100 protein-coding genes, 2 tRNA genes and 8 pseudogenes (2 of these 110 running past the window's edge) are annotated in these 115,343 nt (G+C 45.8%); 64 read left to right on the forward strand and 46 right to left on the reverse strand.

Annotated features, from left to right (window positions below):
- On the forward strand, positions 1–1,067 hold the 3' portion of the coding sequence (locus MKZ32_RS08620; RefSeq protein WP_239796899.1) for a tyrosine-type recombinase/integrase. The gene continues 163 nt to the left of window position 1, outside the view; only the last 1,067 of its 1,230 coding nucleotides appear in the window; its start codon lies beyond the left edge, outside the window; the stop codon is at positions 1,065–1,067.
- A complete protein-coding gene (locus MKZ32_RS08625; protein WP_239796900.1) occupies positions 1,067–1,330 on the forward strand; it encodes a hypothetical protein in 264 nt (87 codons plus the stop codon). The genes MKZ32_RS08620 and MKZ32_RS08625 overlap by 1 nt, the downstream gene beginning before the upstream one ends.
- A 115-nt stretch (positions 1,331–1,445) precedes the next feature.
- On the opposite strand, the gene MKZ32_RS08630 is transcribed toward MKZ32_RS08625, so the two are convergent.
- A protein-coding gene (locus tag MKZ32_RS08630; protein WP_239796076.1) for an IS3 family transposase occupies positions 1,446–2,623 on the reverse strand; the annotation gives its coding sequence in 2 pieces (ribosomal slippage) (positions 1,446–2,356 and positions 2,356–2,623; 1,179 coding nt in all).
- Between the two features lie 66 nt (positions 2,624–2,689).
- On the opposite strand from MKZ32_RS08630, the gene MKZ32_RS08635 reads away from it, so the two are divergent.
- A complete protein-coding gene (locus tag MKZ32_RS08635) occupies positions 2,690–3,055 on the forward strand; it encodes a hemerythrin domain-containing protein (RefSeq protein WP_239798125.1) in 366 nt (121 codons plus the stop codon).
- 271 nt (positions 3,056–3,326) lie between these two features.
- On the opposite strand, the gene MKZ32_RS08640 is transcribed toward MKZ32_RS08635, so the two are convergent.
- Entirely contained in the window at positions 3,327–3,725 is a 399-nt protein-coding gene (locus MKZ32_RS08640) for a hypothetical protein (RefSeq protein ID WP_239796901.1), read from the reverse strand.
- Positions 3,726–4,637: 912 nt separating this feature from the next.
- Here MKZ32_RS08640 and MKZ32_RS08645 point away from each other — a divergent pair.
- Together MKZ32_RS08645 and MKZ32_RS08650 are read left to right on the forward strand one after the other, a co-directional pair.
- A protein-coding gene (locus MKZ32_RS08645; RefSeq protein ID WP_239796902.1) for an IS3 family transposase occupies positions 4,638–5,815 on the forward strand; the annotation gives its coding sequence in 2 pieces (ribosomal slippage) (positions 4,638–4,905 and positions 4,905–5,815; 1,179 coding nt in all).
- A 777-nt stretch (positions 5,816–6,592) separates the two neighbouring features.
- Positions 6,593–7,231: an outer membrane beta-barrel protein gene (locus MKZ32_RS08650; RefSeq protein WP_239796903.1), complete on the forward strand. Its 639-nt coding sequence runs from the start codon at positions 6,593–6,595 to the stop codon at positions 7,229–7,231.
- A gap of 169 nt (positions 7,232–7,400) precedes the next feature.
- On the opposite strand, the gene MKZ32_RS08655 is transcribed toward MKZ32_RS08650, so the two are convergent.
- Positions 7,401–8,432, reverse strand: coding sequence for an IS30 family transposase (locus MKZ32_RS08655; protein WP_239796904.1), 1,032 nt, complete (start codon positions 8,430–8,432; stop codon positions 7,401–7,403).
- 564 nt (positions 8,433–8,996) lie between these two features.
- The gene (locus MKZ32_RS08660) at positions 8,997–9,266 is read right to left on the reverse strand and encodes a hypothetical protein (protein WP_239796905.1); all 270 of its coding nucleotides are present in this window, start codon (positions 9,264–9,266) and stop codon (positions 8,997–8,999) included.
- A gap of 508 nt (positions 9,267–9,774) precedes the next feature.
- Here MKZ32_RS08660 and MKZ32_RS08665 point away from each other — a divergent pair.
- Positions 9,775–9,951 (forward strand): hypothetical protein, encoded by a 177-nt coding sequence (locus tag MKZ32_RS08665; protein ID WP_239796906.1) that lies wholly within the window; start codon positions 9,775–9,777, stop codon positions 9,949–9,951.
- A gap of 583 nt (positions 9,952–10,534) precedes the next feature.
- Here the strand turns inward: MKZ32_RS08665 and MKZ32_RS08670 are convergent.
- The gene (locus MKZ32_RS08670; RefSeq protein WP_239796907.1) at positions 10,535–11,011 is read right to left on the reverse strand and encodes a CHRD domain-containing protein; all 477 of its coding nucleotides are present in this window, start codon (positions 11,009–11,011) and stop codon (positions 10,535–10,537) included.
- Between the two features lie 269 nt (positions 11,012–11,280).
- On the reverse strand, positions 11,281–11,568 hold the full coding sequence (locus tag MKZ32_RS08675) for a hypothetical protein (protein WP_239796908.1): 288 nt from the start codon (positions 11,566–11,568) through the stop codon (positions 11,281–11,283).
- A gap of 231 nt (positions 11,569–11,799) precedes the next feature.
- Here MKZ32_RS08675 and MKZ32_RS08680 point away from each other — a divergent pair, with 231 nt between their 5' ends.
- On the forward strand, positions 11,800–12,045 hold the full coding sequence (locus MKZ32_RS08680; RefSeq protein WP_239796909.1) for a hypothetical protein: 246 nt from the start codon (positions 11,800–11,802) through the stop codon (positions 12,043–12,045).
- Between the two features lie 52 nt (positions 12,046–12,097).
- Positions 12,098–12,439: a hypothetical protein gene (locus MKZ32_RS08685; protein ID WP_239796910.1), complete on the forward strand. Its 342-nt coding sequence runs from the start codon at positions 12,098–12,100 to the stop codon at positions 12,437–12,439.
- A 119-nt stretch (positions 12,440–12,558) separates the two neighbouring features.
- On the opposite strand, the pseudogene MKZ32_RS08690 reads toward MKZ32_RS08685, so the two are convergent.
- Positions 12,559–12,687: pseudogene (locus MKZ32_RS08690) on the reverse strand (IS481 family transposase); the annotation flags it as partial.
- Between the two features lie 381 nt (positions 12,688–13,068).
- Here MKZ32_RS08690 and MKZ32_RS08695 point away from each other — a divergent pair.
- Both MKZ32_RS08695 and MKZ32_RS08700 read left to right on the forward strand, forming a co-directional pair.
- The gene (locus tag MKZ32_RS08695) at positions 13,069–13,614 is read left to right on the forward strand and encodes an EF-hand domain-containing protein (RefSeq protein ID WP_239796911.1); all 546 of its coding nucleotides are present in this window, start codon (positions 13,069–13,071) and stop codon (positions 13,612–13,614) included.
- Between the two features lie 113 nt (positions 13,615–13,727).
- A pseudogene (locus tag MKZ32_RS08700) lies at positions 13,728–13,921 on the forward strand (helix-turn-helix domain-containing protein); the annotation flags it as partial.
- A gap of 1 nt (position 13,922) precedes the next feature.
- Here MKZ32_RS08700 and MKZ32_RS08705 read toward each other — a convergent pair.
- The 3 genes from MKZ32_RS08705 to MKZ32_RS08715 form a co-directional block, all read right to left on the reverse strand.
- Positions 13,923–14,771: a GGDEF domain-containing protein gene (locus MKZ32_RS08705; RefSeq protein WP_239796912.1), complete on the reverse strand. Its 849-nt coding sequence runs from the start codon at positions 14,769–14,771 to the stop codon at positions 13,923–13,925.
- Between the two features lie 615 nt (positions 14,772–15,386).
- On the reverse strand, positions 15,387–15,746 hold the full coding sequence (locus MKZ32_RS08710; protein WP_239796913.1) for a DUF1428 domain-containing protein: 360 nt from the start codon (positions 15,744–15,746) through the stop codon (positions 15,387–15,389).
- A gap of 507 nt (positions 15,747–16,253) precedes the next feature.
- Positions 16,254–16,430 carry a hypothetical protein gene (locus tag MKZ32_RS08715; RefSeq protein WP_239796914.1) on the reverse strand — a complete coding sequence of 59 codons (177 nt, stop codon included), beginning with the start codon at positions 16,428–16,430 and terminating at the stop codon, positions 16,254–16,256.
- 302 nt (positions 16,431–16,732) lie between these two features.
- On the opposite strand from MKZ32_RS08715, the gene MKZ32_RS08720 reads away from it, so the two are divergent.
- The 4 genes and pseudogenes from MKZ32_RS08720 to MKZ32_RS15700 form a co-directional block, all read left to right on the forward strand.
- Complete coding sequence (locus tag MKZ32_RS08720; RefSeq protein WP_239796915.1) at positions 16,733–16,930, forward strand: hypothetical protein; 198 nt, start codon at positions 16,733–16,735, stop codon at positions 16,928–16,930.
- 115 nt (positions 16,931–17,045) lie between these two features.
- A pseudogene (locus MKZ32_RS08725) lies at positions 17,046–17,411 on the forward strand (transposase); the annotation flags it as partial.
- The gene (locus MKZ32_RS15695; protein ID WP_420887725.1) at positions 17,353–17,607 is read left to right on the forward strand and encodes a CAP domain-containing protein; all 255 of its coding nucleotides are present in this window, start codon (positions 17,353–17,355) and stop codon (positions 17,605–17,607) included. The pseudogene MKZ32_RS08725 and the gene MKZ32_RS15695, both read left to right, overlap by 59 nt.
- Positions 17,583–17,864, forward strand: a pseudogene (locus MKZ32_RS15700) (CAP domain-containing protein); the annotation flags it as partial. The gene MKZ32_RS15695 and the pseudogene MKZ32_RS15700, both read left to right, overlap by 25 nt.
- A gap of 153 nt (positions 17,865–18,017) precedes the next feature.
- Here the strand turns inward: MKZ32_RS15700 and MKZ32_RS08735 are convergent.
- The 4 genes from MKZ32_RS08735 to MKZ32_RS08750 all read right to left on the reverse strand — a co-directional run bounded on the left by MKZ32_RS08735 (position 18,018) and on the right by MKZ32_RS08750 (position 23,569).
- The gene (locus tag MKZ32_RS08735) at positions 18,018–19,058 is read right to left on the reverse strand and encodes an IS630 family transposase (RefSeq protein ID WP_239796917.1); all 1,041 of its coding nucleotides are present in this window, start codon (positions 19,056–19,058) and stop codon (positions 18,018–18,020) included.
- 96 nt (positions 19,059–19,154) lie between these two features.
- Positions 19,155–20,018, reverse strand: coding sequence for a DMT family transporter (locus tag MKZ32_RS08740; protein ID WP_239796918.1), 864 nt, complete (start codon positions 20,016–20,018; stop codon positions 19,155–19,157).
- A gap of 563 nt (positions 20,019–20,581) precedes the next feature.
- The gene (locus MKZ32_RS08745) at positions 20,582–22,507 is read right to left on the reverse strand and encodes a hybrid sensor histidine kinase/response regulator (protein WP_239796919.1); all 1,926 of its coding nucleotides are present in this window, start codon (positions 22,505–22,507) and stop codon (positions 20,582–20,584) included.
- Positions 22,508–23,569 carry a uroporphyrinogen decarboxylase/cobalamine-independent methonine synthase family protein gene (locus MKZ32_RS08750; protein ID WP_239796920.1) on the reverse strand — a complete coding sequence of 354 codons (1,062 nt, stop codon included), beginning with the start codon at positions 23,567–23,569 and terminating at the stop codon, positions 22,508–22,510.
- Positions 23,570–23,793: 224 nt separating this feature from the next.
- Between MKZ32_RS08750 and MKZ32_RS08755 the strand changes: the two genes are divergently transcribed.
- Positions 23,794–25,500, forward strand: coding sequence for a lipase family protein (locus tag MKZ32_RS08755; protein WP_239796921.1), 1,707 nt, complete (start codon positions 23,794–23,796; stop codon positions 25,498–25,500).
- 198 nt (positions 25,501–25,698) lie between these two features.
- On the opposite strand, the gene MKZ32_RS08760 is transcribed toward MKZ32_RS08755, so the two are convergent.
- A complete protein-coding gene (locus tag MKZ32_RS08760) occupies positions 25,699–26,886 on the reverse strand; it encodes an ATP-grasp domain-containing protein (RefSeq protein ID WP_239796922.1) in 1,188 nt (395 codons plus the stop codon).
- A 339-nt stretch (positions 26,887–27,225) separates the two neighbouring features.
- Here MKZ32_RS08760 and MKZ32_RS08765 point away from each other — a divergent pair, with 339 nt between their 5' ends.
- From MKZ32_RS08765 to MKZ32_RS08775, 3 genes are all read left to right on the forward strand, one after another.
- The gene (locus MKZ32_RS08765; RefSeq protein WP_239796923.1) at positions 27,226–27,561 is read left to right on the forward strand and encodes a c-type cytochrome; all 336 of its coding nucleotides are present in this window, start codon (positions 27,226–27,228) and stop codon (positions 27,559–27,561) included.
- A gap of 198 nt (positions 27,562–27,759) precedes the next feature.
- A complete protein-coding gene (locus tag MKZ32_RS08770; RefSeq protein ID WP_239796924.1) occupies positions 27,760–28,416 on the forward strand; it encodes a DUF1345 domain-containing protein in 657 nt (218 codons plus the stop codon).
- A gap of 987 nt (positions 28,417–29,403) precedes the next feature.
- Positions 29,404–29,745, forward strand: a complete 342-nt coding sequence (locus tag MKZ32_RS08775) for a PepSY domain-containing protein (RefSeq protein ID WP_239796925.1) — start codon at positions 29,404–29,406, stop codon at positions 29,743–29,745.
- A 243-nt stretch (positions 29,746–29,988) separates the two neighbouring features.
- Here MKZ32_RS08775 and MKZ32_RS08780 read toward each other — a convergent pair whose 3' ends face one another.
- Positions 29,989–31,260: an OprO/OprP family phosphate-selective porin gene (locus MKZ32_RS08780; protein ID WP_239796926.1), complete on the reverse strand. Its 1,272-nt coding sequence runs from the start codon at positions 31,258–31,260 to the stop codon at positions 29,989–29,991.
- Between the two features lie 924 nt (positions 31,261–32,184).
- On the opposite strand from MKZ32_RS08780, the gene MKZ32_RS08785 reads away from it, so the two are divergent.
- From MKZ32_RS08785 to MKZ32_RS08795, 3 genes are all read left to right on the forward strand, one after another.
- Positions 32,185–33,825, forward strand: a complete 1,641-nt coding sequence (locus MKZ32_RS08785; RefSeq protein WP_239796927.1) for a SulP family inorganic anion transporter — start codon at positions 32,185–32,187, stop codon at positions 33,823–33,825.
- Between the two features lie 360 nt (positions 33,826–34,185).
- Complete coding sequence (locus tag MKZ32_RS08790) at positions 34,186–34,341, forward strand: hypothetical protein (protein WP_239796928.1); 156 nt, start codon at positions 34,186–34,188, stop codon at positions 34,339–34,341.
- 911 nt (positions 34,342–35,252) lie between these two features.
- Positions 35,253–35,741, forward strand: a complete 489-nt coding sequence (locus MKZ32_RS08795) for a hypothetical protein (protein WP_239796929.1) — start codon at positions 35,253–35,255, stop codon at positions 35,739–35,741.
- A gap of 252 nt (positions 35,742–35,993) precedes the next feature.
- On the opposite strand, the gene MKZ32_RS08800 is transcribed toward MKZ32_RS08795, so the two are convergent.
- Entirely contained in the window at positions 35,994–37,040 is a 1,047-nt protein-coding gene (locus tag MKZ32_RS08800; RefSeq protein ID WP_239796930.1) for a PstS family phosphate ABC transporter substrate-binding protein, read from the reverse strand.
- Between the two features lie 407 nt (positions 37,041–37,447).
- On the opposite strand from MKZ32_RS08800, the gene MKZ32_RS08805 reads away from it, so the two are divergent.
- Positions 37,448–38,920: a porin gene (locus MKZ32_RS08805; protein WP_239796931.1), complete on the forward strand. Its 1,473-nt coding sequence runs from the start codon at positions 37,448–37,450 to the stop codon at positions 38,918–38,920.
- 1,248 nt (positions 38,921–40,168) lie between these two features.
- Here MKZ32_RS08805 and MKZ32_RS08810 read toward each other — a convergent pair.
- Positions 40,169–40,405, reverse strand: coding sequence for an EF-hand domain-containing protein (locus MKZ32_RS08810; protein WP_275584280.1), 237 nt, complete (start codon positions 40,403–40,405; stop codon positions 40,169–40,171).
- A 102-nt stretch (positions 40,406–40,507) separates the two neighbouring features.
- Here MKZ32_RS08810 and MKZ32_RS08815 point away from each other — a divergent pair, with 102 nt between their 5' ends.
- On the forward strand, positions 40,508–41,548 hold the full coding sequence (locus MKZ32_RS08815) for an IS630 family transposase (protein WP_239796933.1): 1,041 nt from the start codon (positions 40,508–40,510) through the stop codon (positions 41,546–41,548).
- A gap of 282 nt (positions 41,549–41,830) precedes the next feature.
- Here MKZ32_RS08815 and MKZ32_RS08820 read toward each other — a convergent pair whose 3' ends face one another.
- The 5 genes from MKZ32_RS08820 to MKZ32_RS08840 form a co-directional block, all read right to left on the reverse strand.
- Positions 41,831–42,754 carry a DUF1259 domain-containing protein gene (locus tag MKZ32_RS08820; RefSeq protein WP_239796934.1) on the reverse strand — a complete coding sequence of 308 codons (924 nt, stop codon included), beginning with the start codon at positions 42,752–42,754 and terminating at the stop codon, positions 41,831–41,833.
- A 46-nt stretch (positions 42,755–42,800) separates the two neighbouring features.
- Positions 42,801–43,247: a chromate resistance protein ChrB domain-containing protein gene (locus MKZ32_RS08825; protein ID WP_239796935.1), complete on the reverse strand. Its 447-nt coding sequence runs from the start codon at positions 43,245–43,247 to the stop codon at positions 42,801–42,803.
- An 8-nt stretch (positions 43,248–43,255) separates the two neighbouring features.
- Positions 43,256–44,620 (reverse strand): chromate efflux transporter, encoded by a 1,365-nt coding sequence (gene chrA / locus MKZ32_RS08830; RefSeq protein ID WP_239796936.1) that lies wholly within the window; start codon positions 44,618–44,620, stop codon positions 43,256–43,258.
- A complete protein-coding gene (locus MKZ32_RS08835) occupies positions 44,607–45,557 on the reverse strand; it encodes a chromate resistance protein ChrB domain-containing protein (RefSeq protein WP_239796937.1) in 951 nt (316 codons plus the stop codon). The genes chrA and MKZ32_RS08835 overlap by 14 nt, the downstream gene beginning before the upstream one ends.
- Before the next feature lie 184 nt (positions 45,558–45,741).
- Positions 45,742–46,092, reverse strand: a complete 351-nt coding sequence (locus MKZ32_RS08840) for a DUF3147 family protein (protein ID WP_239796938.1) — start codon at positions 46,090–46,092, stop codon at positions 45,742–45,744.
- A gap of 462 nt (positions 46,093–46,554) precedes the next feature.
- Between MKZ32_RS08840 and tpiA the strand changes: the two genes are divergently transcribed.
- The 18 genes from tpiA (at position 46,555) to MKZ32_RS08930 (ending at position 64,029) form a co-directional block, all read left to right on the forward strand.
- Complete coding sequence (gene tpiA, locus MKZ32_RS08845) at positions 46,555–47,310, forward strand: triose-phosphate isomerase (RefSeq protein ID WP_239796939.1); 756 nt, start codon at positions 46,555–46,557, stop codon at positions 47,308–47,310.
- A 22-nt stretch (positions 47,311–47,332) separates the two neighbouring features.
- Entirely contained in the window at positions 47,333–47,683 is a 351-nt protein-coding gene (gene secG, locus MKZ32_RS08850; protein WP_239796940.1) for a preprotein translocase subunit SecG, read from the forward strand.
- Between the two features lie 14 nt (positions 47,684–47,697).
- A tRNA-Leu gene (locus MKZ32_RS08855) sits at positions 47,698–47,782 on the forward strand.
- Between the two features lie 101 nt (positions 47,783–47,883).
- Positions 47,884–48,240, forward strand: a complete 357-nt coding sequence (locus tag MKZ32_RS08860) for an NADH-quinone oxidoreductase subunit A (RefSeq protein WP_239796941.1) — start codon at positions 47,884–47,886, stop codon at positions 48,238–48,240.
- Positions 48,231–48,707, forward strand: coding sequence for a NuoB/complex I 20 kDa subunit family protein (locus tag MKZ32_RS08865; RefSeq protein WP_239796942.1), 477 nt, complete (start codon positions 48,231–48,233; stop codon positions 48,705–48,707). The genes MKZ32_RS08860 and MKZ32_RS08865 overlap by 10 nt, the downstream gene beginning before the upstream one ends.
- A gap of 172 nt (positions 48,708–48,879) precedes the next feature.
- Positions 48,880–49,521 (forward strand): NADH-quinone oxidoreductase subunit C, encoded by a 642-nt coding sequence (locus MKZ32_RS08870; protein ID WP_239796943.1) that lies wholly within the window; start codon positions 48,880–48,882, stop codon positions 49,519–49,521.
- Between the two features lie 105 nt (positions 49,522–49,626).
- Positions 49,627–50,880: an NADH-quinone oxidoreductase subunit D gene (locus MKZ32_RS08875; protein ID WP_239796944.1), complete on the forward strand. Its 1,254-nt coding sequence runs from the start codon at positions 49,627–49,629 to the stop codon at positions 50,878–50,880.
- Positions 50,881–50,983: 103 nt separating this feature from the next.
- Positions 50,984–51,463, forward strand: a complete 480-nt coding sequence (locus MKZ32_RS08880; protein WP_239796945.1) for an NADH-quinone oxidoreductase subunit NuoE family protein — start codon at positions 50,984–50,986, stop codon at positions 51,461–51,463.
- Positions 51,460–52,731 carry an NADH-quinone oxidoreductase subunit NuoF gene (nuoF, locus tag MKZ32_RS08885; protein WP_239796946.1) on the forward strand — a complete coding sequence of 424 codons (1,272 nt, stop codon included), beginning with the start codon at positions 51,460–51,462 and terminating at the stop codon, positions 52,729–52,731. Before MKZ32_RS08880 ends, nuoF begins: the two co-directional genes overlap by 4 nt.
- Before the next feature lie 14 nt (positions 52,732–52,745).
- Positions 52,746–55,100, forward strand: a complete 2,355-nt coding sequence (gene nuoG, locus MKZ32_RS08890; protein ID WP_239796947.1) for an NADH-quinone oxidoreductase subunit NuoG — start codon at positions 52,746–52,748, stop codon at positions 55,098–55,100.
- Between the two features lie 8 nt (positions 55,101–55,108).
- Complete coding sequence (gene nuoH / locus MKZ32_RS08895; RefSeq protein WP_420887761.1) at positions 55,109–56,137, forward strand: NADH-quinone oxidoreductase subunit NuoH; 1,029 nt, start codon at positions 55,109–55,111, stop codon at positions 56,135–56,137.
- Positions 56,138–56,157: 20 nt separating this feature from the next.
- Positions 56,158–56,646: an NADH-quinone oxidoreductase subunit NuoI gene (gene nuoI / locus MKZ32_RS08900; RefSeq protein ID WP_239796949.1), complete on the forward strand. Its 489-nt coding sequence runs from the start codon at positions 56,158–56,160 to the stop codon at positions 56,644–56,646.
- Between the two features lie 176 nt (positions 56,647–56,822).
- The gene (locus tag MKZ32_RS08905; protein ID WP_239796950.1) at positions 56,823–57,437 is read left to right on the forward strand and encodes an NADH-quinone oxidoreductase subunit J; all 615 of its coding nucleotides are present in this window, start codon (positions 56,823–56,825) and stop codon (positions 57,435–57,437) included.
- 152 nt (positions 57,438–57,589) lie between these two features.
- A complete protein-coding gene (nuoK, locus tag MKZ32_RS08910; protein ID WP_173052582.1) occupies positions 57,590–57,901 on the forward strand; it encodes an NADH-quinone oxidoreductase subunit NuoK in 312 nt (103 codons plus the stop codon).
- Positions 57,902–57,908: 7 nt separating this feature from the next.
- Positions 57,909–59,957 (forward strand): NADH-quinone oxidoreductase subunit L, encoded by a 2,049-nt coding sequence (gene nuoL, locus MKZ32_RS08915; RefSeq protein WP_239796951.1) that lies wholly within the window; start codon positions 57,909–57,911, stop codon positions 59,955–59,957.
- A gap of 30 nt (positions 59,958–59,987) precedes the next feature.
- On the forward strand, positions 59,988–61,472 hold the full coding sequence (locus MKZ32_RS08920; RefSeq protein WP_239796952.1) for an NADH-quinone oxidoreductase subunit M: 1,485 nt from the start codon (positions 59,988–59,990) through the stop codon (positions 61,470–61,472).
- Between the two features lie 22 nt (positions 61,473–61,494).
- Entirely contained in the window at positions 61,495–62,946 is a 1,452-nt protein-coding gene (nuoN, locus tag MKZ32_RS08925; RefSeq protein WP_239796953.1) for an NADH-quinone oxidoreductase subunit NuoN, read from the forward strand.
- Between the two features lie 234 nt (positions 62,947–63,180).
- Positions 63,181–64,029 (forward strand): tetratricopeptide repeat protein, encoded by an 849-nt coding sequence (locus MKZ32_RS08930; protein ID WP_239796954.1) that lies wholly within the window; start codon positions 63,181–63,183, stop codon positions 64,027–64,029.
- Positions 64,030–64,156: 127 nt separating this feature from the next.
- Here the strand turns inward: MKZ32_RS08930 and MKZ32_RS08935 are convergent, their stop codons facing one another.
- Entirely contained in the window at positions 64,157–66,619 is a 2,463-nt protein-coding gene (locus MKZ32_RS08935) for an ABC transporter permease (protein WP_239796955.1), read from the reverse strand.
- The gene (locus tag MKZ32_RS08940) at positions 66,616–67,284 is read right to left on the reverse strand and encodes an ABC transporter ATP-binding protein (RefSeq protein ID WP_239796956.1); all 669 of its coding nucleotides are present in this window, start codon (positions 67,282–67,284) and stop codon (positions 66,616–66,618) included. The genes MKZ32_RS08935 and MKZ32_RS08940 overlap by 4 nt, the downstream gene beginning before the upstream one ends.
- Between MKZ32_RS08940 and MKZ32_RS08945 the strand changes: the two genes are divergently transcribed.
- On the forward strand, positions 67,283–67,912 hold the full coding sequence (locus MKZ32_RS08945; protein ID WP_239796957.1) for an arylesterase: 630 nt from the start codon (positions 67,283–67,285) through the stop codon (positions 67,910–67,912). The two genes, MKZ32_RS08940 and MKZ32_RS08945, sit on opposite strands and share 2 nt — an antisense overlap.
- Before the next feature lie 11 nt (positions 67,913–67,923).
- Here MKZ32_RS08945 and MKZ32_RS08950 read toward each other — a convergent pair whose 3' ends face one another.
- From MKZ32_RS08950 to MKZ32_RS08960, 3 genes are all read right to left on the reverse strand, one after another.
- Positions 67,924–68,871, reverse strand: coding sequence for a S49 family peptidase (locus tag MKZ32_RS08950; protein ID WP_239796958.1), 948 nt, complete (start codon positions 68,869–68,871; stop codon positions 67,924–67,926).
- A 33-nt stretch (positions 68,872–68,904) separates the two neighbouring features.
- A complete protein-coding gene (locus tag MKZ32_RS08955; protein WP_239796959.1) occupies positions 68,905–69,561 on the reverse strand; it encodes an HAD-IA family hydrolase in 657 nt (218 codons plus the stop codon).
- A gap of 504 nt (positions 69,562–70,065) precedes the next feature.
- Positions 70,066–71,048, reverse strand: a protein-coding gene (locus tag MKZ32_RS08960; RefSeq protein WP_420887726.1) for an IS5 family transposase whose coding sequence is annotated in 2 segments (ribosomal slippage) — positions 70,066–70,730 and positions 70,730–71,048 — 984 coding nt in all. Because the reading frame shifts where the segments join, the coding sequence is not laid out codon by codon here.
- 509 nt (positions 71,049–71,557) lie between these two features.
- Between MKZ32_RS08960 and MKZ32_RS08965 the strand changes: the two genes are divergently transcribed.
- Genes MKZ32_RS08965 through MKZ32_RS08975 form a run of 3 tightly spaced genes read left to right on the forward strand, consistent with a single transcriptional unit; the run spans position 71,558 to position 73,062 of the window.
- A complete protein-coding gene (locus MKZ32_RS08965) occupies positions 71,558–72,487 on the forward strand; it encodes a PEP-CTERM sorting domain-containing protein (protein WP_239796960.1) in 930 nt (309 codons plus the stop codon).
- Between the two features lie 45 nt (positions 72,488–72,532).
- Complete coding sequence (locus tag MKZ32_RS08970; RefSeq protein WP_239796961.1) at positions 72,533–72,715, forward strand: hypothetical protein; 183 nt, start codon at positions 72,533–72,535, stop codon at positions 72,713–72,715.
- Between the two features lie 41 nt (positions 72,716–72,756).
- Positions 72,757–73,062: an REP-associated tyrosine transposase gene (locus tag MKZ32_RS08975; RefSeq protein WP_239796962.1), complete on the forward strand. Its 306-nt coding sequence runs from the start codon at positions 72,757–72,759 to the stop codon at positions 73,060–73,062.
- A 167-nt stretch (positions 73,063–73,229) separates the two neighbouring features.
- Here the strand turns inward: MKZ32_RS08975 and MKZ32_RS08980 are convergent, their stop codons facing one another.
- Positions 73,230–74,171, reverse strand: coding sequence for an RluA family pseudouridine synthase (locus tag MKZ32_RS08980; RefSeq protein WP_239796963.1), 942 nt, complete (start codon positions 74,169–74,171; stop codon positions 73,230–73,232).
- Positions 74,172–74,543: 372 nt separating this feature from the next.
- Here MKZ32_RS08980 and MKZ32_RS08985 point away from each other — a divergent pair, with 372 nt between their 5' ends.
- The gene (locus tag MKZ32_RS08985; RefSeq protein WP_239796964.1) at positions 74,544–76,976 is read left to right on the forward strand and encodes an Rne/Rng family ribonuclease; all 2,433 of its coding nucleotides are present in this window, start codon (positions 74,544–74,546) and stop codon (positions 76,974–76,976) included.
- A 128-nt stretch (positions 76,977–77,104) separates the two neighbouring features.
- Here MKZ32_RS08985 and MKZ32_RS08990 read toward each other — a convergent pair whose 3' ends face one another.
- Both MKZ32_RS08990 and uvrB read right to left on the reverse strand, forming a co-directional pair.
- The gene (locus tag MKZ32_RS08990; RefSeq protein ID WP_275584282.1) at positions 77,105–77,584 is read right to left on the reverse strand and encodes a low molecular weight protein-tyrosine-phosphatase; all 480 of its coding nucleotides are present in this window, start codon (positions 77,582–77,584) and stop codon (positions 77,105–77,107) included.
- 60 nt (positions 77,585–77,644) lie between these two features.
- Positions 77,645–79,666, reverse strand: a complete 2,022-nt coding sequence (gene uvrB / locus MKZ32_RS08995; protein WP_239796966.1) for an excinuclease ABC subunit UvrB — start codon at positions 79,664–79,666, stop codon at positions 77,645–77,647.
- 77 nt (positions 79,667–79,743) lie between these two features.
- On the opposite strand from uvrB, the gene MKZ32_RS09000 reads away from it, so the two are divergent.
- Entirely contained in the window at positions 79,744–80,937 is a 1,194-nt protein-coding gene (locus MKZ32_RS09000; protein ID WP_239796967.1) for a pyridoxal phosphate-dependent aminotransferase, read from the forward strand.
- Between the two features lie 36 nt (positions 80,938–80,973).
- Here the strand turns inward: MKZ32_RS09000 and MKZ32_RS09005 are convergent, their stop codons facing one another.
- Complete coding sequence (locus tag MKZ32_RS09005; protein WP_239796968.1) at positions 80,974–84,072, reverse strand: hypothetical protein; 3,099 nt, start codon at positions 84,070–84,072, stop codon at positions 80,974–80,976.
- 124 nt (positions 84,073–84,196) lie between these two features.
- Between MKZ32_RS09005 and MKZ32_RS09010 the strand changes: the two genes are divergently transcribed.
- Positions 84,197–84,272, forward strand: a tRNA-Asn gene (locus MKZ32_RS09010).
- Between the two features lie 450 nt (positions 84,273–84,722).
- Here MKZ32_RS09010 and MKZ32_RS09015 read toward each other — a convergent pair.
- Both MKZ32_RS09015 and MKZ32_RS09020 read right to left on the reverse strand, forming a co-directional pair.
- A complete protein-coding gene (locus MKZ32_RS09015; RefSeq protein WP_239796969.1) occupies positions 84,723–85,016 on the reverse strand; it encodes a hypothetical protein in 294 nt (97 codons plus the stop codon).
- A 757-nt stretch (positions 85,017–85,773) separates the two neighbouring features.
- Positions 85,774–86,814 (reverse strand): IS630 family transposase, encoded by a 1,041-nt coding sequence (locus tag MKZ32_RS09020; protein WP_239796970.1) that lies wholly within the window; start codon positions 86,812–86,814, stop codon positions 85,774–85,776.
- 104 nt (positions 86,815–86,918) lie between these two features.
- Between MKZ32_RS09020 and MKZ32_RS09025 the strand changes: the two genes are divergently transcribed.
- Complete coding sequence (locus tag MKZ32_RS09025) at positions 86,919–87,113, forward strand: VOC family protein (RefSeq protein ID WP_239796971.1); 195 nt, start codon at positions 86,919–86,921, stop codon at positions 87,111–87,113.
- A 1,128-nt stretch (positions 87,114–88,241) separates the two neighbouring features.
- A complete protein-coding gene (locus tag MKZ32_RS09030; RefSeq protein ID WP_239796972.1) occupies positions 88,242–88,712 on the forward strand; it encodes an EF-hand domain-containing protein in 471 nt (156 codons plus the stop codon).
- Positions 88,713–88,908: 196 nt separating this feature from the next.
- On the opposite strand, the pseudogene MKZ32_RS09035 reads toward MKZ32_RS09030, so the two are convergent.
- From MKZ32_RS09035 to MKZ32_RS09050, 4 genes and pseudogenes are all read right to left on the reverse strand, one after another.
- A pseudogene (locus tag MKZ32_RS09035) lies at positions 88,909–89,709 on the reverse strand (IS5 family transposase).
- Between the two features lie 140 nt (positions 89,710–89,849).
- A complete protein-coding gene (locus MKZ32_RS09040) occupies positions 89,850–90,017 on the reverse strand; it encodes a hypothetical protein (protein ID WP_239796973.1) in 168 nt (55 codons plus the stop codon).
- A gap of 142 nt (positions 90,018–90,159) precedes the next feature.
- A pseudogene (locus tag MKZ32_RS09045) lies at positions 90,160–91,336 on the reverse strand (IS3 family transposase).
- Between the two features lie 214 nt (positions 91,337–91,550).
- Complete coding sequence (locus MKZ32_RS09050) at positions 91,551–91,745, reverse strand: VOC family protein (RefSeq protein WP_239796971.1); 195 nt, start codon at positions 91,743–91,745, stop codon at positions 91,551–91,553.
- A 785-nt stretch (positions 91,746–92,530) separates the two neighbouring features.
- Between MKZ32_RS09050 and MKZ32_RS09055 the strand changes: the two genes are divergently transcribed.
- Together MKZ32_RS09055 and MKZ32_RS09060 are read left to right on the forward strand one after the other, a co-directional pair.
- Positions 92,531–92,824 (forward strand): hypothetical protein, encoded by a 294-nt coding sequence (locus MKZ32_RS09055; RefSeq protein WP_239796969.1) that lies wholly within the window; start codon positions 92,531–92,533, stop codon positions 92,822–92,824.
- A 253-nt stretch (positions 92,825–93,077) separates the two neighbouring features.
- Positions 93,078–94,118 (forward strand): IS630 family transposase, encoded by a 1,041-nt coding sequence (locus MKZ32_RS09060; RefSeq protein WP_239796053.1) that lies wholly within the window; start codon positions 93,078–93,080, stop codon positions 94,116–94,118.
- Positions 94,119–95,043: 925 nt separating this feature from the next.
- Here MKZ32_RS09060 and MKZ32_RS09065 read toward each other — a convergent pair.
- Positions 95,044–95,829 carry a PEP-CTERM sorting domain-containing protein gene (locus MKZ32_RS09065; protein ID WP_239796974.1) on the reverse strand — a complete coding sequence of 262 codons (786 nt, stop codon included), beginning with the start codon at positions 95,827–95,829 and terminating at the stop codon, positions 95,044–95,046.
- 709 nt (positions 95,830–96,538) lie between these two features.
- Between MKZ32_RS09065 and MKZ32_RS09070 the strand changes: the two genes are divergently transcribed.
- Positions 96,539–96,772 carry a hypothetical protein gene (locus tag MKZ32_RS09070; protein WP_239796975.1) on the forward strand — a complete coding sequence of 78 codons (234 nt, stop codon included), beginning with the start codon at positions 96,539–96,541 and terminating at the stop codon, positions 96,770–96,772.
- Between the two features lie 974 nt (positions 96,773–97,746).
- Here MKZ32_RS09070 and MKZ32_RS09075 read toward each other — a convergent pair.
- Positions 97,747–98,733 carry a hypothetical protein gene (locus MKZ32_RS09075; protein ID WP_239796976.1) on the reverse strand — a complete coding sequence of 329 codons (987 nt, stop codon included), beginning with the start codon at positions 98,731–98,733 and terminating at the stop codon, positions 97,747–97,749.
- Between the two features lie 835 nt (positions 98,734–99,568).
- Between MKZ32_RS09075 and MKZ32_RS09080 the strand changes: the two genes are divergently transcribed.
- The 6 genes and pseudogenes from MKZ32_RS09080 to MKZ32_RS09105 all read left to right on the forward strand — a co-directional run bounded on the left by MKZ32_RS09080 (position 99,569) and on the right by MKZ32_RS09105 (position 104,876).
- Positions 99,569–100,057 carry a DEAD/DEAH box helicase gene (locus MKZ32_RS09080; RefSeq protein WP_239796977.1) on the forward strand — a complete coding sequence of 163 codons (489 nt, stop codon included), beginning with the start codon at positions 99,569–99,571 and terminating at the stop codon, positions 100,055–100,057.
- Between the two features lie 29 nt (positions 100,058–100,086).
- Complete coding sequence (locus MKZ32_RS09085; protein ID WP_239796978.1) at positions 100,087–100,626, forward strand: 3'-5' exonuclease; 540 nt, start codon at positions 100,087–100,089, stop codon at positions 100,624–100,626.
- Between the two features lie 425 nt (positions 100,627–101,051).
- On the forward strand, positions 101,052–101,537 hold the full coding sequence (locus tag MKZ32_RS09090) for a hypothetical protein (RefSeq protein ID WP_239796979.1): 486 nt from the start codon (positions 101,052–101,054) through the stop codon (positions 101,535–101,537).
- A complete protein-coding gene (locus MKZ32_RS09095; RefSeq protein ID WP_239796980.1) occupies positions 101,486–102,700 on the forward strand; it encodes a DUF4011 domain-containing protein in 1,215 nt (404 codons plus the stop codon). The genes MKZ32_RS09090 and MKZ32_RS09095 overlap by 52 nt, the downstream gene beginning before the upstream one ends.
- A 12-nt stretch (positions 102,701–102,712) precedes the next feature.
- Positions 102,713–103,885 (forward strand): annotated as a pseudogene (locus MKZ32_RS09100) (IS3 family transposase).
- The gene (locus tag MKZ32_RS09105) at positions 103,863–104,876 is read left to right on the forward strand and encodes an AAA domain-containing protein (protein WP_275584283.1); all 1,014 of its coding nucleotides are present in this window, start codon (positions 103,863–103,865) and stop codon (positions 104,874–104,876) included. Before MKZ32_RS09100 ends, MKZ32_RS09105 begins: the two are co-directional and overlap by 23 nt.
- A gap of 521 nt (positions 104,877–105,397) precedes the next feature.
- Here the strand turns inward: MKZ32_RS09105 and MKZ32_RS09110 are convergent.
- The 3 genes from MKZ32_RS09110 to MKZ32_RS09120 form a co-directional block, all read right to left on the reverse strand.
- Positions 105,398–105,919 (reverse strand): CAP domain-containing protein, encoded by a 522-nt coding sequence (locus MKZ32_RS09110; RefSeq protein ID WP_239796982.1) that lies wholly within the window; start codon positions 105,917–105,919, stop codon positions 105,398–105,400.
- Between the two features lie 142 nt (positions 105,920–106,061).
- Positions 106,062–106,256 (reverse strand): hypothetical protein, encoded by a 195-nt coding sequence (locus tag MKZ32_RS09115; protein ID WP_239796983.1) that lies wholly within the window; start codon positions 106,254–106,256, stop codon positions 106,062–106,064.
- Positions 106,257–106,798: 542 nt separating this feature from the next.
- Entirely contained in the window at positions 106,799–107,833 is a 1,035-nt protein-coding gene (locus tag MKZ32_RS09120) for an IS630 family transposase (protein ID WP_239796984.1), read from the reverse strand.
- A 114-nt stretch (positions 107,834–107,947) separates the two neighbouring features.
- Here MKZ32_RS09120 and MKZ32_RS09125 point away from each other — a divergent pair, with 114 nt between their 5' ends.
- Positions 107,948–108,265, forward strand: a complete 318-nt coding sequence (locus MKZ32_RS09125) for a hypothetical protein (RefSeq protein WP_239796985.1) — start codon at positions 107,948–107,950, stop codon at positions 108,263–108,265.
- 203 nt (positions 108,266–108,468) lie between these two features.
- Here MKZ32_RS09125 and MKZ32_RS09130 read toward each other — a convergent pair whose 3' ends face one another.
- Positions 108,469–110,679, reverse strand: a complete 2,211-nt coding sequence (locus tag MKZ32_RS09130) for a PAS domain-containing hybrid sensor histidine kinase/response regulator (protein ID WP_239796986.1) — start codon at positions 110,677–110,679, stop codon at positions 108,469–108,471.
- Between the two features lie 750 nt (positions 110,680–111,429).
- On the opposite strand from MKZ32_RS09130, the gene MKZ32_RS09135 reads away from it, so the two are divergent.
- Positions 111,430–111,714 carry a hypothetical protein gene (locus MKZ32_RS09135; RefSeq protein ID WP_239796987.1) on the forward strand — a complete coding sequence of 95 codons (285 nt, stop codon included), beginning with the start codon at positions 111,430–111,432 and terminating at the stop codon, positions 111,712–111,714.
- A gap of 120 nt (positions 111,715–111,834) precedes the next feature.
- Positions 111,835–112,040: pseudogene (locus MKZ32_RS09140) on the forward strand (hypothetical protein); the annotation flags it as partial.
- A 78-nt stretch (positions 112,041–112,118) separates the two neighbouring features.
- On the opposite strand, the gene rnk reads toward MKZ32_RS09140, so the two are convergent.
- Both rnk and MKZ32_RS09150 read right to left on the reverse strand, forming a co-directional pair.
- A complete protein-coding gene (rnk, locus tag MKZ32_RS09145) occupies positions 112,119–112,532 on the reverse strand; it encodes a nucleoside diphosphate kinase regulator (protein WP_239796988.1) in 414 nt (137 codons plus the stop codon).
- A 638-nt stretch (positions 112,533–113,170) separates the two neighbouring features.
- Positions 113,171–113,335: a hypothetical protein gene (locus tag MKZ32_RS09150; RefSeq protein WP_239796989.1), complete on the reverse strand. Its 165-nt coding sequence runs from the start codon at positions 113,333–113,335 to the stop codon at positions 113,171–113,173.
- Positions 113,336–114,195: 860 nt separating this feature from the next.
- On the opposite strand from MKZ32_RS09150, the gene MKZ32_RS09155 reads away from it, so the two are divergent.
- Complete coding sequence (locus MKZ32_RS09155) at positions 114,196–114,834, forward strand: GmrSD restriction endonuclease domain-containing protein (protein ID WP_239796990.1); 639 nt, start codon at positions 114,196–114,198, stop codon at positions 114,832–114,834.
- A gap of 21 nt (positions 114,835–114,855) precedes the next feature.
- Positions 114,856–115,343: the 5' portion of a hypothetical protein gene (locus MKZ32_RS09160; RefSeq protein ID WP_239796991.1), read on the forward strand. It continues 208 nt past the right edge of the window; the window shows 488 of its 696 coding nt (coding positions 1–488); its start codon is at positions 114,856–114,858; the stop codon falls past the right edge of the window.

The raw sequence follows: 115,343 nt of genomic DNA on the forward strand, positions 1-115,343 counted from the left end.
ACCCTCATGTGAAGGCCGCCGAAGCTAGACGACTTCGAGACGAGGCTCGCCTTTTAGTAAAGATCGGCGTAAACCCTACCCACAAGCACAAACAAGACAAAACTGCTAAACAGTACGAACGTGCGGCAACCTTTGAAGCCGTCGCTGCCGAATGGTATGAAGCATCTAAAATAAAACCAAGTGCAAAAACGGGCCGAATATGGTCAACTGGATATGCGGGGCACGTTGGCACGCTCCTACCGAATGACATTAATCCCCACATCGGCAAGCTTCCAATTAAAGATATAAAAACTCCTGCGATTTACAACCTACTTCGCAAAATCGAAGCTCGTCAAGCGCCTACACGCGCCCTTCTTGCACGCCAGATAGTTGGTAGTGTATTTAAGCTCGCCATCAAAACAAGCCGTGCTGAATACAACGTAGTTGACCCGCTAAAAGGAGACATTGCCCGTTGTGTCGTTGAACATCGCAAACACCTTAAAGGAGACGACCTGCCTGGCTTCCTGCGCAAGCTTGAGGACTACACCGGACATATGACAACGTCGATCGCACTAAAGCTTCTCCTGCTAACGGCAGTCCGTCCTGGCGAACTATGTGAGGCAGCTTGGGCAGAATTCAATTTCGACCAAGCAGAATGGTGGATACCTGTGGTTCGCATGAAGATGGGTAAACAACACATCGTACCTTTATCGCCGCAAGCGTTGGTGCTGTTGTATCAACTTCGCGAACTGACAGGACACGAAAAATACCTGTTTCCAGCGCAAGGCACTAAGTCACAAATCATGCCGACCGCCACACTTAGGAACGCTGTAGCAAAACTAGGCTTCTCAGATCGGTTCAGCCCACACGGTGCGAGGGGTACATTTTCAACCATGTGTAACGAGGCTGGCTTCAGGCCCGATGTAATCGAAAGACAACTTGCTCATGCCGAACAGAACAAAGTAAGAGCAAGCTACAATCAAGCCGAATACATGCCCGAGCGTCGCAAGATGATGGATCAATGGGGGCACACGCTCGATGCTCTCAAGGCAGGAGCCAATATAATTCCTTTCGTGAGGGCCGCATAATGTCAATTTGGAGCAAAGAAGATACTGAACTTGCTAAATCCCTATCCAAAAAATATAACGAGGTTAAAACGCCTCAAGAGTTCGATGCTTTTGTATCTCGGCTTGAAAGTAAAATCGAAACAGAATGTCGCGCACAATGCGATTTAGAGGCTGGCAAAAAGCTAGAAGACTCATATCAAAAGCTGCTTGATCACGTTGGGAGGGAATGCAGATTTATTGGCAAGGTGGCTTTACGCATCATGGCTCGAAGAGAGCACCACTAAATCGCAGTCAGAAAAATCCCAAAAGAAAACAGGCAGACCCGCAAACAAATGGGGGCGAGATGAGGCTGGAAAGTTGATAGTTTACTATCGCGTTGAAGAGATGCTCCTGTAGTGGTCAAGTAATTTCGGACACAACGATAGGTTTTTTTGCTGCCCTGTTCCGCTCAAAGACGGAGGGCGACAGATTGCCCAATACTGAGTGTATGCGATTACAGTTATAGAATCCCACGATGTATGCGGTGATATCTGTTTTAGCTTCCGTTTGATTGGCATATTCGCGCTGCCAAACGCGCTCCATTTTGAGGTTCAGAAAAAAGCGTTCTGCCACTGCATTGTCCCAACAGTTGCCCTTACGGCTCATGCTGCAGACGAAGCCATGCTTCACTAGCAAAGCCTGATACTGGCCGCAGACATATTGACTGCCACGGTCGGAGTGGACGATCAACCCCGGCGCTGGTTGACGCTGCTGTATTGCCATGTGCAGTGCGGTGCAGACCAATTCAGCAGGCATGCTCGGCGCCATCGCCCATCCAACCACCTTGCGCGAGAATAAATCCAACACTATCGCCAAATAGAGCCAGCCTGACCCGGTGCGGATATAGGTGATATCGCCCACCCAAGCAATATTGGGTGCGACCGGATTGAATTGCCGATCCAGAATATTGGCAGCAATTGGCAGATTGTGTTTGCTGTCAGTTGTGTGGATGAATTTACGCTTCCATACTGGCTTCAAGCCTGCCTGACGCATCAGGCAGCGCACCCGATAGCGACCAACTTGAATACCTTGCGCTTCCAATGCGGTGACCAGACGACGGCTGCCATAGCTTTGATGACTGGCCATGAAAGCAGCTCGCAGATGAGTGCTTGTTTTGCAAATCATTGGTTTGGCGAGACGGCTTCTAGCCTCATAAAAACCGGAACGACTCACTTCCAAGACGCGGCAACTCTGCTGAACAGGGATCGCCTTCTGTTGCAACAGGCAAATAAGCTGGTAGCTCATTTCAGTTCCCGGGCAAAGAAGGCTGACGCTTTTTTTAAAATATCAACATCCATACGAAGTCGACGGTTTTCTTGCTCCAGTTGGCGGACACGCTGTTGTTCAGCAGTGAGTGGATTGCCGATACCACGCTGTCCATTTTGCTCGGCTTTATATTGCGTCACCCAACGACGGATCGCAGTCAGACCGATTCCCATGCTTTGGCTGACATGCTGAACACTCAGTCCCTGTTCCTTGATCATGCGCACAACTTCCAGTTTGAAACTGGTGTCGAATTTTTTTCGTTGCTTTGTCATTTAGTACTCCTCTGATGGTGGATTTTCCACCTATCGAGGTGTCCGTGCAAATTAGACCACTACACAATCGAACTATTACAACGTGATCATTCCCAAGTAAAGGCAGCCTTCAAAGAATATGAAGCACTAGGAAACAAAGCGTACGCTTCAAAAAAGAAACTTGCCGATTCAATTTGTTCAGATCTGGTTAAACACACTCTTATAGAAGAAGAAATATTTTATCCTGCAGTTCAGAACGGGGCAAAAGAAGCTCAAGACATGATTGATGAAGCGATGGTTGAGCACGCAAGTGCCAAAGAGCTGATTGCACAAATTCAAGCCATGGCTCCAGAGGAAGAACTATTTGACGCAAAGGTGAAGGTATTGTCAGAACAAATCGATCATCACGTTAAAGAGGAAGAAGAAGAAATGTTCCCGCTGGCAAAAAAATGAAACTAAACTTGGTACAGCTTGGCGAGCAAATGGCAGCACGTAAAGAACAACTATAAAGAGTTACAAACCGGTACAAAAAAAGTTTACCGGTTTGTATTATTTGGTGGCTAAATAACGCAATTAGAATGATCGAAGTTGGGATGCCGATTAGCCACAACTAAGGCCGTCCATAGCAATATTATTATGTTCTCGTAATATCCTAGAAGACGATTGGATTCTGGAAATGAATAATGCCAGCTTTAGCTGGCACTATTGTTTAGGTACTTCAAAATTAGGCTGTCTCGTTAATGACCCGACCCACTAGATGACCCAGAACGATTTCCTTCAGATGAATCTGATTGTCCTGCCCCACTAGGTTGATAAGTGCTTGCATGTCCAGAGGTTCCATGTCCGTCCCATGAGCTCTCAATTCTTGATGTTGAACCGGACTGCTGCGATCTATCACCTCCAGATGCACCAGACTGCCCTGACATTTCTGACCTCGATCTCCCAGACTGGGACGACCTATCTGATCCTGATGTACCAGATTCCCGTGATTGCCGTGATTGATCTGACCTCGCTTTACCAGATTGTCCCGACTTCTCCAACCCGGATGTGTTAGATGGTCCTGGCATATCTGCTCCTGAATCATCAGACTGTTGAGACCTGTTTGATCTATCAGAATCTGCATGGACAGACATGGCAGCCAAAGTAAAACAAGAAACTACAGCGAGATTAATAATAGTCTTTTTCATGAAATTCTCCTTTTAATAAATGGGAAAACACCTTTAAGATAAACCAAGTATTGCTAACACAGATCGTTACCGAGTTTTTTCATAATGACCAAACTCAGGATGTAACTTTAAAGATGTATCTATTAACCGTCTGTACGCTATCGCACGATATTAAGGCACAAGATAAATGGAGAAATAGATACGAATTTATCGGTAAACTTTAACGCGCAAAAAAATAATTGGCCAGTCTTAGGAATTAATTGTGGCCGCCCGAGGGGCAACTCAATAAATCATTATTTCGCAACAGATAATAATGATGTTGCTTCTAACTAAATAGCAATTTAAAAAAATTTATAGAATTTTCAACAATGAAAAATGATAATTATTGTTCGTTTCTGTAAAAGATATTATTAATATGTATTAATTGATTATGGCAAGAGTCGATAAACGCCAATGCAAGACCGAGTGACCTGGAAGTCTCACCATGATTGTATAACTAGCTTTTCAAGACAGTTACTATATGACAGGACAAATACATCATCCTAATGCTGTTGAGATTATAAAGGGGTGATACCGCAATTGTTATTCTTGTTAGGGTATAAACCATGGACTTCAATCCCTAATCATTTAAACAATTCAGATGAATTAGACAGATTCAAGGGCTGATTATTAATCTATGTTTCCAGCACTTCATTCTCCTTTTGACGGAGAAAAGAGTTTCGAAGTTCTGATAGGCATGGACCCTTCAGTGACTATTGCATAGCAGATTAGAGGTTGTGCTAAGCCATGCTGAGGAGGATATCAATGTAGTGGTCTAATTTGCACGGACACCTCGATAGGTGGAAAATCCACCATCAGAGGAGTACTAAATGACAAAGCAACGAAAAAAATTCGACACCAGTTTCAAACTGGAAGTTGTGCGCATGATCAAGGAACAGGGACTGAGTGTTCAGCATGTCAGCCAAAGCATGGGAATCGGTCTGACTGCGATCCGTCGTTGGGTGACGCAATATAAAGCCGAGCAAAATGGACAGCGTGGCATCGGCAATCCACTTACTGCTGAACAACAGCGTGTCCGCCAACTGGAGCAAGAAAACCGTCGACTTCGTATGGATGTTGATATTTTAAAAAAAGCGTCAGCCTTCTTTGCCCGGGAACTGAAATGAGCTACCAGCTTATTTGCCTGTTGCAACAGAAGGCGATCCCTGTTCAGCAGAGTTGCCGCGTCTTGGAAGTGAGTCGTTCCGGTTTTTATGAGGCTAGAAGCCGTCTCGCCAAACCAATGATTTGCAAAACAAGCACTCATCTGCGAGCTGCTTTCATGGCCAGTCATCAAAGCTATGGCAGCCGTCGTCTGGTCACCGCATTGGAAGCGCAAGGTATTCAAGTTGGTCGCTATCGGGTGCGCTGCCTGATGCGTCAGGCAGGCTTGAAGCCAGTATGGAAGCGTAAATTCATCCACACAACTGACAGCAAACACAATCTGCCAATTGCTGCCAATATTCTGGATCGGCAATTCAATCCGGTCGCACCCAATATTGCTTGGGTGGGCGATATCACCTATATCCGCACCGGGTCAGGCTGGCTCTATTTGGCGATAGTGCTGGATTTATTCTCGCGCAAGGTGGTTGGATGGGCGATGGCGCCGAGCATGCCTGCTGAATTGGTCTGCACCGCACTGCACATGGCAATACAGCAGCGTCAACCAGAGCCGGGGTTGATCGTCCACTCCGACCGTGGCAGTCAATATGTCTGCGGCCAGTATCAGGCTTTGCTAGTGAAGCATGGCTTCGTCTGCAGCATGAGCCGTAAGGGCAACTGTTGGGACAATGCAGTGGCAGAACGCTTTTTTCTGAACCTCAAAATGGAGCGCGTTTGGCAGCGCGAATATGCCAATCAAACGGAAGCTAAAACAGATATCACCGCATACATCGTGGGATTCTATAACTGTAATCGCATACACTCAGTATTGGGCAATCTGTCGCCCTCCGTCTTTGAGCGGAACAGGGCAGCAAAAAAACCTATCGTTGTGTCCGAAATTACTTGACCACTACACAAGTCTTCCGCATACGCTGATTAAAAAATTACTAAACTCATTTCCTTTCCCCCACTTATTATTCAGTATCAGCACCGGTTAGTTTGATAAAGGTTTAATAAAAACTACTTACTGTGTTCAACCGTACATACGAATCATTTCTATTGAGCTATGCTGTAATAGTTCTCTGCTTTTTTGCTATGAAGTACAAATAATTCTCTCCGTATTATTTGATGCTCGAAGTCTACCTTGACATGTATTAAAGCGGAGGGCTTCATGGTACTCTTTCCGCTTTAATACTTTGGTTGGAAGCGGTTTTTTTAAAAAATATTCGCGGGTCAGTAGAATCTTCTGGTACCAAAAGAAACGCATTGTACGCAAACCCACAGACAACCTATCCCTGACCACCTATTCTGCAATGGCTCTTTATTTTTTCCAGTGAATTAGGATATCTAATAAACCAATCCAGTTCACATCCGAATTAAATAAAGAGTTGTGATCTCCCCTTTTCGCTCTCATCCGCCAGTTGAGAGCGTTTTTTATTTTAAATTAATTTTCTTAAAATCGTTGTGTGACGATTCTAGAAGATGGGGATAAGCAAACAGATAAAATCCAAATTTTATATCAATAATCCTAATTAAAATCAGTGTTCGGAATCACGCTATAAATATTAAGTTAGTTACCGTACAGATATTTTATTTTCAATAGTATGAGAACTGTATCAATGAAATTAGATGTAACTGACGAACATATTTTTATATGGATTTTTTCTTTATGAAGGAGTTAATAATGAAACTGAACAAACTAGCTTATGCTATTGCCATTTTAGGAACTGGAAATCTCGTTGTAGTGCCTTCAGCTTTCGCAACCTTTGGATTGGGTGACTCTGCTGGGTATGTGGGTGCCAGTATTGGGGAAGCTAGATACAAAGATACGCCAGGTGTACTCTCTAATAGTGATAAGAAGGATACCGGTTACAAAGTATTCACGGGGTTTCAGCTAAATCCTGTCGTTGGATTGGAAGGAACATATTATGATTTAGGCAAATATAGAGGTAATTCCACGGCCTTTAACGGTTCAACAGTTGTTCCTACGAGTTTATCTGGAGATGCTACAGCGTGGGGAGTAGCAGCAATTATAACGGCACCCTCCAATCTATTCTCTGTCTTTGGTACGGGTTTTGGCCTCTTCGGAAAACTAGGAGTGGTAAAAAGCAGGTTAACCACCGATGTTTCTGGTATTGGTTTTAACTCACATCGTAAAGAATCAAATACTGGTTCAAATTTTGGAGTGGGTGCAAAATTTGATTTTGCAAAAAACTATTCAATTCGTACTGAATATGAACGTTTAAATAATGTAGGTGATAAAAGTACTACTGGGGAAACCAGAATTGATTTTTGGTCAGTAGGCTTGGCATATAAATTTTAAAGATTCTTTTATATATACAAGTCAACCAACGCCGTTAATTTCTACTATCTCAATCGTAAGGCAGTGAGTTACTTTAGAATTTAATAAGGGGGTTTAAATACACCCCTTATTAGTATTTATTAATATGGAGCTTATTAAACTGGGCGGATTCAAGAACCAACCACAACAGTTAATGTTTAGTCGCGAATTTAGCGAATTCCATATTGAGCAGGAGCTCGCTGTAAACCGCTACGGGTGTTCGAAATCCGAGCGATTTCCTCGGACGTGTATTTAAACTCCAAGCAATTTCATCCAACTGTTCTTGCGTGTAGGTCGACAGGTCTACTCCCTTCGGCAAATACTGGCGCAGCAGTCCGTTCGTATTTTCGTTCAAGCCGCGTTGCCACGGGCTGTGCGGGTCGCAGAAGTAAACCGCCATACCCGTTCGTTCAGTCAGTTGCACGTGTTTGCTCATCTCGCGCCCCTGATCGTAGGTGAAGGTCTTGCGTAGCTCTGGCGGAATTGCACTGAGCGCTTCACTGAAACCGTCCAGGGCAGATTGCGCCGTGCCATCAGCCATTTTGGCTAACACCACCAGTAATGTAGTGCGTTCGACCAGCGTGCCGACTGAGGAACGGTTCATCGCACCTTTGATCATGTCGGCTTCCCAGTGCCCCGCTATCAAACGATCCGCCACTTCCGGCGGACGCAGGTGGATGCTCTGCATTTCTGCGATATGTCCGCGACCATCTGGAGCACGGGTCTTGGAACGGCGCTTGTCACGACTCCAGCGTAAGCTGGCAATCAATTCACGGCGCAGTTCACCACGCGGCATGGCGTAAAGGGTGTGGTAAATCGTTTCATGGCTTACACGTTGTGAAGGCTGATCTGGGTACATACTTTTAAGTGTGCCTGCAATTTGCTCAGGTGACCATTTCTTCTTGAGATGTTCCTTCACAACTTCAAACAACGGATTCCCCTCCACGAGCTTCAATGGCCTACGGGGCTTGATTCGCAAACGGCGTGCCTGTTCGCCAGCCAAGGAGGCAACGTAGCCAGACTCACATCCCAAATCTCGTGCAATCTCGTTTGAGATAGTGCTTGGCGAGCGTTTCAAGAATCGCCCAATTTCCCTCAGTCCACTTCCTTCTCGTTTCATTAGCATAATCGTCGCGCGCTCTTCAGCATTCAACTGCTTGTAATGCTTTCCTGATTTCTCCATTCCAACACCTTAATCTCTCCAAGGTGTTGCGGTTGGTTATTGAGCGCGCCCTGACTAATAAGGATCTTCAATTTTTCACGAACTACAAACCCAAAATAGGTGGTTGCAACTCACTTTTACTCCATCTATGCGCCATCAACTTTCCTTTCGCTTTGGTGAGTCATTTCTTTCGTTTTTAATCTGCCTTGTTTTAAAACTTTTGCTGATTTCACAGGAACTTGACTGTCTCCATTCCTTTCATAAGTTTTACATGTTGTTTGGCGTTGTATTCCGTTTCGTCGTACTTTCGCTGCCTTAATTAGTAGCGTAAATTAGAGATGTGCCAAATATCAAAGTGGTGACTATTCCTAAACTAGTATTGACTTTTTTCATTACACCTTATGATTTGAGACCCATCAAGTTTTAATATGTGGATAGTCATACAAAATCATGAAAATTTCCTACTTTTCACACCTTAACAAGGGGCAGGCAATTTTGTACAAGTATCTGAGGATATATTGCAGAACCACGATATATAGATAGAGTGGAAGTACATCCCACTCCATTTATGCACTGCATTAACAACTAGCTATTTTTGTGACTTTGTCGACCCGCTTCAACATGCTGCTCGTGTGTTCCACCACGCGTCGAAGTGGAAGTAGATCCTTCCTTACCCTTACTGCTCTGACTACTTCCCGTGTCATGATCTCCCGCTGCTCCGCTCTTGCTAGAAGATGAACTACCACTGCCCTGTGAGCTGGTAGTTTTTGTATCTTTTCCGGAAGTTGTTTTATTACCTGAAGTTGCTGTCTTATCCTGATCGTTACTGTTATTACTATTTTTTCCCGTAGTCATGATTAGATTCCTAAGTAAATTATTCAAATTTGCCCCTAAACTTAATAATAATATGTAATAAAGCCTAAGGGATTTATATCTCCAAGTTCTAGTGGAGAATGAAATGAATACTACGAGGAATGATTATTTAATTATGTATTGTTCAGCACACTGAAAGTCCACTTAACGCTGCACTTATACTTTCATCGAATAAGTAGCTGAAAAATCACTTACGGGACTCACTTCTTAATAATAAATTTTTCGTTCACTCTGTAGCTCCCAAGAAGTTTTAAATTAATTTTTTAATCTAAGTCATACCCTCATTATCCCTAGTGTTTCTCCTTAATAACATATGCGGATTATTTGTTTCTCATTTTCTTATTCTTGGTTAAATGGAAGAAAAGTCATGTTTGTCATTCTCCATAATGTTCGTTGTCGTACAGAATGATGTTTTAGGATGAATTAATATTCTTTAAGAATTGTGCAAATGAAGATTTATTATTCTAATTAAAAGCAATTGGAGATTGATATGTTACCTAAAGATGCTAATACTCAAAACTTAAAAACCGTAGCTGTAGTGGATGCACCTTATACAACGAAAAAGTTTCTCATCGCGATAGCAGTAGCATTAGGAATAGCCGCCCTAGTGGTTTATTTTTGGGATCCAGAATTTCTACCATGGTTGACTGGCAGTACTAAACGATAGAACTAAAAGTATGTGCTTAACAATTTCGTTCTTTAACGGTGTCTACTCAAATGGAAACTTCAGACTTGAATCGTATTGATAGAAAAAGCGCTATTGAGGAGCAACAAAGTGAGCGTAGGATTGATCAGTTTCTGGAAATCTGGTTACCATGGAATATAAACATAGCCCACATACTAGGTTACTAAAGTAGGGATAATTTTAATTATAATCCTAGGGTGTCCCGCATTTCACGACTACGAATAAGCTTCTTTTTCTTTATGGCATTAGAGTGCTGTCAAAAAAAATATTAGTGTAATAGTGAAAGTCTCACTTATGAGCGATCAATCCGCATGCAACTATAGACTGTTTAAGATGGCTCGATGTAAGCGTTTTTCAGCTATTCGATGGGAGAATCCTCTATAGGTTTGCAGGAGAGGGGTTTGGGTCATAAGGTGGGGGGATTCAATAAGGGGATCCGATATAGGTGGAATTCGTTGATCGGGAGCTATCCGTGGATCAGGAATCGAGTGAGCACTTGGAAAGTTATCTGACATTATTAACTCCTTATAGATATAACGAACTTAATCTCTTCGACATATTCAGACTATTTTTTAAAATTATGGCTTAGTTTATTTTCAGTTATTTGACCGCGAATTTCTCCGCTCTTGTGAACCGCACTATGAACATTTAGATAAAGATTACCCGCTTTGAAATTAGCAAATTGTCCTTGAGTTAATCGTGTACCAGACGGTATTTCCCAAATTTTATCAGAAACTTTCTTGAGAGTGACAATAACAGGCCCATTTTTTCCTACTGGAGCTTCATGAATATGAGCAGTTGTACCATCAATTCCTGTAGTACTTATCGCTCCACTAATTGAAGTATCGCTTTCAACTTTTATATTGGACTCTCCGATCGCGGAAGTTGTTACCGGTGGTACCTCTTCTTCTCCGCTTAAAATAACGTTTACTCCAGTAGCTAATGCAAGGTTCATACCTCCAATATAAATACTTGCTATCAGACTAGTAATAATTAAAGATCGTTTCTTATTACAAATAATATATTCATGATTTACCTCCATAAGATTAAACAATTAACGATTTTGAAGAAAAGCTAAACCTTAAATCCGATACCCAGTCATCTTCATTCGGATTATTGTTTTTGCAAATAAATTAATCTGTGCGTTAGAGCACTTTATAGAAGTAAACGTCTTTCAGCATTCAACTGCTTGTAATGCTTTTCTTATTTCTCCATCCCATCACCTTAACCCTTCTAGCGTGTTGCGGTCATTGTACGAACTCAATATATCTAATATTCACTTATACCTCGATAATTTGAAAATGTCGTAACTTAGTTCCCTTCCCTCCAAGCGCCCTCGGTCAGTATGACCCTGGGCGTTTTTTCATTTTCTGCATTAAACTCAAATAATTTATAAATAGGAGCAAATATGATTTGGAAATCCTTAATAATCGCTGCAATAGCCGTAAGCCCCATCAAACTTGGTGCTTTATCTGTATGGGCCACAGCTCTATCATTGGCCCTAAAAATAATGCTGATATTACTTACTGCAGCTGTCCTCTTCTTCATTTCGCAAAAATACAAAAAGGATAGAATTAAATAACCATCCGTAACTGCCAACCATCCACTCCTGAAACCACTCTACATTTAGTCACTCCGGTTTAATCTGCATCACCCATTAACCCTGCCTGCACATAAGCGGGCTTTTTTACGTCCAAAATATGGAGAAACTATGATTATTTTACGCAATCCCACTGCTGCAAAGAACATTGCTAATTATGCGAGGGCTCAAATGATCCCTACGATGCCGACATGCTGGGATACATGATAGTAATTGAAGCAGGAGACACAGTGGCTCAACTGGAATCAGAGTGTGGCTGTCCAATATTGCACAACTATTTCGAACCAGAAATTCAGTTTGGTAATCCAGATTTTGTGCCTTCCGCCGAAATTTCTGCGGAGCATCCGTCCTGCTATGAGATGGTATTTATTCTTGGAGGCGACTTTGGGATTAGCATCTTCATTCCTAAAACCGAAGGAATTGATACCGTTCTGCTTGCTATATGTGCCCAATACGCTGTACCAAAGCTAATATAATCCTAAAGCGGTTCTCTTTAAGGGCAGATCAATAAACACTCCTGCATTTCTCTTGGCTGTGCTGAAACATGAAGGCTTCTTGCGACCACTCAAGGATAAGCAACGTAGCTATGAACGGCTAGAGCCTACTGAATTTATGTCAGAGGTCAAAGCGCTGATTGAAGCGATGGATACGGCCTCTACTGTAGTTAACTCTTCATTGGCTACTGAAATAGAGAACAAACCAAAGCAAGCAGTACCTAGCAAGCCAGTAGTACCGAGCAAGAAAGCCGCAACCAAAACAAGTCTTAGAACTTCACCGAAATTGATTCGTGTCTGTGAAATATGCCGTAGCCAAAACGTAACCATGCCAAAAACGGCACTCTGCAGTATCGTGCTTTTTGTAGCTGTCTAACAATCACTTATAATTAATTGATATAAAACAAAATATCTGAATGTGTCTTGTGATTCCGGTTGTCGGAGGTTCGAGCATTACCGAGTTTAATAGGGGTATTGAATCCGTCATCCCAACTTAAAATAATTGAGCCATTGGTCTAGATCTTTCCGCAAGGTTTCCACATTGGCATAAAGTTTTTTTCGGAATGTGACTTGGTAAAATTCCTGCAAAATGGTTTGGTGGAAGCGCTCGCATATCCCGTTAGTCTATGGTGACGCCTGAGGTTTCGACGTTCTTAAAAGTAGTTAGTGACTTATAGAAGAACGCCATCAAGGTCAGTAAAGAAGGTTTGCCCAATAGTCGGAAGCGTACTCGAAGTAAAACTTTGCTTTCGAAACTTCAATGCCAGACGCACGAAGCTGACTGGCAATGGCTATAACATCAGCGATTGAGTCGATGCAAAGACAAAATTGATTTAGCCCCGGAAAGTATGTGCCTCATGTAAACGCTAATATGTTCCATATCGCACAGACCATACTTAATAGCCTTGTTAAGCTTATATTAGAGTAAGCCAATAATATCTTGGTAAAACTCTTAACCTTATGTCAATTAAGCAATTTTTCGCAAGACTACAAATGGAGTTACAAATGAAAAAATCCTTTAATTACCTCGCTATTACTTCCTGTTTTGTATTAAGTACAACGTTAGCTCACGCAGACTCTGATTCCTCTCAAGGAAATATGCAGAATCAATTGTTTAAAGCTATGGATACCAATTCAGACGGTAAAGTCACCCGTGACGAATTTAATAACTTTGGTGCAAAGAAATTTCAACAATTAGATAGCAATGCGGATGGAGAAATTACTTCTAAAGAAATGAAAGTGGGGTATAAGAACATGACAGATGGTGTGCGTAGTCCAGATAGCAATTCGCGGAACCGCTCACCTAATTCGCAGGGAAGGTCGCTCTCTGAGAAGGGAGAATACCTTGGGTCTGGCGTTTCGGGTGGAGAAGCTGGTGGAGCAGACTCCACTGATGGACCTGCAGCCAGTTCTGAGTCTCGACGGAATGAAGCTACTGGTTCTGGCCAAACAGGAGGCTCAAGGTCAGGGAACCCAAGCTCACGCTCATCTGAAGGTTCGGGAACAAGGAGCGCTGGCTCATGGCGAGAATCGAGTGGATCAGGATATTAACTTATAAGTTGACTAGTCTCAATCTGATTTGACAATGCACTTGTAAAAATGAGCGTTACCGGGTTTGATATGGATGTCGAATCCGTCATCAAACTTAAAAAAAGGTAACGCTCATGTTTCATACTAGCAACTCAATCATTAAACATAAAGCAGGATTGCTCGATCTTGTTTCAGAATTTCAAAACGTCTCTAAAGCTGCAAGATTATGTGCGTGTCGAGAGACACTTTTTATCGTTATCAAGAACTCGTTGAAACCGATGGTTTAGAAGGACTCATCGATCGCGAGCGCCGTGTGCCGAATTTTAAGATCAGTGAGCAATTGCATATCCGGATTTAAGCCGTTTAGCTTGGTACATTGCTTTGTCCGCGCTCTTAATCAAGTCATCTGCAGATTTGCCATTTTTTGGGAAAATTGAAATTCCAATGCTTGCCCTTATTACGAGGTCGCATGTACCTATGTTGCATGGTTTTTGAATAGCTTTAATAATTTTTTTTGCGACCAACGTAGCGTCTCGAATGTTGTTAATCTCCATCAGCAAGTACAAAAATTCATCACCGCCGTGGCGGCTAACTGTGTCGTCAACACGAGTCGTCTCCTGGAGTCGCTGCGAGATGGTCTGCAACACAGCATCTCCTGCATCGTGCCCATACCGATCATTAATATTTTTAAATTTATCCAGATCCACAAACATGACTGCCAGATTCCAGCCATGTCGATTTGCTTGCGTCAGACCATATTCAAGTCTGTCATTGAAAAATACCCGATTGGGAAGTCCAGTTAATGGGTCATGAAACGCAGCATGGCGGGCCGATTGCTCTTGCACTTTAACTGAGGCTAACTGATGCTCTAGCCTCTCTCGTTCCACGATTTCACCCACTAGCGCATTATTTACTGCTGTCAACTGCTTAACTGCATCTAGCACTTTTATTTCAACTTCTTCACTTATTTCAAGGGCTTTTTCAACTCCTAAGGACTGATCTTGATCTGCAAGTTCTTGCTTGAGGGCAACGTTGGCGGACGATAATTCTTCGGCACACCCCGCCACAACATCTTTTATTTGCTCGCTATGAACTAGAGTTTTAGACAAAGAGGTAACAACTTTAGATGGCTTTAGTAATTGTCCAAGTTTAACTTGGACATTTTTATTGAATTTCATGAGATTTATCCTTTCAGGATAACTGTTGATGATCGTCCTACCCTAAAATATCTTCACTAGTGCACAAGATACAAATAAGTGCCTATAAAATTAAGGGGCAGTTTCTTTAGTGATATGGTGCGTAAAGAGGAAGACAGAATCAATAACTTCCATTTTCCAAATTTGTCCCGGTCAGAGAGCCAAATATAGAGCCGTTAAATATTGCAAGAGACGTTTATCTAAATAAATGGCCTATGAATGGCAGCTAGGTATTCCTCGGTCACAACGTAGTGGGTATGATGACTTGCACAAGCCACATAGTCCTACAATCACCCCGATTATGGCAATTACATGCAAACAACGCACCAATCAAGTGGAAATAGACCTACTTGATTCTCAAACGAGCAGTAGTGGTATATCTTGAATTAATATTCAAAGATGACGTTATAAAGAGCTGGATCATTTCCACCCCCATCTGTTGTAACTTTCCCTTCATGGGTACTACGCTTTTTTAAAAGGCCTTCCAATACAGGCCGAAAGTTCTTTGAGCTTGTCTGGCGCTCAGCAAGTGGTATCTGGTGTCGCCTTTCGCTGGTCTCGGCCAAATATAAATCTTTGCAGCTCTACTCACATGTTTTAAAGATCAACCAATACCTCGAAACCACCGTAAATCATTCGCTTTCCATCAAAGGGTGAAGCCTCTGGTTTCATCATGTCGGCCATCCGAGGATCCTTCATTACTTTGTCGTTTACCTCGTCGCGGTGAGCACGCGATTCATACACGATCCACGAAAATATGACTGTTTCTTCGGTTTCAAGATTGACGCTTTGAGGAAACGATGTAAGTTTCCCAGGCTTTACGTCATCAGCAATACACTCACAAAATTGCAGTGCACCATGCTCCCGCCATATTGCGCCGCATTTGCTCGCCATTTCACGATAAGCTTCTACATTCTTTGTTGGAAGCGGCAGAACGAAACCATCTACATAAGCCATTGCATTCTCCTTGAGAAATAGATATTTAAGTATTCAACATGGAACCACGACCGTACCTAACAACATTAGAGGTAACTTTGCATATAGTGTCTGCTAGTTTCTAAATTAAGTCGCTCCACATTTTTATGCGCGCTCTGAGCCAGACTACCAATTGCTGGCTTTGCTTTTTAAAAAAAATATAGAGACAGTTTTACTGCCTTTTGATTGTCTATCGATTAGCGATTTTTGGGGCCTATTTGACCAGCGCTAACATGCTGCTCATGGATTCTGCCTTTATCGAAAAAGAAGATGATCCTTCATTACTTATTACCTTGGCTGCTTCCCGTGGATTACTGCCCAGCAACCATTAAGGGATAAAGATGAGAAATGTGGCTATTAGAATCGTTGCTTATTTGCGACCCATGGATCCCTCCACCTTTCCAGAGGTGGATTTACTAGTTTGATTTGCTTTCCTGTTGTTCCTTGCTACTTCTATTGCCCTTTTTCCTGCTGGCGCGGCAAGTTCTCCTAAAGTCCTTCAAAACCTAACTCTTCTTTTCGGTCTATCATATACTGACCGAGAGCTCCTAGATCTAAACTTATCTCATCCCTCCAAGGAAACATTTCAATGTTATCTTCTGCGGCAAATTTTTCTATTTCCTTGGACAATTCCATGATTGCATGGGCAGTGGATCGATATGTCATTTTATTCTCCTTGAATAAATCGAAGTTAAACTTTATCAAAATCCAATAGAGAAATATGTGCGATAACTAACACAATCTCACTTTCCTCAGCAAGCATCAGCTCATTCTTATCTTAGTGAAATTAAGTCTCCACCCGTGCGTATCTCCCAAGGCTGTTGTATGCCTGATGCTGCGAGAGCAACGTTCCATCTGTAACCATCTCCTCTGTGTTAGCTGTCGTACAGAATAGAATTCTTACGATGAACTAAGATCGAACCTTGAAGATATTATTTTTGTAAGGTTACTTAATTAACGGAGTAAATATGGCAGATATAAAGAACAATCCTAAAGTGATCAATGGACTAATGCAAGAAAGCGAAAAAACAAACAGTGTTGTTAAGACCTTAGATTTTAAAATGATAGGGGCTATATTTATTGGAACGGTATTATTCTTATTAATAGTCATTGCGATGACAACTGAGTGGTTTTCTTGGATAAGCTTTAAAAAATTGTTTGAATAAATGTCCAATTAACATTGGCGGATTCAACTCTGAAGTGCAACTTTTGTAAGTGAACTTAGGTGGCGAGCTGCGTTAATATCGGAGCCACTTAAACGACCAAGTAAAAGGAGCACAGATGAAGAAATATAAGCAGCTCACCAGCGGGCAACGATATCAGATTTACGGATTGAAACAAGCGGGTTTGGATCAAACTCGGATTGCCCAAAAGATAGGCGTGGACAAATCGACGATTTCACGAGAGTTTAGGCGAAACAAAGGCCAACGCGGCTGGCGGCCAAAACAAGCGCAATCGTTACGTGATGAGCGCCGGCAAGCCTGTATCAATGGCAAGCAATTCTCATCGGACAGCTGGGCGGAAGTCGAGAGGTTAATCCGAAAAGACCTCAGCCCAGAACAAGTCGCCAATCGGCTTAAGCTGGAAGGTGAAGTGCAGATCAGCCATTATCGCTATACACAACAAGTGGCGTGCGGAAGTAGGAGTCACTGAGAAACTTGGTTACTCGCCAGTCTTAGCAGTGAAAGCGCAAGCTTGGGCAGACAATTTGAAGCATACCAATCACTGCCGAGTGCAACATAGTAAACCCAGGGTGAATACGGTGAGAAACTATTCTGGGCCAGTGCGAGGAAGTCATCTGACGGTAACCAGGAATTACAAAAAGTGTCACCTGAAAAAGTAGTGAATAGTTGGGCTAGCGAAAAGATGAATTTCGACTACGTCAACAATCGCTGCAAATCAGGGAAGACATGTGGGCATTACACTCAGGTAGTCTGGCGCAGCACCACGACAGTTGGTTGTGGGATTGCAGCGTGCGAAGACACTCAGGAACAAGTATGGGTGTGCCAGTACCAAGCGGCTGGAAATTGGATAGGCCGAAAGCCCTTAAACTTAAATTTTCTTTTGGGCACGCGCGTATTGCTCAGAACTGATGTCTAGAAAACTGGCTATCGGCTGGCACTTATTTTCTTTTGCAAAGCTTATTTCATCGCTCTGTTGCAATCATCGTAATCCGGCTAGGTGGCAAATCGCATGAAATCGCTCAAGGAAGTTTATTGTGAATTAACTACCTATTGATCCGGCACGAATTATTCATGAAGCCGCGTAGGCGACTTTTGGGTCGCGGAAATAACGGCGCACGCGTTCGGGGTTTTGCTTAAGCATGGTCATGTGATCAGTCGCAGCAGCTCTGAGTTTTGCCTTGGTGCGCACTGGCACCTTTGAAGTGATGACGTGCTTGAGATCCGCATTCAGTCTTTCTTCGGGGTTGAGTTCAGGGCTGTAGCTGGGCAAGTAGAACAACTCGATTTTCTGTGCGTTCTCGGCAGCCCAAGCCTTTACAGGTTTGCTGTGATGAACTCTCAAGTTGTCCAGTATCAGAAACACCTTGCGGTCTGTATCCTTGATGAGCGCCTCCAGAAATTCAATGAGCTTGTCGGAGTTAAATGCCTCATCAATAATCATCCAGCGCGTTTTACCCTGATTGGTTACCGTCGCAATCATCGATAGCTTGTGGCGCGTGCCGCCTACTGCGAACGTCACAGGTGTCTTGCCCACCGGCGCATAGCTCCTGCCTCTGACATCCGTGTTGACTAGCGCCGTCTCGTCGCCCCAGTGAATTTCCGCACCTTCTGTTTTTGCTCTGGCTTCAATGGCCGGATATTGTTCATCAAGCCAAGCCTGGACGGCTTCAGGCCGCTGCTCGTATGCTTTTTTAATGGGTTTTTGTGGTGTAAAACCCCAACGTGCCAAGTAGTTGCCTACTGCCCGAATAGACAGCTTGATACCGTGCGCCAGCTCAATGTGCTGGCGCACAGCGGGCCTGCTCCATAGCGCAAAATCCATCTTGAGTTGTTCGGGGCGTCTGTCGCAGATGGTTTGTTGAATCGCCAGCTCTTGGCTAACCGTCAAGCGACGTCCACTGCCAGGTTTTTTACCCCGAACGCCGGGCTTGAGTGCCCCCGAACCTTCAGCCTTATACAACCGCAGCGCCGTATTGACTGCCGTCCAGCTCAGTCCCGTTTGCACCACGATCTCCATCACCGCCACACCTTTGCGGTGCATACGTATGACTTGCTTGCGTCGTTCATGCAGTACTTCTCGCGACTGCTTGCGGGCATCTTCTTTTTCCATACTCCATAGACATCGAAAACCAATAAAAATTCATTTATAAATCGTGCCGGGTCTATAACGGGAGCGACTTGGGAACAGTATGGTTCGCGATGCCCCCTATTTTCTACCAATTAGCACACACGCGATTACAATCATTGCAGCAAGCAGTTCCTGCCACGAAAGTGGTTCATCTAACAGTATCAAAGCTGCAAAAATTGTTAAGAATGGTTGAATAAGTTGAAGTTGACCGATACGCGCTATTCCGCCGAGAGCGAGGCCTTTGTACCAGACTACAAATGCCAAGAACATACTCACCACACTGACATAGATAAATCCCGTTAAACTTTGCCAACTGACATTGGACAGGCTATGTGGCATGGTTTTAAAGACAGGGTATAGCAGTATCGGGGCCGATAAAACAAGCGCCCAACTAATCGTTTGCCATGCGCCTAGTTCCTTTGAAAGCCGAGCACCTTCGGCATAGCCAAAACCTGCTGCGATCACCGCACCTAGAAGCAAAAAGTCTCCTGTTTGAAATGAATAATCACCGGTGGACAGTGAAAAAAATACAATTGTTAGGCTGCCCACTATCGTTGACGCCCAAAAAAGTGGTCGTGGGCGTTCTTTGGACAGCCATGCACCAAAAAGTGCGGTACATAACGGTATAAGGCCAACGACAACGGCTCCATGAGCCGCAGGTACAGTGGTCATCGCCCAAGTAGAAAACAAGGGAAAACCGATGACAACGCCCATTGCAATGCCGCCTAATCGGTACCACTGATTTCCAACAGGCTTTCGTGAACGAGTAATCGCGAGCACAAGCCCAGCTATGACAGCGGCAACAATTGCCCGACCAAGACCGACAAATGTGGGATCAAGTTCTGCAACTGCCATCCGAGTAGCTGGCAGCGTGAGACTAAATCCAATTACGCCAAGAAGTCCAAATACGATGCTTTGACTATGAATTGAAAAAGATTTCATTGTTGATTATTAACGAGGCCGCAGAAAAAAATCTTAGAATTCGAAAGAAGCGTTTGAAATATTATTCTGGGACTCCATTAACAAATCATTGTACGTCGAGATGCGTATGATCGTGGGTGCAAATGGTTCAGGCAAAAGTAGTCTTTTAGATTGAATTTAAAAGAATATTGGTCTAGCTATAGTCGTCCATCGAATATCGGCATAACGCCATTGATTTACCTGATAGTTATGAAATTATTTGAGCAATCCAAATAACGACCTTCTCTGAGTAAGACCTGTCACGAACTCATAAGCAAAGAAGTTGGACACTTGCCTTCGAAACCAATCAGCTATGAAGAGTTAGTGTGACAGACGGGCGTAGACTTTTACCTAATTTCCATCGTGATTGAAAGACTGTGGCGAGGAAAATAAAATGTTTGGCCGATTCGCATTGAATGAAAATCCAAAGAAGCTTGGCAAATTGTGGCAGCTGACCGACCACTTCGAATACCTGCCTTCCTAAAGCACTACCACATTATCTCGCATCTGTTCTATCACTGCTGATGCAGAAAAAACAGGCATCCCTATTCATCCTTGCCAATAAGCGCGTCAATTTTATTACTCAAGTCTTTGAGATTAAACGGCTTCGACATGTAATCATCCATTCCCGAACTAAGACAGCGCTCCTTTTCTCCTGCCATTGCATGAGCGGTTACCCCAATAATAGGCAGTCTTCTTTTCCCCCCATTCTTTTCTTCGTTTCGGAATAATTGAGTCGTCTCATATCCATTCAGTCCTGGCATCTGCACATCCATGAGCGCTGCATCATATTGTCGAGCTTTGATTTTTTTCAACGCCTCTGTTCCGTTTCTCGCAACGTCATAATCATACCCAAGGCTATCTAGAAATGCGCTAGCCACCATGATATTGGCCTCATGATCCTCTATGATGAGGATGCACGGTTTTTTACTTGAGATAGGGTCATGTAGGGTCGGCGTTATGAGAGCATTCTGATTGGCAAGATCCTCGGATGCGATACGAAGTTGCAGGCAAGCAGTGAACACCGAGCCAGCATTCAACTTACTCGTCACAGAAACCGTGCCTTCCATAGCGGTAACGAGGCTTTTCGTAATAGACAAACCCAGACCCGTGCCCCCGTATCGGCGATTAATGGACGTATCCGCTTGAACGAATTTTACAAAGATGAGGTCCAGCTTTTCCTCAGGAATACCGATACCAGTATCCGAAACGATAATGGAAATTTTAGAAAATCCAAGGTCGTCTCCCTCGTCATTCAAAATCTTTAAGGATACCTGCCCGTATTCAGTAAATTTGACGGCGTTACCACAGAGATTATTTAGTATCTGGCGCAGCCTCGTCGGATCACCACGGAAAATAAGCTTGTTTACACTTTCGAAGTCCGCGGTGAAGACAAGCCCTTTTTCCTTCGCCTGAACCGAAATTATGCTGACAACTTCTTCCACGAGTTTATAAAAGGAAAATGAAACGTCTTCGAGCTCCACGGTTCGAGCCTCAATCTTGGAAATATCGAGCAAGTCATTTATCAATGCAAGCAGTGAATCAGCTGAGGACTGAAGCGTTTTTATAAATTCCGTTTGTTTTGCCGTTAGAGGTAAACTCGTCGAAAGAATACTGGAAAGACCTATAACAGCATTCATCGGCGTCCTGATCTCGTGGCTCATTGTAGTTAAGAAGTCTGTTTTCGCCCTATTTGCTTCTTCCGCTTTTTTCTGTCCAAGCTTGACCTGATCATATAATCGGGCGTTATCAATACCCACGGCAGCTAAAGCAGCAATACCTTCTACCACCCGTACGTCGCGGTCCGCAAAAATGGCTTTATCCGGATGGCCAAAGAAAAGGCCTCCGATGACTGCGCCTCTCCGTGATACAACTGGCACAGCCAAATAACTTTTTACTGCCAGATGGCTCGCGGGCATTCCACCATGGGGTTTATTGTGTCCGTAGCGTGGATCAGCTGTAATATCGTCCGATATTATGGTGCCTTCCCCTTGGAAAGTAGGGTCGAATATTGCCGTTGCTCCAGGCATTCCCATATGGGAAAACGCTTCTTTTGGTGCTCCGGAAAGCGTATAGAGCAAAAACGCTTTTCCATCATCTTTAATGACATTATAAAAAAAAGCGCCGAAAGCAGCGCCCGTAACTTTTGTCGCTTCATCCGTTACCTGTTGGACCAATGATTTCATGTTAAGATTGGATGCTAGCACTGGTGCCAGGCGATTAAGCGTTTCCAGCGTTTCCTGCTCTTCGGCCAATTTTTTTTCAACTATAAGTGCTGAAAGTAATGCAGCCGTAGTTCTCTCACGCGCCCCCTCAGATTCTTCCAGAGCAATCTTCAGCCGCTCTTCAGAGTCCGCAAGTTCCTTTATTTTCATTCCGAACGCATCTTCCACACGTTTCCGCGCAGCTGCAATGCTTTTTACATTTTCAAGCACCGAAACGTATATTTGTTCATCCTCATCACTTAACATCTAGACACCTCCGATAATCTCACTTGCCAACAATGTGCCCCGAATACGCATCTCAATTTTAGCAAAGGCGGTATCTCGGCTTGTCGATGTGTCGTCACAAAAAGGAGAGAAGCCACAATCGTCCGTCGTGCCCAGTTGTTCAATTGGAATATACTTAGCAGCCTCAAGAATACTGTCCCTCACCTCTTCAGCAGCTTCAATCCGGGGATTTATAGGTGAAATTACTCCAACAAATATTGTCTGGTGAGGCTTGATATAGTTGCGAATAATATCGAGCACATAAGGGCGGTTTCGCTCGCCGGCTAATGATATATAAAAATTTCCAACATTTAACTCAAAAAGGCTAGGTAGCAGCTGGGCGTAATCGACGTCCGCGCTATGAGTGGAATCCTTGTCGCCGCCAGGACAGGTATGAATGCCTATCTTGCTTCTTTCTTCGGGAGAAAACCGAGCAAGCGCAAGATTATTGAGGTCAATAAAACCGGCCAGTAATTCGCCCGTCGGATCAACTTTCATAGCGAACCGACCCTCAGTAAAATCGATCTGAACTTTGGCAGCGCCCTTTGCAAAGCAACGACGTATCTCTGTCTCGTGTTCATTAAGCAGGTCTTCGATGAACCGCTCACGGGAATAATCGGGAATTGGGGTGGCTGGATACATAAGGCTTAAGGCAGAAGGAGCAATGACAGCCTGTTTGATCGGCACATGAGCGTATTGCATTGCCAAATCGAGGTAACGGTCAGCGTATCTTTTGTAATTAAAAGGGCCGCTGGTCAATCTTGGCATACGCCGTGTATGTCCTGCCTCAAAAGGAATTTTAAATCCATCTGGCGCAGTGTTCTTCAGACCATGAACGCAATAAGTCCAAAAATTATGATATTTCCTTTGTTCACCATCCGTAATCATTGGCGAACCGGTTGCTTCAAAACGCTCGATAGTGTCACGGACAGCCTCTTGATACAACAGTTCCAAAGCTGGATCGTCGCTTTCAGTTGTTTGAAGTGCTTCAACTAACTCGATAGGCCTGGGTATGCTTCCAATCGGTTCCGTTGGTATTTTCATATTTTTCGAATTCCTAGAAAAGGTATACAAATCTTCATCGCAATAATTGGCTAACTTTGAAGTAAGACTAACAAAGCCTATTGAACATTCTCTGTGCGATATGGTACATAGTGGATGATAAATAATGGTTCCTCTAGGAGGTAGCACCGGATAACTAGCCAATAGTTCACATTTCTTCAGTAAAGTCTTCTAATGACAAATAACAAATTAAGGAAGTTTTAATCTTGCAAATTGGTTTTACTGTTATTAGCATAGATAAAGATATTCGTCATATTGAGAGGTTCACCATGCCAGTGATCAAAGCACCGTACTTCCCTATTATCTACGTGCGTGGCTATGCCATGACGCGTGACGAGATTAACCAGACCACGGCCGACCCATTTTGCGGCTTCAACCTGGGCTCCACCGTCTATCGCGCCGTACCCGATAAGAATCAGAAGCCTCGAAAGTACGTTTTTGAATCCCCAGTTGTGCGCCTTGGCTCCGATTTTGGCTATAGTGACGTATATGAGGATGGCTACGACATCGTAGACCCAGAATGGGAAATGACTGCTGACGGCACACCGACCGACCATTTGCTCACAGGCCGCTCGATCGTGATCTACCGCTACTACGATCCGGCATCGACATTGCTAGGGGACAACCATACACCCAGCGTTGAAACTTTCGCCCAAGGCCTGGGAACCCTCGTGGCTCGTGTGCGCGAACTTGTGTGCAAAAACCCCGCCAACGGTATGGCACCGAAGGACTTTCGCTGCTACCTGGTTGCGCATTCGATGGGCGGCTTAGTTTGCCGAGCCTTTCTGCAGAACCCGGCCCTTGACCCCGGAAACATGTGTGCACACGTCGATAAGCTTTTCACCTATGCAACGCCGCATAACGGTATCGACCTGCTGGGAATCAACACGCCATCGTGGTTGACTGCCTTTGACATTGACAATTTTAACCGCCAAGACCGCATGACCGAGTATCTGAATCTGAAGAAAGCCTATGCTAAATACACACGGGTCGACTTGATGCCAGAGGATCGCTTTGCATCGCGCAAGGTATTCTGCATGGTCGGCACAAACCGCATGGATTACGACACAGCGGCAGGGCTGTCACGTACCTTTGTGGGCAACGGCAGTGACGGCTTAGTGCGTATTGCCAACGCCACCTTGATGGGTCTTAATGCCGACGGCTCAATCGGCGAGCCTTGTGCAAAAGCTTTCTCCTTCCGCTCTCATTCCGGGTATTTCGGCATCGTCAACAGTGAAGAGGCATTCCAAAACCTGACGCGCTTCTTGTTCGGGGACGTGCGTGTAGACCTGTGGCTCGACATTGAGGATATCCGCCTACCTATCGCGGTGCAGGCAGAGGCCGACGCCGGGCGTCGCGTCAATGCCCTCTATCAAATCGAAGTGCTAACTTCGCCGCGGGGCAAACTATGGTATCTGTCGCGGCGCACCGCTGAAGAGGATTCAGTAGCCTGCGTACCGCATGCCAATTGGAAGAAAGAAAAAGCGCAATATCTTTCCAGCGTTTTCCTGGCAAACCGTGCCAAAGTAAATCCGAAACGTCGCTCGCTTGCCTACAGCTTAACAATTGGTATTCGCGCCCCCGATTACGAAATCGAAAATCGCTTATGGATCAACGAGCATTACGAAGGTAGCTATCTGTTCCGCAATGCGCTCATTCTCGAAATGGTGCCTCCTCGCAATGAGAACGAAACTTGGAAGGTGAAGTATTCATGGCAAGGCGCCGGGATGGTGGCAGCGGAAACTGTGCTGGACGTAAAGCTCCTAGACAAAGGGAGGGTAGAGGTAGCAATACCGTTTGATAGTTACACGATGGATACAAATGGCATATATAAACTAGCATTCCCCGGCATCAAAGGAAGCCTGCGCTTTGTCATTTCGGCATGGAATGCGGAGCTAGAGATGGATGACTAGGTCCAGATAATATAAATCAGCATTTTCTTATTTAGAATTTTTGTAGCGCAAGCTATTCCACGTTTTCACCTCGCTAAACATGAAGTCCTGATCTAACAGTTACCGAATTTTTAGGGGGAATGTCAGATCAGATTGAGACTAGTTCATATAAATACGTGGTCTGCTTAGAGGGCCAATAATTGAAGTCATTTATATTTATTACATTAACAAGTTAAGGATGCTATTCCTTGATTTCTGATAAACGCATTTAAGTCTTATCCAATAATTTTCAGGCATCAATGGTTTAAATTCTTTAATCACCATTGTTTTAATTTTTCTGATAATGAGGTACATGAAAATTATAAGATGATCTTTATTAGGTATGTACCTCCAAACACAATAACGATTTATCGCCAACTCCCATAACTTAATTCTTGAGAAATATGGCAAGAGAATATTATCAGGATATGCGGGATTAACCGGATAAGGATGCTGTAATGTATTCCTATTCAAAAAAAAATTGTTGATTTGAACAGCGGGGTCATCCCCAAAATATTTTGAGAAATCCACCCAAGCATTTGGCCTCATATCTGCTTCAATAAAATATCTTTTTTGATCGTGATCTGATTGAATACAAGCAATGTTCACAAAACCATTTGCTCCAAGCGCCTTACCTAATAAATCTAATTCATCAAAAATCTCTTTTTGTAGATTTGCTATTTGTACATACGTTCTGAGTGCAGATGCGCCAAATTTGCCATTGACTCTCTCTATCCTCGAATAACTAAAATGTATCAACTTGCTTTCCTGATAAAAGCTACTCAAATCTAACTCAACTCCTTGAATCTTTTTTTGTAACAGAACAGGATATGTTTGTAATGTATTTAATAAAATTTCTACATCACCATTGTTCAAACATTCAAATACACCGAAACCTCCGCCAGAGACATCAATCTTGACGAGAACTGGATATCCTAAAGATTCAACGGATTTCTTTAGTTCGGATTTGTCTTTGGCGATGCGAAATTCTGGCGTAATAACTCCGAACTCTTGAAACACCTTAGAAAGCCCAATTTTAGAATAAATATGATGAAGATTTTTAATTGTCTGAATGGGTAGTAACTCTATTTTTTCTTCAACTGACAAATCTGAATTCAAGATTTTCTTTAATGTGTTGTCGTCACCAATAACAATTAATGAGTAATTATTTTTACTCTTTTCAGAAGCAACTCTAGCTATGTAATCAGGATTAGCTACAAATACAAAATTCCTTATAGATGGATGTTTTTTAAAGATATAGCTATTTGTTATAACGTCCACAGCAAAACCTGCCCTACTCAATAAAGTTGGCACCGCTATCATTAATTCAACATTTTCGCCCACTAGCAAGGCTTGGAAATTTTGCATTTTATTTTGTTCTAATTTTCTAAAGCTTTAAAGATAAACTGTACAAAGCCTTGCAGCAATAGGACTGTTAATTTACGGAGAGTTGTGTAATTCCTGCGGGATTGCGTCGGCCAAGACTTAGCTTCTAAAATTCATTATACGATTGCGGAAACGATTCTTGCTTTGATTTTGCATAATCTACCTAAAAGTACGATAACTATTCGATACCGATTTAGATACCGCATCAATGATGATTCCAATCATCAGTATCTAATACCACTCCGATGAAATTCTTGAAAAGCATATACGCCAAATAGATTTGTTTAGAATGCTCAGTGTGTAATTTAACCAATAATTTTTATGAACGGAGAGAAAATAAATTCTATTTTCGTAATCATGTTTGCGACGGCAGGCTTGATTAATTCAAACTATACACTAGCAGTAGATATGCCGGCAGAAGGCCAAGCTAAGTGTGGTACATGCCACGCCATCGACAAAAATATTTTTGGTCCGTCTTTTATGGCAATTTCTGAAAAATACAAGGGTGATAAAGACGCCGCGAACAAAATCGCTACTAGCATTACCATGGGTGGGTCGTTTGGCTGGTTATTTGGATCCATGCCGGCAAAAGGCTTGGGCGCAAATGATTCTGAAATCCAGTTTCTTTCAAAATTTATTGCTGATTTAGCAAAATAAGCTTGATCTATGCATTGTTACTAGTACCAAATGTAATGATTTTTATGTATATCAAGCCACGGTTAAATTTTACGGACCCTCTGGCTGAATCCATGAAGCATTGACTATCCAGTACTCTTTATAAACAAAGAAGCAGTTGCCAAACTGCGTTTATTGACCTCATGTGAGCTGAAGAAATAAATAGGTTAGGAACCGAGAATGCTCCCTATTCATAAAATTGTCCGTATCCACCCTCATTTGACTACTGCTGTACTTGCAGGCCTCGGTGTTGGGCTGACTCTTCCTTGGCAATGGAATCCTGTTACACGGGCATTAATTGGCTGGAATGTCACGATATGGTTTTATTTGTGTCTAATGGGATGGCTAATGACACGCGCAAGCCATATTAGAGTTCGTAAAATTGCCGAGCAAGAAGACAAAAGCGCGGTTGTTATTTTGGCCATTATGTCGATTGCTGCGATAGTTAGTATTGCTGCAATTATTCTAGAGTTGTCGTCCATCAAGAGCTTACCCTTCACTCATCGCTGGGCTCACTATGCCTTTACCTGGATTACCGTACTTGGCTCCTGGTGCCTCGTCCCAACCCTGTTCACATTCCATTATGCACGTATTTTTTATAGGTCGCCCATAGACCGACGGGCACTAAGTTTTCCAGATCAAGAAGAGAATCTTGACTACTGGGATTTCCTTTACTTCTCATTTACTATCGCGGTTGCCGCCCAAACATCAGATGTCACAATTATGTCGCATTTGATGCGGAAGACTGTGCTGGCGCAATCGATTCTCAGCTTTTTATTCAACGTCGCCATTCTTGGCCTGTCGATCAATATAGCGGCGAGCTTAGTAGGATCATAAGTCTAGACAGATAGCCCACCACTGCTATAAATCACTGCTGTCCAGAATAAAATTCCTCTTTGCCATAGCAAGGCTTATGCCGGGTAAGGACTTCTCTGCCGCAGTCGACCCAATCTATATGTTCCATCGTGCTCGTAGGTGCTTGCACTTTTATAGCCCAGCACTTAACTACACCTTATAGATTCGGCACAATTAAAGATAAAACTATCGAGCAAAACTCCACCGCGCCGCCCCCTCCGGCACTGCTTTCTGGCCTGCTCAAATGCCGCATATGTAACATATGTGGCTATGCCATGACACTAGTTACAGCAAAATGGGAGCCAATTCGGCAGCAAATTATAGTTACCGACTGCCTTCTATGTTTTTCAAAAAGTATTGACATGTAACTTCTCAGTCAATAGCCACTCATTGCACTTTAGTCGGATCTCTTCCCTACATTTCTATATTGTTGAGCTAACCCGACTGACTCAATTAAGTATTTTTTATTGTCCACAAATACTGTGGATAACAATGTGAGCAATTTCACTATAACTAGCCTAACTATTAATTTAATATACGGTTTTGCCCCGCCGCTCATTTCATAGGCATAAATTATTAACAATTAAAACAATCACTTAATTTTATCACTCAATTGCATTTTAAAAATGTTCCACATTACTGGGTACGTTAGTACCTTGTGAATAACCAGCATAATGTCAAGTACTTTTGTTAAACTTTATCCAAATTTATGCAAGCATCTTACCGTGAACAACATTGCATGGACTGCTCCCTACGAAAAGAATGACCTATTCCACGAAATAAAAATATGAGTTCGATAACGCACAGATAACTGTAATATAAAAATTTATGATCTATCTGTTTCCTACCTTTAGTAATACAACTGAAAATAATTTAACTATGCGTATTTGTATCTTAAGCATGTCCATTACTTTCGTTGAAAAATGGGAAACAATTTAAAAAATTATGCTAAATCACGAGGAACTGACAATGAAAAATCTAATGAATGTAATTGTTATAAGTGCCTTTGGATTAGGTGTCACACCTGCCTATTCTCAAGGATCAGAAGCCAGAAATATAAAAATTAACAATCATAATGAACACAATATCAACATGCTTCAATGTGCCAAAACTGCCATTAAGAAACATCCTGGCGCTGTAATCGAGGCGGAATTTGAAAAAAAGGACGATAAGTTTATATTCGAAGTTGAGGTACAAGGAAAAGACGGGAAAAATTGGGAAGTAATATGTGATGCCATTACTGGCGATGTTATAAAAGACGAGGAAGACAAGAAAGACAAAAAAGAAGGCGAAAAAGAAGAGAAAAAATAATACTTAAGAACGGACCACAGCTAATTAATACGCCACCCGACCTCTCCAGTTCAACTAGTACCAATTCATAGTATCGTTCAGTGCCAGTTCAGAGGAAATTATTCATGATTCATGGAATAAATTTACTTCCAAAAAGGCTTGTTCTTTTATTCGATAAGCTAAAAATCAGGTAGCGTATTGAAAAATCAGGGCGCACTTAAACTTGCGGTATTTATAACAATTTATAAAGATGTCCAAACAAAATTAGAAACTGTATTGAGTGCGGAAAGAAATGACAGACGGACTGTCCGTGCGATCCGGGGTGCCGGTCCCAGCATTGCCAATATCAGCTTCAGCGAGGTAGTAATTCAGCATGACACGTGCATTCGGTTTTACATACCAATTGACGCCTAATGTAATTGACTGTACTTGGCATTCCGAGGTACCCGTAGCACAAGGATTAGCAGTCAAGCTCTGATCTTTATTCTCTACGAAGTTATAACGTGCGGCGACTTCCACTGCACCCCATTTTCCAATTTTTTTTGGTTTGCTGAAAGCACCACGGTCCTTCTGATAAACCGTTTGTTCACCCGTTACAAACCAACTAGCCTGTAAGTAATAGGCCTGTAAATCAGAACCTTGCTGTGCACCAGCAACCAAATGCGTGTTATCGAGTTTCACGGTTGCGTATTCTGCTTGCAAAGTGACCGGTCCGATTGCATAGGCTGTTTCTACTGCAAAAATAGTCTCACTATTTTCGTAAGACAATTCCATGCCCATACCGGCAGTACCAAATGACTTTCTAATGCCGCGACGTCCGCCATAAATCGCAACCGGGTTCGCAGGAATCGATCCCGCGGCGGGATTGTCCACGCTGTATGAGAGACCCAGATGAAGAGTGTTACCTTCTTCAGAAATTGGCACCCAAAATACTCTACCACCATAAGTTAAACCTTTCAGGGGTAGTCCCACATGAGCCAGTTTCATGACATCCGCTGCATAGCCAAATTGGTTTGCAATGATCCCTTTATAACCCACACCCATCAGAAATTGCCGGGCGTTAAAAATACCAGTGGATGAAGTCGATGGACGTTCCATCATGGTAATTTCATTGGAGCTAGTTAGCTCTTCCATGCCACGATAGGGCTTAAATTGCCCGATCACAAGATCACCTCGTCCCAGTGTGGTTGAAACCCACATTTCACGTGTGCTATCAGGGTAAGTACCCGCTGAAAAATCATTCTCAAACTTATATTTCCAACCATAAAACTTGCCTGATAGCGTTAAGTAGGTACGGCGTAAATTGAAGCCGCTGCGATCTTCAATAGTTGGTAATTGACTACCAAACGCTGGGAATGCGGAATCAATATTATCCTTGTTGAACAGATGCGCATCCAAATGGACACGTCCACTTATTGCCATCTCAAAACGGCCTTCTTCCGTCTTAATTTCCAAACCGTCTTTAATTTTGCCAGGATCTGCATTAGCTGAAGTTATGCAAACTCCCAAAAACACCACCAATACAAGATATTTCATAACAATATGTATATTTATTTTCACAATTAAAATAAGCTAGGGAAGCGCTGATTAACTCGCGTTTCAGAATTTAACACATTTAAAAATCAATTGGTTACGCGCGAAATTCCGCGAAATTTTGAATTAATCAGCGTCTCCCTAGGGCTTGCTGGCATGATTTGGATAATAAAAATTAGCAATGGGCGGTAGGTCGAGAAGCTAAAAATAAATTCCTCACAATCATATAGTGCTGTATTTCCGAAATAACGCAAAAAAATCCAGATCACCACCAATCTGTATTACTTAATGTGGTCACAGTCCAGTGAGAATGTTTCTTCGTATCTTGCTTGCAGCTCTTGTAACGTGACTCACTCTCCTGAAGAGAAATAGCTGCCTGTTATCATACACACTTACCTCATTTATTATGAGAACAATTCTCATTATAAATCGCTCAAGATACTTAAAGAATAGTGAATTGAATGATGGCGCGCCCATACAAATCCATTAGGTGCTAACTGTAAAAGCCATCCTCAATTTTATTGTGTTTTCATGCACGGATCGTTGAATAAACATATCACTAAATCAAGCGATCCCCCACACAACATTTACAAACGCAGTCCTCTCAACTTGAATAGATTCGGCCCATATTGATAGATTGAACTTCAAGTTAATGTTTGGGTCGAAAAAGACTCGATACCAGAATGCTTAACCTAGCTGAGCTAACGGCAGTGAGCTAAGGTAAGTGCCCGTTATGCAGCCAAGAGGGTGGCACATCCCATACGCATGGACAGTTGTGATAAAGATTGCGCGCTTACTATTGAGCTGAAGAAGTAAGGTGCAGCGCATCATCTGTGATAAACGCCCCGAGCAGTTGAAAAGGGAGTGACTGTAGAGTCAGATAATTAAGTCACACTTTAAAAATATAACAATTCGGAGACGATAAAAATGACACCGCAATCCCTGCAGTACTACTTTCGGCACCTAAAAGATGACTTACCTGCGGGTATAGTAGTATTTTTAGTAGCGCTTCCACTATGTCTTGGCGTTGCTCTTGCATCAGGAGCGCCTTTATTCGCAGGATTGATAGCAGGAATGGTTGGTGGTCTGATACTCGCTTGGTTGAGCGGTTCACAACTTAGCATCTCAGGCCCTGCGGCTGGATTAACTGTAATTATTTATAATGCTATTGAAACATTAGGTAGCTTCCAGGGATTTTTAGTTGCAGTGGTTATTGCAGGTATCATGCAATTGATAGCTGGCTTTCTCAAAGCGGGGATTATTGGAGCTTTTTTTCCTTCCTCTGTTATCAAAGGAATGCTAGCTGCTATTGGCTTGATTCTTATAATCAAACAAATTCCTCATGCGACTGGATACAATGAAAATTTTGAAGGTCCTTTAGCCTATAAAAATGAAGATGTGCATGAGTTTTTTCTTCCGATATTTGATGCATTTAGTTCCATTTCACATGGCGTCATACTGATAACCACCGTTGCCTTACTTATACTATTAATTTGGGAAAGGCCATGGTTTAAAAACCAGAAATTTTTTAAACTAATTCCTGGTCCATTAGTCGCCGTAATATGGGGAGTTCTTTATAATTTAGCTGCTGAACGATGGGCGCCGGATTGGGCGGTCAGCGCAATTCACATCGTAAATGTTCCCGTATCAAATGATGTCAGCGAATTTTTGAATAATTTCACATTTCCAGATTACAGTTTTTGGACTAATCCTCAGGTTTACCTTATTGCAGCAACGCTAGCTATCATAGGTAGCCTCGAAACATTATTAAGTCTTGAGGCAGTAGATAAGCTGGATCCCTTAAAACGTACTTCACCGACTAACAGGGAACTGAAAGCACAAGGAGTTGGCAATATTATTAGTGGACTAATTGGGGGGCTTCCGATTACTGCTGTCATTGTGCGCAGTGCAAGCAATATTGCCGCTGGTGGTAAAACCCCGCTATCCTGTTTTATTCATGGCTTATGTATATTGCTTAGCGTAATGTTCTTCGCGAAATACATAAATTATGTCCCCCTGGGGTGCCTGTCGGCCATTTTGCTGCATATTGGCTTTAAACTGGCTAAGCCTAAGTTATTTAAAGAATTTTATCGGAAGGGCTTAAGTCAATTATTACCTTTTATTATTACAATAATTGCGATTTTAACCACCGATTTATTAATAGGCATGTCAATTGGTATGGTAGTTGGTTTATTTTTTGTAATAAAGGCAAATTATCGTGCGGCCATTACTCTAACTCAAGATAAATCGTTTTATATATTAACGTTTAACAAAGATGCTGGTTTTCTAAATAAATATCTATTAAGAAAGCTTCTTTCGCATGTTAAATCAAACAGTACGCTCACAATTGATGCCAGCAAATCCCAAATTATTGATCCTGATATTATCGAAACAATAGATGATTTTTTAATAACGGCTCCAAATCATAATATTTCCGTTGAAATTTATGATCTTTACGGCAAGGAAAATTTAAAGAGACATGAAGAGTTTATTATATTAAAAGACCACTATGATAAAAGCACTTCAGGTAGTAACCTGACTCTAAGGAATAAGATTATGGGACTATGAAATAAATTATGACGTCGAAGTAAAGTAACTTTCTGTTCTTGGCGACTCAGCTCTCAAAATATATTCTTAGTAAACATACCATGTTCGTTGAACGTGGTATGTTTACTTTAAAGCGTAATATTAGATTAACAATTAAATTGTCTCTAATTGACTACCAATAATTATGATTATATTTAATATGTTACGTATCGATAGTAAATAATGTCTTCGAAAAGAGACATTATTATAAGATAACCATATCTAATAATTTCGTAAGTACCTGCTTTGTATTCATTATATAAACTGGCATATATTTTGCTATTTATTAAAGCACTGGCATAAGGTCAGTTTTGAATTAACTTTTTAAAGGAAATAAATATAATGAAAAATTTAATGAATATGCTACTTTTTGCTTTGGTATCTATTGTTACTTTACCGTCATTTGCAAGCACTCCTCAGTCGGCAGCAGATTGCCAAAAAACCCATGCTGGTGATAAAGACAAAATCCAAGCTTGTATCGCCGGCTTGAAGAAATAGTTAAACGACCTCCGGCCAAGCCGGAGGTTTTTGATGTCCTGCTCAAAACAACAAATCATAAGCACTAGACAACAACAGCCATAGTGTCATGCAGTATTCTTAAAAAGCTTATTAAAGCTGCGAAATTTAAAGTGTGTTTTGAATATCAACGATAAACATGTGTTGCCTCTAGAAACCATTCTAATCAATTAAAGAAGCCTATTTCACCGACCTGTTGCAACCAAATGGCATTAGCGGGAGATTGAATCGGAATGATTTCCCAGATGAAGCATGGCAGGAAATATTTCAGCTGAACAACGAGCTTTGCTGGATGCGCCCGTCTGACTAAATTTAACGAGAATCACGGTTAATCAATGTCCAATAATTCCCACTTTCAGCATTAGAATATTTTTTGAATGTTTGCTGAAAATTACCGCGCCGTTTACTGAGAAAATGTCGAGGCTAATTAACAAATCAGCTATTTATATTTACACCACTGGCTCTCACAAGGAATACCATTCGGACGTCCATTTTCACTCCCGAACAGTTTCGCAGACAATATGTTGCTTCATCGCAAGAGGCCATTTGAGAGCAATGAACTCTACCATCACATCTGAAATTACTTGGATTGGCAATACTCGTTATAGGCTCATTTCGCTCTGGTAATAACTCTCTACCAACTTGCTATTTTTGTTGCTCATTAGCTTTCGCCAAGCTTTCTCTTTGAAATTTCGTGTAACCAGCCCATGCAATACCACCAATGATGAGTGTTCTAAAACCTTAGCAATTTATTTTGCTGCCCTTTACGTCCATAACTGCTTGCATATAGCATAACCTACGGTAGCCGCGCATTCCCATCTGACTCTCAATGCACAAAATACTGGCCACTCTGTGGGGCAGGTGTTGTAGATGCCTACAATACCTTGCTGGCAGTGAATGCATTCAAACCTTTTTTTCTAGTATATGAATACTACAATGTTGATCTGAATCATTTTTTTCGTACCGGATCAAGGTCTGAATCATTCTCAGTTCTGTCAGGTGGGGCTGGGCCTGGCTGGCGTGATACTAAGGGATATTTTCTAGCATGGAGACAGGCTTCTCAAGGCGCGGTGCCAGTATGCAGGTTTTATGGAACACCAGGAAAAGGGCCGAATTCACATTTTTATACCGCAGACCCAGGCGAGTGCAACCAGGTAAAAAATGATCCCGGCTGGACATATGAAGGAATCGCGTTTTACGTGAAATTGCCAGTAAATAATACCTGTCCGGGAGACACCATACCTATCTACCGTCTTTATAATAATCGATGGATGTATAACGACTCCAACCACCGCTTTACCACTGACACGACTGAAGTGAAAGCGATGGCTCTTAAGAACTGGGTATCAGAAGGTTTGGTTATGTGTGGTGCCGGCGGTTGATTCTAACTAGTTTCATAATTTTTTCGTGATGCTAGAGATTTTACCTTTTTTATAAATCAACTTTGGATACATGCTCCTCGAATTCTTTCCCGTCCTATGTGGTACCTACTTAGCAGGCACTTCCACTCGTTCGCCTGGGTTGAGATTTCTGCCCACCGTGGAGGTCGATAATGCAGAGCAAAGCTGCCAAAGCCCCCTAAAGGCTTTCATTTGATAACGTATTGGATACGTGCATCTAATGATTACCTTATATTACGGAAAAATCCTCCCTTCACGTTTCATGAGCACCTCATCTGACACACCGACCTCGGCTATACCGCTGAAATCGATATCGACATGGGACTTACCACCGAAACCAGAACCCGTTTTACTCTTCATAAAATTATCCAGTGCCAGCTTGTAGGCGGCATCTGGCAGGGGTATGTACTTCACTTCCTCTACCAAATTCGATGCTTGCTTGAGATAGAATTCGACAAACTCCTTGACCTCAGGTTTTTGTGCAGCTTTCGCGTTAACGTAGATGAAGATGGGGCGTGAAAGGGGTCGATAGGTACTGTCCTTAACCGTTTCCAAGCTGGGCAGCACTGGCGGCTTACCTTCCGCCGATCTAATGGGGACAGCTTTCAGTTTATTGATGTTTTCAGCGTAATATGCATAACCGACGTAGCCAATGGCATCCTTATCGCCAGAAACACCCTGTACCAGCAATTTATCGTCGTCAAACGCAGGGTAATCGAGACGACTGGACTTGGCCTTGCCCACAATAACTTCAGTGAAAAAATCGAAGGTACCTGAGTCAGAATCGGGACCAAATAATTTCAGGGGAGCATTTGGCCAGGCAGGATTAATCTGATTCCAATTAGTCATTTTGCCTTGCGCTATTGGCTCCCACATTTTCTTGAGCTCGGCCACGGTCATACTATTCACCCAATTATTTTGAGGGTTGACCACCACGGTCAGCGCATCGTAAGCCACAGGCAACTCAATATATTTAATGCCGTGCTTATTGCATTCTTTCATTTCTTCACTCAGGATCGGGCGAGAGGCGTTAGCGATATCAATCTCTCCACGGCAGAGCTTCTTGAATCCGCCACTGGTGCCGGAAATACCGACGGTCACTTTAATGGCGTCTTTTTTGCTTTTCTGGAACTCTTCTGTCACTGCCTCTGTAACAGGATAGACAGTGCTTGAGCCATCAATCTTGATGATCGCGACGGCGCCCGCAGTGGTTGGGGTGCTCATTAATATACTCAATGCAGCGGTCACACCCAGTACTTTAAGACTGTGCGATTTCAACATTTTTCTCTCCATTCGGTTAATTGGGTCACCACCACATGGCAGCGTCACTATATTAAGCTCCTAATGTTGCAGAATTGTGACATCTCTGATTCACCCAATACAAATTATTGATGAACTTGAGGTTTATGCAAAATTACCAATGAAATATTCATAAAATTTTCTATTTCATTGCATTATCCAGGTTGCCGATTAGTAAAAATGCACCTTCTTACGCCTCCGCATATCTCCATACCCTGCTCTTCGCCAATAAGGCGGGCTCACCCAAAACGCAGGGCAATAAGCGTTTAATTAAATATCTCCACAAGTTGGCATGTCATAAAACTGTCATCTTCATTCTTTAGAATGTTTGCACGACTCAAGAATAATCTTGAGCTGGTGAAGTTTTTATTTTTTCCTGGAGATAAAGAATGCAAGCATCCAAAAGCCATGCAGTTAAGCCAAACATTAAGAGCAGATTAAGACCCACCACATTATCAGTCGTCTTGCTGGCTCTGCTGGGTGGGACTGCGATTCCTGCACAGGCTCTCCAGCTGTATGTGGACACACAGACTCAACAAGTATTTACTTCACCTGGCATAAACAGAGTCAAGCTCAGCGAATTTGAAGAAGTAAATGAGGCCTTGGGCAAAGTCCCCCCTGAAGAACTTAAAACACTGGAAACCAGGCTTCGTCAAAAGAAAAAGAAGGAGGAGCTTAAAGCGGCTGAGGAACTGACAGCGTCTCTTGCACCCAAGAGCAACTGGGCCGACAAGATCAGCCTGCGTGGCTACGCCCAGTTACGTTACAACCAACCTATATCTGGAGATAACGTCAATCTAGCATCCCCCGCTGACAAATTTATCTCAGATAACCAGAATTTCGGAGTTCGACGCGCCCGCATAGTTCTCTCGGGCGACGTTAGCGACCATCTATACGTCTACATTCAACCGGAATTTAATTCCGGCCCAGACTCAGGAGATTCGCAGGGTGGAAAGCTTCAGATTCGAGATTTCTACTCCGATATTTCTTTCGACGATAAAAAGGAATACCGCATCCGTGCCGGTATCTCCAAAGTTCCTTACGGCTTTGAAATCCTGCAGTCGAGCCAGAACCGTTTGACTATGGATCGCGCCGATGCCGTCAACATTGCATCCCGTGACGAACGTGATATGGGTGCGACATTCTACTGGGCACCCGCGCACATCCGTGATCGCTTTAGAGATCTGGTGCGTAGTGGTCTCAAAGGTACGGGCGATTATGGCGTATTGGGACTGGGTATTTACAACGGTCAAGGTCTGAACCGTGCCGAACTCAATGATAACCTCCATACAGTGGCGCGTCTGACCTATCCGTTCAAGTTCGACAACGGCCAGTTTTTTGAGGCTGGCATATCAGCATTCACCGGAAAATATGTTCCAAAATCCAGCCAGATTACAGTCGGTGGTGTTAACGTCACTCCCTCATTTGATAGCAAAGGTTTACGGGACGAACGTGTGGGCATACATGCGGTGCTGTATCCCCAACCTTTTGGCTTGCAAACGGAATGGAACTGGGGCAATTCACCTCAATTGACCGCAGACGGCAAACGAATCGCGTCCACTAGTCTTAATGGCGGTTATATCCAAGCCATGTACAAACTGGATAATGCCCTTGGTAGCTGGATTCCCTACATAAAATGGCAGCGATACGATGGCTCCGAAAAATTCTCAACGAACGCACCTCACTCCCACTTGCGCGAAACAGAAGTCGGCGTTGAATGGCTACCAAGACCAGAACTAGAATTGACCTTAGCCTACGCTAATATGGACAGAACTAATATAAATACATTTGTTCCATCTTTAAATGGCTTCAGACAAGTTAAAGCCGATATGCTTCGCGCACAGTTGCAGTGGAATTTCTAAGGTAGGCTGAAAAATGAAGCCCGATGTTTCTGTAAAATACTAGGAGCTGGAGACTGAGATTGAACGGATACCCAGAGAGATTTACACACAGGAATTTTCAGGAGCAAGCAATGCACCAACATGAAGGGGGCGGGGTGACAATATCTGAAGCAGCCAAGTGCCTGTCATCGGCAAAAATCACCAAGGGGGCTGCTTAGCAGCTTACTTTGATTGTGCGAATTTAAAAATATGCGTGCGGTACCGCACAGATAACTTGGAGTAAACAGATTTAACATTTAACCGTTTCCTATTATTTGTATAATATGAGTACAAATAATTTAATGATGGTTACTTGCTAACTCTTAAGCCTGCTCTTACTTTTGGCTAAAAGCGGAGGGCGTTAATGTTAGTTCAGTCATCGCTTGAATCTCTATTCTTTGAATGAAAAATTAAAAAGGGGAGAATTACCATGCATGAGCTATTACATTTTTCTGAATCCAAAATTTGTAATACCAACAGTTTAAGTTGGACTATTGTAGAGCCACTGACTCTAAATCCAGAGCGTCGGATGGGCTGGGGAAAGTGTCATTGTGGTTGTGCAGATTTCGTGAAGCAATACGGTAACGATATCTGCAGCCGCTGCGGGCATGACTACAGTGAACATTCCTGACCTGGAAGTTCGTTTAATCATTGCTTAGCCGGTTATTACTTTTTCGGGTCGGAAAAGCCAGGATGTGCTGGCAGGCCACACTTCGAGTTATCGGAGTACGATGATCCTAAACAGCATAGACATTGGTCAATTAAACTCAGGCCCGCCCTACCCTGCCGCTATTGAATGTCCAATGAGCGATTTTTATTTTTACAGGTTGTTAAGACATAACTACACCTATGTACGGATGCCAAATTCACACCCAAAAATCCTCCAATAGTTACAACTATGCAAGCTTCTTAAAAACCATATTTTTTCTTCGTTTTTTAGATTGTTAATCTGCCCCCTAGATTTTAACAAGGACTCAGAAATACTTGGGCGCTATATTATTTGAATAGATTTGAACTCGCTATATTCCAGTAAGAATTCAAAATCGCAGTAACTGCACATTACAAGAAGAGCTTATAGCATTAATTTTTGACCTTGACGACATACGATATGCAGTACCGTTATCGTCAATTGACTCAACCTATTGCAGTCGACGCAGCCTGTTGCAGTCAATTATTGAGCTTACCAGTTAACACTACAGCTCCCATCGAGCGTTATAACTTACATACCGCCTAGTTATCCATCTTCTTGTGCGCTGAATCATCTGTCTTTTTGTGCCAAGCGTCGTCCATTTTCTTGCGCCCATCGTCCATCTTCTTATACCCAGCCTTCATTTCATCCAAGGTAACTTGGCCATTACCGTTGACATCCATTTCCTTAAATTTCTTTGCATGGAAAGCATTAAATTCATCCATAGTAACCATTCCATCGGAATTAGTATCCATGGCTTTAAACATTGTATCGTGCATTTTTCCAGAAGATGCATCAGCATCCGCGTGAGCTAACGTAGTGCCTATAGACCCGGCACGATTTATAAATGAATTTTTATTGGTTTTCGATGTCTATGGAGTATGGAAAAAGAAGATGCCCGCAAGCAGTCGCGAGAAGTACTGCATGAACGACGCAAGCAAGTTATTCGTATGCACCGCAAAGGTGTGGCGGTGATGGAGATCGTGGTGCAAACGGGACTGAGCTGGACGGCAGTCAATACGGCGCTGCGGTTGTATAAGGCTGAAGGTTCGGGGGCACTCAAGCCCGGCGTTCGGGGTAAAAAACCTGGCAGTGGACGCCGCTTGACGGTTAGCCAAGAGCTGGCGATTCAACAAACCATCTGCGACAGACGCCCCGAACAACTCAAGATGGATTTTGCGCTATGGAGCAGGCCCGCTGTGCGCCAGCACATTGAGCTGGCGCACGGTATCAAGCTGTCTATTCGGGCAGTAGGCAACTACTTGGCACGTTGGGGTTTTACACCACAAAAACCCATTAAAAAAGCATACGAGCAGCGGCCTGAAGCCGTCCAGGCTTGGCTTGATGAACAATATCCGGCCATTGAAGCCAGAGCAAAAACAGAAGGTGCGGAAATTCACTGGGGCGACGAGACGGCGCTAGTCAACACGGATGTCAGAGGCAGGAGCTATGCGCCGGTGGGCAAGACACCTGTGACGTTCGCAGTAGGCGGCACGCGCCACAAGCTATCGATGATTGCGACGGTAACCAATCAGGGTAAAACGCGCTGGATGATTATTGATGAGGCATTTAACTCCGACAAGCTCATTGAATTTCTGGAGGCGCTCATCAAGGATACAGACCGCAAGGTGTTTCTGATACTGGACAACTTGAGAGTTCATCACAGCAAACCTGTAAAGGCTTGGGCTGCCGAGAACGCACAGAAAATCGAGTTGTTCTACTTGCCCAGCTACAGCCCTGAACTCAACCCCGAAGAAAGACTGAATGCAGATCTCAAGCACGTCATCACTTCAAAGGTGCCAGTGCGCACCAAGGCAAAACTCAGAGCTGCTGCGACTGATCACATGATCATGCTTGAGCAAAACCCCGAACGCGTGCGCCGTTATTTCCGCGACCCAAAAGTCGCCTACGCGGCTTCATGAATAATTCGTGCCGGATCAATAATACGAAGCAAGATGTAATAGCGAGATAACTAAAAGTTTTTTTCACATTGCTGAGAGATCACGGCGGCAGCGATCATTGTGTCCACGACGTTATTGGTGGACACATGAACGGGACGGGACACATAGCTATCAGCTGGGTTGTGCCCCAGCCAGTGGTCCTCCGGCTTGGCCTTTATTAATGCACCAAGATAGGCAACAACCTTGCGGGGAGTGAATAAAAATGATGCAAAGCCTGCTCCCCATTTACACCATCACAGGAGTTTATCGATGCAAAGCGGCTTGGACATCCAGCGCTTTTTTAATGCTTTTTGCCAGATCGACTGCCTTGCCCTTGCCCCAGTAATGCAGGAACAGGTAGTGCGGCTGCACCTGCGTCATATGCTGGTGGATCGCTACGATATTAATACCTTGCGCCCGCATGGTTTTGAGTACCGGTTGTAGTTCATCTTCCAGTATTGCGAAATCGCCATCGACAACCGCTTCATCATCGGAGCCGGCAAATGCAGCCCAAGTATTAACACCCATTTGATTGGCCACAACGATGTCATGCATTTTGGCTTCACGACCAATTACGACTTTGAACATCCCGTTGTTTGCCTGTCCCTTCATGCCAAATACCGCTTCCAAAGAAGCGGGGGTGATCTTATTGTCACTCGCGATTGCGCCCAGAAATGCTGTGGCGGGCGCAGGATGAGCAGCACGAATTTCGGCAATCTTGTCATAGACTTTCTTTACGCCGGTTGCCAGCTGATCGGCGCTGCCCATGCCGCTGATATGCATGAAGTAGACCTTGGGTTGATCGAAGAAGAAATGATTATGGAGCGCGGTAACTTCAAGACCGGCATTCAAGGCGGTGCTCATGGCCGGATTGACTTCATCCTCGAACACAACCGTATCGCCCATCATCATTGCTTGTCCATTATGGGTCGGGGTAAAGGCAGCCCATGACGTGAGACCCATAAAGGTCGGCATAGACCATTTATCAACCTGGATTTTTACGTCGCTGCGCGGCTTGGATACCTTGAAAACATTTTCTTCCTTGGAAAAAATTCCTTTGAGGCCGGTCAACTGCTCAATCTTTGCGGTATCCAAAACGCTCACTGAATCCGCTGCATGGGCCGTAGCCAAATTGAGGGCGAGTGCTGCCGCAACAATGAAGCGTCTACAGAAAATGAAACGTAACATGGGAATCTCCTTGTATTGTGTTAGGGAAGCGGGAAAAATTAGCGCATTACAGGGGCCAGTTGTGCGTTTCCTTCTGACAGTGCCTGCACCAAGCGTAGAGCGCGTCGTACATCACCATGCCGTGTTTGAGCATCTCGTGGTCGTCACTGAAGTTTTGCGACAGACCGAGCGACAGGGCATAGAGTCCTGACGACTGCGGCGTGAGATCGAGCCGCGAGGTGTCCGCGCCGCGCACGATGACGGCCAATTGCTGCAAGGCGTCATTTTCGAGCTTATACTTCTTCAGGAAGGCGTCGAAGCTGCAGAGCTCGCCGTCATGTGTTAGCTCGACGCCCGGTATGTCGTAGGGGATCGCGCCGGTATCTTCTGCAATGCGCAGAACATCGCCAGCGGGTACATACAAAAATTCCGGCTCTTTATCGATAAATTTCGCAATCAACCATGGGCAAGCGATACGGTCAATCTTCGGGTGTTCACGAGTAATCCACTTCATAATTCACCTCACAGAATTAAGGTTTTCAGGATCAGACCGACCGCCGCACAGGCGGCGATCACCTCGATGACATTCCGCTTAAAGCGGAACAAAGCAACGGCTGCTGCCAGCGCGATGACCGCAGAGATCCAGTCGAAGGTTCCGGCAAATCCTTGCGGCCACAGTACGTGGTAGAGGAAAAACAGCGCCAGATTGAGAATCACGCCTACCACGGCGGCAGTGATAGCCGTCAATGGCGCCGTGAATTTGAGGTCGCCGTGCGTGGATTCGACCAAAGGGCCACCCGCCAGGATGAACAGAAATGAGTGCAGGAAAGTGAACCACGTCACCAGCGTGGCCGCCACTGCTCCGGCGAGGAACAGGGAGTCCGGACCGAACAACACTTTCACGTAACCGCCGACAAAGCCGACGAAGGCCACCACCATGATGAGCGGCCCTGGTGTCGTTTCACCGAGCGCCAAACCGTCAATCATCTGCGTGGGCGTGAGCCAGCCATAGTTTTCCACCGCTCCCTGATATACATAAGGCAACACGGCATAGGCTCCGCCAAAGGTCAGCAATGCGGCCTTGGTAAAGAACCAGCCCATTTGCGTGAATGTGTGATGCCAGCCGTATATGGCATTCAGCAAGCCCATCGGCACAGCCCACAGTAAACCACCAACGACGGCCATCTTGACCAGCTTGCCCCACCTGAAGTGGGCGTGCTCAGGCGTTGGCGTATCATCATCGATCAGCGCTGGACCAAAGGATTTATCGGCCTTGCCATGGCCGCCACCTGCCTTGAACTTGTCCGGTGCGATGCGGCCTCCAAGGTAGCCGATGATGGCCGCCGCTGCCACGATTGCAGGGAACGGCACATTAAGGGCAAAGATCGCAACGAAGGACGCAGCGGCAATTCCCCAAAGCACATTGTTCTTGAGCACTCGCGAGCCGATGCGATATGTCGCTTGGGCCACGATGGCCGTTACAGCGGGCTTGACGCCATAGAAGAGCCCCGCGACCAATGGCAAGTTACCAAAGGCAATATAGACCCACGACAGCGCAATCAGGATCAGCAGCGAAGGGAGCACGAACAGAGCCCCAGCGACGATACCACCCCACGTGCGATGCATCAGCCAGCCGATGTAGGTGGCGAGCTGCTGCGCTTCCGGGCCGGGCAAGAGCATGCAGTAATTCAGCGCGTGCAAGAAACGCCGCTCGGAAATCCAACGTCGGTTCACGACCAGTTCTTGGTGCATGAGGGATATTTGTCCAGCCGGGCCACCGAAGCTAATGAAACCGAGCTTGAACCAAAAGGCAAAGGCTTGCCGGAAACTCACCGGCTGAGGTTGAGCATTGGTGCAATCGATGGCGCGTGCATCAGGTTGATTCATGGGTTGGTACTCCTTTGCCGAAGGCGGTGAACAAACCATCGAAAACGCCGCTCACGCTCGCCAACAATTGATCATCGTCGAGGATGGCTTCACGCAACCCGGCAAGCACGCTCTCCACACCGGCAGCTTCGGGTTGCTGAACGCCCCCGACATCAAGATAATGCACCAACGCGCTCAGGCGCTTGAGGGCTGGACACTCCAAATCAAAGCTCACCATCAACACTTCGAAGGTGACGCGATTGCTAACGTGGCTGAATGTCGCACCATCGAAGTCGAAGCCCAGAGCATTACCAGGGCAATCGGCCGGGGACGCCAGCCAGAGCAGTTGAGCTTGTGAATCAATGAAACGTCGAATCAGCCAAGCGCTGGCTAACCGATCAACCCAGGGGCGACGGCGTGTTGCCCAGATACGGCCTTGATAATCGGCCACTTGTAGACGCGTAATTGCGCCTTGGACCGGATGCGGTTCGTCTGGTGCCAGCACTCTAACAGTAGCCAGCTCAAGATCCTGTAGCGCGGCATCTGCCTGTCTTTGAGCCTCGCCGGGAAAGAAATCAATCTCGGCGAGGCTAGTAAAGGTCTTACGGAGCTTGCGAGCTTGTTTGAACGACTCTTGTGCGGTGTCGGCAGATAGTGCGTCATGCGCCTGTGCTATATCGGACAACAACACCGCGAAGTCCTCGCTGCGATCGAATAGGTGAACGAAGTTTGCATCAATCGGTTCTTCAATGCGCAGCACGAGTGCGGTTCCGTCACCAGCTCGCACGTCAGCGGCGATGACTTCCAATGTGGCATGGCATGGAGTGCGATCCGGCAGCAAATAGACACCATCACGCAACACTATAGCGCCGGAGGCTTTAAGTGCGCGCCACGCCCTCATCCGAATCGTAGCGTTCTCGGTAGGAAGGCTGGTGATAAATAAGAGCCAGTTATTCATGCAGCGAATGCTACATATTTGTAGATATCATTGCAAATTATTTTTTAGGTATGATTCTCCACCCGCCGAATTGGGACTGTTTCCTTCGGATAGGAAGAAAAAACCCCAACCGAAAACAGTTGGGGTTTGAGTGTTATTGGTGTGTGGAAACCGTCGTCTCGCCAATACAGTGGTAGTTAACAATTCATAGATTAACCCCCATACGGCGCAGCAATGGCAGCAAAGCGATGTAACAGCCAGCAGTTGTTGCCATAGACAAACCAAGACTGACCCAGAAGCTCAAACCATGCTTAAGCAGGAACGGAAGCAACAAAAACAGAAGAAGAGAAGGAAGGACAAGCCAGAAAATTTGGCTGGAGAGCTCGGCAATTCGCTCGGGAGGGGACGCATCCATGTGAAGCCAAATAAACGCAAGTAATGATGTAAGCGGAAGAGAGGCCACCAAGGCTGCAAATCCGGTAGACCGCTTGGCGATTTCAGAGATGGCAACGATAAGAAGTGCCGAGATGATGACCTTGAGTGCATAGTAAAGCATAGGGTTAGGAACCTAAGAGTTAAGGCCTCGACGCTTGCGTACAGGCATTTTTAAAATGTTATAACGCGCATATTGCCATTGTATAGTATTGATATGCAATGATTTTTATTTTCCGCCGTTTCATGTCATTCCCAAAAAAAGACGCTACCCTTGTACGCCATCTTTTTCAATAACAATATCACGCTTCACCCCGTAAGTTGGAGTTCAGAGACTGTCGCTTGAAAATCGAAAAATTGCGACGTGGCGATGAAATTGTAGCAGCACAAAATTTGTGCAACATTCTAATTAATATATTATCTACAAGCCCGGGTAGCACAGCGCGCTAGGGTTATAGCCATTGCAACTGAAGGACTAAAAAGGTCTCTCTCTCACGCTATGTCGTAAGAGTCGTGAGTGAGATTGACCGTTTGTATTTTCACGGGTAGCATAGCCGCCTTCGTTGTTTTGAAAGGCTCAGTTAAAATGCAACGCAAATTCATTGTCGGAAATTGGAAGATGAATGGGGCGCTGACCAAGAATGAAGCTTTGTTGAAAGAGGTAGCAAATGGCGTAGCGCAAATGTCGGGGGTAGATTGCGCAGTGTGTGTGCCTTTCCCCTATCTTGCACAAACGCAATCATTGCTGCATGACACTCCCATAAAATGGGGTGCGCAGAATGTCCATCAAGCAAATAAGGGAGCCTACACTGGCGAGGTGGGGGTTTCCATGTTACGTGATTTTGGCTGCGATTATGTGATCGTTGGGCATTCCGAACGGCGCAGCCTGTACGGTGAAAGTAGTCAGCTGGTAGCGGAAAAATTCGCTGCGGTTCAAAAGGCAGAGTTGTCGCCCATCCTTTGTGTTGGCGAAACTTTGGAGCAGCGTGAAGCCGGTACGACAGAGGCAGTGGTAACGGAACAGCTAGCCGAAGTTATCAAGTTGCGAGGCATACAGTCGTTCCGTACTGCGGTCATTGCCTATGAGCCGGTCTGGGCTATCGGTACTGGCAAGACTGCTTCGCCAGAACAGGCACAAGAGGTACATGCTTTTATACGTAAACGTATCGCCGGTTTTGATGAGGAATTTGGTCAAGCTTTGTGTATACTTTATGGCGGTAGTGTTAATGCCTCTAACGCAGCCGAACTGTTCGCCATGCCGGACATTAATGGTGGGCTGATCGGTGGCGCATCGTTGGTTGCTGAAGATTTCTTGGCTATTTGCAACGCTGGGCAAAAATAAATTCGATCTTTTGGAGTAGTACGTGGAAATTTTCGTTTGGGTTATACATGTAATAACTGCAATAGTGCTGGTTGGTCTGGTGCTGATGCAGCATGGCAAAGGGGCGGATATGGGAGCTGCCTTTGGCACGGGTTCAGCTGGGAGTGTGTTTGGCTCGAGTGGCTCAGCCAATTTTTTAAGTCGTAGTACGGCAGTGGCTACGGGGATATTTTTTATTACCAGCATGTCGCTAACTTATATTTATGCTAACCCATCGCAATCTCATGGTGTAATGGACAAGCATGAAGTATCAAAGGCGGCACAGACGCCAGCGGCACCCGCTTCAACACCTGGCGATGCAACGGGTTCGAAGTCGCAAGAAATACCAAAATAAAATAATAAAATTACGCCGATGTGGTGAAATTGGTAGACACGCTAGCTTGAGGGGCTAGTGGCGAAAGCTGTAGCAGTTCGAGTCTGCTCATCGGCACCAAATATTTAAGCCAAAGTTTTCTGGGCTCTGGTTAATTAAACTAGAAATGCATTCCGTGCGTCAGATTAGCAAGACGCCAAATGGATGAGGGGGAGGCTCAGATGTTGGAAAATTATTTTCCGATCTTGTTGTTCATATTCGTTGGACTGGCGATGGGCGTGGCGCCGCTGCTGTTAGGCTGGCTAGCTGCGCCTAATCGCCCGGACAATGCAAAGCTCTCACCTTATGAGTGCGGCTTTGGCGCTTTTGAAGACGCGCGGATGAAATTCGACGTGCGTTATTACCTCGTTGCCATCTTATTTATCTTGTTCGATCTAGAAATCGCATTCCTATTTCCTTGGGCGGTGGTGCTGAAGGAAATCGGCTTGTTTGGGTATATTTCTATGTTAATTTTCTTGGCTATCCTCGTGGTCGGATTTATTTACGAGTGGAAAAGGGGAGCTTTGGAATGGGAATAGAAGGCGTTCTGGAAAAAGGCATCATTACCACATCATTGGACGTATTAATTAATTATGCTCGCACGGGTTCGCTGTGGCCAATGACTTTTGGCTTGGCATGCTGCGCGGTAGAAATGATGCAGGCGGGCGCTTCGCGTTATGATCTTGATCGCTTTGGCATAACGTTTCGTCCCAGCCCGCGCCAGTCAGACGTGATGGTAGTAGCTGGCACACTGTGCAACAAGATGGCGCCGGCGCTACGCAAAGTGTATGACCAAATGGCTGAACCGCGCTGGGTAATCTCGATGGGATCCTGCGCTAATGGCGGCGGCTACTACCATTATTCCTATTCGGTCGTCCGAGGTTGTGACCGCATCGTGCCAGTGGATGTGTACGTGCCAGGTTGCCCGCCAACTGCTGAGGCACTGTTGTATGGCATTATTCAATTGCAAAACAAAATTAAACGAACGAATACAATTGCGCGCTAAATTTATGTGCAATATTCATGATAGAAAACTCAATGCTGTTGATCTCCGTTCAAATGAGAGCGATGTCTGTCATCTGAAGTGCACGGACATATCATGCTTTGATCTACGTGACTTGTTCGTCAACTCAAAAAATGCCATCGTAAAATTGATTCACACGACACCGGTGTAAAACATGGCCTCTAATTTAACCCTCCTGACTACTAACTTAACCACGATTTTCGCTAATCAAATAGTGAGCTTGGAAAATACGCTGGGCGAGTTGACCCTAGTCGTGAGGGACGTTGACATGCTGGAGGTGCTGACGCGCTTGCGCGACGATCCCGCTTTGCGTTTTGAACAGATGATGGATCTGTGCGGAGTAGATTACTTTACTTATGGAAGTGACATTTGTGAAGGCGGTGCCTATCTCAAATCTGATATTGCTCCTGATGCTTATCCTTCTCGATTTGCCGTGGTCTACCATCTGTTGTCGTTGACCCATAATATCCGCTTACGCGTGCGCGTCTTTGCTGAAGACGATGATCTGCCAATCCTGAGTTCCGTAGTAAACATTTGGCCGTGTGCCAACTGGTATGAGCGCGAGGCATTCGATTTGTATGGAATTGTGTTTACTGATCATCCTGATTTACGTCGCCTGCTCACTGATTACGGTTTTGTTGGCAACCCTTTCCGCAAGGATTTTCCATTATCAGGCCATGTCGAGATGCGCTACGACCCTGAGCAGCAGCGCGTGATTTATCAACCGGTGTCGATTGAACCCCGTGAACTCGTTCCCCGCATCATTCGTGAAGAACATTACGGGGGTTTGAAATGAAAGCCAGAACCTTGAACGACGTAGGCACGGGCACGCAGATAACGACTTTCCCCGGGATTTTGCACTCCTCTTCTTTTTTGGGCAACAGGGGCGAAGGCTTTTATCATGGCTGAAATAAAAAATTATACCATGAACTTTGGGCCGCAGCACCCATCCGCACACGGTGTGTTGCGCTTGGTTCTGGAACTGGACGGTGAAGTAATTGAGCGTGCTGATCCGCATATCGGCTTGCTTCATCGCGGTACTGAGAAACTGGCTGAGCATAAGACGTATCTGCAATCGCTGCCTTATATGGATCGCCTCGACTACGTGTCGATGATGTGCAACGAACATGCTTATGTCATGGCCATCGAAAAACTGCTTGCTCTCGAAGTGCCACTGAGAGCGCAGTATATTCGGGTAATGTTCGACGAAATTACCCGAGTAATGAATCATCTGCTGTGGCTGGGAGCACATGCACTGGATATTGGTGCAATGACCGTATTTTTATATGCTTTCCGTGAGCGCGAAGACCTGATGGACGTATACGAGGCGGTATCTGGCGCACGGTTGCATGCAGCCTATTACCGTCCAGGCGGAGTGTATCGAGATTTGCCTGATTCAATGCCCTTATATCAGGCATCCAAGATTCACAATGCCAAGGCTGTAAAGAAGATGAACGAGAACCGTGAAGGTTCCTTGCTTGATTTTATGGAAGACTTTACCAATCGTTTTCCCACCTGCGTTGATGAATACGAGACTTTGCTGACTGACAACCGAATCTGGAAACAACGTACCGTCGGCATCGGTGTGGTTACTCCGGAACGCGCGCTCGCGCTCGGCTTTAGCGGCCCCATGCTACGCGGTTCCGGTATTGTTTGGGACTTGCGCAAGAAACAACCTTACGAAGTATATAACCGCCTCGATTTCGATATTCCTGTGGGAGTCGAAGGTGATTGCTATGACCGTTATCTGGTGCGTGTGGAAGAGATGCGCCAGTCAAACCGTATTATCAAGCAATGCATCAGCTGGTTACGTCAGAACCCCGGTCCGGTGATAGTAAATAATTTCAAAGTTGCGCCTCCCAAACGCGAATCGATGAAACAGAATATGGAAGAGTTGATCCACCATTTCAAGCTATTTACTGAGGGTATGCATGTTCCGTCCGGCGAGGCTTATGCGGCAGTAGAACATCCTAAAGGTGAGTTTGGTATATACATAATTTCCGATGGGGCGAACAAGCCTTATCGCCTGAAAATTCGTGCCCCCGGTTTTGCCCATATCGCTGCGCTGGATGAAATGGCGCGTGGTCACATGATTGCGGATGTAGTAGCGATTATTGGTACGCAAGATATAGTTTTTGGAGAAGTTGACCGCTGATGAATACCTTTAATAATTCTGAATTCGTCATTCCCGTGAACGTCCAATCAAAAAGCCAAATCCTCGCTTTTATTGTGACAACAGCATTTTTAGAGGTTCTTTGATGCTATCCGAGCAAGTTCGAGCAAAAACAGATCGTGAGCTGAAGAAGTATCCGCCCGACCGGAAGCAGTCTGCAGTTATGTCTGCATTGCGTTTCGTGCAAGATGAAAAGGGCTGGATAAACACCGAGGACATGGCCGATGTTGCGGCCTATCTCGACATGCCTCAGATGAGTGTGTATGAGGTGGCGACTTTCTATAACATGTATAACCTGAAGCCCATGGGACAGCACACCCTCACAGTGTGTACTAATCTGTCCTGCCAGTTAGTGGGCGCCATGGAAACGTTAAATTATATCAAGAACAAGCTCGGAATCGGAGTGGGCGAAGTGACAGCTGACGGTAAGTTCGGTCTGCGTGAAGGCGAATGCCAGAACGTGTGTGATGAGGCACCGCTACTTATGATCAACAACAAAAAGACGTGTGGTCATCTCACTAAAGAAAAGATCGATCAAATTTTGGCGGAATTGGAGAAGGAATGAGCACACCCATTCTTCTTAATACTATGCATTTCGACCAGCCATGGACGCTGGAAAACTACCTCAAAGTGGGTGGCTACCAAGCGCTGCGTAAAATATTGGCAGAAAAAATGACGCCTGAATCTATCATCGCCGAAGTCAAGAATTCCGGCCTGCGGGGTCGCGGCGGTGCTGGTTTTCCTACTGGCCTGAAATGGAGCTTTATGCCGCGGAATTACCAGGGCGATAAATATCTGGTATGCAATTCTGATGAGGGCGAACCGGGTACCTTCAAGGACAGAGACATTCTGCGCTACAACCCGCACATTCTCATCGAAGGCATGGCAATCGCCGCCTATGCCATGGGAGTCAAGGTAGGTTACAACTATGTGCACGGCGAGATTTTCGAGGCCTATGAACGCATGGAGGCGGCTGGTGAAGAAGCGCGTGCGGCGGGCTATCTGGGTAACAATATACTTGGCAGCGATTTCAGTTTCGAGCTACATAATCATCTGGGCTATGGTGCTTACATTTGTGGCGAAGAAACTGCATTGCTCGAATCACTCGAAGGGAAAAAAGGTCAGCCGCGTTTCAAGCCACCGTTTCCGGCGAGTTTTGGTTTATATGGCAAGCCGACTACCATAAACAACACCGAGACCTTCGCCACCATTCCTTACATTATTAATAATGGCGGACAAAAATTCCTTGAGTTGGGCAGGCCGAACAATGGCGGAATTAAATTGTTTTCCATTTCCGGTCACGTTAACAGGCCAGGAAATTTTGAGGTTCCGCTCGGAACGCCGTTCAAAACATTGCTGGAAATGGCCGGGGGAATGCGCGGCGACCGTAAGTTAAAGGCCTGTATTCCCGGTGGATCTTCCATGCCAGTTTTACCTGGCGAGATTATGATGGATCTCGACATGGACTATGATTCAGTCGCCAAGGCGGGCTCTATGCTAGGCACAGGTGCGATTATCATCATGGACGACACTACCTGCATGGTGCGAGCACTGGAGCGCCTGTCCTATTTTTATTTTGAAGAGTCATGTGGCCAATGCACGCCCTGCCGTGAAGGCACTGGCTGGTTATACCGGATCATACACCGTATCGAAAAAGGGGAAGGACGTCCGGAAGATCTTAATCTTTTGCTTGACCTGTGCGAAAACATTGCCGGCCGCACTATTTGCGCGCTTGGCGATGCCGCCGCATGGCCAGTGCAGGGCTTCCTTAAGCATTTCCGTAGCGAGTTTGAATATCACATCGAACACAAACGTTGTTTGGTGCAAGACTGACGGTTAGGTGAGCAATGATCAACATTGAAATTGACGGCAAGCACATTGAAGTCGAAAACGGATGCTCTGTGATCGATGCGGCGGATCGGTTGGGTATTTATATTCCCCACTTTTGTTACCACAAGAAATTATCCATCGCAGCTAATTGCCGCATGTGTTTAGTGCAGATCGAAAAGGCGCCTAAGCCGCTGCCCGCTTGTGCCACGCCAGTGGCCGAAGGCATGAAAGTTTTTACTGCCTCCGAGCAAGCTGTGAAAGCGCAAAAAGGTGTAATGGAATTCTTACTGATTAATCACCCATTGGACTGCCCGATATGTGATCAGGGCGGGGAATGCGAGTTACAGGATCTAGCGGTCGGCTATGGTGGCAGCGCCTCGCGTTACAACGAAGAGAAACGCGTCGTGTTGCACAAGGACATCGGCCCCTTGGTAGCTGCCGAAGAAATGAGTCGCTGTATAAACTGTACCCGTTGCGTGCGTTTCGGCATCGAAATTGGTGGCGCGATGGAACTGGGACAAGCTTTCCGTGGTGAAAATGCGGAAATTATGGCTTTCGTGTCCGATACGGTAGATTCCGAACTGTCCGGCAATATGATAGACCTCTGTCCGGTCGGTGCGCTCACCAGCAAACCATTCCGCTATAGTGCCCGCACTTGGGAGCTATCGCGCCGTAAATCTATTAGTCCGCATGATAGTTTAGGTTCCAACCTGGCGGTGCAGGTCAAAAACAACCGCGTGATGCGTGTGCTGCCAATTGAGAATGAAGATGTCAATGAGTGCTGGCTGTCCGATAAAGATCGCTTTAGCTACGAAGGGTTGAACTCAGCTGAACGTCTTACCAAGCCGATGATCAAGCAGGGCGGGAAATGGCTGGAAGTAGAGTGGCAAGTTGCGCTGGAGTATGTGGCTAACGGGCTGCGCCAAATTGCGCATGAGGCGGGCGGGGAATGCATAGGCGCGTTAGCTACGCCACATTCCACACTGGAAGAGCTCTATTTATTGCAGAAACTGGTGCGCGGCTTAGGCAGCCATAACGTGGATTTCCGTCTGCGACAGTCTGATTTTGACGCCGACAGCAAGCAGACCGGTGTACCTTGGCTAGGTATGGCAGTGGCAGATATTAATCATGTTGACCGCTTCCTGCTAGTGGGCAGTTTCTTGCGCAAAGACCATCCGCTTCTGGCGTCACGCGTGCGTCAGGCAACGAAGAAGGGCGCGCAAGTTAATCTGATACATGCTGCCGATGACGATCTGCTGATGCCAATCGCCAACAAGGAGATAGTTCCACCGACCGAAATGACTACGGTATTGGCGCAAGTGTTGAAGGCGCTAGCCATAGCCAAGCAGGCGACTCTGGATACTAGCGTGCAGCAGGTCATACAGTCTGTAACGCCATCAGCCATCGCGCAGGCAATGGCTGATAGTCTTGCCAGCGGTGAGCGTGTTGCCGTTTTGCTCGGCAACTTCGCGCAGCAGCATCCACAAGCGTCACAACTGCAACTGCTGGCACAGCACATTGCCGCGCTCTGCGGAGCAACATTTGGCTTCTTCGGCGAAGCAGCCAACAGTGTGGGTGGGTATTTGGCGCAAGCGGTGCCTTTCGCCGGTGCTGCACATGGCATGAATGCCTCCGCGATGCTAGCTGCGCCGCGCAAGGCTTATATCTTGCTCAATGTAGAAGCAGAACTGGATACGCAGAACCCGCAGCAGGCATTAGCTGCGATGGATGCCGCAGACATGGTTGTGGCATTGAGCGCTTACAAACACCATGCTGTCGAGTACGCCGATGTGTTGTTGCCGATTGCTCCATTTACGGAAACCTCTGGGACTTTTGTCAGTTCCGAAGGGCGTGCGCAAAGCTTCAAGGGCACAGTTCAGCCCTTAGGCGAGGCACGTCCAGCATGGAAGGTGCTCCGCGTCTTGGGAAACCTGCTTAATATATCTGATTTTGATTACAACAATAGCGAAGCAGTTCGCGATGAAGTTCTAAGCGGCACAGACGTGTCTGCCAAACTTGGCAACGTCTTGCATGGTATGTCGGCGCAAGCTACAACTTGGAATATCGCTGGGTTACAGCGCGTCAGCGATGTGCCGATCTATGCCACTGACGCCATTGTTCGCCGCGCCGCTTCACTACAAAAAACCCGAGATGCCGCCATTCCGCATGCGCTGATGCATAGCGTGGAACTGGAAAAGCTCAACCTACGATCCGGGGAGATGGTCAAGTTAACGCAAGGGCATGGCAGTACGCGGCTATCTATAATCGCAGATGACAGTTTGCCGCATGGCGTTGTGCGCGTGGCTGCGGGCCATGCCGTAACGGCAGAACTGGGCGCAATGTTTGGAGCTATTATGGTGGATCGCGCATGACAGAACTGCTGCAGTACTTGCAAAATCTGCTTGGTGTCGCTTGGCTTCCGCTCTGGACATTGGTCAAAATTCTGGTCATCGTTGTGCCTATCATGCTAACTGTGGCATATCTGACTCTGGCAGAACGCAAGGTGATTGGCTATATGCAGGTACGCATCGGTCCTAATCGGGTCGGTTATTTTGGGCTGCTGCAACCGCTCGCCGACGGCCTCAAACTGCTGCTCAAAGAAATTATCATCCCGTCTGGGTCGAATAAATTTCTGTTCGTAATCGCGCCTGTCCTTGCGCTGACGCCTGCTTTGGCGGCTTGGGCAGTCGTCCCGTTCGCCGATGGCATGGTACTGGCCGACATCAACGCCGGTTTGCTCTATATCCTGGCAATGACATCACTTGGCGTGTACGGCATAATCATCGCGGGTTGGGCATCCAACTCTAAATATGCCTTCATAGGTTCATTACGCTCGGCCGCACAGATTGTGTCCTACGAAATCCCCATGGGTTTTGCCTTGGTATGTGTGCTAATGGTCTCGCAGAGCATGAATTTAGGTGACATAGTACTGGGTCAAAAAAGCAGCACGGGCTTGTTCGGCTGGTATTTTATCCCGTTGTTCCCGATGTTCGTGGTGTACTTTATCTCAGGTGTAGCGGAGACCAATCGTGCGCCCTTCGACATGGCCGAAGGGGAGTCTGAAATTGTGGCGGGCTTCCACGTAGAGTATTCCGGTATGGCGTTTGCGCTATTTTTCTTGGCTGAATACGCGAACATGATTTTGATTGCCATACTCACCGCAATTATGTTCTTGGGCGGTTGGTTGCCTCCATTTGACATTGCCCCATTTAATTTACTACCGGGCATATTTTGGCTACTAGCCAAAACGTCCTTTGTGCTGTTTCTATTTTTATGGTTCCGTGCCACCTTCCCACGTTATCGCTACGACCAGTTAATGCGCTTAGGTTGGAAGGTATTTATTCCTCTCACGCTGATCTGGGTAGTAGTCATTGGTGCTTGGATGCAAACTCCCTATTGGCTATGGTAACAGCCAAGGATATAAAATAAATGGAAAAGATCACAAATTTCTTCAAAACTTTCCTGCTGCTGGAGCTAGTGAAAGGCATGGCCTTGACCGGGCGACATTTTTTCGCACGCAAAATCACAGTGCAATTTCCAGAAGAAAAAACACCACAAGGTTTTCGTTTTCGTGGCCTGCATGCGCTACGTCGTTATGCTAATGATGAAGAACGCTGTATTGGCTGTAAATTATGCGAAGCGGTATGTCCGGCGTTAGCTATCCATATTGAAACCGAGGAGCGCGCTGATGGTACGCGCCGGACCACACGCTATGACATTGATTTGGTCAAATGTATTTTTTGCGGTCTATGCGAAGAATCGTGCCCGGTGGATGCCATTGTAGAAACTCGCATTCTGGAATACCACGGTGAGAAGCGCGGCGACCTGTACTACACCAAGCCGATGTTACTGGCAGTGGGCGAAAAACATGAAGAGCAAATTGCCAAGGATAGGGCATTAGACGCAAAGTACCGTTAAGAGCATCTTTAAATCACTGTCATTCCTATGAAGATATGTATCCAGCTCGTTATTTTAAAATGATACTACTGAAACCTGCGTTGAATTGGCTCTTCGTAGGCGGGAATACTCGTTTCAATGATTATATAGGTGACCTTCATGGTTCCAAACACAGTTAAGGGTTTGAGAATATGTTGATGAGTTTTAATACATTAGTTTTTTATATGTTTGCCGCAATTACCGTGTTTGCCGCGCTGCGCGTAATTACTGCACGCAACCCGGTACATGCTGCGTTGTTCTTGGTGTTGGCTTTTTGTAGCTCGGCTGGCATCTGGATATTATTGGAGGCGGAATTCCTAGCTATTACCCTTGTTCTAGTGTACGTCGGCGCGGTAATGGTGCTTTTCCTGTTTGTGGTAATGATGTTGGACATTAATCTGGAGCAATTGCGCGAAGGTTTCTGGCGCTGGTTTCCGTTCGGTGCAATGCTGGCCGTCGTCATGGTATTCCAAATGATATGGGTACTGGGCAACCGCCAAACGGCTGAAACTGGTGCAAAAGTGATCAAGCACGCTGCCAATTACAGTAACACCAAAGAGCTTGGGCGTTTGATTTACACCGATTATGTTTACCCATTTGAGCTGGCGGCGGTACTTCTCTTAGTGGCGATTATAGCGGCCATCGCACTCACCTTACGCCGTCGTAAAGATGCTAAATCGCAGGAACCGAATAAGCAGGTGTTAGTGAAGAAAGCAGACCGCCTTCGTATTATATCGATGGTGGCAGAAGGTAAAGAGGACAGCGCACAGTAGTAGGTAAAATATACCACTGCATCATTGCTACAGAGGTATGAATCTAGTGTTTTTTTACAAAAGGTGATGTTGAATTATTAATCGCCTTGGATGACTGATCGCAGTGTAGCGGCATCTGTCGTGATTACATGAAGATTCAATAAGGAAAGTATATGTTGAACTTGAGTTTGTCGCATTATTTAGTATTCGGAGCAATCTTGTTTGCTATTGGCGTGGTGGGCATTTTTCTAAACCGGAAGAATATCATCGTACTATTGATGTCGATTGAATTGATGTTGCTCGCAGTAAATACAAATTTTATCGCCTTCTCACATTATCTGAATGACATATCTGGACAAATATTCGTGTTCTTTATCCTCACCGTGGCTGCCGCTGAAGCAGCTATCGGCTTAGCGATTCTGATAGTGTTATTTCGTAACCTGCGTACCATCAACGTAGATGATCTCGGCAGCTTGAAAGGCTAACAGCGCAATGAGTACTATGGAAAATCTGTATTTGCTGGTTCCTTTGGCTCCCTTGGTTGGCGCAATTCTAGCCGGACTATTTGGCAAACTACTGGGGCGGACATGGACGCATCGCATTACTATTCTACTGGTGGCTGTGTCTTTCGTTGCCTCACTGCTGATTTTTAAGGATGTCATGGCAGGACATACATTCAACGGCACAGTTTATCAATGGATGACCGCTGGTGATACGCGGTTCGAGGTCGGTTTCCTGATTGACCGCCTAACCGTAATGATGATGTTGGTGGTGACTTTCGTTTCCTTGATGGTACATATTTATACTATAGGTTATATGGTTGACGATGCTGGCTATCAACGCTTCTTCAGTTATATTTCGCTGTTTACTTTCTCCATGCTAATGCTGGTGATGGCCAATAACTTTCTCCAGCTGTTTTTTGGCTGGGAAGCGGTCGGTTTAGTATCTTATTTATTGATTGGTTTTTGGTATACACGCCCTACGGCAACTTACGCCAACCTCAAGGCTTTCTTAGTCAACCGCGTGGGGGATTTCGGTTTTTTGCTCGGCATCGGCTTGGTGCTGATGGTGTTTGGCACACTGGATTATGCTTCAGTATTTGCCAGCTCGCACCTTTACGCCAACGACATAGCGCCGATCCCTGGTGTGTCTTGGAATGTAATTAGCGCGATCTGTATCCTGCTGTTCATTGGTGCGATGGGTAAATCCGCGCAGTTTCCGCTGCACGTCTGGCTGCCGGACTCAATGGAGGGTCCAACTCCAATTTCCGCACTGATTCACGCTGCGACGATGGTGACCGCCGGAATCTTTATGGTGGCGCGCATGTCACCGCTGTTTGAACTATCCGACACTGCGTTATCCTTTGTTATGGTGATCGGCGCTATTACTGCGCTGTTCATGGGCTTCCTCGGCATTATTCAAAACGATATTAAGCGTGTGGTAGCCTATTCCACGCTGTCGCAACTAGGTTACATGACGGTAGCACTAGGCGCCTCTGCTTATTCAGTGGCGATTTTTCATCTGATGACCCACGCTTTTTTCAAAGCGTTGCTTTTCCTTGCCGCTGGTTCGGTGATTATCGCCATGCATCATATTCAGGACATCCGCCAGATGGGAGGTTTGCGTAAGTATATGCCGATCACTTGGTTCACTTTTCTGATCGGCTCGCTGGCGTTAATTGGCACCCCGTTCCTATCCGGTTTCTATTCCAAAGACAGTATTATCGAAGCGGTGGCGTTGTCGCATCTTCCCGGATCTGGCTTTGCCTACTTTGCAGTGGTGGTTGGAGTTTTCGTTACGGCCTTCTATTCGTTCCGCTTGTATTTCTTGGTATTTCATGGCGAAGAGCATTTCGACAAAGCGCATTCTGTTGCGCATAGTTCTCCACATACATCTCAAGACGACCACGTGGGCGTTCATGTTGCCCACGACGACGATCATCATGGTTTAGCTCCAGGCCAGAAGCCGCACGAAACCTCATGGGTAGTCTGGATGCCTTTGGTGTTACTCGCGATCCCTTCTGTGATCATTGGTTACCTTGCTGTCGAGCCGATGTTATTTGGCGACTATTTCAAGGGTGCAATTTTTATCAACCACGAGTTGCACCCGTCCATGGAAGAACTGAGACACGAGTTTCACAGCGCTTGGGCCATGACAATACATGGGCTATCTTCTCTACCATTTTGGCTGGCAATGGCCGGGGTAGTAATGGCGTGGGTTTTTTACCTGAAAATTCCGAGTATTCCTGAAGCGATCAAACAAAAATTTAGTTTCATCTATACAGTGCTGGACAACAAGTATTATTTTGACCGTTTTAATGATTGGTTCTTTGCCTCTGGCGCCCGTAAGACGAGCCGCTTCTTATGGAAATTTGGCGATATAAAACTGATTGATGGCCTAATGGTAAACGGCACTGCGCGTTTGGTCGGCATGTTCTCCAACGTATTGCGCCGCATTCAGACCGGTTATATCTACCACTATGCGTTTTCCATGATTATCGGCGTGTTTCTGCTGCTTACGATACGCACTTGGTTCGAATAATACGCACAGCGAGAAACTGAAGGAATAAGCATGATTTTTGGATTTCCCCTATTAAGCGTTGCTATCTGGCTGCCCATTATTTTTGGTATGCTGGTTCTAGCCACTGGCAACGATCGCAATGCACCGTTAGCGCGTGTCATTGCACTTGTTGGTTCAATTCTTGGCTTTGTGGTTACTATTCCGCTGTATGTTGGTTTTGACAAGATGACCAGTGCCATGCAGTTCGTCGAATTGCATAACTGGGTTACCCATTTCAACATCCACTATCACCTCGGCGTAGACGGCATTTCAGTGCTGTTCGTCCTGCTTAACAGTTTCTTTACTCCGCTGGTTGTAATCGCTGGCTGGAAGGTAATCGATAAGCGCGTAGCGCAATATCTGGCTGCATTCCTCATCATGTCCGGCTTGGTCAATGGCGTATTTGTCTCGCTCGACGCGGTGCTGTTCTATGTGTTCTGGGAAGCCATGCTGATCCCGATGTTCATCATTATTGGTGTATGGGGCGGTTCTAATCGCGTTTATGCAGCGGTCAAGTTTTTTCTGTACACCTTTTTTGGTTCGGTGCTGATGCTAATTGCACTGCTATACCTGTACATCCAGTCCGGTGGTAGCTTCGCGATTCTCGATTATCACCAGATGGCTATCCCGATGACTGCGCAGATATTGATATTCATCGCCTTCTTTATGGCATTCTCGGTAAAAGTACCCATGTTCCCAGTACACACCTGGTTGCCCGATGCCCACGTAGAAGCGCCTACCGGTGGTTCCGTGGTACTGGCGGCGATCCTGCTGAAAGTTGGAGCGTATGGCTTTATTCGCTTTTCCATGCCTATCGTGCCCGATGCCAGCCATTACCTTGCTGGCGTGATGATCGCGCTGTCGCTAATCGCAGTGGTCTATATTGGGCTGGTTGCATTGGTCCAAACTGACATGAAAAAGCTGGTGGCGTATTCCTCTATTTCACACATGGGTTTCGTTACGTTAGGTTTTTTTATTTTTAATGCCTACGGTATGGAGGGCGCACTGTTACAGATGATTTCGCATGGCTTTATATCAGGTGCGCTATTTTTGTGTATAGGTGTGTTATATGACCGTATGCATACACGCAATATCGCCGACTATGGCGGCGTAGCCAACAAAATGCCAGTATTCGCCGCATTCTTTATATTATTTGCCATGGCAAATGTCGGACTGCCCGGCACCAGCGGTTTTGTCGGTGAATTCATGGTGATAATGGGTACGGTCAAAGTTAATTTCTGGTACGCCTTCGCTGCCGCTAGCATACTGATTTTCGGTGCGGCCTACACGCTGTGGATGGTAAAACGAGTGATCTTCGGCGCGGTGGCCAACCAGCACGTAGCGCAATTAACCGACATTACTTTGCGCGAAAAGCTAATGTTCGTTATTTTGGCACTGACTGTACTGGGCATGGGCCTGTATCCACTACCCTTCACCGAAATCATGCACGCATCCGTAAACGACTTGCTGGTACATATTGCCCGCTCCAAGTTATAAGCTATCACCAACCGAGGAATTTATGAGTTACTTGTCCACCCTATCCTCCGCCTACGCAGAAATTTTTCTGCTGGTGATGGTGAGTTTGATCCTGATCGTGGATCTGTTTGTCACTAGCCCTAATAAAACGCTAACCTACATATTGGTGCAACTGACACTTCTAAGTTGTGCACTGATTACCGTGGTGACCCATGAACCAGGCGTGGTTCACCTTTTCAATAATATGTTCGTGGACGACTTAATGTCCGATGTACTCAAACTATTAAGCTACCTCACTGTATCCATGGTGCTGGTATATTCACGTAGCTATTTGATATTGCGCGGACTATTCACGGGCGAGTTCATGGTACTTACATTATTTGCCCTGCTCGGCATGATGGTGATGATTTCAGCTACCCACTTCCTTACTCTGTACATTGGGCTGGAATTACTGTCACTCAGCCTATACGCGATGGTCGCGCTGCAACGCGATTCCGCCACTGCCACTGAAGCAGCGATGAAATATTTCATTCTAGGCGCACTTGCTTCCGGCTTGCTCTTGTACGGGATGTCCATGTTATATGGCGCTACCAGCACGCTTGAAGTTGCTGCGATCTCCGATGCCATCACGCACGGTGTGGAAAACAAGGCACTGCTCGTGTTCGGCTTGGTATTCATTGTGGCAGGTCTAGCTTTCAAGCTTGGCGCCGTTCCATTTCATATGTGGGTGCCAGACGTTTACCACGGCGCACCAACTGCTGTAACCATGCTAATCGGCTCCGCGCCCAAGTTAGCCGTCTTCGCTTTCGTTATGCGAATTTTGGTGGACGGTTTGCAGCCGCTGGTGATGCACTGGTCCGGTATGCTAGCTATCCTCGCTGTGCTGTCTATGGCTATTGGCAACATTACCGCTATTGCACAGACTAACCTTAAACGCATGCTGGCTTACTCCACTATCGCGCATATGGGCTTTTTTTTGCTAGGCGTATTGAGTGGGGGCATTGATGGTTACAGTTCCGCCATGTTCTACGTAGTGATTTATGTATTAATGAGCCTTGGTGGTTTCGGTATGATTATGCTGCTATCGCGTGAAGGTTTCGAGGCGGACATGCTCAATGACTTTAAGGGACTTAACCAGCGCAGCCCGTGGCTCGCGTTCATGATGCTTATACTAATGTTCTCTATGGCAGGGGTACCCCCAACGGCAGGCTTCTACGCCAAACTTTCTGTTTTACAGGCAGTAGTGGGCGCCGGGCACGTTCTTCTTGCTGTGATAGCGGTGCTATTCTCGTTAATAGGCGCATTTTATTATCTGCGTATCGTCAAGTTAATGTATTTCGATGCCCCAGAAACTCATCTCCCTATTTCCATCCAGCCTGACAACGGCTTGCTGATTTCCATTAATGGGCTGGCGATATTGGCCTTGGGTATTATGCCCAGCGCATTGATAACGGTATGCGCAGTGGCGGTGCAAAAATCATTGATGTTGCATTAAATATATCTGCAATGTCGAAAATAAAAATTTGATGGTTATCCCCGCTTGTGCCGGTTGCTGGTTTCCAGCGCAAGCACAAATCCATCCGTTATCATCCGGACAATTGACCTGCTTATCTTGAGGTTTGGGTATTTGTCATCTCCCAGAAGCGATTTAATCAGATATGTACTTAATTAATAAAATTAAATACAATAAATTAAACAAATAAACAGGGTTTACCAAGGTGAACATTCAGTGAACGTCATCTCGATTTCTTTGCTTACTACATTATTGCTAATACTTGCTAATTCTGAAACGCAGGCAGCTGGCAATAAGAACAAAGCTGCTACACCTTCGGTGCCGAAAAAAGAATCAACACCAAAAGATGGATTACTGTTATTACAGAACGCTGCTGCACAGGGAGTTGCTGAGGCGCAATACAATTTAGGTTGGATATATTCCAAGGGTGAAGGCGTGCCCAAGGATACTACCAAGAGTTTTGAGTGGTTTCAAAAAGCTGCTGCTCAGGGACATACCGAAGCGCAATTTTTCCTCGGCGTAATGTATGCCAAAGGTGAAGGAATATCCAAGGATTCTGCTAAAGCAATTGAGTGGTTTCAGAAAGCGGCTGCTCAAGGGCATGCTGAAGCGCAATTCTTCCTTGGAGTAATATATACCTATGGCGAAGGCGTAACCAAGGACGTTGCAAAAGCGATGGAGTGGTATCAGAAGGCAGCTGCTCAGAGCCATATTGAAGCGCAATATAACCTCGGCTGGATGTATTCTAATGGCGAAGGTGTACTCAAGGATGCTGCCAAGACTTTTGAGTGGTTTCAAAAAGCAGCTGTTCAGGGACATGCCGAAGCGCAATACAATCTAGGCATGATGTATCGAGATAATGAAGGTGTACCCAAAGATGCTACGAAAGCCATTGAATGGCTTCAAAAAGCGGCTGCTCAGCAGCATGCCGAAGCGCAATACACTCTAGGCTTGATGTATCGAGATGGTGAAGGCGTACCTAAGGACTCTGCGAAAGCCACCGAATGGCTTAAAAAAGCGGCTAGTCAAGGACATGCCAAAGCGCAATTCTTACTCAACGCGTAAGGATGTCCTGAATTTTGTGTAAACGAAATTTGTTTATGCCGCGGGATCTGTTCCCCAATATTGGATAAGTAACAATCAAGCGCACCTTTGCAGTCCTTGATGAGCTTCTCCGCTTTCCCATCTTTGCTTAAACAGATTGCAACACTTGTAACGGCGATATCTGCGCCACACGGCGCGTAGCCAGCCATCCTGCCAAGGTCACTGTAACGATCCCACCGCCCACACCAACCAACCAGATTAACGCGCTGGGATGATAAGGGATTTCCAGAACTTTAATTGCCAATACCCAGCCCAGCAAAGTTCCACCTGCGGCTGCGAATAGGCCACTCAATGCGCCTAGCACGGCAAATTCAGTCAGGTGTAATCGCCGCAAATAACGACTGTCGGCCCCCAATGTACGCAGGATAGCGGCCTGTTGAATGCGTTCATCTTGCGTAGCGAGCAGCGCAGCATATAGCACAGCCAAGCCACTCAATAGAGTAAATAAAAAGACCGCGCTCATGGTTTGAGCTATCTGGTCCATGATTTGGCGCACTTGTTCAATCACCGCATCGGTGTCTATCAGTAGCAGATTGGGGAAGGCTTTGATCAACACATCGCTAGCCTGCGCCTTATCAGCTGGCAAATAGAAGCTGGTCAAATAACTGGCCGGATAATCTATCAGCGTATTAGACGCAGTGATTACGTAAAAATTTACCTGCATGGAATCCCACTGTACCTTGCGCAGGTTTACCACTTGCGCACTGAACGGGCTGCCCGCCACGTCGTAAGTCAGGGTGTCGCCCATGTTAATACCCAACGTTTTGGCTATTCCCTCTTCCACGGACAACACCGATGACGCACCCTGCTTCCACCATGCACCCTGTACCAAGGCATTATCAGTTGGCAAATGATCTGACCAGGATAGATTGAATTCGCGTTCCACTAGCGCACGGGCACGCGTCTCGGAGTAATCGTTCCCGCTGATCGCGTGATTGTTGATTGCTATCAGCCGCCCCCGCACCATGGGAAATAATTGTGGCGCAGGTAATTGCTGCTCTGTGAAGAAATTTTTTATCGCGGAACGCTGATCGGGCTGGATATTGACAATAAAACGATTCGGCGCATCCGGCGGCATGCGCCCGCGCCAACTTTCCAACAGGTCGGCACGCACAAAAGTAAGCAGCAGTAAGGCCATGCCGCCTAGACTGAGTGCCACAATTTGCAGCGCATTAGTGCGCCCGTGCCTGGCCAAATTCGCAAAGGCATGGCTCCCACGCAGGGGTAGCCATGCCAAAGTGTGCACGGCAAGCCAGGCCAGCAGGCCGAACAACAGCATGCCAGCTGTCACCCCCCCCAACACGGTCAAGCCCAGCTTGAGTGAACCGGCCTGCCATAGAAATAACCCGCTGAGCACCGCAGCGCCTGACACATACAGCAAGCCGGTGCGCGCCGGAGGCATGCCCAATTCACGGCGAATAACACGCAACGGAGACACTCTTTTTAACTGCCACAACGGCAAGAAAGCAAAACCAAGTAACAGCGCCATGCCGCTGGCCGCAGCCTGCCACAATGGCAACCAACCAGGCGAGGGCAAAGCAGCCTCACTCATACTCTCAATGGACTGCACCAGCGCAAACTGAGCCGCATAACCGAGCAAATCACCCAACAATACGGCAAATATGCCCAGCAGCAAAAACTGGTACATAAAAATGCGTAATACCTGCGCCTGCGTGGCTCCCAAACAGCGCATCATGGCGCAGGTGTCGAGATGACGCATGATGAAATGGCTCGCGGCCAGCGCCATAGCCACACCTGCCAGCACTACGGCAGTAAGCGCTGCCAGCCCTAAAAAATGTTCGGCACGCTCCAACGCAGTTCGAATTTCCGGACGCGCATCGCGCACGTCCTCCAACTTTTCACCCACTACCAGCTGTCCCTTTAGCCAGACACGCAAGTTGACAAGCTGTGCCGAATCCCCTGCAAACAGAATTTTATAGCTGATACGGCTACCAGGTTGGACTAGGCCGCTAGCAGGCAGATCGGCTGCATTTATCTGCACACGCGGCGCAAAACTGGCGAAGCCGACAGACTGATCCACGTCACGTACCATGCGCGCAGCCACGCGCATGTGCAGCGCGCCAATAACAACTTCATTACCCAGCTGCAAGCCCATGCGTTGCAGCAAACGCTTATCCGCCCATATTGTGCCGGGTGCCGGTATGCCTTGCGCGACATGCTGCGTACCATCGTCAATATGGATTTTGCCGCGTAGCGGATAGCCTTCTTCCACCGCCTGAATTTCCGCCAGCACGTTTTGCTGATCGTAAACCACCATGCTGGGAAAAGTAGCAATTTCAACCACGCGTAGACCCCGTTGCAGTGCGGCTGCCCGATAAGCTGGCGGGAATGGATGTGTAGCGACAAGGCGCAGATCGGCACCCAGAAGACTAGTAGCTTCCTGCTGCAGAGCCAGGCCAACCCGATTGGCAAACAGTCCCACTGTAGCAATGCTGCCCACCGCCAGCACCAAAGCAATAAGCAGTACACGCCATTCTCCAGTGCGCCAGTCCCGCCGCAGCATGAGCCATGACAAATGCAACGTATTCACGGCACAATCCGTCCTGCGGCCAAATGCAGCTGCCGCCCACACTGTTGCGCCAACACATTATCATGAGTCACTAATATAAGAGTGGTGCCCTGCGCACCGTTTAACTCCAGCATCAGATCAATGATCTGACCACCCGTGGCGGCATCGAGATTGCCTGTAGGTTCGTCTGCAAACAGGATTTTTGGCTGCACAACAAACGCGCGCGCCATCGCCACGCGCTGTTGCTCACCGCCGGACAAATGTTTGGGTAAATGGCTCAGACGCGCGGCCAGGCCCACGCGCTGCAAGGCAGCTGTAGCACGCTCGCGCGCATCTGATGCACCGTGCAATTCCAGCGGCAGCATCACGTTTTCCAGCGCGGTCAAGGCTGGCAGCAACTGAAATGATTGGAAAACAAAACCTGCCAGACGACCACGTAAACGCGCGCGTTCATCCTCATCGAAAGAAAAAATATCAACCCCGTCGAGGTATACTGTCCCGCTACTGGGCACATCCAGTCCGGCTAACAGTCCCAACAGAGTAGACTTACCAGAACCGGACGCACCCAGGATAGCAAGACTATCACCCGGCTCGACGGTAAAACTGACCTCGTGCAAGATAACAAGAGGCTGTCCACCACTTTCTACTTGCTTACCCAGATTCATTGCCCGCAAAATAGACGCCATGAAACTTCTCACTTTCTTTAAATCAGTTTTATTATGTGCGTGTTGCCTGCTATCTGGGGTGAGTGGCGCACAACAACAAACCATACTGGTGTTTGGCGATAGTCTATCAGCGGCGTATGGCATTCCACGGGCATCGGGCTGGGTCAACCTGTTGCAGCAAGAAGTACAACGCAGCCATCCACAATATAAAGTAGTTAACGCCAGCATCAGCGGCGAAACAACCAGTGGCGGACGGCAGCGTATTGCCCCAGCCTTGCGTCAGCATTCCCCCAGTATTGTCATTCTAGAACTGGGTGCCAATGACGGCCTGCGCGGCACATCTATCGCCGATATCGAGACAAATCTCAGCGCTATTATTCAACAATCACGAAAAAGTAACAGAAAAGTGCTGCTAGTGGGAATTCAGTTACCACCCAATTATGGCAAAAACTACACCGATCAATTCAAGGCACTCTATTCCCGGCTGGCGCAGCGCCACAAGGTGGAGCTGGTTCCGTTCATGCTGAAAGATGTTCAGCCGGAGCAATTTCAGGCCGACAACTTGCACCCCACAGCGTCGGCGCAAGCGCAAATCCTTCAGACTATTCTGGACAAACTGAAACCCTTATTGCAGACGAACCACTTCTAATGGCGTAGTGTTTAACGAAGTTTGATGCCAGCCTGAGTAGATAAACCCGGGAAAGCGCTCGCCATTCCCGCGCCGAAACGCTTGGCGAGCCGCTCTGCAATCCCCTCATGGGTAGTGAAATCGACAATATCCTCTGCCTTGATTACATCGCGCGCCACGCTTTCCATATTACCCATACCATCCGCCAAACCCAGCTCAATGCTCTTTTGTCCGGTCCAGATCAAGCCACTGAATATATCTGGTGATTCCTTCAGACGCTTGCCACGTCCATGTTTCACTACCTCAATAAATTGCTGGTGAATTTCGGCAAGCATATTTTTAGCATGTTCCTGCTGTCCAACATTAACTGGCGAAAATGGGTCCATAAAACCCTTGTTCTCACCCGCCGTCATCAAGCGGCGCTCCACACCCAGCTTATCCATCGTTCCAGTAAAACCGAAACCGTCCATTAACACACCAATTGACCCAACCAGGCTCGCTTTATTGACAAAAATTTTGTCCGCCGCCGCCGCCACATAATAACAACCGGAAGCGCATATATCCTCAATCACCACATACAACGGGATCTTTGGGTACTTGGCACGTAAACGGTGAATTTCATCATTAATATAACCCGATTGCACCGGACTACCACCGGGGCTATCCATTCGCAAGATCACCCCTTGCGTGTGACTATCCTTGAATGCATCCTGCAGGCTGGTCATGACACTGTCAGCATTGGCTGCGGTCTCTGCCGCAATCACGCCATGCATATCCACCAGCGCGGTATGCTTGCCGCTTAACGGCGACTCGGATTTCCCTATCCAGCCCAGAAACAGAAATAGCAAGACACATAAATAGCCAAACGTCAACACCTTGAAAAAAATACTCCAGTGGCGCGCCCGGCGCTGCTCCTGAATGGCCGACATAGCAAGCTTCTCCAGCACGCCACGTTCCCAGTTGCTATTTTGTTCTGACATAATTATCCCTTAATAAAAACTGCACCCAGTATATCAGGCGTATTCTTTAAACCATGCACGCAGTCCGACAAAATCGTCCAGCAATGCCAGCGGTTCCAGACTACGCAACTGATCTACCGGGTGCGCGCCGTGCGTCATGCCAATCGCATCCACACCGGCGTTACGCGCCATCTGCAAATCATGCGTAGTATCACCCACCATCAACACACGCTGCGCCGTAACTCCAAGCTCATCCATAATTTCCAGCAGCATCGCTGGATGCGGCTTGGAAAATGTTTGGTCTGCAGTGCGGGTAGCATGGAAGTAAGACTCCATCCCGCTTGTCTGCATGGCCCGCTTTAACCCCTGTCGGCTTTTGCCCGTCGCCACTGCCAGCAAGTGCCCCGCAGCGTGCAGCTCCGCAATTGTCTGCTGCGCTCCCTCGAACAATGGAATAGCCTCATCCTGCGCAAGGAAATGATGGCGGTAACGTGCCACCAAATCATCGCGCTGATTCTCCTGCAAATCCGGCACGGCTTGGCGCAGCGCCTCATGCAACCCTAAGCCAATTACATACTTCGCAACGGCATCGCTAGGCTCGGTTAAGCCCAAATCCCGACATGCAGCCTGGATCGAACTCGCTATTACTGCTGTGGAGTCCATCACTGTGCCATCCCAATCAAACACAATTAAATCATAACGTTTCGCCATAGAAATCCACCAAAAATGAGGCGCGGATATTAGCATTTTTGCCGACATCACTATCAAGCATTTCCTCTGAATACTACCCGCTTGGCATTACGCGCGATGAAAACAACTCAACAATCAAATTCAAGTAACGCGGTAATCTAAAAAAAACAGTCAACCCGTTTACATAGCGATCCACTAAGAATAAATAATTGGTAAAACTCCCTATAAGCATCAACTCCAATACTATGCACTTTAGCAGTTTATTTTAGCGTGTTAACTACCGAAAATAGGTTGGGCAACTTGAGGTGTCAATTTTTACCATAGGTTTCATACAATGAAAAAGCTATCAATACTGGCCATATGTTTACCGACCCAAGCACTTTGGGCAGGATTAACAGCTAAGGAAGCGCTGAATAATTCACCCCGCCAGAGACCCCGGGGTGAGTTTTGCGGTTTTGGTCGAGAATTAGCTTGTGTTTGGCATGAATCGCGACGATTTTCGAGTCATTTTCTTCATTCCCGTTTTCAGAACGTACCTTGAGTGTGTGCGTTGAGCAACCACCGGCGAGCCAGCATCAAATTAGCAAAGCCGAACAGCGAGAACAACTGGGCGGTATTTTTAGCCAATCCTTTGTAGCGCGCCTTGCGATGACGAAACAAGTTCTTCACCACATGGAAGGGATGCTCGACTTTGGCACGAATGCTGGCTTTGGTATGTTCAATCCTCTCCAGCAGTTCGCCCTCTGTCGTGTTGGGCAATGCCTTGCGTTTTCCCGGTCGTATCGCGACATGCCAGGTCACGGGTAGCGCCAGGTTCTCTTCCCGCTTCTCGACTCCTTGATAACCTGCATCGCCAAAGACGTCGGTTTCGCCACCGTGCAGGAGTGCCTGGGCTTGGGTGATGTCGTGAACATTGGCCGCTGTGCCGATGACGGTATGGACGAGTCCTGACTGTGCATCAACACCAATGTGCGCTTTCATTCCAAAATGCCACTGGTTGCCTTTCTTGGCTTGGTGCATCTCGCTGTCCCGCTTTTTGTTTTTGTTTTTGGTCGATGGCGCCGCTGCGATCAGTGTGGCATCGACGATGGTGCCTTCCCGCAGAAACAGGCCCTTCTCGGCGAGATGGGCGTTGATCGTATTGAAGATTGATTCGGTCAGTTGATGCGCTTCCAGCAAATGACGGAGTTGAGGAGGGTGGTGGCATCCGGTGCTGCTTCGCGACCCAGATCAACACCGACAAAGCGACCGATGGCCTGACTGTCGTAAAGCGCATCTTCTGTCCCTTCATCAGATAACCCAAAGCATTGCTGCGCGCTATATATGCGCAGCATCAGAACCAAGCCAATGGGCGGTCGACCCCGCCCACCGCTGCTCGGGTAATACGGCGCAATCGCTTTTTCCAACTCGACCCACGGCGTGACTGCTTCAATTTCACTCAAAAATCGATCCCGGCGGGTCTGCTTCTTCTTAGCAGCGTATTCCAGTTCAGAAAAACTCGTTTGCATCACTTTCTCCCCCTGAAAATCAGTTCAGTGACATTCTCTCAGATTGACGAATTATTCCAACCAGTGCGCGGGAATAAATCAGTGTTTCCCTAAGTCATTACCCTCAACAATACCGGCCAGGTCGAAGGGAGTGGGAGTGCCGGAATATTTGATAAGCCAAAAGTCTCATGTTCGAGTGTCGGAATTTTTTACACTCTCGCTCGGAAATCTTTCCGACGAATAACTGTCATCTGCGACACAAAGTGCTGGGTTTCAGATCACCGCATGAAGTATTATTTGAGGTGGAGATGCGCTACACCAAGCAAACTTGAATCCGCCCATCCTTAAAAGCCTCTTATGCCTGTCGAAAAACTTTACATGCCGGGAGTGGTAAAAATTCGCCATAATCAATAATAAGATGATTATTAACAATAATTATAACATGGCATGCATTCTGCTTGATACATCAACATTATCTTTTAATAAAATTCGGCTATGTCAGTCATGGGTCAACAAAGGAGAGAGCAACTATGAAGAAGCGATTACTTTACACCGTGGTTCTAGCCTCGGCATTGTTTGTGCCTACTTTCGCATCGGCCAGCGTCATTCAGGTCGACGGTTTCGGCGCGGGTGGTTGGAAATCGGACGACACCCGCAGTGCGACCGGGACCAACCTCGTCGGCACCAATAACACCCATGCCGGGAGACCGGGTCAGGCGCCGACCGCCGCAGACGACACCGCCATAGCGACGCAAATCCAGTTCGTCGCCGGTCCGGCCGGTTCCACGTATGGTGGGGCGGTCAGCATGGACGGCACGTCATCGAACTCGGGTAAGTCAAATTTCAGCGTAATCAACACGACGACGGGTTTTGACGCCGCATCCAACCTGGTTGGACCGACGTCGACATTCATCGCCACCTACGACTGGTACGGACAACCCAATCCGACCACGCGTACATTGGCCCTCAAGCTCGGCATCCAGTCGACCGCTTGGGGTACAGGTGTCGGGGAGTCTCAAAACGGTTTCACCGCAACGCGCTCTGGCGAGTCGGTGTGGGACCTGGTTCTTGTGTTTCTTCCGGCCACCTCCGATAACGCGTGGACGACCGTCAGCACGGACCACGATTCCGGTAACTGGAATTTGTTCCGTCAGGCCGGCAATGGATTCTTTACAACCGCCCCTGACACGGTGGCCAAAACGCTCGACGCCTGGGCCGCCGACGCGACCTACGGTTCACTGCTGTTCGGCGCTGACGCGCTGGTTACGAGCGTCCAGTTCGGGCTCGGCAGCAGCCAGAGGGACTCCATCGCGTACGTCGATTACCTACAGACCAACCTGCTGAACGGTGGGGATGTAATTAACTTCGGGCCCGCCGCGGTGCCCGAGCCCGGCAGCTTGGCGTTACTGACTCTCGGACTGGCCGGACTGGCGATGCGACGGCGCAAAGTCGCTGCCTGAGAGCGACTCCGATCACCTGAAGCTCGATAGGTTGGGCTGAATGAAATGAAGCCCAACACATCACAGGGGTGGATAACCAGATGCGTTACCGACGTGCCGATGCAGCGGGAGGCACATACTTCTTCACTGTTAATCTGGCTGAACGGCGCTCCAATCTTATTGGTGGGGCATATCGATGACCTGCGTGCGGCCATGAAAACGGTGAAAGACGCGCATCCGCTATTCTGACGATGGTGGTATTACCAGAATACCTGCATGCGATATGACGCTTGCCACCGTGTGATGCCGACTATCCACTGCGCTGGTCGCTCATCAAAGCCGGGTTCTCGCGGCGGCTGGCAAAAGGCGAGCATATTCGTGCCAGCCGCCAAACCAAGCGTGAGCGCGGCATCTGGCAGCGGCGGTATTGGGAACATCAAATTCGGGATGAGATCGATATTGCGCGGCACGTCGATTACATTCATTACAATCCCGTAAACATGACTGGGTCACTCACCCTGTTGATTGGCCACATTCAACATTTCATGGCTACATTGAGCGGGGATTGGCAGCATCGGATTGGGCTGGACAAATAGGTGATGGAGTAGATGGTGAATGGTGAGATGTTGGGCTTCATTTTATTCAGCCCACCTACTGAGCTGCTCCACCTATTTTGCGCATATTTCACAGTTGTCATGGCCCTTCCCCAATCTTAGGTTGCACTTTGCAGCACATCTTCTCAGCACAAGCAAGCATCAACTCGTCACAAAGTTTTTCGATCCAATTCATACACGAACCCTTGCAATTCCTTCGGCAACGGCGCACGCAGTTGCATAGGCTCAGCCGTCAGCGGATGGGTGAAGGTAATACTATGCGCATGCAGAAACATGCGCTTTAAGCCCTGCTTAATCAATTCTTTGTTTCTCGCGAAATCGCCGTATTTATCATCGCCCGCGATAGAAAAGCCTAGATGAGAAAGATGCACACGAATTTGGTGGGTGCGTCCAGTTTTAAGCTGAGCTTCAAGCAAGCTGAATTCAGCCCAACTTTTTTGCAGGGTAAAGATGGTGTGTGAAGCTTGCCCGTCTTCGCGCACCATTACACGTTTCTCACCATTCTGAGTATTAAATTTATATAGTGGTAATTTAACGTGCTGTTTAACATTCTGCCACTTACCTAATACTAAGCACAGGTATCGCTTGTCGTTTTTTCCATCACGCATCTGCTCGTGCAGGTTGACCAGGGCCGAGCGCTTCTTCGCCAGTAGCAGCACGCCCGAAGTTTCACGGTCCAGGCGATGAACCAGTTCCAGGAACTTGGCTTGCGGGCGGGCACTACGCAATTGCTCAATAATGCCGAAGCTAACCCCACTTCCGCCATGTACCGCTACTCCAGATGGCTTATCGATCACCAACATCGCATCGTCTTCATACAAAATAGGAAATTCAAGTGCTGGGACATAATCACGATCTTGCGCTTCAGCTACCCGCACCGGCGGGATACGCACATGATCGCTCAGTTGCAGGCGATAAGTTTGATCCACTCGCTTCTTATTTACGCGTACTTCACCGCTCCGCAGAATACGATAGATGTGGCTCTTAGGGACACCCTTAAGGTATTTGCATAGAAAATTATCAATGCGCTGATCGCAGCTACCCTCGTCAATCTTGGTCCAGGTTACAGATTCTTTGCGTAAATCATTCATTATGCTTATACTTCCCGATAACGCGTATTGGCTAACGGAAAAACGGGATGCGAATTCCCCGTGAGTGTGGAGCAGGCAACAATGCCGCCGCCCCGTTCCAACGCAATCCGGTTAATGTCACTCACCGGAAGAAGCAGTGATAGTAATTGATTTGCGCGCTCAAAGCACCTGTGGATTTTTTTCCGTGTCGCCTCTATAACAAAATTGGCGGCACCTGTTGATTATTAACAAGCTAATAACGAGAACAATATTTTGAACAACCGTCGACATCGCTATATCAGCATTGTTTGCACGGCTCTTATTCACTTTCTCGCGCGCGGTTAGCCGTGTGTAGACTTGTTCTGCCCGTGTCAGAGCGCGGGAGAAAATATAATGAAACGCATGTTATTCAATGCGACACAAGCGGAAGAACTCCGTGTCGCCATTGTCGACGGTCAAAAATTGATCGACCTCGACATTGAATCCGCTGGCAAAGAGCAACGCAAAAGCAATATATACAAGGCCATAATTACCCGTATCGAACCCAGCCTGGAAGCAGCCTTCGTCGAATATGGTGGCAACCGCCACGGTTTCCTGCCATTCAAAGAAGTTTCCCCCATTAATTATCTGAATCAAGAAGGTAGCGGCCGTCCCAGCATCAAGGAAGCATTGCGCGAAGGCCAGGAACTGCTCATCCAGGTGGAAAAAGACGAGCGCGGCAATAAGGGAGCCGCACTAACTACTTATATTAGTCTGGCTGGCCGCTATATTGTGCTGATGCCAAATAATCCCAGCGGTGGCGGCGTATCTCGCCGTGTCGAAGGCGAAGAGCGAAATGAACTGCGCGACATCCTGTCGCAATTGGAAGTGCCGCAAGGTGCAAGTATCATCGCACGCACTGCTGGAATTGGCCGCAATCTAGAAGAGCTGCAATGGGATCTCAACTACCTCAAACAATTGTGGGATGCCATCGAAAGTGCGGCAAAAACCGAAAAAGCACCATCACTAATCTACCTCGAAAGTAGCCTGGTGGTGCGCGCCATACGCGACTATTTCCACCCTGAAATCGGTGAAATTCTAGTCGACACGGATGATATCTATCAGCAGGCTCGGGCTTTCATGAGCACGGTCATGCCCAACAATGTCCATGTAATCAAACGATATCAAGATGACGTACCTTTGTTCTCGCGTTTCCAGGTTGAGCATCAGATTGAATCGGCACATGCACGCCAAGTAAATCTTCCCTCCGGGGGCGCCATTGTTATCGATCATACCGAAGCACTCACCGCAATCGATATCAACTCAGCACGCGCCACGCGCGGCGCAGATATAGAATCGACCGCGCTCAACACCAATCTGGAAGCTGCCGAAGAAATTGCACGGCAGATGCGTCTGCGCGATTTGGGTGGTCTGATCGTGATCGATTTTATCGACATGGAAAGCACCCGCAACCAGCGTGAAGTAGAAAATCGCCTGCGCGATGCATTGCATTATGACCGTGCGCGTGTGCAGACGGGGAAGATCTCGCGCTTCGGTCTGCTGGAACTGTCGCGCCAACGCCTGCAACCCAGCCTGGAAGAAACCAGTCACACCCCCTGCCCCCGTTGTAACGGCATCGGCCATATCCGCGGCATCGAATCTTCCGCCTTGCACATCCTGCGTATCATTCGGGAAGAAGCGATGAAAGAACACAGTGCCGCTATCCACGTACAAGTGCCATTAGATGTCGCCACCTTCTTGCTTAATGAGAAGCGCGCTGAAATACACCAAATCGAATCACGGCTAACGGTGGTCATTACGCTGATTCCTAATGCAAATATGGAAACCCCGCACTATACTGTGACCCGCTTGCGCCAAGACGACATGACCGCCGAAAACTTGCAAGCCAGCTACAAATTGGTGGCGATACCGGAAGCAAACCATGTCACTGCCAAAGCCGCGCAAGAAACCAAACCGCAGCGCCCCCAAGCGGTAGTTCAAGGTGTCACGCCTCCACAGCCCGCTCCAATGCGAGCAGTCCGGGGTGCCTCGCAACCTTCTATTTTCACTAAGCTAATAGGCTGGCTCAAGTCACTGGGTGCGGAAAAAATGCCCGAAAAGCTAGTCCCCAAACCGCGCACCAATAACCCGCCTCGACGTGAACGAGAAAGCCGTAGCCCAAGTGGTAACCGTCCGGATAGTAGTCGACCAGAGGGCAACCGTCAGCGCAATAATCCGCGTCGTGATCGTGAAGAAACTCATCCACGCGTAGAAAAAACTGTGCAAACAGCACCCAAAACACAAGAACCGCGCGCTGCACGTCCGCCCCGACCACCGCGCGTACCAGTCGAAACAGCGGTATTGGAAAGCATAGCAAAAGTTGCAACTGTAACTGAACCAGCGGAAGAGCATAGTCAGAGCACTGGACGTAAGCGCGGTCGGCGCGGTGGTCAGCGCGAGCGCGAACGGCGTGATCAGCAGGCAGCCGGGCAACTACCCGGTGAAGAATCTATCCTGACCCAAACCACACCTAATGCTGTAATGAACGCCGTTGAAACCACGCACCACAGCGAACCTGCGGAGCCACAAAATATTCAAAATATAGAACCGCGCCAACTTCCTGTTGAGCAAGCAAATATATCAACTCAGGCTGGCTCTACAACCAATGGCAACGGGTTGGTGCAGATCGAAACTGACGCAGTCAAACGTTCTTCAGCGGCGGCGGCCACCCAGATTGAAACGGCGCCGCCAGCGTCACGTCGCCGTTCACGTCCACGTGAAATTTACAGTATGGAAAACAACGAACCGTTGGTGCAAATAGAGACTCAACAAACTTTGAACCTATAGTTGAACTGGGAACATTGCTACACGATCGTGTAGCATGCAAAATAATAAAGCCGCGCAATTATATTGCGCGGCTTTATTATTTTTCCTGCATCATTCGCACCAAAAACATACGTAACCAATCCTCCACTTTATATAAGTGTCTTCTGAATATGCCGTAACAAACCGTCTGACGCATCCTCCACCATATCAAGTACACGCTCGAAACCGTCTGCTTCACCATAATATGGATCGGGAACTTCACGCTCGTCATGTCGGCTCGCATATTCCAGAAACAATCCCAAACGCCCTCTCTCCCTCACCGGGCATAAACGTTGCAGAATGCCAAGATTGGCACAATCCATCGCCAGCACATAATCAAAACGAGTAAAATCGGCAACCTCAACTTGTCGCCCACGCAGCATGCTCATGTCATATCCACGCTGTAACGCAGCACGCTGCGTCCTCGTGTCCGGCGGATTGCCAATATGATAATCATGCGTACCTACCGAATCAATCAGGATATGCTGTGCCAACCCCGCTTCCTCAACGCGTGCGCGGAACACTGCTTCAGCGGTGGGTGATCGACAGATATTTCCCATGCAGCAAAATAAAACGCTAACTTTTTTCAATTATTCTACTCATTACAATAAAAACGTATTGTAATGTATCAGTAATTCAAATTCTCTAACTCAAAGTGGAGACATAAATACACTCTCCCGCAGCTTCTTCAATTGGTCGCGAAATTCACTGGCACGCTCGAATTCGAGGTTTTTCGCTGCCTGCAGCATTTCTTTTTCCAGCCGTTTAATTTCCTTGGCAAGATCACGTTCACTCATCGCCAAGTATTTTTCCTGATCTTGCTCTATTTTCAATTGCTTGCGCGCAGCATCTGGCTCATAGCTGCCCTCAATAATGTCCTTAATGCGCTTCTGCACACCCTGGGGAATAATACCGTGCAGTTCATTGTGCAACAGCTGCTTGTTCCGCCTGCGCTCGGTCTCGTCGATTGCACGACGCATCGAATTGGTAATTTTATCAGCGTAGAGTATTGCGCTACCGTTAATATGGCGCGCAGCGCGGCCTATGGTCTGAATGAGCGCACGCTCCGAACGCAAAAAACCTTCCTTGTCAGCATCAAGTATCGCTACCAGTGACACCTCGGGGATGTCCAACCCCTCGCGCAGCAGATTAATACCGACCAGCACGTCAAACATGCCCAAACGCAGATCACGAATGATTTCCACCCGCTCCACGGTCTCAATATCTGAATGCAGGTAACGCACTTTAATACCGTGCTCGGAAAAATATTCGGTGAGATCTTCTGACATGCGCTTGGTCAGCGTGGTGACCAGCACTCGCTCGCCCTTGGCTGTGCGCAGATTAACCTCAGACATCAAATCATCAACCTGGTGTGTGGCCGGCCGCACTTCAATTTGAGGATCAACCAATCCAGTCGGACGCACTAATTGTTCCACCACTTGCCCCGTATGCTCTGCCTCAAAAACAGCCGGTGTAGCAGAAACAAATATAGATTGACGCATTACTTGTTCAAACTCGTCAAAACGTAGCGGGCGGTTATCCAGCGCAGATGGCATTCTGAAACCGTAGTTGACCAGATTTTCCTTGCGCGCTCGATCACCTTTGTACATGCCGCCGATCTGTGGAATGGTAACGTGGCTTTCATCTATAAACATCAGCGCATTGGGCGGAAGATAATCAATCAGCGTAGGCGGTGGTTCTCCCGCCTTGCGTCCAGACAGATGGCGCGAATAATTTTCAATGCCTTTGCAGAAACCGATTTCGTTCAGCATTTCCAGATCGTGACGCGTACGCTGCTCAATACGCTGCGCTTCCACCAATTTATGTTCGCGCTGAAAGAAGTCTATGCGCTCAGCCAGCTCAACCTTAATGGTTTCTATGGCCTGTAATGTGGTGCTACGCGGCGTGACGTAGTGGCTGGATGGGTACACGGTAAAACGCGGCACGCGGCTCAAGATATGGCCGGTAAGTGGATCAAATAGCGACAAGCTTTCTACTTCATCGTCAAACATCGTCAGTCGTAATGCATGTTCGCTATTTTCTGCCGGAAAAATGTCGATTACATCGCCGCGCACTCTAAAATGTCCATGCGAAAAATCCACATCGTTACGCTCATACTGCATCTCTGTGAGACGCTTGATAGCGTCCTGCCGTACTAATTTTTCATGCTCGTGCAGGTGTAGAACCATGCCATGATAATCTACCGGATCGCCGATCCCATAGATGGCCGAGACGGTGGCCACAATAACCACGTCCTGTCGCTCCAACAGGGATTTGGTGGCCGACAGGCGCATCTGCTCGATCTGTTCATTTATGCTGGAATCTTTCTCGATAAACATATCACGCGACGGAACATAAGCCTCAGGCTGGTAGTAATCGTAATAGGAGACAAAATATTCCACTGCGTTCTCAGGAAAAAAGTCGCGCATTTCAGAATACAACTGTGCCGCCAACGTCTTATTTGGTGCCATGATGATTGCTGGTCGCCCCAATTGGGCGATGACGTTCGCCATAGTGAATGTTTTACCGGAGCCCGTCACACCAAGCAGAGTTTGAAACGCCAGTCCCTCATTTATCCCCTCGACCAATTGCGCAATCGCAGTGGGCTGATCGCCCGCTGGTTCAAAAGGCTGATGCAAAAAATATGGGCTATTGGGAAAAGTCTTAATCACGGTATAATTTCAGCCAAATTTGAATTAAAAATTTTAAAATACGGGTTAGTTTACTCTAAGCCCATAAGGATACAATCTTGGAACTATCGAAGCGCGTACAAACAATCAAACCCTCCCCCACTCTCGCCGTTACTGCGCGAGCTTCCAAATTAAAGGCGGAAGGAAAAGACATTATCGGGTTGGGAGCAGGCGAACCAGATTTCGATACTCCACAGCATATTAAGGATGCGGCTATAGCCGCGATCAACAAGGGTTTCACCAAATACACCGCAGTGGGAGGTACCCCCTCTTTGAAGCAGGCTATCGTCGCCAAGTTCAAACGTGACAATGGACTGGATTACACAACGACACAGATCCTGGTTTCTTGCGGCGGCAAGCAAAGTTTTTTCAACTTGGCGCTTGCCTTAATCAATCCCCGCGATGAGGTAATTATCCCGGCACCTTATTGGGTATCCTATCCAGATATCGTGCTCATCGCAGAGGGCAAGCCGATAATCGTACAGACAGGCATCGAACAAGATTTCAAAATGAGCGCTGCACAATTATCTGCGGCTATCACAAACAAAACAAAAATAGTGGTAATCAATAGCCCAAGTAACCCATCCGGTGCAGTTTACAGCCTGGAAGAATTACAAGCATTGGGTGAAGTGTTGCGCAAACATCCTGAGGTACTGATAGCTACAGATGATATGTATGAGCACATTGCCTTGCGTGACGAAAAATTCGTCAACATTCTGAATGCCTGCCCCGATCTTTATTCACGCACTATGGTCCTGAATGGCGTGTCCAAATCCTATGCAATGACAGGCTGGCGGATCGGTTATGCCGCAGGGCCAGAGCACATCATCACGGCCATGGAAAATGTGCAATCACAAAGTACCTCCAATCCAACCTCGATTTCACAAGTAGCTGCAGAGGCAGCCTTGAACGGGGATCAGGGCTGCATTACGCCGATGCTAAAAGCATTCCGCGAGCGACATCTATTCGTAGTTGATGCGCTGAACAAAATTCCCGGTGTTAAATGTATAACGAGTGGCGGGGCGTTTTATGCTTTCCCCGACGTGCGTCCGGTTATTGCGGCTTTGCACCAGAAGAGCATCATCAAAGAAGCTACCGACGTAGCGTTATCTGAATACCTGCTGGAGCAGGCTGGTGTGGCCATAGTGCCTGGCTCGGCTTTCGGCAGTGAAGGCTACATTCGCCTGTCTTTCGCCACCTCAATGGAAAATTTGAAAAAAGCGATTAGCCGCATCGCCAAGGCATTTTCATAATTCCATTTTTGTTTCATTCCTCGTAAACGCTGTCAATTAGCGCCTCGTGCTCCACACTGGCTCTGTAAGAGTACCTGATAATACCAGCGGCACGCTGCCCAAGTCAGCGCGTATTTTCAGTTCGACATTCATCCGTCCTGATAATTGCTTGTTCGCTGCAACATCAACATAGCCATTTGCGCTCATTACACCGGCTGAAATTTTGATCTGACGCAGATGCTGTTTGTTGTTATCTACCTGTAGCACGCCACTCAATTCGTCAAAATGTGTGCGACCGGTGGACGCACCCTTACGGGTAGGCATGCGTGAAGTTTCTACCATATCAATGGTATTGATAAGCCCCTTCTTTACCAAGAATTTTCCATCCAGATGCGGGGCTTTAGCTAGTAAGGGAAGTTTCTCCCCACGCAGAATAAAATTAGCGTCACCGTCCATTTCACCAGCAATGCCGAATTTTGGCAACGCATCATGCAGTTTCATAGCCTTTATATTCACAAGCCCCTGCATTTGCCAGCCCTTCAACCAAGTCAGATGCGCACTGCCTGTCAGCATGCCGCCATACAAACGCCCGTCTATTTCATGGAACTTGATTTCGCCTACGCCCAATTCACCTTTTACGGTCAGCTCGTTGAACAAAATGTCCGGTAACAACGGCACGTAACCTTTCTTGATAGCTAATGCGATTTGCCACCGAGCCTGCTGCAGCTGTAGCTCCATGCTAAGCTTGCCATCCACGCTCTTCAATACTGCCTTGGCGAAGTGTCCCTGCTCGTCAAAATTTACCACACCATTTACAGGCGGCAAATTAAGTTCATCGTCGCTGAGACGCGCACGCTGCAACACCATGCGCGCTACTGGATAATGGATATCCCCACCTGCGGTCTGTAGCCACATCAACGTTTTATCAAAAGTCTCAACACTAAGTATAAGATCACTAATTTCCAGACTGCGAATCGCTTTAATCTCGTTTAATAGTGCAAAAAAATCGAAGTTCAGTACAACACTGCTCGCTTTTAACTCTTGGCTACCACCTATGGATACATCCTCCAACTCCAGTTTCGGCTGGGGAAGCAATGTCGCGCGTAAATAACCGATATGTACAGGTTGCTGCAATTGAGCGGACAATTTCTGTTCAATTTGCGTGATATAGCCCTGCATCGGCCAAATATAAGGTAGCAAAGCGGCCAGTAGAAATAGCAGCACAATCAAGCAAGCCGCTATCTTGCCCCACGGCAAAGGCATGCTATGTGTTATGGCGACACGCTGAACAGCCTTCATTTCCGGCATTTGAACGGCCTGTGCCTTAACGGATGCTTCCATTTTTGCTTTGGCCACACTCTGCACTGCTTCTTGTTCAGCTCTAATTTTTGCCGCGTCCTGCTCAGCCTTGTTGATGCGCACCCTAGCTTCGTCACGGGCCTTCGCTTCCGCTTTTTCTTTGTTCAACGTAGCTAAATGTTCCGCCTTGACTCTTATGGCTTCCTGCTCTTCTTTAATGCGTGTTACTTCAGCTTCGGCACGCACCTTAGCGTCCATTTCCACTTTTGCTTTGGCCTGTGCAGCCTCCTGTTTCATTATGATTCTTGTCGCTTCCTGCTCTCCCTTAAGGCGGGCAGTTTCGGCTTCAGCACGGGCCTTGGCTTTCGCTTCCACTTGTGATTTGGCTTGCTCGGCTTCCAGCTCAGATCTGACTTTTGACATTTCCTGCTCTGCCTTGAGTCGCACAACTTCAGCTTTCTCTTTTGCCTGGGCTGCCTCTTGCTCAGCTCTGATTCTTGCCGCTTCCTGCTCTCCCTTAAGGCGTGCTGTTTCAGTTTCAACACGAGCCTTGGCTTTCGCTTCCACTTGTGATTTAGCTTGTTCGGCTTCCAGCTCAGATCTGACTTGTAACGTTTCCTGCTCTGCCTTCAATCGAGCCGTTTCAGCGTCGGCACGAGCATTGACTGCAGCTTCCATTTCCACTTTTGCTTTAGCCTGCTCAGCTTCCTGTTCCGCTCTAACTTTTACGGCATCTTTCTCTGCCTTAAGGTACATAGCTTCAACTACTGCACGCGCCTTAGCTTCTGCTTCCACTTTTGCCTGAGTAGCTCCCTGTTCCGCTTTGATTTGTGCAGCGTCTTGTTCTGCCTTAAGGCGAACCCTTGCAGCTTCCACTTTTGCCTTAGCCAATGCAGCTTCCTGTTCCACTCTGGTTTTTTCCGCTTCTTGCTCTGCCTTGAAGCGCACAGCTTCCGCTTCAGATCGAACCTTAACTAATACTTCCGCTTCCTCTTTTGCCTTGACCAACGCACCTTCCAATTCCGCTCTAATTTTTTCCGTTTCTTGTTCTACCTTAAAGCGAGTGGTTTCAGCTTCCGCTTTTGCCCTAACCAATGCAGCTTCCTGTTCCACCTTGGCTTTTACTGCTTCTTGCTCTACCTTGAAGCGGAATATTTCAGCTTCAGCATACGCCTTGGCTTCTGCATTCGCTTTTGCCTTGGCCTGCGCAGCTTCCACTTCGACTCGAGCTTTGACTAAAGCTTCCGCTTCCTTTTTTGCTTTGGCCAGCGCACCTTCCAATTCCGCTCTAATTTTTTCCGTTTCTTGCTCTACCTTAAAGCGAGTCGTTTCAGCTTCCGTTTTTACCTTAGCTAATTCAGCTTCCTGTTCCACTCTGGTTTTTTCCGCTTCTTGCTCTGCCTTGAGACGTACAGCTTCAGCTTTCTCTTGTGCGTGTTCAGCCTCTTGTTCAACTCTGATTCTTGCCGCCTCCTGCTCTGCCTCGTCCTCTTCCGCCGCCAATGCATCCGCAACCGATACACGCATAACACTGATAGGAAACTGCCTCTCTCCCAAATCTCCAAACTTGGGGGAAGGTATGATATTTTTTGGAGTAGGCATCCGGGGGATAGCCATCTTAACAACGCTACTTATCTTATCTTTATCTTGAATGAAGCCGCCATCCGTCAACTCCTGGAGCATATCGCCAAGCGCTTCACGTAAACTGGGCGCAGCCCGTTTCATCAACTCTTTCACCGTGGACTTATTATCAATCAAACCTAAGGCACGCTTAATATCGCTGGATAAATGATTAGTTATCCTTTTACTTTCGTCCTCACCTTTACTGGTTTTTATAAATATAATTTTTATATCCATGCCGACCCGTTGCACCTGAGTTATCTAAATTTTCGTTACTTAACTTCCACAACAACTAACCACATAAAAACATCTGTCTATTGACTGAAAAGCTCGCAGCCAGTAGTATAGCGGCCTTGTCAATTCCCTGATAGCTCAGTTGGTAGAGCGACGGACTGTTAATCCGCAGGTCCCTGGTTCGAGTCCAGGTCGGGGAGCCAAATATAGAGCCTTGCTGCGATGCAGGGCTTTTTTATTAGCTAAATCATTAACCTGTGTGCGTGCAGCAGCTTAGAATTTTCCAGCCATCTTTCAATTACATTTTTGATATCTTGTTGGATATTCATTTTGACTTTCGCCTTGAAGATCACATCAATCAATTAGCTTGATTACTTTATCGGCATCATTAATTTTTAATTGAAGATGTGAATTAGCTAAGCCCACCAAGTCAAAGCAGGTATAGCAAAGAACTTAGACCGTATGTTTTGAATGTTTCCTAAATAACTTGACGCCTTAATAACCAACAGCAATAACTTTGAAATGATAGATGATATAACCGGAATTTATTAAATAGGAGAGCAAGACAGCTATTTGTCTACAGCTCGGTTGACACTTTTCAAAATTGCATCAACGCCCAAGGCCTACAGCAACTGCCCTTCCAACACATTGTTTCATTGCGAAACAGAATTACCCTCTAAGACGCTAAAAATATCACCAATTCTTTCATCTGGAATACCTTGTGATTCCAAGCATTTATCCATTACTGAAGTTCTTTCATAAGCGCTATAAAACGGGTTTTTTGCTAGTTGTCCAGTCATAATATTTGCAACCTCGTTTTCGCAGGTTGTTATTATCTTTTTTTCTTCAACGCTTAATGGTGGATTTAGAGTAGGCAGTTGAGGAGGGAAGGTAGATGTAGCACAGCCACTCAATAAAGCGGTGATGAGGAATGGGTATGATTTCATTATTTAGATAGATTAATGGTTATTAATTTCACAACATAATTGTTTTTGTTTCACGACTATAACAAAGTACCACTATCTGCTTTCTGAGTGTCTATTCCAATTGTAAAAGTTCCCCGTCAAGCCCATCAAATCTTCATATTTCTGATAGTTGACGAACGAACTGTATAGGTTTTAGATCAGACCTAACTCATTTACTAAGCTATTGGCAATTACTATAAGTAACAATTATAAATAAATTATTGTTTTTGTTGACTCATCTGTTAATCCGCAGGTCCCTGGTTCGATTCAGGTCGGGGAGCCAGATACAGAGCCTTGCAGTGATGCAGGGCTTTTTTATTAGCTAAATTATTAACCTATACCTGTGAGATGCAGCAGCTAGAATTCTCCAGTCGCCATCCGATTATGAATTGGATATCTTATTGGATATCATTTTGAGTATCGTCTTGGATATTCATTTTGAGCAACATGCTTATATACTGCATCAATGATTACCTGGATTACCTGGATTACCTGGATTACCTGGATTACTTTATCGGCAAATTTGATTTTTAGTTGAGGGGGCAGTTCAAAGTTCATGAACCACTAATTACAAGTCGTTCAATACATAGCAAAGCCTGATCAAGCAGCAATTGATCCAAACTTCCCTGCTATGCTGAAAAGAGAAGATTTGTATGATGCTGCACAGAAAATGTTGAGGGTATTAGTTACCCTGCAATCGTCCTCTGGTTATTACTCTTATTGATCCGGCACGAATTATTCATGAAGCCGCGTAGGCGACTTTTGGGTCGCGGAAATAACGGCGCACGCGTTCAGGGTTTTGCTCAAGCATGGTCATGTGATCAGTCGCAGCAGCTCTGAGTTTTGCCTTGGTGCGCACTGGCACCTTTGAAGTGATGACGTGTTTGAGATCCGCATTCAGTCTTTCTTCGGGGTTGAGTTCAGGGCTGTAGCTGGGCAAGTAGAACAACTCGATTTTCTGTGCGTTCTCGGCAGCCCAAGCCTTTACAGGTTTGCTGTGATGAACTCTCAAGTTGTCCAGTATCAGAAACACCTTGCGGTCTGTATCCTTGATGAGCGCCTCCAGAAATTCAATGAGCTTGTCGGAGTTAAATGCCTCATCAATAATCATCCAGCGCGTTTTACCCTGATTGGTTACCGTCGCAATCATCGATAGCTTGTGGCGCGTGCCGCCTACTGCGAACGTCACAGGTGTCTTGCCCACCGGCGCATAGCTCCTGCCTCTGACATCCGTGTTGACTAGCGCCGTCTCGTCGCCCCAGTGAATTTCCGCACCTTCTGTTTTTGCTCTGGCTTCAATGGCCGGATATTGTTCATCAAGCCAAGCCTGGACGGCTTCAGGCCGCTGCTCGTATGCTTTTTTAATGGGTTTTTGTGGTGTAAAACCCCAACGTGCCAAGTAGTTGCCTACTGCCCGAATAGACAGCTTGATACCGTGCGCCAGCTCAATGTGCTGGCGCACAGCGGGCCTGCTCCATAGCGCAAAATCCATCTTGAGTTGTTCGGGGCGTCTGTCGCAGATGGTTTGTTGAATCGCCAGCTCTTGGCTAACCGTCAAGCGGCGTCCACTGCCAGGTTTTTTACCCCGAACGCCGGGCTTGAGTGCCCCCGAACCTTCAGCCTTATACAACCGCAGCGCCGTATTGACTGCCGTCCAGCTCAGTCCCGTTTGCACCACGATCTCCATCACCGCCATGCCTTTGCGGTGCATACGTATGACTTGCTTGCGTCGTTCATGCAGTACTTCTCGCGACTGCTTGCGGGCATCTTCTTTTTCCATACTCCATAGACATCGAAAACCAATAAAAATTCATTTATAAATCGTGCCGGGTCTATAAGTGTAGATTTTTCAGATGATCGTTGGCGCTTGATATCTCCTGACTTATGGAAGGAGTAGCTTCAGGTGGAAATAGCACAATCATCTATTTCAGTTGCACTGACTGTGCTGTCGAAGCGGCTTCCGTTACTAAATACGGCGGACAGGTGCAGCGTGAAAAGATGTCTATAGGTGAATACGGTTTTATCGCATTGGTTGTAGATACTGAGGGAAATATATTTGGTTTACATTCATTGCAATAAGTAGCTCTCTTTTAAGATCAACCTATTATGCAAGGAAACATGCTAAACCGCCCCCGCTAATTCAAACGTTGGATATCAGAAGAATGACAGCACCCCAATTTAGACTTTGAGGAATTGAAGCGAGCACATGCTGGGTAATATCGGTTTTCTATTTTCACAGAAAAGAGAAAAAATTGGAGCTCGGTAAGATAAAGAGTGCAAACCAAGGGCAGTTCACGATTTCGAATAGAGACAGCAGTACTCCCCACATCAAGAAGATAAGAGTGGTGTCCACTGTGGATTACTTTCTGTCAGATTGAGCGTTACTCGCTGCTGTTTTAACAATTCACTGCAGATACTAAAAACTCTGACAGGCCACGGCGTGAGCTCAAACGTGTGTGCCGGGGTACAAAAATATTAAAACACATAAAGCCAGTTTGAAAATCATGAATACCGAAGGAATGTTAAGACCTTCGAAATTAAGTTGATGCAGCCTTCCATTCTTCAGCCAAATTCAGATTCAAAAAACATCATCTAGTTTATTTACAGAGACAGCCTTCGCTCGAAGAGCTAAAGCAATAAGTACAGGGTTCCTTATAGCGGGTATCTTTTTGTATCCCTTTTCAACTCGACATGCTTTTAGTCATTCGGGCGGATCAGCTAGGTAGGTGTGCCATTGAGTGTGATTAAAATGTAATCCATTGAAAGCATTTATCACCGCATTTTTAATCATGGGCTTTTTATTAAGGGCGTCTTTATATCTTTTTAGCAACTGTCTCTACAGTGATTTCATTTTTTTGTGCGTTTAAATTGGTAGGCATGATAAGTATTCATAATCAATTTTTAAATGCTCCCCACTTAATGCCACTCAGGAGATTGACTTTACAAATAGAACTGTCAACTATTTGCATTCATGAACAAAAAGGGAGAGCGTTTTCAGAATAATAGAATGCAGCTGGGGAGTCTGTACGTTTGAGCACAATCTCTAGGTTTTCACAAAGTGTGCCCTAGCGCACAGACGACGTTCAATATGCTTGCTAATCTTAGCTCAGAGTTAGCCAATAACCATTTCGGATACAACTCTTCAATGCGATATGCCCCTACGTCAAAATTAAGGAATCTTCCGTAAAACTTTAAATGGAGTTACAAATGAAAAAAACTATTATTTCACTCGCTATGTCATCCTGTTTTATATTGGGAACATCACACGCGCAGGCGGATTCTGATTCATCCCACGCAAACATGAACAATAAGACATTCAAGATGGATCAGAAGACACTCAAGGCCATGGATAAGGATTCTGATGGAAAGGTTACTAAGGAAGAATTTAAAAATTATACAAAAATGAAAGATGTAACGGATTTTGATGTGTGGGATGTTGATGGTAATGGCGATATTAATGCATGGGAAATGAAGATTGTGTCTGAAAGAAATGCGGGCCAACAAACCTCAGGGGGCCAAACCTCAGGGGGCAATTCTGGAGAGGCAGGAAATTCAGCCAAAGATATCGCAGTACCCGGGAAAGTCTTGAAGCAAGATAAATTGAAAGTTACTAACCCCGATCGTGCTTTAGATCCCACTGGATCTGCCGGTAAATCAAGTACTCCATCAGGCAGTTAGCCTGGTTTTAATCAAAAATAAATAGGCCATCTTAAAAATGGCCTTTTTCTTTGAGGCGAATTAATTGATGGTTGCCGGAAAAATATAAGATTGCGCTGGCATCTTTATATTAATTACCTCGAAACTACTTTTGTACTGACCTTAGTATTGCCAGTTACAGTTCTATCAATCACCACGCGGTCTGCTAAGAACGTGTTTACGATCTCCTGAGCAGCAGCCCCAGAAATGCGAGATGGATGAACTGCAGGCTGGTGTTGAGCTTTCGCTCGCAGTTCTTCCACAGCCTCCTATTCTTCTCCAGCCAGGCAAAGCTGCGCTCCACCACCCAGCGCTTGGGGATCACCGCGAACTTGTGCAGTTCACTGCGCTTGGCAATCTGCACCGTGACAGCCTGGCCCAGTATCTCCTGCACGCCTTGCGCGAAGGGCTGGCCCATATAACCGCTGTCGGCCAACACGCTGTGAATCTTGCTCAGATTCGCCTTGCAATGGCGCATCGCCTGTAATGCACCTTTGCGATCCGTTACTTCGGCAGTGGTGACGGCAACGGCATGGGGCAACCCCTGTGTGTCCACTGCAATGTGGCGCTTGATGCCTGAGACTTTCTTGCCCGCGTCATAGCCCTTGCTCCCGGCTGTGACCGTGTTCTTCACGCTCTGCGCGTCCACAATCAATAGTGTGGGCATGGCGCTGCGCACCTGTTTCTCGCGGGCCGCGCCAACCTGATTTTTTTAAAGCCCGCTCCAGCACGCTGATATCGTGCTCGTCGGGCTTGCTCCACTTGGCAAAGTAGGCATACACCGTCTGCCATTTCGGAAACTCACTGGGCAGAAATCTCCATTGGCAGCCCGTGCGCAGCACATACAACACCGCACAGAACACCTCGTACAAGGTCCCACCGTCGTGGGCTTGGTACGTCGACGCACGCTGGCCAGCAGTGGCTCTATCTCCGCAAATTTTTCCCGACTGATGTCGCTGGCGTATTTCTTCTCTCTCATCCCTATAGTTTCAGGGATATTCCTCAGATCGTAAACACGTTCTAAGTAGTTTCGCTAGAATAAAGGTTACAGCTATAACAATACCTACACATTTGAGAGGGCTGCTTTGAATGCAAGCCCTGCTCTTATCCATGAGACGGTTATAATTTTCTTCTATTTGCAGCACGATAAGCAAGTGACTCAACAGCTTTGTGAGAGATATCGGATATACCAGCAATCATATTCACTTCTTTATGGGTAACCTTATCAATAGCTTCATGCAACGTTGATTCAACATTTTTAGGGGGGCTTGCTGAGGTGGCTTCCATGATTGAATCCATTATTTAAATGGGAAGAGTATAGCCCTCCACTAGGTACGCATACGGACACTTTTTTATTACAAATAACTTTATAAAATAATATGTATTCGTATAGAAAAAAGTGGAGAACAATTACAGAATAGTGTAGTGGTCAAGTAATTTTGGACACAACGATAGGTTTTTTTGCTGCCCTGTTCCGCTCAAAGACGGAGGGCGACAGATTGCCCAATACTGAGTGTATGCGATTACAGTTATAGAATCCCACGATGTATGCGGTGATATCTGTTTTAGCTTCCGTTTGATTGGCATATTCGCGCTGCCAAACGCGCTCCATTTTGAGGTTCAGGAAGAAGCGTTCTGCCACTGCATTGTCCCAACAGTTGCCCTTACGCTCATGCTGCAGACGAAGCCATGCTTCACTAGCAAAGCCTGATACTGGCCGCAGACATATTGACTGCCACGGTCGGAGTGGACGATCAACCCCGGCTCTGGTTGACGCTGCTGTATTGCCATGTGCAGTGCGGTGCAGACCAATTCAGCAGGCATGCTCGGCGCCATCGCCCATCCAACCACCTTGCGCGAGAATAAATCCAACACTATCGCCAAATAGAGCCAGCCTGACCCGGTGCGGATATAGGTGATATCGCCCACCCAAGCAATATTGGGTGCGACCGGATTGAATTGCCGATCCAGAATATTGGCAGCAATTGGCAGATTGTGTTTGCTGTCAGTTGTGTGGATGAATTTACGCTTCCATACTGGCTTCAAGCCTGCCTGACGCATCAGGCAGCGCACCCGATAGCGACCAACTTGAATACCTTGCGCTTCCAATGCGGTGACCAGACGACGGCTGCCATAGCTTTGATGACTGGCCATGAAAGCAGCTCGCAGATGAGTGCTTGTTTTGCAAATCATTGGTTTGGCGAGACGGCTTCTAGCCTCATAAAAACCGGAACGACTCACTTCCAAGACGCGGCAACTCTGCTGAACAGGGATCGCCTTCTGTTGCAACAGGCAAATAAGCTGGTAGCTCATTTCAGTTCCCGGGCAAAGAAGGCTGACGCTTTTTTTAAAATATCAACATCCATACGAAGTCGACGGTTTTCTTGCTCCAGTTGGCGGACACGCTGTTGTTCAGCAGTAAGTGGATTGCCGATGCCACGCTGTCCATTTTGCTCGGCTTTATATTGCGTCACCCAACGACGGATCGCAGTCAGACCGATTCCCATGCTTTGGCTGACATGCTGAACACTCAGTCCCTGTTCCTTGATCATGCGCACAACTTCCAGTTTGAAACTGGTGTCGAATTTTTTTCGTTGCTTTGTCATTTAGTACTCCTCTGATGGTGGATTTTCCACCTATCGAGGTGTCCGTGCAAATTAGACCACTACAGTTCTCCTATTCTGGATCCTAGCCATGGATGAGCATTATCATGAGTCTAGACTGTGGGGGCTATCATTATTCTGACATCCAACGTTTGAATTAGCGGGGGCGGTTTAGCATGTTTCCTTGCATAATAGGTTGATCTTAAAAGAGAGCTACTTATTGCAATGAATGTAAACCAAATATATTTCCCTCAGTATCTACAACCAATGCGATAAAACCGTATTCACCTATAGACATCTTTTCACGCTGCACCTGTCCGCCGTATTTAGTAACGGAAGCCGCTTCGACAGCACAGTCAGTGCAACTGAAATAGATGATTGTGCTATTTCCACCTGAAGCTACTCCTTCCATAAGTCAGGAGATATCAAGCGCCAACGATCATCTGAAAAATCTACACTTAAGAGTAATAACCAGAGGACGATTGCAGGGTAACTAATACCCTCAACATTTTCTGTGCAGCATCATACAAATCTTCTCTTTTCAGCATAGCAGGGAAGTTTGGATCAATTGCTGCTTGATCAGGCTTTGCTATGTATTGAACGACTTGTAATTAGTGGTTCATGAACTTTGAACTGCCCCCTCAACTAAAAATCAAATTTGCCGATAAAGTAATCCAGGTAATCCAGGTAATCCAGGTAATCCAGGTAATCATTGATGCAGTATATAAGCATGTTGCTCAAAATGAATATCCAAGACGATACTCAAAATGATATCCAATAAGATATCCAATTCATAATCGGATGGCGACTGGAGAATTCTAGCTGCTGCATCTCACAGGTATAGGTTAATAATTTAGCTAATAAAAAAGCCCTGCATCACTGCAAGGCTCTGTATCTGGCTCCCCGACCTGAATCGAACCAGGGACCTGCGGATTAACAGATGAGTCAACAAAAACAATAATTTATTTATAATTGTTACTTATAGTAATTGCCAATAGCTTAGTAAATGAGTTAGGTCTGATCTAAAACCTATACAGTTCGTTCGTCAACTATCAGAAATATGAAGATTTGATGGGCTTGACGGGGAACTTTTACAATTGGAATAGACACTCAGAAAGCAGATAGTGGTACTTTGTTATAGTCGTGAAACAAAAACAATTATGTTGTGAAATTAATAACCATTAATCTATCTAAATAATGAAATCATACCCATTCCTCATCACCGCTTTATTGAGTGGCTGTGCTACATCTACCTTCCCTCCTCAACTGCCTACTCTAAATCCACCATTAAGCGTTGAAGAAAAAAAGATAATAACAACCTGCGAAAACGAGGTTGCAAATATTATGACTGGACAACTAGCAAAAAACCCGTTTTATAGCGCTTATGAAAGAACTTCAGTAATGGATAAATGCTTGGAATCACAAGGTATTCCAGATGAAAGAATTGGTGATATTTTTAGCGTCTTAGAGGGTAATTCTGTTTCGCAATGAAACAATGTGTTGGAAGGGCAGTTGCTGTAGGCCTTGGGCGTTGATGCAATTTTGAAAAGTGTCAACCGAGCTGTAGACAAATAGCTGTCTTGCTCTCCTATTTAATAAATTCCGGTTATATCATCTATCATTTCAAAGTTATTGCTGTTGGTTATTAAGGCGTCAAGTTATTTAGGAAACATTCAAACATACGGTCTATAGACCCGGCACGATTTATAAATGAATTTTTATTGGTTTTCGATGTCTATGGAGTATGGAAAAAGAAGATGCCCGCAAGCAGTCGCGAGAAGTACTGCATGAACGACGCAAGCAAGTCATTCGTATGCACCGCAAAGGTGTGGCGGTGATGGAGATCGTGGTGCAAACGGGACTGAGCTGGACGGCAGTCAATACGGCGCTGCGGTTGTATAAGGCTGAAGGTTCGGGGGCACTCAAGCCCGGCGTTCGGGGTAAAAAACCTGGCAGTGGACGTCGCTTGACGGTTAGCCAAGAGCTGGCGATTCAACAAACCATCTGCGACAGACGCCCCGAACAACTCAAGATGGATTTTGCGCTATGGAGCAGGCCCGCTGTGCGCCAGCACATTGAGCTGGCGCACGGTATCAAGCTGTCTATTCGGGCAGTAGGCAACTACTTGGCACGTTGGGGTTTTACACCACAAAAACCCATTAAAAAAGCATACGAGCAGCGGCCTGAAGCCGTCCAGGCTTGGCTTGATGAACAATATCCGGCCATTGAAGCCAGAGCAAAAACAGAAGGTGCGGAAATTCACTGGGGCGACGAGACGGCGCTAGTCAACACGGATGTCAGAGGCAGGAGCTATGCGCCGGTGGGCAAGACACCTGTGACGTTCGCAGTAGGCGGCACGCGCCACAAGCTATCGATGATTGCGACGGTAACCAATCAGGGTAAAACGCGCTGGATGATTATTGATGAGGCATTTAACTCCGACAAGCTCATTGAATTTCTGGAGGCGCTCATCAAGGATACAGACCGCAAGGTGTTTCTGATACTGGACAACTTGAGAGTTCATCACAGCAAACCTGTAAAGGCTTGGGCTGCCGAGAACGCACAGAAAATCGAGTTGTTCTACTTGCCCAGCTACAGCCCTGAACTCAACCCCGAAGAAAGACTGAATGCGGATCTCAAGCACGTCATCACTTCAAAGGTGCCAGTGCGCACCAAGGCAAAACTCAGAGCTGCTGCGACTGATCACATGACCATGCTTGAGCAAAACCCCGAACGCGTGCGCCGTTATTTCCGCGACCCAAAAGTCGCCTACGCGGCTTCATGAATAATTTGTGCCGGATCAATAAGTTCTTTGCTATACCTGCTTTGACTTGGTGGGCTTAGCTAATTCACATCTTCAATTAAAAATTAATGATGCCGATAAAGTAATCAAGCTAATTGATTGATGTGATCTTCAAGGCGAAACTCAAAATGAATATCCGGCAAGATATCAAAAATGTAATTGAAAGGTGGCTGGAAAATTCTAAGCTGCTGCACTCGCACAGGTTAATGATTTAGATAATAAAAAAGCCCTGCATCACTGCAAGGCTCTATATTTGGCTCCCCGACCTGGACTCGAACCAGGGACCTGCGGATTAACAGGAGCAGCCACTCAGAGATTTATGCATCCAAAGCTGAAGAATCGGAACAGAATTTTTACTAGGCAACGGTCAGCTTCGCGTGAACCGAACCAGGGCCGAACCTGAAGGGCTCGAAATTGTGCTGCTTTACTGAATTTTGATCAAAAACAATAAATTATTGACAAATTTTACTGAGCTGGCACTGAGCGCCTCTCATGGCATTGACGCCGGTCTAGTGGAACCGGAGCAGCAGGCTGGCCGAGAATGTCCCAGAATCACCTGAGGCATGCCGTTCGGGGCAGCGGATGGGTAGGGGGTGCACCCCTACACTGAAATTGCGCCAGAATGTCCCAGAATGTCTCAGAATCATCTAAGGCACGCCGTTCGGGGTGGCGGATGGATAAAGGGCATCCCCAAGCCGAGACTGCGCCAACTCCAGGGGAAGCCTGCCAGCTAAATCAACAAAGGACAGATGACCGCCACAAAAGCGGTACAGACATCCTTTGCAGATCAATTTTACGCACTAGGGGGCTAATTGCATCCAGATCTACTGTGCGCTTGATAAGCTCACAATAATCCGGCCCTATTCAGTTAATGCGACAGAGCCCTGTTTGTGAGTGGATAGTGTGATCAGGTAGTCTTGCGGCGACGAATTGCCCCAAAACTGGCCAAACCAAGACCGAGTAGCGCTAGTGTTCCTGGTTCTGGTACTGGCTTAGCCTCAGTGAAAAAGCTCTGCCCGAAAGCAGTCCCTAAACCTTGACCGGCATAGTTTACCGGACTAATTGCAGCTCCTGTGGCAGTATTAACAGTGTAAACCGTCGTGTCAGCAACGGCGTAGAGAAGATTGTCACTGCCTGTTGCAAGTCCGAAAACACCACCGACACCGAACCCACCCACGGATGATGTGTTAGAGAGATTGCTCAAATCAATCTTAATGAGTTCGTTAAAAGTGGACGCCAAATAAAAATTACCGGCGTTGAACGCTAAATCACCCCCTGAAAAAAACCCCATGTTGCCAAGGCTGGTGCCGACCCCTGTTGACGTGTTGATTGAAAAGAGCGATGAAGTGGAATTGCCGGCTCCGTAAAGCGTACCATTTGTCCCAAAAACGAGAGCATTTCCACCTGCAATTGAATGATTTCCAATGAATGTGACCGCTGCCGTTGTTGAATTAATTGAATACAGGCTTGTGAAAGAGAGGCCGAATAAGCTGCCAGACGGGTCGAAGGCAATGTCGGTCATCTGCACACCCATATTGCCGATTAAAGTGACATTTCCCGTAGCAACATCAATGGTCGCCAGATTTCCGGCGCTATCGTCCACATACATGACAGGCCCCGCAATGGCTGTTGTTACACAGATACCCAAGGTCACTGCTAGAGCAACAGCACCAAGGTTTTTGGCTAGCTTCAATGGAAAAACACTTTTAGAATTATTCCTGATATATCTCCAGAAGATAGGTAGAGTTTAAAATAAATCAATAAATGATGGTGAAACAAAAATTGTTACCTGGCAGGCTGTCGAATTCTGGTTTATTATACAGATAATATATTGATTTAATTATATAAATATATTAAAATATATGAACTGCGCATCATATGTGACCAATTTGTCACGAGCAAAGTCCGACAGGATTATAGATAATCGTTATCCGCCAAATTTTATGTAAAGCATAAATCATGCCTATATATAAAATATAACTATCTGGCTGTAATAAATAAAATAAATGTTAAATGACATTACTCAAAATAAATTTATGAAGCCATTAGATTATATAACTGTAAAATTGGCCGACACTTTATTTCGCTTCGAATAGTCAATGTTCTCAATGTCTATGTCGCATTAGCAAAACTCTGCCCAAAAATTGGATTATGCTGTTAGCCGCTGTGAGCGGATGAATAAGGCAAGGTAGTTATGCGTGCTGACTTGGGTTGTGTATCGAGATTTTGGATCAGCTAATTATGGCCAGTGAAAGCTGAGGGATAAAAAAACCGCTCTCGACATGGGCGCAGAGAGCGGTAACTGGACAAACATCAAAATAGTTTCTCGACTTGCTATCCTGTAGGCCTTTGGATCATGATTAATTTTTCTATTGTCTACTTTAATGAGGATGGAATACAAGATGGAATACATTGATTGGCTTCAGTGGCCTGCAATGATTGTTACCTTAGGCGCTTCCTGGTTTATTGCATCCCAAACGAAGCGTAAGCGTCAAGTTGGTTTTTGGGGTCTTCTTTTGAGTAATTCTCTATGGGCAATATGGGGCTGGCATGATGAAGCATTTGCTCTAGTTGCTTTGCAAATAGCTTTAGCGGGATTAAATATACGCGGCGCATCAAAAAATGACCCCCCCTAAAAATAAATCAGAAATATAATAATTATTCTGTAAGTGCTAAATGAGCGACCTCTGGATATGTCCCTAACTGACTGAGTCGGCATTTGCTGAATGATTTTAATCACTTGCTGATTCTTTTTTCATCATGACAGGCGTGGACATCCATTTTGAGGATAGATACGTTAACCTTTCAATCTAAATGCAAAGCTACTTTCTATTTGAACAAATATCAAAGTTACAGACTATTGCGAGTCAAGTATCCATCAAAGTACACAGACCGTATGCAAGTTATTGTAGGAATTGTTTCAATCCTATGCTTAAAGATTGCAGCTTTTGGTAAACAAAATATCTGACAAGTGGGGAAAGGATGAGCGGCATGTCACCGCTGCTATGAAACGATAAGTATTCGAACTTTATGGGTATTCAGGGTATGACGACCCTTCAATGCATTCCCGCGGGAAAAAGAACGTGCGAGATTGACCACCTTATCAGCAGAGAGCTTGGCGGAGCAGATGTTGTGGATAATCTTTGGCCCCAGGCATATGGCTCCAGTCCTTGGAATGCTGTCCTCAAAGACAAGCTGGAGAATCGACTTCATAAAGAGATATGTACGAATAATATTTCTTTATCCAAAGCGCGTAACATGCTGACTAATGATTGGAGAAAAGCTTATATTAAATACTATGGTTCGCCCTGAGCGGATTGGTGTAGATGGGTTTATACTTGAAGGGAACGCATGAATATCTTCTCCAAAAACCAATCGGGATAAATGACAGGATTTGTCAGATTTAAAATAAGACTACGGGGTAAGTTGACCGTTTTGTATGAATAGGGGGGCCAGGGGCATATTTTGTAATGGCAGTATGCCGTTGAAAAATTAACTTAGTGGGAAACCGGTTGGTACGTAAAAAATCTAAACCAAATTTAATCTGACAGATACCCTTGAAATTCGGTAACTGTCAGATCAGGACTGAATTAGTACAAATTAAGTCACCTTACATTTTGCATGGATCGGACAAACTTTTTACCGATTCCACGTGTCGTGCAGAGCCGCCCAATTTCTTGTACATTTTAAAATTATCTTTATTTAGGTTATTCGCTCCAACAATTATTTTCCCCATCCGATATATCACCTGCTTATCAATATACCCTGAGATTTTCTCACCTTCTTTTTGTCGATGTATCTCTTTCAAGGCATCATTCGCCATTCCTCGATTATGTTCAATGATTGTCGATATTTCGTAAAGCCTATATGTAATTTTATTCCGGCAAACCTCTAATTTATTAGTTCGCTCTTCGTTTTCTCTCATCTCAGCAAGTTCCATTGCTTCTCTTTCAGCCTCAGCTTTTTCTTCTGATTGCTGTTTTACCCGTGCCCTCTCATTTTCTTGATCTTGTTTTAGTATATTCGCCGCTTGCGCCATTGCAACCATATGTTGCTTTGCTAGAAGAATCATTGGTGCAGCTTCAATAAGAGCATTGAGTAATTCAGTTTGCTTAATAGAATATTTATTCCGGTTTTCACACTTCCCATTGCCATAGTTAAGATTGCCCGGGTGCTTAATATAAGTCATCGCAGATTGTAAATCTTCGCTAGCTCTCGCTTTCATTTCTTCATTTTTTGGAAATAGATATTTTAGTGTGCTTTTGAAAATAATTCCGCCGTAATTGTTCTCCATTCGAATGTAATACTCTTCGCATTTTCCAAAATTTCCTTCATCAAAGGCTACAAATCTAGGATCGTTGATCCAGTTTTCTCCCAAAATGCTGTCGTAATTTTGTATATATATTCCATTGTCATCAATCGATTCGGGCAGTTTTGCAATGATGTCTTGGATTGAGTATGGCTGCACAATCTCCGCACTCAATGGAGTTGGTGGAGACTTATAATTCAGAATGTTATCAATATCCGCCGCGTACGTAATGAATGGGGCCAGCAAAAAAAAGCAGACCAAAGGTGCGGTTAAAATTACAATTTTCATTAATATTCCTTAAGATCGCTTCATTTTAAGGTTGCAAAGAATGCAAAATCAATCCTAAAGAGATCGTCTATTCCATCACCACCGATCGCTCATTTAAAGCTTGCAAAACTGGATGCGGCCATGTAACGACTCAAGCAAGAGTTAATATACCTTCCTTAATTAATCGAATTGGTTGATCTTAAGTATTCGCACAATTCTTTCCTAAAAATTGTCTTAGAGTAGGTATGACGAAATCTGAGTTCTAGATGGCTCCTTTACCTCATTTCAAGTAGCACGAGACTGCAAATACATTAACTTCGCAATCTAACAGAAAACTCCTGCGCTTTTGGAACAAAAATATCAATGCCATATATATTTGGTAATTGGCTAAGTGTTTTACGCTAACCAGTGACAGTCTTTTCTGCGCCAAATTCCACTAACGACTTGACTTTGTACAAGCATGTACTATGGCGACCGAGCATCCCGCCTAAGCCAAACCTCAACTAAAAATCACATTTGCCGATAAAGTAATCAATGTGATTTATTGATGTGATCGTCAAAGTGATCCTCAAATGATATCCAACAAGATATCTAACAAGTTATCGAATGGTGACTGGAAAACTCTAAACTGCTGCATCTACACAGGCCAATGATTCAGACCATAAAAAAGCCATACATCCCTGCAAGGCTCCATATCTGAGTCGCTGATGCTTTCTTATGCTATCGATTAATTGGGGGTATTCAATGAGAAAACCAACATGAAGAAAGCGCATTCGATTTAAAGATGCAAATTTGGACAAATAATTAGGGTGAGCTATGAAAAAAATAATGATGCTCTGATCATTGGCGGTATTGCATGGACTGGTTACACGGATACAGGGCGGAGCATTTGGCTCAAGTATGCACCAAGCCAATTCTAATTCTTTGCTACAACAATACACTTGCTTCGAAGTTGCGTGACGTGATGTCTACCAACGGACTGGACGCAAAAGTGTTGGTACAAACATTTCATTCATGGTGTAGCTCGCAATTGCGTGCCTACAACGTAAGTTTCCCAAAGCATCACGGCAATGACAATGATTTCTTCAGCGGTATGGTAAATACACTTATCCGGGCAGTCGATAATAAACAAGTTCCCTCAGGTCAATATGATGCTGTGCTAATTGACGAGGGACACGACTTCCGCCCGGAGTGGCTTAAGTTGGTCGTACAGATGGTAGACCCCCAAAGCAACTCATTGTTAGTGCTATACGATGATGCACAATCTATAACGAACATACCAAGAAGCAGAAATTCAGCTTTAAGAGTCTTGGGATTCAGGCGCAAGGCCGAACGACAATTCTAAAAATAAATTACCGAAATACAAAGGAGATTTTGAACGTTGCGGCTTCGTTTGCCAAAGAATTGCTATCCCCTGTTGATGCAGATGAAGACGGGATGCCAATTGTGCAGCCAACGAGTGCTGGACGACATGGCATATCTCCTACCCTTGTAAATTTACCATCACTAGATGAAGAATCTATGTGGATCATCAGCCAACTTAAAGAAGAAAATCGCACCGGTACTCCCTGGAAAGATATGGCCATCTTGTATCGCAGTTATTATCCAGTTGGACAGACATTCGAAAGAAAACTTAAAGCTGCTGGGATTCCAGTGAGTAGCAAGAAAGAAGTGAGGTTCACTGATGACCAAGATACAGTTAAGCTGATCACAATACACTCATCGAAAGGCCTAGAGTTTCCTATCGTTTTTATCCCTGACATAGGATTGATGCCAGACGAAAATTGCGTATCTGAAGAAGAGGTGCGTTTGCTTTATGTCGCAATGACTCGAGCAACGTCCAGATTGATGATGACTAGCCATCGAAATTCATCATTTACGCAGAAACTCCAGTTGGCAATCGGCGGAAAGTGATAGCCAACGCTGATCCACAATGCTATTTTTCTTCGCCGAGTTGGTTGGAGTTTCCCTCTTCTTTCTTATAAGTATCGTGGATTCAGCCTTATTTCCAAGACAATTATCATGTCGGACCACCTAGCCTTAAGTCGCAGATAGAATTCATGGGTCAATAGACGTGCTTCTATAAAGCCACTATTCGATATGCTGGAGCGCCATAAGAATTTCTCGAGCAACCAAGGCAATCCTTATGTAGGGCTTAGCAGGGTGACCACGGTGTACATTATTTTTTCGCGATAGTCTGTTCTAATATTCTTATTTGTAGATCCATTTGTTGTTGCATTGCTTATCAAAGAACTCTGTAATAATATCAAAAACTTATAGGTCGGCATTCCACTTGCGATATACGCACAATGGATCGGAGTTAGCACACAGGAGGAAATATGAGCGGCACTATCCATTCAATCACCATCCACGCCAGCTTTCCAGGGAAAGTCAATTTTGCAGCGCACCAGAATGCGGTTCCTATTGTCAGGGATCTTGGAATTGAAAATAGCTCCGAGGAGCAGTACCAAAATCTCCGTTTGACTATCAGCGCTCATCCCGCCTTTCTTAGGGAGAGGGTTTGGATTTTAGACCGCCTGGAATCCAAAACCTCATTGCATATTAAGGACTCTCTCATTGATTATGATGCGAACATGCTGTTCGGACTCAATGAAGCTATCAATGCTGATATTCGCCTCACGCTAACCACTGATCATGGCGAGATTTTATCGTCACATCAGGAGCGGGTGCGTGTGCTCTCCCGTAATGAATGGGGGGCTCGCATTTCCTTCCCGAACTTTTGGCAGCTTTTGTTCAGCCAAATGATCCCACCGTGGAAGCTATTCAAAAGCAAGCAGCCGAGCTTCTTCGTAAAAGAGATCTGACACTGGATGGGTACGGCTCCGGCCAAAGCGAAAACGTGTGGTCCATGTTGTCCGCCATATGGAGCGCTGTGGCTGGGCTTAAGCTAGATTATGCCCTCCCGCCTGCAAGCTTCGAAGAAAATGGGCAAAAAGTACGCACACCTTCTCAGATAATTACTAGCGGCCTTGCTACCTGTCTGGATAGCACGTTGCTTTTTGCGTCGGTTATTGAGGCGGTTAGGTTGCATCCTGTGGCTATTCTGACCAAAGGACATGCATTCGTAGGTGCCTGGATAACCCCAATTGAGTTCAAGTCCGCCATCGTAGAAGATGTGGTTGCCGTGCGTAAAGCCGTGTCTCTAGACCAGTTGGTGATATTCGAGACCACGCTTGCCGTAACGCATCCGCCAGCCAGTTTTGGTCAGGCTATCCAGCAGGCGAAAAAAGCTATATCCGAAGAGCAAGAAGATGCTTTCACCATGGCGATCGATTTCAAGCGCGCCCGCATACAGGGCATCTTTCCAATGCCTACCACTGAACTCATGAAGCAGGAAATCGCCTCCAATGATGACATGGGTATTATCCTGGAAATGGAAGAACCGCCAGCCCTCCCTCGTTTCGACATTGAACAGGAAGTAGTTGTGGAAACGCCGCAGACCAGGCTTAACCGGTGGCAACGTAAACTGCTGGATCTTTCCCTACGGAATAAGCTACTTAATTTTAAGCCGTCCAAGAAGGCCATTGTGGTGTTATGCAAAAAGCCCGGTAAGCTCGAAGACATTCTTGCTGACGGCAAGGAGATAAAGCTCTTGCCTCTGCCTGATATTTCGGGTGGTGAGGGGGGCCGCGATGAGGTAGCCCATATGCGAATGCATGGTACCAGCCTCACGGATGAGTTTGTAAATGAGGCACTCGAGCACTCAAACACTGTTTATGCGCTCTTAAGCAAGACGGTATTAGATTCCTCCCTGATTGAGATTTTTAGACAAGCAAAACTGGATATCGAAGAAGGCGGCGCAAATACTCTATTTCTTGCGATTGGCTTTTTAGCTTGGAAGAAGGATATGAAGGATCCTAAGCGCTATAAAGCTCCTCTCGTCTTGATACCAGTGACCCTTTTACGCCCAGGCATTTGTAGTGGTCTAATGAAAACGGACACCTCGATAGGATTATTATTCACCTAGAGAGGAGCAGCAATGACAAAACAACGCCAGCATTACGAAACCGCCTTCAAACTCGAAGTAGCCCGCATGATAGTAGATCAAGGATTGAGCGTCGCGCAAGTTGTCAAAGACATGAATATTGGCCGCACGGCGATCAATCGTTGGATTAAACAATACCGCGCGGAGCAGCAAGGCAAGTCGGGTATTGGCAAACCGCTCACCGCCGAACTGCAACGCATTCGCCAATTAGAACAAGAGAATCGTCAACTGCGTTCAGACAACGACCTATTAAAAAAAGCATCGGCCTTCTTTGCCCGCGAACTGAAATGATTGACACCTTAGTGGATCAAGTGCAACAGAAGGCCAACATTGTCCAAGCCTGCCGCGTATTGCGGGTCAGCCGCGCAAGCTACTACGCAGCCCGGCAATGCGCCAAAGAGCCAGCCATTTGCGTGGCCAGTGCGCAGGTCAAAGCCGCATTTCTGGCGAATCAAAGCTGCTATGGCAGCCGTCGTGTCGTCGATGAATTAAAAGCTCAGGGCATGGTTATTGGGCGTTACAAAGTGCGTCGTTTAATGCGTGAAGCTGGGCTCAAACCGGTCTGGAAGAAGAAGTTTGTGAATACCACCGACAGCAAGCATGATTTACCTGTAGCGGATAACCTGCTGAATCGTCAATTCAACCCAGCCAGCCCGAATCAGGCGTGGACATCTGACATCACCTACATCCGCACCCAAACGGGTTGGCTGTATTTAGCGGCGGTGATGGATTTACACTCGCGCAAACTCATTGGTTGGGCGATGAGTCCCACCATGCCAGCGGAGCTGGTGTGTCGGGCATTACGCATGGCGCTTGGGCAACGCCAACCTGGAACAGGATTGATGCTGCACTCAGACAGGGGCAGCCAGTACGCAAGCCATGAATATCAAGCGTTACTCAATCAACACGGCATTACTTGCAGTATGAGTCGCAAAGGGAATTGTTGGGATAATGCGGTGATGGAACGCTTCTTCTTGAACTTGAAGATGGAACGGGTGTGGCAGCGCAAGTATGCGAATCAGATGGAAGCGATTAAAGATGTGACCGACTATATCGGGCTTTTACAACTGCATAAGAAGGCATTCAGCTTTAGGTAATATCGCACCATTGGCTTATGAAAAACAGTTTGTAGCAAAACAACCGATTGCGGTGTCTGAAATTACTTGACCACTACACTTTTGTTGAAGTGAAAAACGGTGTTTATGATAAGGGGAATACACGGACAAACAAGGCCGAAGCTACTATGATTACCAAGGAGATCTTAGCTAGGCTTAATCTATGGAAGATGTTGCCAAAGAAGGAGCGACCTTCCATCGGTGTGGTGACGTTCAATTCTGAGCAGCAATCTTTAATCGAAAACATGGTGGAAACTGAGGTACGCAAGTATCCAGACCTTGTCTGGTTTTTCTCAGACACCTGCCTTGAACCTGTGCTTGTCAAGAATATCGAAAATATTCAGGGCGACGAGCGTGATGTCATGCTGTTTTCTATAACCTATGGTCCTGATGCAACAGGAAAAGTCAGCGTTAATTTTGGCCCTATGAACCGCGATGGCGGTGAGCGGCGACTTAATGTAGCGGTAACACGCGCGAGGCGGGAAATGATTGTCTATTCCACCCTTCAACCCGAGAAGATTGACCTAACAAGAACTCAGTCTATAGGGGTGCGCGACCTCAAGCATTTTCTGGAATTTGCAAAAGGCGGCGCAGGAGCGTTGGCCTCCGCAAATCAGGGTTCCGTTGGCGGTTATGACTCCCTGTTTGAAGTAGCTGTATCGAACGCGCTCAGCAATAAGCACTGGCGGGTAATTCCTCAGATCGGCGTTTCTTCTTACCGCATAGACCTGGGTATTGTCCATCCAGACAAGCCGGGGGAATTCCTGTGTGGAATCGAATGTGATGGTGCCACCTACCACCGCGGTGCCACAGCGCGCGATCGCGATAAATTGCGAGAACAGATTTTATGTGGTCTTGGATGGAATATTCAGAGGGTATGGTCAACTGACTGGTGGATTGATGCAAAAGGCGCTACTGATAAATTGCATAATTCGCTTAATAAGCTACTGGAAGTGGATAGAAAAAAATATCAGGATGCACAGGAACTTGAGGTCATAAATGCTAGGCCGCTTCAAGATTCAACCACAACAATTGTTATTTAGTCGCGGACATAGCAAGTCAACATTGAGCAAGAGCCTTGCTATAATCACTATCTTTTAACGCTCCGATTTAAGTTAATGTTCTCAACCCGATCAATGAACCGAGGCAAACGGGAGCCGCCAACCTGGATATACCTTGTACAGCGCCATTTTTAACGATACCAGCACTACGTTCACGTAAGCCGAGCTTATCGGCCTCAGTATGAAGTTTAAGTGATGAAGTGGTGTGACGCTATGCGACGGGGGTGACATTCTTGGATTACAGCATGAACTGGGAAAGTTGATGATGGTCTACGAAATATGAGAATGTTTTGATCGGCGCGTTTAAATAAAGCTCGTTCAGTTGAAATATTCCCGTGAGTTTCTTCTGGGAAGCCACTTCGTCAGTCTACTACCACCCACGGCTATTGGATCCGCAGCAGGTCGTTGAAAGATGCTTCGCAATAGAAAAGAAGTGCCAGCGCTTATGACCGTTTCTAAGTGCCTGTTCTGATCAATACTCGCTGCCAAAAGAAATTTTAAGTTTAATAGGGTTTCCTACCTATCCAATTTCCTGCCGGTTGGTACTGGCATACCCACACTTGTTCCTGACTGTCTTCGCACACTGCCATCCCACATCCAACTGTCGTGGTGCTGCGCCAGACTACCTGAGTGTAATGTCCACACATTTTTCCTGGTTTGCAGCGATTTTTGGCGTAGTCGAAATCCACCTTCTCGCTAGTCCAGCTATTCACCACTTTTTCCGGCGATACCTTTTGAAAATCCTTGCTGCCGTCAGAGGACTTTCTCGCGCTGGCCCAAAATAGGTTTTCACCGTAATTACCATCTGGTTTGCTATGTTGCATCCGGCAGTGATTGTTATGCTTCAAATTATCTGCCCAAGCTTGCGCTGTCATTGCTAACGTTGGCGAGTAACTAAGCTTTTCAGTTACCCCCACTTTTGCACGCCACTTGTTGTGCACAGTGATAATAGTTGCGGCATCTATCTCTCCTGAGCATGCGGGAAATGCTGTCAGCACAGTGACAGAGAATATGCTGAACAACATGAATTTCAACGATCAGTCCTCCGTATGTAGAGTTTTGTTACCACGCAGAGTCACCCTTCATGATCTAACTGTGCTCCGCAAGGAGTGTGGCTCCATACCTAATGAACCTCCGATTTTTGCCAGAGCCCACCTAATTATTTCTTCAAGCTGCCCATACACCGCAATATATATAAAAAACTTTTCCGTTGTTAAATTGACTGCGACTTTTATCAACTGGTTTGCTGGAAAATTTCTTATTTTCATCATCAAACTCTATGTCTGCTAGTTTTCCCCAATCACTAGGGACAAAATTTCGCAACAAAAAACCATCACCTTTGTACGATAGTTCAATTAGCATTATGCATTCTCCTTTGTATTTTTTAGTGCCGCCAAAAATCAGCTCTACCTACCCACTCCTTTGATTTTGCGTACAAGTTCCACATTGCAGCAGATTCATGTGTGTTAAAAATAGGTGAGTAGTCCGTGCTTTTTCTCGCAGTCCATGCTGCTCATGGCTCCCTGGCGCACGGACATCCGTGCAGTCTCCGTGCTGGCCGTGCATCGTATATTTTTGCTTCAGAAGGGTGCCTTTTCCGTTCAACGATTAGCCAACATTATCAATTCCATTTTCTAATTTACATAACTCGGGATCTGGGCAGTTACGGCCGTAATCTCTGGCTTCCATGCTGTTCTGGAAGGTAGACATTTAATATAATTTGTAGTGATTCCGTCCTAAAATAAAGAATTTGCTTATATCAAATCTTTTGTTACTTTTTTATTATTTGTTTCGGAAATGCCATCGAGAGAAAGTGATATGGCCGAAAGGTTTCTTCTATACCGATCGGTAAGTTTTTTCTCAGCCTCGTTAGCAATTATTGATCCGGCAATAAATTGTTGAACTTAAGCTGCATACTTTACAGGAGCATGTTCAAAGTAGCTTTTTACACGCTCGGGTGATTTCTGTAGCTTGCGCATGTGACTGGTGGTCACCTTGAGTAGTTGCCCCTTTGTTCGCGCAGGTGCCTTGGTCGTCACTGCCTGTTTGAGATCGGCATTCAGCATTTCATCTGGATTCAACTCAGGGCTGTAACTCGGCAGATAAAACAATTCAATCTCGTCCTGATGTTTCGCTAGCCATGCCTTAACCAGCTTGGCATGGTGGACTCGCAAGTTATCCAGAATCAGGAATACCTTGCGCTTGGCATCTTTCACTAACCGCTTCATAAAAGCGATGAGCTGATCTGAATCCAACGCACCGTTCAGCACCATCCACCTGACCTTGCCTTGGTTCGTGACAGTAGAGATAAGTCCCACGTTCTCGCGTTTACTGTTGACCCGCACCACGGGTGTTTTTCCTTTGGGTGCGAAAGAACGTCCGCGCACGTCATCGCTGCGCAATCCAGTTTCATCTCCCCAGTGGATTTCAGCGCCTTCTACTTTAGCGCGTTCCGCAATCACCGGATAACTGTTATCGAGCCATGCCTTCACCTCGACTGGACGTTGCTCGTAAGCTTTCTTTATCGGCTTTTGGGGGGTAAATCCCCAGCGCGCTAAATACGTTCCAACAGTCCGGACAGGCAGCTTTATCTTGAACCGTTGACCGATCAATTCCATCACCGCCGTGCGACTCCACAGGGCGTAAGGCATCTTTATCTGGTCAGGGGTCTTGTCGCGAATAAGTTTCTGAACTTCGCTCTCCTGTTCAGCATTCAACCTTCGTCCCACTCCCGGGGAGCGCCCGCGCGGTTTTAATGCCATCCCCGCCCAGCCACCCAGACAATATGACTTATGCGCAGCGATGACCGTGCCACGCGATAGTTCACATTCCCGCGCTACGTCCTTTACCAGCATCCCTTTTTCCCGAAGTCTGACTGCACGCCTGCGCCTTTCGGCTAATGCCTGCATCGAGAGTGTCCTTCCGTCTTGTCGTTCCATGCACAATCTGACTTGGCATCATCAATTAAGTTCAATATTTAACTGCCGAGTCAATAACGTCGAGATCATGGCGTTTATAACTTTATCGGTACCAATAATTAAAGGAGATTCAAAATGACAAGCGAAATTCTGAGAGATCCAGGTGATACATTTCCATGGAGTGTACTGAAGGATGGGACACGGGTACTTCAAATGCGTACAGCTATTTCAGGACTTATTACCCAAAATAATGAAATGGGTATTTGTATGGAAGGTTCAACACATCTTATTCATAATCCAAAAGGTATAACAAGACTCAAAGGGCAAGATGACGTCACGAAGGCGCTAAATAAGGCAAGCGGTACTAGGCAGAATGTCACCGTAATTGGATACCTCGTAGATGGTAAGTGTGAATATTTTGGGTGCATGACATTGCACCAATGGCTCCATTAAAACCATTCCGTGATCCAGGCGATACCTGGCCATTGCATTCCTTGATAGAAAAATAGGTTAACCCAGCGGTCAAAGGGGGATGTGCCACAACCTTTAATCTGATAGAAACCCGAAAATTCGGTAACTGTCAGATCAGGTCTGAGCTAGTACAAATTATTTAATTCTGTATGAGAGCGTATAAAACCTCTAAATTGCTTTCTATTTTAAATAGACTTTTCTGTGAATCCGAACGCTTCATCGATCGCACACATAAACTCATTAAGTTCGATGGGTTTAGTAAGGTATCGAAAGAACCCCGCTTCCATAGCCTTCGCAATATCATGGAGTTGGACATTAGCGCTCAGGGCAATGATGGGAATATGTTTCGTTAACGGATCTCTACGTAAAATTCTTAGAGCATCAATACCACTGATTCCTGGCAGATTAATATCCATCAATATTACATCCGGTAAGTGGGCTCCTGCCAGTTCGATTCCGACATTGCCGTTCATTGCGCTCAACAGGCGAATATCGGGGCGACCTTCAATGATATGCTCAACCAGCGCCAAGTTAGCGGGGTTGTCTTCAACATAGAGCAGAGTGCGCTGTTTAGAATGATCGTAAACCTTTGTTACATGTGTTATGGATTCGTTGGGAACCTCTGTAAGCTGCAACTCTTCTGCCAGAGCCAGATCAAACCAGAACACGCTTCCCGCCCCTACAGTGCTTTCCACACCGATATTGCCACCCATCTGTTCTATTAATTTCTTGGACACCACCAAGCCGATGCCTGTTCCTTCGACCGAACTGGATTCTTGTCCGAGACGATTAAATGGCTGGAACAGTTGTGCAAGTTTTTCCGGAAATAATCCTTCGCCGGTATCCTTGATGCTGATGCGAACCTGCTTTAGGGCATTTGCGTTGCATGTCACCTCAACTGTTCCATGCTCGCAGTTATATTTAATCGCATTGGACAGTAGATTAATCAAAACTTGCTTTACACGAGTGCGGTCGGCATAGACAAACAGTGAATGGTCAAGTTGTGGAAAATTCAATTGGATGTCACGCAGTTTCGCTTGCGGTTCCATCATGGTTTTGCATTCGAGCAGAATTTCTTGCAGCGACATGTGCTCTGGTGACAACGACACCTTGCCGGACTCGATCAATGCAAGGTCAAGGATTTCGTTGATCAAGTCTAACAAATACCATCCACCACGAAGAATTTCTTTAAGCCTGATCATTTGAGTGGGAGTTGGCGCGGGTGAACCATGCTCCAATAATTGGGCGAAACCGAGGATGGCATTGAGCGGGGTGCGTAGCTCATGGCTCATGCTGGAAATAAATTCCGATTTTGCACGATTCGCTTTTTCTGCGGCAATTCGGGCATTACTTAGTTCCGTAATGTCGATGTCTGCTCCGACATAATGGGTGACCGCTCCGTCGTCCCCTTGGACAGCGGAGATGGTCAGCCATTTGGGATATAACTCACCATTTTTGCGACTACCCCAAACTTCCCCATGCCATGTTCCAGTCAGCTGGATAGTCTCCCACATCGCATCGTAAAAATCAGCATCGTATAGGTCAGACTGGAATAGTTTTGGAGTCTGACCTATGACTTCTTCGGCTGTATAACCAGTAGTCTTTGTAAATGCCTTGTTGACTCGCAACACTACCCCGTTGGCATCGGTGATCATCAAACTTTCTTGTGATTCAAAAGCGACGGCAGCGATGCGAAGCGCTTCTTCGGCTTGCTTGCGCTCAATCTCATTGGCTTGCAACTTGTTTTGCATTTTTGACAGGCCAGCAACTACGCTGTTCTCCATGCCGACTTTAATCGTGCTGCTGATAGAAAAGTCACCACGACCGATTCTAGTTATTTGTGTTTGTACTTCGTCAGCAGAACCACCCAGCGTTGCTCGCAAGGACACATAAGCTCGCCAGAGCATGAAGGTAACGAAAAGTGTGACCACAATTAATATAAGCCGAGATATAAAGGCAATGTATTCAGCTTCATGGACTGCATCTACAGTTCTCTTTTCTACCAAAAGATAAACCTCGTTGATGGGCTTCATGATCTTTGCCTTGGCCTTGTGATAATTTTCATCACTTATCATTTGGCGTGCTGTGGTGTGACGATCTTCTGCGTCCGGGCCGGTGGACTCAGCTAGTTTCATAGCGACGAATTCCACTGTAGCCAAAAGATCTGAATTTGTCTTAGCTTCATTCAGCTTGCCAATCTCTTCCTCGGTCAAACCGGACTGACGCATTAAATCCAGAAAGGGAATCCCTGGTCCATTTTCTATGGGTGCAGATATCGCATTGGCCAATACCATATCCCAGTAAACATTAAAATATCCCTCCGGTCGAAACATTTTGCCGTTTCGGATATCAAGTATGTTCTGATAGTATTTCTTGTAGCGGAGATTGGGATTCATTACGTAGATTCTAGCCATCAGGGACAAATCATCTGTTGATTGGCGCATTTGATCTGTCAAATGAAATGACATTAACCGCTGTTCGTTCGCACGATCAATTTTATTTACGGAATTGACATAGAAATTGAAAGTAATAAAAAGCGCAACGAAGGCGGCTATCGTCAGCGCTATCTTCGAAGTTAACTTGCTGGGATTTATTTTTGAAACCATTTTCAGTCTCTCACTCGCTTCACTTAGGGAACGATACTTGACTGCTAAATGATTTGGGTTAATTAGCAGAAGTCTTGAATTATATAAAAGTTAATGCTAAATCAAATATATGAAATTGTGTTGATTTTTACTGTGTACCGCTATGTTCTCGTGCAGTCGATTATGATTGATGCAAAAAATAAGACAGCTCTCTTATAAATTTAAAGAATAGACTGGAGGATAATAAATCTATTTAAGCAACCAAAAGGACATCTAATTGCTGCATGGAAGCAATACGGTCGCTAGAAAGCAATTGGCAAGATTCCGTAAGTCTCGCTCATTACGGGGCTCCTCACCATTGGGAGGATCTGGATCAAAGTAGCTCTGGCCCCTCGGGAGGGTCAAATTTAACATATAAATAAAATAGTTCTACTTTACTTCATTCATACATCTTTCCAAACCCGCTAGGGTGGGTTTTTCGTTATAAAATACATAAATGATGAATGTTAAATTGCGATATTATTTCCCTTCCGCAACGTCAATATTTAGGGAGGAGACATCATGACCGCGCAAACAGCTGTTTTACAGCTGGCTGATCTCATAAAGAAATCAATACAGGCAAACTTAGAAGTTACGAGTGTGCTAAATGAGCACCGCATTAAATTTCAACACGCCCACGAAAGAAATAATTTATTATTTATAGCTGCATTTAGAGAAATTTATCGCCTTGATCCAGAATCAAAGCTGCGCGTTCAACAACTCATGGATGGCATTCTTATTGATATGAATGATGAGTTTGCTGCTAAAACGGTTATAGAAGCACAAGAATTATTGAAGTCCTGCTAACAAATTTTTGATTCTTGAACTAAGACATTGTTTGTCGCATTATTTTATTTCATTAGTTATTTTTTAGAGTTAAGTCCAGCTCTTCATTCCTAACTGAAGGCCGTTAATTGCAAGCTGTAAACGACTAAAACACCGATTACAGCAGCTGACCTGCTGAACGATAAAGTACTGCTATTTTATACAAGCCACAACCTGCCTATGCTGCGTGTCTTAACAGATCGCGATAGAACTCTCATCAGGGCAAGGTTTGTAATGGCAGAAAGCCGTTGGGAACGTTACTCATTGGGAAACAGGTGCAGAGTGGAAAAAATCTAAGCCCAATTTAATCTGACAGACACCCGAAAAACTCGGTAACTGTCAGATCAGGTTTGAGCTAGTACACCTAATATCGATATACTTGAACATCACTTTGTATATTCGCCGGACCTTTCTGGTTGGTAACTAACATCAAGCACCCGTACTTTTATTGTATTGCCTCCGGGTACCGGCCATTCCATCTGCTGACCGACCGCTAGCCCCAGCAGAGCGCTACCGACCGGCGCCAATACGGAAATCCGACTGGGCTTCCCCAACGCATTCTCGGGATATGATAGGGTCAGTTCGAACGTCTTTCCCGTCGGCTCAATAATAAAGCGAATGGTTGAGTTCATGGTTACAACGGTCGCCGGGATATTCTCCGGCGCAATTACCATCGCACGATCTAATTCATATCGCAGATTGTCCAATTCGGGCTGCGAATCTTTCGGCAGCGCATCTATTAAATGGTTGAGCCGCGCTAGATCCAAGCTCGAAACGGTGATATTGGGAGGATCGATCACAATATATTTTCCTTATTTACTTATTCTCGATTGATTTAATTGTTTATGAACATGGTAAGTTTCTATGAGGTGGCAATTATGGGTGACTGGGAACATGAATTGTTCCAATTTAATATCCCACATAGCCAAGCTACACCCTCATTAAAAAAACTAAAGACGCTTTAAACCCAGTCAAGGTAATCCAAGGTAATCATTGAGGCGCTATTCAACACACATCAAAGGTAGATCGTGTAGGAAGAACGCCTCGATTTCAATCGAACCGAAGCATGGTAATGTTGCGCTATAAATAAACGCTACGGTGCTAGGATTAAATTAGTAAGCCCAAAACGATTACGGCAGTTCAATAAATCAAAAAAATCCCCTGAACCTAATAAGAGCAGGGGGAAAACCTTAACCAATGGGATAAGTTAAGGCTTCACGTTCAGGGAGGTGAAACGTGGGATAGCTTGCGCTATACAGACAATATAGATAAGAAAATGCTGAAATAGTTCCATAGGATTGGATCGGAAGAGAGCAGCCTACAAATCTACAACGTAAAATCGGGAGAACTCTCAGTATTGATGGATACGCGGTATAGTGGAATGGGTATTACACTACATATAATCTAAAAACCTCCGACTTTGCCGGAGGTCACCTAACTATTTTTTCAAGCCGATGATACAAGCCCGGGTTTTGTCTTTGTCACCAGCATATGTCTTTTGGCAGTCTGCTGCCGATTGAGGGGTACCACTTGCAAATGACGGCAAAGTAACAACAGATACCAAAGCAAAAGCAAAAGTTAGCATATTCATTAAATTTTTCATTAATTGATTTCCTAATATAGTTAATTGAAAGCTGACCTTATGCCAGTGCTTTTAAATAAGCAAAACATATGCCAGTCTTTAATAAAAATTAAAAAGCAGTCACTTAGATAGATCATAGATATTATTATTGAATAATAATGTCACTTTTTGAGGACATTATTTACTATTGATATTTAACCTATTAACTTCAATACTAAATATTAGTAGTCAATTAGAGACAATTAGAATATTCACCGGCTTGTCTTCTTTTGGCGGGGCAAGTATCGAACTAATCAGATAGAAGGGCTGGAGGTTATTGCAGCTATTGGGGCATTCCTGTGCATATGGATTGCAGCCTATTTTTTAATATACAAAATATCTGACTGTAACGTAAGTTGCCGAAGAAATAACACTAGCCGCAAAAGATTCATTTCGTTGGTAGCCAACCTTCCCGCTCAACTAAAAATCAAATTTGCCGATAAAGTAGTCAAGGCAATTTATTGATGTGATCTCCAAGACGACACTCAAGAATGATATCTAACAAGATATCCAACTCATTATCGGATAGCGACTGGAAAATTCTAAGCTGGTACACCCTCACAGGTTTAGGTTAATGATTTAGATAATAAAAAAGCCCTGCATTACTGCAAGGCTCTATATCTGGCTCCCCGGCCTGGACTCGAACTAGGGACCTGCGGATTAGGAGAGGCTAAAACCTAAGTGTTGTGCCAGACGGAGAGTTTGCGAAACTGGAAACACTTCAGCCTATAAAGGGTGATCAGAGTTGACAGAACAGCAAGGATGAAAAAGCTTCCGCATTAGAATAACAGTTATATGAGAAGTACATACAGTACATATAAGCGTCATCTAAGGGAGATAAAATGAATTTCGAGCAACCAAAACCTGACTCAAAAAAATATTCTGATCTGATTAATGAAATACAGAAAGGCATTATCAAGATTCCAAAATTTCAACGCGATTTTGTTTGGAGTATTGATAAAACAGCAAATTTGTTAGACAGTATTCTCAAAGGCTACCCAATTGGTACGTTTATTCTTTGGCAAACCAATGAGCGTATTAATGATATAAAAAATGTAGGAAACCTAAATATCCCCGAAACACCTGATGGCACAAAAGTGCAATATGTACTTGATGGTCAGCAACGTATTACCTCGCTTTTTGCTGCGTATTTAGGTGCGCAAATCCAAAAATCAGGTGAAAAGAAAGTAACAGATTATAAAAACATTTATGTGAATCTTGATATAGATTTTAGTAAAAATGAAGATCAAATAATTTCTGCAGAACCAACTGGACTGAAATTCATATCGCTATGTGATGTACTAAACTTTAGTTACAAAAAAGCAAGAGAGCTATCAGTTAGGTTTACTCCAGCAGAACTAGAAACTATAGATGAATATTCAACAGCATTCAAAACCTATGAATTTTCCACCGTAGTTCTAAGAAAAGAGGATATTGATTCTGCAATTGAGGTTTTTACAAGAATAAATATTGGTGGTTAGACACTTACGCTTTTCGAGATTATGTCAGCCAAAACTTATGACGAGGGACAGTGCTTCGATATGCAAGTTAAGTGGGATGACTTTATCAAGGAACTTAAAGACATTAAGTACGAAGGTGTATCCAGCACAGTCATATTAAATTTACTTTCTCTTATTTTAAGTCGCACCAAGGAGTGCAAACGAAAAACAATCCTGTCATTAGGTAAGCAGGAAGTTATCGACAATTGGAATGCTGCTATTTCCGCACTAAAGGACAGTATCGACTATTTCAGAACTACGTATCGCATTCCAGTTTCTCAATTATTGCCATATGACTCTCTTTTAGTGCCATTTGCTTATTTTTTCCATTTTAATAATGAAAAACCAAGAGCTGACCAACGCAAGTATTTGGAAGAGTTTTTTTGGCGAATGTCATTGTCATCTCGCTATTCCAGCTCGACGGAGTCCAAATTGGCACAGGATATTAAACGGATTGATATGATTTTGAAAAATAAACGTCCAGACTTTAA

This window comes from Candidatus Nitrotoga arctica (assembly GCF_918378365.1).
GTDB classification, from domain to species: Bacteria; Pseudomonadota; Gammaproteobacteria; order Burkholderiales; family Gallionellaceae; genus Nitrotoga; species Nitrotoga arctica.

Bases quoted from the DNA above. Each gene is read 5' to 3' on its own strand.
- MKZ32_RS08625 (WP_239796900.1), top strand. From the start codon at position 1,067: ATGTCAATTTGGAGCAAAGAAGATACTGAACTTGCTAAATCCCTATCC.
- MKZ32_RS08640 (WP_239796901.1), bottom strand. From the start codon at position 3,725: ATGCAGATTCTGATAGATCAAACAGGTCTCAACAGTCTGATGATTCAG.
- MKZ32_RS08650 (WP_239796903.1), top strand. From the start codon at position 6,593: ATGAAACTGAACAAACTAGCTTATGCTATTGCCATTTTAGGAACTGGA.
- MKZ32_RS08655 (WP_239796904.1), bottom strand. From the start codon at position 8,432: ATGGAGAAATCAGGAAAGCATTACAAGCAGTTGAATGCTGAAGAGCGC.
- MKZ32_RS08660 (WP_239796905.1), bottom strand. From the start codon at position 9,266: ATGACTACGGGAAAAAATAGTAATAACAGTAACGATCAGGATAAGACA.
- MKZ32_RS08665 (WP_239796906.1), top strand. From the start codon at position 9,775: ATGTTACCTAAAGATGCTAATACTCAAAACTTAAAAACCGTAGCTGTA.
- MKZ32_RS08670 (WP_239796907.1), bottom strand. From the start codon at position 11,011: ATGGAGGTAAATCATGAATATATTATTTGTAATAAGAAACGATCTTTA.
- MKZ32_RS08695 (WP_239796911.1), top strand. From the start codon at position 13,069: ATGAAAAAATCCTTTAATTACCTCGCTATTACTTCCTGTTTTGTATTA.
- MKZ32_RS08705 (WP_239796912.1), bottom strand. From the start codon at position 14,771: ATGAAATTCAATAAAAATGTCCAAGTTAAACTTGGACAATTACTAAAG.
- MKZ32_RS08710 (WP_239796913.1), bottom strand. From the start codon at position 15,746: ATGGCTTATGTAGATGGTTTCGTTCTGCCGCTTCCAACAAAGAATGTA.
- MKZ32_RS08715 (WP_239796914.1), bottom strand. From the start codon at position 16,430: ATGACATATCGATCCACTGCCCATGCAATCATGGAATTGTCCAAGGAA.
- MKZ32_RS08720 (WP_239796915.1), top strand. From the start codon at position 16,733: ATGGCAGATATAAAGAACAATCCTAAAGTGATCAATGGACTAATGCAA.
- MKZ32_RS08735 (WP_239796917.1), bottom strand. From the start codon at position 19,058: ATGGAAAAAGAAGATGCCCGCAAGCAGTCGCGAGAAGTACTGCATGAA.
- MKZ32_RS08740 (WP_239796918.1), bottom strand. From the start codon at position 20,018: ATGAAATCTTTTTCAATTCATAGTCAAAGCATCGTATTTGGACTTCTT.
- MKZ32_RS08745 (WP_239796919.1), bottom strand. From the start codon at position 22,507: ATGTTAAGTGATGAGGATGAACAAATATACGTTTCGGTGCTTGAAAAT.
- MKZ32_RS08750 (WP_239796920.1), bottom strand. From the start codon at position 23,569: ATGAAAATACCAACGGAACCGATTGGAAGCATACCCAGGCCTATCGAG.
- MKZ32_RS08760 (WP_239796922.1), bottom strand. From the start codon at position 26,886: ATGCAAAATTTCCAAGCCTTGCTAGTGGGCGAAAATGTTGAATTAATG.
- MKZ32_RS08765 (WP_239796923.1), top strand. From the start codon at position 27,226: ATGAACGGAGAGAAAATAAATTCTATTTTCGTAATCATGTTTGCGACG.
- MKZ32_RS08770 (WP_239796924.1), top strand. From the start codon at position 27,760: ATGCTCCCTATTCATAAAATTGTCCGTATCCACCCTCATTTGACTACT.
- MKZ32_RS08775 (WP_239796925.1), top strand. From the start codon at position 29,404: ATGAAAAATCTAATGAATGTAATTGTTATAAGTGCCTTTGGATTAGGT.
- MKZ32_RS08780 (WP_239796926.1), bottom strand. From the start codon at position 31,260: ATGAAATATCTTGTATTGGTGGTGTTTTTGGGAGTTTGCATAACTTCA.
- MKZ32_RS08785 (WP_239796927.1), top strand. From the start codon at position 32,185: ATGACACCGCAATCCCTGCAGTACTACTTTCGGCACCTAAAAGATGAC.
- MKZ32_RS08790 (WP_239796928.1), top strand. From the start codon at position 34,186: ATGAAAAATTTAATGAATATGCTACTTTTTGCTTTGGTATCTATTGTT.
- MKZ32_RS08800 (WP_239796930.1), bottom strand. From the start codon at position 37,040: ATGTTGAAATCGCACAGTCTTAAAGTACTGGGTGTGACCGCTGCATTG.
- MKZ32_RS08805 (WP_239796931.1), top strand. From the start codon at position 37,448: ATGCAAGCATCCAAAAGCCATGCAGTTAAGCCAAACATTAAGAGCAGA.
- MKZ32_RS08810 (WP_275584280.1), bottom strand. From the start codon at position 40,405: ATGCACGATACAATGTTTAAAGCCATGGATACTAATTCCGATGGAATG.
- MKZ32_RS08815 (WP_239796933.1), top strand. From the start codon at position 40,508: ATGGAAAAAGAAGATGCCCGCAAGCAGTCGCGAGAAGTACTGCATGAA.
- MKZ32_RS08820 (WP_239796934.1), bottom strand. From the start codon at position 42,754: ATGTTACGTTTCATTTTCTGTAGACGCTTCATTGTTGCGGCAGCACTC.
- MKZ32_RS08825 (WP_239796935.1), bottom strand. From the start codon at position 43,247: ATGAAGTGGATTACTCGTGAACACCCGAAGATTGACCGTATCGCTTGC.
- chrA (WP_239796936.1), bottom strand. From the start codon at position 44,620: ATGAATCAACCTGATGCACGCGCCATCGATTGCACCAATGCTCAACCT.
- MKZ32_RS08835 (WP_239796937.1), bottom strand. From the start codon at position 45,557: ATGAATAACTGGCTCTTATTTATCACCAGCCTTCCTACCGAGAACGCT.
- MKZ32_RS08840 (WP_239796938.1), bottom strand. From the start codon at position 46,092: ATGCTTTACTATGCACTCAAGGTCATCATCTCGGCACTTCTTATCGTT.
- tpiA (WP_239796939.1), top strand. From the start codon at position 46,555: ATGCAACGCAAATTCATTGTCGGAAATTGGAAGATGAATGGGGCGCTG.
- MKZ32_RS08860 (WP_239796941.1), top strand. From the start codon at position 47,884: ATGTTGGAAAATTATTTTCCGATCTTGTTGTTCATATTCGTTGGACTG.
- MKZ32_RS08865 (WP_239796942.1), top strand. From the start codon at position 48,231: ATGGGAATAGAAGGCGTTCTGGAAAAAGGCATCATTACCACATCATTG.
- MKZ32_RS08870 (WP_239796943.1), top strand. From the start codon at position 48,880: ATGGCCTCTAATTTAACCCTCCTGACTACTAACTTAACCACGATTTTC.
- MKZ32_RS08875 (WP_239796944.1), top strand. From the start codon at position 49,627: ATGGCTGAAATAAAAAATTATACCATGAACTTTGGGCCGCAGCACCCA.
- MKZ32_RS08880 (WP_239796945.1), top strand. From the start codon at position 50,984: ATGCTATCCGAGCAAGTTCGAGCAAAAACAGATCGTGAGCTGAAGAAG.
- nuoF (WP_239796946.1), top strand. From the start codon at position 51,460: ATGAGCACACCCATTCTTCTTAATACTATGCATTTCGACCAGCCATGG.
- nuoG (WP_239796947.1), top strand. From the start codon at position 52,746: ATGATCAACATTGAAATTGACGGCAAGCACATTGAAGTCGAAAACGGA.
- nuoI (WP_239796949.1), top strand. From the start codon at position 56,158: ATGGAAAAGATCACAAATTTCTTCAAAACTTTCCTGCTGCTGGAGCTA.
- MKZ32_RS08905 (WP_239796950.1), top strand. From the start codon at position 56,823: ATGAGTTTTAATACATTAGTTTTTTATATGTTTGCCGCAATTACCGTG.
- nuoK (WP_173052582.1), top strand. From the start codon at position 57,590: ATGTTGAACTTGAGTTTGTCGCATTATTTAGTATTCGGAGCAATCTTG.
- nuoL (WP_239796951.1), top strand. From the start codon at position 57,909: ATGAGTACTATGGAAAATCTGTATTTGCTGGTTCCTTTGGCTCCCTTG.
- MKZ32_RS08920 (WP_239796952.1), top strand. From the start codon at position 59,988: ATGATTTTTGGATTTCCCCTATTAAGCGTTGCTATCTGGCTGCCCATT.
- nuoN (WP_239796953.1), top strand. From the start codon at position 61,495: ATGAGTTACTTGTCCACCCTATCCTCCGCCTACGCAGAAATTTTTCTG.
- MKZ32_RS08945 (WP_239796957.1), top strand. From the start codon at position 67,283: ATGAAACTTCTCACTTTCTTTAAATCAGTTTTATTATGTGCGTGTTGC.
- MKZ32_RS08940 (WP_239796956.1), bottom strand. From the start codon at position 67,284: ATGGCGTCTATTTTGCGGGCAATGAATCTGGGTAAGCAAGTAGAAAGT.
- MKZ32_RS08950 (WP_239796958.1), bottom strand. From the start codon at position 68,871: ATGTCAGAACAAAATAGCAACTGGGAACGTGGCGTGCTGGAGAAGCTT.
- MKZ32_RS08955 (WP_239796959.1), bottom strand. From the start codon at position 69,561: ATGGCGAAACGTTATGATTTAATTGTGTTTGATTGGGATGGCACAGTG.
- MKZ32_RS08965 (WP_239796960.1), top strand. From the start codon at position 71,558: ATGAAGAAGCGATTACTTTACACCGTGGTTCTAGCCTCGGCATTGTTT.
- MKZ32_RS08970 (WP_239796961.1), top strand. From the start codon at position 72,533: ATGAAGCCCAACACATCACAGGGGTGGATAACCAGATGCGTTACCGAC.
- MKZ32_RS08980 (WP_239796963.1), bottom strand. From the start codon at position 74,171: ATGAATGATTTACGCAAAGAATCTGTAACCTGGACCAAGATTGACGAG.
- MKZ32_RS08985 (WP_239796964.1), top strand. From the start codon at position 74,544: ATGAAACGCATGTTATTCAATGCGACACAAGCGGAAGAACTCCGTGTC.
- MKZ32_RS09005 (WP_239796968.1), bottom strand. From the start codon at position 84,072: ATGGATATAAAAATTATATTTATAAAAACCAGTAAAGGTGAGGACGAA.
- MKZ32_RS09015 (WP_239796969.1), bottom strand. From the start codon at position 85,016: ATGAAATCATACCCATTCCTCATCACCGCTTTATTGAGTGGCTGTGCT.
- MKZ32_RS09020 (WP_239796970.1), bottom strand. From the start codon at position 86,814: ATGGAAAAAGAAGATGCCCGCAAGCAGTCGCGAGAAGTACTGCATGAA.
- MKZ32_RS09025 (WP_239796971.1), top strand. From the start codon at position 86,919: ATGGAAGGAGTAGCTTCAGGTGGAAATAGCACAATCATCTATTTCAGT.
- MKZ32_RS09030 (WP_239796972.1), top strand. From the start codon at position 88,242: ATGAAAAAAACTATTATTTCACTCGCTATGTCATCCTGTTTTATATTG.
- MKZ32_RS09040 (WP_239796973.1), bottom strand. From the start codon at position 90,017: ATGGAAGCCACCTCAGCAAGCCCCCCTAAAAATGTTGAATCAACGTTG.
- MKZ32_RS09050 (WP_239796971.1), bottom strand. From the start codon at position 91,745: ATGGAAGGAGTAGCTTCAGGTGGAAATAGCACAATCATCTATTTCAGT.
- MKZ32_RS09055 (WP_239796969.1), top strand. From the start codon at position 92,531: ATGAAATCATACCCATTCCTCATCACCGCTTTATTGAGTGGCTGTGCT.
- MKZ32_RS09060 (WP_239796053.1), top strand. From the start codon at position 93,078: ATGGAAAAAGAAGATGCCCGCAAGCAGTCGCGAGAAGTACTGCATGAA.
- MKZ32_RS09070 (WP_239796975.1), top strand. From the start codon at position 96,539: ATGGAATACATTGATTGGCTTCAGTGGCCTGCAATGATTGTTACCTTA.
- MKZ32_RS09075 (WP_239796976.1), bottom strand. From the start codon at position 98,733: ATGAAAATTGTAATTTTAACCGCACCTTTGGTCTGCTTTTTTTTGCTG.
- MKZ32_RS09080 (WP_239796977.1), top strand. From the start codon at position 99,569: ATGGACTGGTTACACGGATACAGGGCGGAGCATTTGGCTCAAGTATGC.
- MKZ32_RS09090 (WP_239796979.1), top strand. From the start codon at position 101,052: ATGAGCGGCACTATCCATTCAATCACCATCCACGCCAGCTTTCCAGGG.
- MKZ32_RS09110 (WP_239796982.1), bottom strand. From the start codon at position 105,919: ATGTTGTTCAGCATATTCTCTGTCACTGTGCTGACAGCATTTCCCGCA.
- MKZ32_RS09115 (WP_239796983.1), bottom strand. From the start codon at position 106,256: ATGCTAATTGAACTATCGTACAAAGGTGATGGTTTTTTGTTGCGAAAT.
- MKZ32_RS09120 (WP_239796984.1), bottom strand. From the start codon at position 107,833: ATGGAACGACAAGACGGAAGGACACTCTCGATGCAGGCATTAGCCGAA.
- MKZ32_RS09125 (WP_239796985.1), top strand. From the start codon at position 107,948: ATGACAAGCGAAATTCTGAGAGATCCAGGTGATACATTTCCATGGAGT.
- MKZ32_RS09130 (WP_239796986.1), bottom strand. From the start codon at position 110,679: ATGAATCCCAATCTCCGCTACAAGAAATACTATCAGAACATACTTGAT.
- MKZ32_RS09135 (WP_239796987.1), top strand. From the start codon at position 111,430: ATGACCGCGCAAACAGCTGTTTTACAGCTGGCTGATCTCATAAAGAAA.
- MKZ32_RS09150 (WP_239796989.1), bottom strand. From the start codon at position 113,335: ATGAAAAATTTAATGAATATGCTAACTTTTGCTTTTGCTTTGGTATCT.
- MKZ32_RS09155 (WP_239796990.1), top strand. From the start codon at position 114,196: ATGAATTTCGAGCAACCAAAACCTGACTCAAAAAAATATTCTGATCTG.